Source organism: Stutzerimonas stutzeri, from assembly GCF_051028275.1.
Taxonomy (GTDB): Bacteria; Pseudomonadota; Gammaproteobacteria; order Pseudomonadales; family Pseudomonadaceae; genus Stutzerimonas; species Stutzerimonas stutzeri_AS.
In genome coordinates this window covers 747,192-862,534 of the sequence record NZ_CP069269.1, presented here as the reverse complement: position 1 = coordinate 862,534, position 115,343 = coordinate 747,192, and the positions used below count along the sequence as shown (strand labels likewise).

100 protein-coding genes, 5 tRNA genes, 1 pseudogene and 1 riboswitch (1 of these 107 only partly in view) are annotated in these 115,343 nt (G+C 60.7%); of the genes and pseudogenes, 42 read left to right on the top strand and 64 right to left on the bottom strand.

Annotated elements, in window-relative coordinates; all coding sequences use genetic code 11:
• On the top strand, positions 1–1,595 hold the 3' portion of the coding sequence (locus JQR87_RS03885) for a methyl-accepting chemotaxis protein (protein WP_407292392.1). Its footprint begins 328 nt before the window's first position; 1,595 of the gene's 1,923 nt are visible here — the last part of the coding sequence; its start codon lies beyond the left edge, outside the window; the stop codon is at positions 1,593–1,595.
• Between the two features lie 49 nt (positions 1,596–1,644).
• Here the strand turns inward: JQR87_RS03885 and bfr are convergent, their stop codons facing one another.
• A complete protein-coding gene (gene bfr / locus JQR87_RS03880) occupies positions 1,645–2,112 on the bottom strand; it encodes a bacterioferritin (protein ID WP_407292395.1) in 468 nt (155 codons plus the stop codon).
• Positions 2,113–2,336: 224 nt separating this feature from the next.
• Here bfr and JQR87_RS03875 point away from each other — a divergent pair, with 224 nt between their 5' ends.
• The 3 genes from JQR87_RS03875 to JQR87_RS03865 are packed head-to-tail and all read left to right on the top strand — an operon-like array spanning position 2,337 to position 7,988.
• Entirely contained in the window at positions 2,337–3,425 is a 1,089-nt protein-coding gene (locus JQR87_RS03875) for an efflux RND transporter periplasmic adaptor subunit (RefSeq protein WP_407292398.1), read from the top strand.
• A gap of 4 nt (positions 3,426–3,429) precedes the next feature.
• Entirely contained in the window at positions 3,430–6,483 is a 3,054-nt protein-coding gene (locus JQR87_RS03870; protein WP_407292400.1) for an efflux RND transporter permease subunit, read from the top strand.
• Positions 6,483–7,988 carry an efflux transporter outer membrane subunit gene (locus JQR87_RS03865; protein WP_407292403.1) on the top strand — a complete coding sequence of 502 codons (1,506 nt, stop codon included), beginning with the start codon at positions 6,483–6,485 and terminating at the stop codon, positions 7,986–7,988. The genes JQR87_RS03870 and JQR87_RS03865 overlap by 1 nt, the downstream gene beginning before the upstream one ends.
• Before the next feature lie 171 nt (positions 7,989–8,159).
• Here JQR87_RS03865 and JQR87_RS03860 read toward each other — a convergent pair whose 3' ends face one another.
• On the bottom strand, positions 8,160–9,050 hold the full coding sequence (locus tag JQR87_RS03860; protein ID WP_407292406.1) for a PA4780 family RIO1-like protein kinase: 891 nt from the start codon (positions 9,048–9,050) through the stop codon (positions 8,160–8,162).
• Between the two features lie 158 nt (positions 9,051–9,208).
• Here JQR87_RS03860 and ada point away from each other — a divergent pair, with 158 nt between their 5' ends.
• Genes ada through JQR87_RS03845 form a run of 3 tightly spaced genes read left to right on the top strand, consistent with a single transcriptional unit; the run spans position 9,209 to position 11,362 of the window.
• Positions 9,209–10,246, top strand: coding sequence for a bifunctional DNA-binding transcriptional regulator/O6-methylguanine-DNA methyltransferase Ada (ada, locus tag JQR87_RS03855; protein ID WP_407292409.1), 1,038 nt, complete (start codon positions 9,209–9,211; stop codon positions 10,244–10,246).
• A 52-nt stretch (positions 10,247–10,298) separates the two neighbouring features.
• A complete protein-coding gene (locus JQR87_RS03850; protein WP_407292412.1) occupies positions 10,299–10,544 on the top strand; it encodes a hypothetical protein in 246 nt (81 codons plus the stop codon).
• Between the two features lie 38 nt (positions 10,545–10,582).
• Positions 10,583–11,362 (top strand): TatD family hydrolase, encoded by a 780-nt coding sequence (locus tag JQR87_RS03845; protein ID WP_407292415.1) that lies wholly within the window; start codon positions 10,583–10,585, stop codon positions 11,360–11,362.
• Between the two features lie 114 nt (positions 11,363–11,476).
• On the opposite strand, the gene JQR87_RS03840 is transcribed toward JQR87_RS03845, so the two are convergent.
• From JQR87_RS03840 to nfi, 6 genes are all read right to left on the bottom strand, one after another.
• On the bottom strand, positions 11,477–11,845 hold the full coding sequence (locus JQR87_RS03840) for a DUF3140 domain-containing protein (RefSeq protein ID WP_407292417.1): 369 nt from the start codon (positions 11,843–11,845) through the stop codon (positions 11,477–11,479).
• Positions 11,842–12,360 (bottom strand): DUF5872 domain-containing protein, encoded by a 519-nt coding sequence (locus JQR87_RS03835; protein ID WP_407292419.1) that lies wholly within the window; start codon positions 12,358–12,360, stop codon positions 11,842–11,844. Before JQR87_RS03835 ends, JQR87_RS03840 begins: the two co-directional genes overlap by 4 nt.
• 114 nt (positions 12,361–12,474) lie before the next feature.
• The gene (locus JQR87_RS03830; protein WP_407292420.1) at positions 12,475–14,505 is read right to left on the bottom strand and encodes a methyl-accepting chemotaxis protein; all 2,031 of its coding nucleotides are present in this window, start codon (positions 14,503–14,505) and stop codon (positions 12,475–12,477) included.
• A gap of 224 nt (positions 14,506–14,729) precedes the next feature.
• On the bottom strand, positions 14,730–15,566 hold the full coding sequence (gene ampE, locus JQR87_RS03825; protein ID WP_407292423.1) for a regulatory signaling modulator protein AmpE: 837 nt from the start codon (positions 15,564–15,566) through the stop codon (positions 14,730–14,732).
• A 25-nt stretch (positions 15,567–15,591) separates the two neighbouring features.
• Positions 15,592–16,143, bottom strand: coding sequence for a 1,6-anhydro-N-acetylmuramyl-L-alanine amidase AmpD (ampD, locus tag JQR87_RS03820; RefSeq protein WP_407292426.1), 552 nt, complete (start codon positions 16,141–16,143; stop codon positions 15,592–15,594).
• Between the two features lie 72 nt (positions 16,144–16,215).
• Complete coding sequence (gene nfi, locus JQR87_RS03815; protein ID WP_407292429.1) at positions 16,216–16,941, bottom strand: deoxyribonuclease V; 726 nt, start codon at positions 16,939–16,941, stop codon at positions 16,216–16,218.
• A gap of 174 nt (positions 16,942–17,115) precedes the next feature.
• On the opposite strand from nfi, the gene JQR87_RS03810 reads away from it, so the two are divergent.
• Positions 17,116–18,108, top strand: coding sequence for a GlxA family transcriptional regulator (locus tag JQR87_RS03810; RefSeq protein ID WP_407292432.1), 993 nt, complete (start codon positions 17,116–17,118; stop codon positions 18,106–18,108).
• Between the two features lie 65 nt (positions 18,109–18,173).
• Here the strand turns inward: JQR87_RS03810 and zapE are convergent, their stop codons facing one another.
• From zapE to JQR87_RS03795, 3 genes are all read right to left on the bottom strand, one after another.
• Complete coding sequence (gene zapE, locus JQR87_RS03805; RefSeq protein WP_407297829.1) at positions 18,174–19,268, bottom strand: cell division protein ZapE; 1,095 nt, start codon at positions 19,266–19,268, stop codon at positions 18,174–18,176.
• Between the two features lie 151 nt (positions 19,269–19,419).
• Entirely contained in the window at positions 19,420–20,778 is a 1,359-nt protein-coding gene (locus JQR87_RS03800) for a tryptophan--tRNA ligase (RefSeq protein WP_407292434.1), read from the bottom strand.
• Positions 20,779–20,814: 36 nt separating this feature from the next.
• A complete protein-coding gene (locus tag JQR87_RS03795) occupies positions 20,815–21,441 on the bottom strand; it encodes an alpha/beta hydrolase (RefSeq protein ID WP_407292436.1) in 627 nt (208 codons plus the stop codon).
• Between the two features lie 250 nt (positions 21,442–21,691).
• On the opposite strand from JQR87_RS03795, the gene JQR87_RS03790 reads away from it, so the two are divergent.
• Complete coding sequence (locus JQR87_RS03790) at positions 21,692–22,123, top strand: YhcB family protein (protein WP_407292437.1); 432 nt, start codon at positions 21,692–21,694, stop codon at positions 22,121–22,123.
• Positions 22,124–22,166: 43 nt separating this feature from the next.
• Here the strand turns inward: JQR87_RS03790 and nadC are convergent, their stop codons facing one another.
• On the bottom strand, positions 22,167–23,015 hold the full coding sequence (nadC, locus tag JQR87_RS03785) for a carboxylating nicotinate-nucleotide diphosphorylase (RefSeq protein ID WP_407292440.1): 849 nt from the start codon (positions 23,013–23,015) through the stop codon (positions 22,167–22,169).
• Between the two features lie 334 nt (positions 23,016–23,349).
• Between nadC and JQR87_RS03780 the strand changes: the two genes are divergently transcribed.
• The 3 genes from JQR87_RS03780 to JQR87_RS03770 all read left to right on the top strand — a co-directional run bounded on the left by JQR87_RS03780 (position 23,350) and on the right by JQR87_RS03770 (position 27,320).
• On the top strand, positions 23,350–25,641 hold the full coding sequence (locus JQR87_RS03780) for a DUF1631 domain-containing protein (protein ID WP_407292442.1): 2,292 nt from the start codon (positions 23,350–23,352) through the stop codon (positions 25,639–25,641).
• 159 nt (positions 25,642–25,800) lie between these two features.
• Positions 25,801–25,974 (top strand): DUF3094 family protein, encoded by a 174-nt coding sequence (locus JQR87_RS03775; protein ID WP_407292444.1) that lies wholly within the window; start codon positions 25,801–25,803, stop codon positions 25,972–25,974.
• 50 nt (positions 25,975–26,024) lie between these two features.
• Positions 26,025–27,320, top strand: coding sequence for an NAD(P)/FAD-dependent oxidoreductase (locus JQR87_RS03770; protein ID WP_407292446.1), 1,296 nt, complete (start codon positions 26,025–26,027; stop codon positions 27,318–27,320).
• A 161-nt stretch (positions 27,321–27,481) separates the two neighbouring features.
• Here the strand turns inward: JQR87_RS03770 and JQR87_RS03765 are convergent.
• The 6 genes from JQR87_RS03765 to rluD form a co-directional block, all read right to left on the bottom strand.
• Positions 27,482–27,557: transfer RNA gene (locus tag JQR87_RS03765), tRNA-Lys, on the bottom strand.
• Positions 27,558–27,562: 5 nt separating this feature from the next.
• Positions 27,563–27,639: transfer RNA gene (locus JQR87_RS03760), tRNA-Pro, on the bottom strand.
• Between the two features lie 10 nt (positions 27,640–27,649).
• Positions 27,650–27,725, bottom strand: a tRNA-Asn gene (locus JQR87_RS03755).
• Positions 27,726–27,931: 206 nt separating this feature from the next.
• Complete coding sequence (clpB, locus tag JQR87_RS03750) at positions 27,932–30,496, bottom strand: ATP-dependent chaperone ClpB (RefSeq protein ID WP_407292449.1); 2,565 nt, start codon at positions 30,494–30,496, stop codon at positions 27,932–27,934.
• Positions 30,497–30,677: 181 nt separating this feature from the next.
• On the bottom strand, positions 30,678–31,412 hold the full coding sequence (gene pgeF, locus JQR87_RS03745; protein ID WP_407292452.1) for a peptidoglycan editing factor PgeF: 735 nt from the start codon (positions 31,410–31,412) through the stop codon (positions 30,678–30,680).
• Positions 31,409–32,383 (bottom strand): 23S rRNA pseudouridine(1911/1915/1917) synthase RluD, encoded by a 975-nt coding sequence (gene rluD, locus JQR87_RS03740; RefSeq protein ID WP_407292455.1) that lies wholly within the window; start codon positions 32,381–32,383, stop codon positions 31,409–31,411. Before rluD ends, pgeF begins: the two co-directional genes overlap by 4 nt.
• Positions 32,384–32,666: 283 nt before the next feature.
• On the opposite strand from rluD, the gene JQR87_RS03735 reads away from it, so the two are divergent.
• The 4 genes from JQR87_RS03735 (at position 32,667) to JQR87_RS03720 (ending at position 37,001) form a co-directional block, all read left to right on the top strand.
• The gene (locus JQR87_RS03735) at positions 32,667–33,674 is read left to right on the top strand and encodes an outer membrane protein assembly factor BamD (RefSeq protein WP_407292457.1); all 1,008 of its coding nucleotides are present in this window, start codon (positions 32,667–32,669) and stop codon (positions 33,672–33,674) included.
• 59 nt (positions 33,675–33,733) lie between these two features.
• On the top strand, positions 33,734–33,970 hold the full coding sequence (locus tag JQR87_RS03730) for a PP0621 family protein (RefSeq protein WP_407292460.1): 237 nt from the start codon (positions 33,734–33,736) through the stop codon (positions 33,968–33,970).
• Positions 33,960–35,552 carry a sensor histidine kinase gene (locus JQR87_RS03725; RefSeq protein WP_407297831.1) on the top strand — a complete coding sequence of 531 codons (1,593 nt, stop codon included), beginning with the start codon at positions 33,960–33,962 and terminating at the stop codon, positions 35,550–35,552. Before JQR87_RS03730 ends, JQR87_RS03725 begins: the two co-directional genes overlap by 11 nt.
• 108 nt (positions 35,553–35,660) lie before the next feature.
• A complete protein-coding gene (locus JQR87_RS03720) occupies positions 35,661–37,001 on the top strand; it encodes a sigma-54-dependent transcriptional regulator (protein ID WP_407292463.1) in 1,341 nt (446 codons plus the stop codon).
• 40 nt (positions 37,002–37,041) lie between these two features.
• On the opposite strand, the gene JQR87_RS03715 is transcribed toward JQR87_RS03720, so the two are convergent.
• On the bottom strand, positions 37,042–38,097 hold the full coding sequence (locus JQR87_RS03715) for a DUF2333 family protein (RefSeq protein ID WP_407292465.1): 1,056 nt from the start codon (positions 38,095–38,097) through the stop codon (positions 37,042–37,044).
• A 216-nt stretch (positions 38,098–38,313) separates the two neighbouring features.
• Between JQR87_RS03715 and JQR87_RS03710 the strand changes: the two genes are divergently transcribed.
• Together JQR87_RS03710 and JQR87_RS03705 are read left to right on the top strand one after the other, a co-directional pair.
• Complete coding sequence (locus JQR87_RS03710) at positions 38,314–39,927, top strand: diguanylate cyclase (protein ID WP_407292466.1); 1,614 nt, start codon at positions 38,314–38,316, stop codon at positions 39,925–39,927.
• 47 nt (positions 39,928–39,974) lie between these two features.
• Positions 39,975–41,939 (top strand): methyl-accepting chemotaxis protein, encoded by a 1,965-nt coding sequence (locus JQR87_RS03705; RefSeq protein WP_407292468.1) that lies wholly within the window; start codon positions 39,975–39,977, stop codon positions 41,937–41,939.
• 50 nt (positions 41,940–41,989) lie between these two features.
• On the opposite strand, the gene JQR87_RS03700 is transcribed toward JQR87_RS03705, so the two are convergent.
• The 10 genes from JQR87_RS03700 to rnr form a co-directional block, all read right to left on the bottom strand.
• A complete protein-coding gene (locus JQR87_RS03700; RefSeq protein WP_407292469.1) occupies positions 41,990–44,275 on the bottom strand; it encodes a YgiQ family radical SAM protein in 2,286 nt (761 codons plus the stop codon).
• 110 nt (positions 44,276–44,385) lie between these two features.
• Positions 44,386–45,465 carry an alanine racemase gene (gene alr / locus JQR87_RS03695; protein WP_407292471.1) on the bottom strand — a complete coding sequence of 360 codons (1,080 nt, stop codon included), beginning with the start codon at positions 45,463–45,465 and terminating at the stop codon, positions 44,386–44,388.
• 80 nt (positions 45,466–45,545) lie between these two features.
• Positions 45,546–46,940 (bottom strand): replicative DNA helicase, encoded by a 1,395-nt coding sequence (gene dnaB, locus JQR87_RS03690; RefSeq protein ID WP_407292473.1) that lies wholly within the window; start codon positions 46,938–46,940, stop codon positions 45,546–45,548.
• Between the two features lie 110 nt (positions 46,941–47,050).
• A complete protein-coding gene (rplI, locus tag JQR87_RS03685; protein ID WP_222909458.1) occupies positions 47,051–47,497 on the bottom strand; it encodes a 50S ribosomal protein L9 in 447 nt (148 codons plus the stop codon).
• A 20-nt stretch (positions 47,498–47,517) separates the two neighbouring features.
• Positions 47,518–48,411 (bottom strand): hypothetical protein, encoded by an 894-nt coding sequence (locus JQR87_RS03680; RefSeq protein WP_407292477.1) that lies wholly within the window; start codon positions 48,409–48,411, stop codon positions 47,518–47,520.
• Positions 48,412–48,445: 34 nt separating this feature from the next.
• Positions 48,446–48,676 carry a 30S ribosomal protein S18 gene (gene rpsR / locus JQR87_RS03675; protein WP_019340128.1) on the bottom strand — a complete coding sequence of 77 codons (231 nt, stop codon included), beginning with the start codon at positions 48,674–48,676 and terminating at the stop codon, positions 48,446–48,448.
• 28 nt (positions 48,677–48,704) lie between these two features.
• The gene (rpsF, locus tag JQR87_RS03670) at positions 48,705–49,127 is read right to left on the bottom strand and encodes a 30S ribosomal protein S6 (protein WP_407292479.1); all 423 of its coding nucleotides are present in this window, start codon (positions 49,125–49,127) and stop codon (positions 48,705–48,707) included.
• Positions 49,128–49,308: 181 nt separating this feature from the next.
• Positions 49,309–51,471 carry a PAS domain-containing protein gene (locus tag JQR87_RS03665; RefSeq protein WP_407292482.1) on the bottom strand — a complete coding sequence of 721 codons (2,163 nt, stop codon included), beginning with the start codon at positions 51,469–51,471 and terminating at the stop codon, positions 49,309–49,311.
• A 189-nt stretch (positions 51,472–51,660) separates the two neighbouring features.
• On the bottom strand, positions 51,661–52,416 hold the full coding sequence (gene rlmB, locus JQR87_RS03660) for a 23S rRNA (guanosine(2251)-2'-O)-methyltransferase RlmB (protein ID WP_407292485.1): 756 nt from the start codon (positions 52,414–52,416) through the stop codon (positions 51,661–51,663).
• Positions 52,413–54,938, bottom strand: coding sequence for a ribonuclease R (gene rnr / locus JQR87_RS03655; protein ID WP_407292488.1), 2,526 nt, complete (start codon positions 54,936–54,938; stop codon positions 52,413–52,415). Before rnr ends, rlmB begins: the two co-directional genes overlap by 4 nt.
• 204 nt (positions 54,939–55,142) lie before the next feature.
• Between rnr and JQR87_RS03650 the strand changes: the two genes are divergently transcribed.
• A tRNA-Leu gene (locus JQR87_RS03650) sits at positions 55,143–55,229 on the top strand.
• Between the two features lie 100 nt (positions 55,230–55,329).
• Positions 55,330–55,416, top strand: a tRNA-Leu gene (locus tag JQR87_RS03645).
• 194 nt (positions 55,417–55,610) lie between these two features.
• Here the strand turns inward: JQR87_RS03645 and JQR87_RS03640 are convergent.
• From JQR87_RS03640 to JQR87_RS03590, 11 genes are all read right to left on the bottom strand, one after another.
• Entirely contained in the window at positions 55,611–56,906 is a 1,296-nt protein-coding gene (locus JQR87_RS03640; protein ID WP_407292491.1) for an adenylosuccinate synthase, read from the bottom strand.
• 76 nt (positions 56,907–56,982) lie between these two features.
• Positions 56,983–58,170, bottom strand: a complete 1,188-nt coding sequence (locus tag JQR87_RS03635; RefSeq protein ID WP_407292493.1) for an ATP phosphoribosyltransferase regulatory subunit — start codon at positions 58,168–58,170, stop codon at positions 56,983–56,985.
• A 279-nt stretch (positions 58,171–58,449) separates the two neighbouring features.
• Entirely contained in the window at positions 58,450–59,322 is an 873-nt protein-coding gene (hflC, locus tag JQR87_RS03630) for a protease modulator HflC (RefSeq protein ID WP_407292495.1), read from the bottom strand.
• Positions 59,323–60,504, bottom strand: coding sequence for an FtsH protease activity modulator HflK (gene hflK / locus JQR87_RS03625; protein ID WP_407292497.1), 1,182 nt, complete (start codon positions 60,502–60,504; stop codon positions 59,323–59,325).
• Between the two features lie 97 nt (positions 60,505–60,601).
• Positions 60,602–61,903, bottom strand: a complete 1,302-nt coding sequence (gene hflX / locus JQR87_RS03620) for a ribosome rescue GTPase HflX (protein WP_407292499.1) — start codon at positions 61,901–61,903, stop codon at positions 60,602–60,604.
• A gap of 12 nt (positions 61,904–61,915) precedes the next feature.
• On the bottom strand, positions 61,916–62,170 hold the full coding sequence (gene hfq / locus JQR87_RS03615) for an RNA chaperone Hfq (RefSeq protein ID WP_407292501.1): 255 nt from the start codon (positions 62,168–62,170) through the stop codon (positions 61,916–61,918).
• A 90-nt stretch (positions 62,171–62,260) separates the two neighbouring features.
• Positions 62,261–63,232 carry a tRNA (adenosine(37)-N6)-dimethylallyltransferase MiaA gene (gene miaA / locus JQR87_RS03610; RefSeq protein ID WP_407292502.1) on the bottom strand — a complete coding sequence of 324 codons (972 nt, stop codon included), beginning with the start codon at positions 63,230–63,232 and terminating at the stop codon, positions 62,261–62,263.
• Positions 63,233–63,289: 57 nt separating this feature from the next.
• On the bottom strand, positions 63,290–65,167 hold the full coding sequence (gene mutL, locus JQR87_RS03605; RefSeq protein WP_407292504.1) for a DNA mismatch repair endonuclease MutL: 1,878 nt from the start codon (positions 65,165–65,167) through the stop codon (positions 63,290–63,292).
• Positions 65,164–66,585: an N-acetylmuramoyl-L-alanine amidase gene (locus JQR87_RS03600; protein WP_407297833.1), complete on the bottom strand. Its 1,422-nt coding sequence runs from the start codon at positions 66,583–66,585 to the stop codon at positions 65,164–65,166. The genes mutL and JQR87_RS03600 overlap by 4 nt, the downstream gene beginning before the upstream one ends.
• A gap of 17 nt (positions 66,586–66,602) precedes the next feature.
• Positions 66,603–67,073, bottom strand: coding sequence for a tRNA (adenosine(37)-N6)-threonylcarbamoyltransferase complex ATPase subunit type 1 TsaE (gene tsaE / locus JQR87_RS03595; protein ID WP_407292505.1), 471 nt, complete (start codon positions 67,071–67,073; stop codon positions 66,603–66,605).
• On the bottom strand, positions 67,061–68,560 hold the full coding sequence (locus tag JQR87_RS03590) for an NAD(P)H-hydrate dehydratase (protein ID WP_407292507.1): 1,500 nt from the start codon (positions 68,558–68,560) through the stop codon (positions 67,061–67,063). The genes tsaE and JQR87_RS03590 overlap by 13 nt, the downstream gene beginning before the upstream one ends.
• 196 nt (positions 68,561–68,756) lie before the next feature.
• On the opposite strand from JQR87_RS03590, the gene queG reads away from it, so the two are divergent.
• Both queG and JQR87_RS03580 read left to right on the top strand, forming a co-directional pair.
• Positions 68,757–69,830, top strand: a complete 1,074-nt coding sequence (gene queG / locus JQR87_RS03585) for a tRNA epoxyqueuosine(34) reductase QueG (RefSeq protein ID WP_407292509.1) — start codon at positions 68,757–68,759, stop codon at positions 69,828–69,830.
• Between the two features lie 180 nt (positions 69,831–70,010).
• The gene (locus JQR87_RS03580) at positions 70,011–71,159 is read left to right on the top strand and encodes an aldose epimerase family protein (protein WP_407292511.1); all 1,149 of its coding nucleotides are present in this window, start codon (positions 70,011–70,013) and stop codon (positions 71,157–71,159) included.
• A 73-nt stretch (positions 71,160–71,232) separates the two neighbouring features.
• On the opposite strand, the gene dgoD is transcribed toward JQR87_RS03580, so the two are convergent.
• The 12 genes from dgoD to mpl form a co-directional block, all read right to left on the bottom strand.
• Positions 71,233–72,381, bottom strand: coding sequence for a galactonate dehydratase (dgoD, locus tag JQR87_RS03575; protein ID WP_407292513.1), 1,149 nt, complete (start codon positions 72,379–72,381; stop codon positions 71,233–71,235).
• Positions 72,382–72,403: 22 nt separating this feature from the next.
• A complete protein-coding gene (locus tag JQR87_RS03570; RefSeq protein ID WP_407292515.1) occupies positions 72,404–73,027 on the bottom strand; it encodes a 2-dehydro-3-deoxy-6-phosphogalactonate aldolase in 624 nt (207 codons plus the stop codon).
• Positions 73,002–73,976: a 2-dehydro-3-deoxygalactonokinase gene (locus JQR87_RS03565; RefSeq protein WP_407292517.1), complete on the bottom strand. Its 975-nt coding sequence runs from the start codon at positions 73,974–73,976 to the stop codon at positions 73,002–73,004. The genes JQR87_RS03570 and JQR87_RS03565 overlap by 26 nt, the downstream gene beginning before the upstream one ends.
• Before the next feature lie 38 nt (positions 73,977–74,014).
• Positions 74,015–74,983, bottom strand: coding sequence for an L-arabinose ABC transporter permease AraH (gene araH, locus JQR87_RS03560; protein ID WP_407292520.1), 969 nt, complete (start codon positions 74,981–74,983; stop codon positions 74,015–74,017).
• A gap of 21 nt (positions 74,984–75,004) precedes the next feature.
• Complete coding sequence (gene araG / locus JQR87_RS03555; RefSeq protein WP_407292522.1) at positions 75,005–76,519, bottom strand: L-arabinose ABC transporter ATP-binding protein AraG; 1,515 nt, start codon at positions 76,517–76,519, stop codon at positions 75,005–75,007.
• Between the two features lie 84 nt (positions 76,520–76,603).
• Entirely contained in the window at positions 76,604–77,605 is a 1,002-nt protein-coding gene (locus tag JQR87_RS03550; protein ID WP_407292525.1) for a substrate-binding domain-containing protein, read from the bottom strand.
• A gap of 155 nt (positions 77,606–77,760) precedes the next feature.
• Positions 77,761–78,579, bottom strand: coding sequence for an SDR family oxidoreductase (locus JQR87_RS03545; RefSeq protein ID WP_407292528.1), 819 nt, complete (start codon positions 78,577–78,579; stop codon positions 77,761–77,763).
• Positions 78,580–78,631: 52 nt separating this feature from the next.
• Positions 78,632–79,504, bottom strand: a complete 873-nt coding sequence (locus tag JQR87_RS03540) for an SMP-30/gluconolactonase/LRE family protein (RefSeq protein WP_407292530.1) — start codon at positions 79,502–79,504, stop codon at positions 78,632–78,634.
• Between the two features lie 24 nt (positions 79,505–79,528).
• On the bottom strand, positions 79,529–80,254 hold the full coding sequence (locus tag JQR87_RS03535; RefSeq protein WP_407292532.1) for a FadR/GntR family transcriptional regulator: 726 nt from the start codon (positions 80,252–80,254) through the stop codon (positions 79,529–79,531).
• A gap of 506 nt (positions 80,255–80,760) precedes the next feature.
• A complete protein-coding gene (locus JQR87_RS03530) occupies positions 80,761–81,045 on the bottom strand; it encodes a YceK/YidQ family lipoprotein (protein WP_407297835.1) in 285 nt (94 codons plus the stop codon).
• 70 nt (positions 81,046–81,115) lie between these two features.
• The gene (ubiX, locus tag JQR87_RS03525) at positions 81,116–81,745 is read right to left on the bottom strand and encodes a flavin prenyltransferase UbiX (protein WP_407292534.1); all 630 of its coding nucleotides are present in this window, start codon (positions 81,743–81,745) and stop codon (positions 81,116–81,118) included.
• A gap of 55 nt (positions 81,746–81,800) precedes the next feature.
• Positions 81,801–83,150: a UDP-N-acetylmuramate:L-alanyl-gamma-D-glutamyl-meso-diaminopimelate ligase gene (mpl, locus tag JQR87_RS03520; protein ID WP_407292535.1), complete on the bottom strand. Its 1,350-nt coding sequence runs from the start codon at positions 83,148–83,150 to the stop codon at positions 81,801–81,803.
• Between the two features lie 215 nt (positions 83,151–83,365).
• Between mpl and exaC the strand changes: the two genes are divergently transcribed.
• The 12 genes and pseudogenes from exaC to JQR87_RS03460 all read left to right on the top strand — a co-directional run bounded on the left by exaC (position 83,366) and on the right by JQR87_RS03460 (position 97,395).
• Positions 83,366–84,886, top strand: coding sequence for an acetaldehyde dehydrogenase ExaC (exaC, locus tag JQR87_RS03515; protein ID WP_407292538.1), 1,521 nt, complete (start codon positions 83,366–83,368; stop codon positions 84,884–84,886).
• A gap of 157 nt (positions 84,887–85,043) precedes the next feature.
• A complete protein-coding gene (gene eat, locus JQR87_RS03510; protein WP_407292541.1) occupies positions 85,044–86,495 on the top strand; it encodes an ethanolamine permease in 1,452 nt (483 codons plus the stop codon).
• Between the two features lie 10 nt (positions 86,496–86,505).
• Positions 86,506–87,900, top strand: a complete 1,395-nt coding sequence (locus JQR87_RS03505; protein WP_407292543.1) for an ethanolamine ammonia-lyase subunit EutB — start codon at positions 86,506–86,508, stop codon at positions 87,898–87,900.
• A gap of 181 nt (positions 87,901–88,081) precedes the next feature.
• Positions 88,082–88,888: an ethanolamine ammonia-lyase subunit EutC gene (gene eutC, locus JQR87_RS03500; protein WP_407292546.1), complete on the top strand. Its 807-nt coding sequence runs from the start codon at positions 88,082–88,084 to the stop codon at positions 88,886–88,888.
• Positions 88,889–89,039: 151 nt separating this feature from the next.
• A complete protein-coding gene (locus tag JQR87_RS03495) occupies positions 89,040–89,852 on the top strand; it encodes a zinc-dependent peptidase (protein WP_407292549.1) in 813 nt (270 codons plus the stop codon).
• 138 nt (positions 89,853–89,990) lie between these two features.
• The gene (ppa, locus tag JQR87_RS03490; protein WP_003290517.1) at positions 89,991–90,518 is read left to right on the top strand and encodes an inorganic diphosphatase; all 528 of its coding nucleotides are present in this window, start codon (positions 89,991–89,993) and stop codon (positions 90,516–90,518) included.
• A 122-nt stretch (positions 90,519–90,640) separates the two neighbouring features.
• Positions 90,641–90,778: pseudogene (locus tag JQR87_RS03485) on the top strand (IS3 family transposase); the annotation flags it as partial.
• A gap of 300 nt (positions 90,779–91,078) precedes the next feature.
• Positions 91,079–91,987: an ABC transporter substrate-binding protein gene (locus JQR87_RS03480; RefSeq protein ID WP_407292553.1), complete on the top strand. Its 909-nt coding sequence runs from the start codon at positions 91,079–91,081 to the stop codon at positions 91,985–91,987.
• The gene (locus JQR87_RS03475) at positions 91,987–92,988 is read left to right on the top strand and encodes a FecCD family ABC transporter permease (RefSeq protein WP_407292556.1); all 1,002 of its coding nucleotides are present in this window, start codon (positions 91,987–91,989) and stop codon (positions 92,986–92,988) included. Before JQR87_RS03480 ends, JQR87_RS03475 begins: the two co-directional genes overlap by 1 nt.
• A gap of 5 nt (positions 92,989–92,993) precedes the next feature.
• Positions 92,994–94,046: a FecCD family ABC transporter permease gene (locus tag JQR87_RS03470; RefSeq protein WP_407292559.1), complete on the top strand. Its 1,053-nt coding sequence runs from the start codon at positions 92,994–92,996 to the stop codon at positions 94,044–94,046.
• Positions 94,043–94,876: an ABC transporter ATP-binding protein gene (locus JQR87_RS03465; RefSeq protein ID WP_407292562.1), complete on the top strand. Its 834-nt coding sequence runs from the start codon at positions 94,043–94,045 to the stop codon at positions 94,874–94,876. Before JQR87_RS03470 ends, JQR87_RS03465 begins: the two co-directional genes overlap by 4 nt.
• 245 nt (positions 94,877–95,121) lie before the next feature.
• The gene (locus tag JQR87_RS03460; protein WP_407292565.1) at positions 95,122–97,395 is read left to right on the top strand and encodes an MHYT domain-containing protein; all 2,274 of its coding nucleotides are present in this window, start codon (positions 95,122–95,124) and stop codon (positions 97,393–97,395) included.
• 118 nt (positions 97,396–97,513) lie between these two features.
• Here JQR87_RS03460 and JQR87_RS03455 read toward each other — a convergent pair whose 3' ends face one another.
• Positions 97,514–98,401: a manganese catalase family protein gene (locus JQR87_RS03455; RefSeq protein WP_407292568.1), complete on the bottom strand. Its 888-nt coding sequence runs from the start codon at positions 98,399–98,401 to the stop codon at positions 97,514–97,516.
• Between the two features lie 285 nt (positions 98,402–98,686).
• On the opposite strand from JQR87_RS03455, the gene JQR87_RS03450 reads away from it, so the two are divergent.
• Positions 98,687–99,214: an ATP-dependent zinc protease family protein gene (locus JQR87_RS03450; RefSeq protein ID WP_407292570.1), complete on the top strand. Its 528-nt coding sequence runs from the start codon at positions 98,687–98,689 to the stop codon at positions 99,212–99,214.
• A 180-nt stretch (positions 99,215–99,394) separates the two neighbouring features.
• Complete coding sequence (locus JQR87_RS03445; RefSeq protein WP_407292572.1) at positions 99,395–100,405, top strand: SDR family oxidoreductase; 1,011 nt, start codon at positions 99,395–99,397, stop codon at positions 100,403–100,405.
• On the opposite strand, the gene JQR87_RS03440 is transcribed toward JQR87_RS03445, so the two are convergent.
• Complete coding sequence (locus JQR87_RS03440) at positions 100,402–101,019, bottom strand: cation transporter (protein WP_407292574.1); 618 nt, start codon at positions 101,017–101,019, stop codon at positions 100,402–100,404. The genes JQR87_RS03445 and JQR87_RS03440 overlap by 4 nt on opposite strands.
• Positions 101,020–101,120: 101 nt before the next feature.
• Between JQR87_RS03440 and JQR87_RS03435 the strand changes: the two genes are divergently transcribed.
• From JQR87_RS03435 to JQR87_RS03410, 6 genes are all read left to right on the top strand, one after another.
• The gene (locus JQR87_RS03435) at positions 101,121–101,558 is read left to right on the top strand and encodes a Cd(II)/Pb(II)-responsive transcriptional regulator (protein ID WP_407292575.1); all 438 of its coding nucleotides are present in this window, start codon (positions 101,121–101,123) and stop codon (positions 101,556–101,558) included.
• Positions 101,559–101,719: 161 nt separating this feature from the next.
• Positions 101,720–102,490 (top strand): sulfite exporter TauE/SafE family protein, encoded by a 771-nt coding sequence (locus JQR87_RS03430; RefSeq protein WP_407292577.1) that lies wholly within the window; start codon positions 101,720–101,722, stop codon positions 102,488–102,490.
• Between the two features lie 97 nt (positions 102,491–102,587).
• Complete coding sequence (locus tag JQR87_RS03425; protein ID WP_407292578.1) at positions 102,588–102,830, top strand: exodeoxyribonuclease VII small subunit; 243 nt, start codon at positions 102,588–102,590, stop codon at positions 102,828–102,830.
• Positions 102,827–103,714, top strand: coding sequence for a polyprenyl synthetase family protein (locus JQR87_RS03420; protein ID WP_407292580.1), 888 nt, complete (start codon positions 102,827–102,829; stop codon positions 103,712–103,714). The genes JQR87_RS03425 and JQR87_RS03420 overlap by 4 nt, the downstream gene beginning before the upstream one ends.
• Positions 103,715–103,822: 108 nt before the next feature.
• On the top strand, positions 103,823–105,712 hold the full coding sequence (gene dxs / locus JQR87_RS03415; protein WP_407292582.1) for a 1-deoxy-D-xylulose-5-phosphate synthase: 1,890 nt from the start codon (positions 103,823–103,825) through the stop codon (positions 105,710–105,712).
• A 217-nt stretch (positions 105,713–105,929) separates the two neighbouring features.
• Positions 105,930–106,143, top strand: a riboswitch (cobalamin riboswitch).
• A gap of 94 nt (positions 106,144–106,237) precedes the next feature.
• Positions 106,238–108,130, top strand: a complete 1,893-nt coding sequence (locus tag JQR87_RS03410) for a TonB-dependent receptor domain-containing protein (RefSeq protein ID WP_407292583.1) — start codon at positions 106,238–106,240, stop codon at positions 108,128–108,130.
• On the opposite strand, the gene JQR87_RS03405 is transcribed toward JQR87_RS03410, so the two are convergent.
• From JQR87_RS03405 to JQR87_RS03360, 10 genes are all read right to left on the bottom strand, one after another.
• Entirely contained in the window at positions 108,127–108,948 is an 822-nt protein-coding gene (locus JQR87_RS03405) for a cobalamin-binding protein (RefSeq protein WP_407292585.1), read from the bottom strand. The two genes, JQR87_RS03410 and JQR87_RS03405, sit on opposite strands and share 4 nt — an antisense overlap.
• Complete coding sequence (locus JQR87_RS03400) at positions 108,948–109,367, bottom strand: hypothetical protein (RefSeq protein ID WP_407292587.1); 420 nt, start codon at positions 109,365–109,367, stop codon at positions 108,948–108,950. Before JQR87_RS03400 ends, JQR87_RS03405 begins: the two co-directional genes overlap by 1 nt.
• On the bottom strand, positions 109,364–109,981 hold the full coding sequence (ribA, locus tag JQR87_RS03395; protein WP_407292589.1) for a GTP cyclohydrolase II: 618 nt from the start codon (positions 109,979–109,981) through the stop codon (positions 109,364–109,366). Before ribA ends, JQR87_RS03400 begins: the two co-directional genes overlap by 4 nt.
• Before the next feature lie 118 nt (positions 109,982–110,099).
• Positions 110,100–110,747: a retropepsin-like aspartic protease family protein gene (locus tag JQR87_RS03390; protein ID WP_407292591.1), complete on the bottom strand. Its 648-nt coding sequence runs from the start codon at positions 110,745–110,747 to the stop codon at positions 110,100–110,102.
• A 94-nt stretch (positions 110,748–110,841) separates the two neighbouring features.
• Positions 110,842–111,342, bottom strand: coding sequence for a phosphatidylglycerophosphatase A family protein (locus JQR87_RS03385; RefSeq protein ID WP_407292592.1), 501 nt, complete (start codon positions 111,340–111,342; stop codon positions 110,842–110,844).
• A gap of 35 nt (positions 111,343–111,377) precedes the next feature.
• Complete coding sequence (gene thiL, locus JQR87_RS03380) at positions 111,378–112,340, bottom strand: thiamine-phosphate kinase (RefSeq protein WP_407297837.1); 963 nt, start codon at positions 112,338–112,340, stop codon at positions 111,378–111,380.
• Positions 112,341–112,350: 10 nt separating this feature from the next.
• On the bottom strand, positions 112,351–112,836 hold the full coding sequence (nusB, locus tag JQR87_RS03375; RefSeq protein ID WP_122163749.1) for a transcription antitermination factor NusB: 486 nt from the start codon (positions 112,834–112,836) through the stop codon (positions 112,351–112,353).
• Positions 112,833–113,309, bottom strand: coding sequence for a 6,7-dimethyl-8-ribityllumazine synthase (gene ribH / locus JQR87_RS03370; protein WP_019340068.1), 477 nt, complete (start codon positions 113,307–113,309; stop codon positions 112,833–112,835). Before ribH ends, nusB begins: the two co-directional genes overlap by 4 nt.
• A 182-nt stretch (positions 113,310–113,491) precedes the next feature.
• Positions 113,492–114,571 carry a bifunctional 3,4-dihydroxy-2-butanone-4-phosphate synthase/GTP cyclohydrolase II gene (gene ribBA, locus JQR87_RS03365; protein WP_407292595.1) on the bottom strand — a complete coding sequence of 360 codons (1,080 nt, stop codon included), beginning with the start codon at positions 114,569–114,571 and terminating at the stop codon, positions 113,492–113,494.
• Between the two features lie 12 nt (positions 114,572–114,583).
• Positions 114,584–115,246 carry a riboflavin synthase gene (locus JQR87_RS03360; protein WP_407292597.1) on the bottom strand — a complete coding sequence of 221 codons (663 nt, stop codon included), beginning with the start codon at positions 115,244–115,246 and terminating at the stop codon, positions 114,584–114,586.
• Between the last annotated feature and the right edge of the window lie 97 nt (positions 115,247–115,343).

Genomic DNA, 115,343 nt, shown 5'->3' with positions numbered 1-115,343 from the left:
ACGGCTACAACGAGCAGTACCAGCACTCACTCAACGATATGCGTCAGGCCTATGTGATCGCCAACGGATCTCAACGCTCCATCGACTCCGCAGCGGTCAAGTTGAGCGACCTGACCGGAGCCATCAATGCACGGACCCTCCAACTGCCGGAGTACGACGAAAGCCGCTTCGAGCAATATCAGGCTATCACACGCATCCGGGAAGAACTGAAGCAGGCACAGTACCTGCTGCGCATCTACCTCGCTTCTGCCAGCACTGAGAATATACAAGCCGTCTACAGCCAGCTCGACGCTGCCGTGGCTACGCTTGAGCGATACGGCAACGTGCTCAACGCCAGCAGCCGCGATGCGATAAGCCAGATTCGGACCGAACTTGGCCAATACCGCACCGCCATCGAAACGTTGGTCACCGCCACCCAGGCAATCGCCAAGGCACGACAGGAGATGACTGATCAGCAGAAGGAGATCGTGCGCATCAGCGACGCCCTGTACCAGTTCCAACTCGACCGTCTGCACATTGAGAGTGGCGAAGCACGCAACCGTCTGATCATCAGCACCGTTCTGGCATTGCTGCTCGGCATCGTCGCGGCCTGGTTGATCACGCGCCAGATCATTCTCCCGCTGCGCACCACTCTGGCTGACATCGAGCGCATCGCTTCCGGCGATCTGACCGCATCAACGGCCGTAACGCGACGCGACGAATTGGGCGCCCTGCAGAAGGGCATCCAGCAGATGGGCACCACCCTGCGTCAGCTGATCGGGGGCATTCGTGACGGCGTAAGCCAGATCAGCAGCGCCGCCGAGGAGCTTTCGGCGGTCACCATGCAGACCAGCGCCGGTGTGAACAGCCAGAAGGAAGAGACCGACCAGGTTGCTACCGCCATGAACGAGATGTCCGCGACCGTTCAGGAAGTCGCTCGCAACGCCGAGCAGGCTGCGCAAGCAGCAAACGAGGCAGACAAGGAAGCGCAAGAGGGCGACCGCGTCGTTGCCGAAGTGGTTGCTCAGATCGAGCGCATGGCTGGTGAAGTGATCCGTTCGACCGAGGCGATGACGGTCCTGCAAAACGACAGCGACAAGATCGGCAGCGTCATGAATGTGATCCGCGCTGTCGCTGAGCAGACCAATCTGCTAGCGCTCAACGCTGCCATTGAGGCCGCTCGCGCAGGCGAAGCAGGAAGAGGTTTTGCAGTGGTCGCTGACGAAGTGCGCGGGCTGGCCCAGCGCACACAAAAATCGACCGAGGAGATCGAAGGCCTGGTCACGGCCCTGCAGAACGGTACACAGCAGGTATCGGCAATCATGCAGAACAGCCGCAGCCTCACAGAAAGCAGCGTCGAGCTGACGCGCAGCGCCGGCACCTCACTGGCGCGCATCACCAGCACAGTGTCCAACATCCAGGCCATGAATCAGCAGATCGCCACTGCTGCCGAACAGCAGAGCGCGGTTGCCGAGGAAATCAGCCGGAGCGTTGTGAACGTGCGGGACGTGTCAGAGCAAACAGCCGCGGCCAGCGAAGAGACCGCTGCGTCGAGCGTGGAGCTGGCACGTCTGGGTAGCCATCTGCAGACGATGGTCAGTCGTTTCCGTATCTGACCGGAGCCGTGAACCAACGAGGCCAGGCATTGCGCCTGGCCTCTTGCTGTCAGCCTGCTTGCGTCTGCAAATAATTCTGCAAGCCGATGCGGTCGATCATGCCAAGCTGCTGCTCGAGCCAATAGGCGTGATCCTCTTCGGTGTCCATCAGCTGCAGCGCGAGGATGTCGCGCGTCTGGTAGTCGTTGTGCTGCTCGGCCAGGGTGATGCCCTTCGCCAAGGCTTCGCGAACTTTGTATTCCAGCGCCAGATCGCTGCGCAGCATTTCCGGGACGGTATGGCCGGGGTGCATCGCGTCAGGTGTCATATCCGGAGTGCCTTCGAGGAACAGGATACGCTTGAGCAGCGCATCGGCATGCTGGGTTTCCTCTTCCATCTCATGATTGATCCGCTCGTAGAGTTTGGTGAAACCCCAGTCGGCATACATCCGCGAGTGCAGGAAATACTGATCGCGCGCTGCCAGCTCCCCACGCAGCAGTTCTTTCAGATATTCGATGACCTGTGGCTGACCTTGCATTGCGACTCTCTCCTGCACTGACTTTGAACGCAGGGCAATGATACGCCCAATCGGCAACAGATAGACCGCTGCCCCTTTGCCGCAGTCAAAAACACCTGACCAACGGGTCACATCAGAATAGGCCGAACTCCCGAGCCAGAGCGGTGCTCTACTGAATCTGTCGCAGCGTTTCGCACCCACACCGCGACGCTTTGCCAGCCCTACCCTTTACGCCAGGAGTACGGATGCCGCCGCTAACACACTCACTTCAAGGCCACTCACAACACGTCTGCATGACCGCAGCGCTCTGCACGCTGCTAGCGCTGGCCGGCTGCGCCGATGATGAACAGCCAGCAGAAGTACCTGAGCGCGTGGCTTTCGTCGAGCCAATCCAGCGTATCGATCGGGGGCCGGAAACGCTGCGTTTCCCCGGCGTGGTCGAAAGCGTGACCACGACACAGCTGGCGTTTCAGGTACCTGGGCGTGTGGAGCGGATCTTTGTGGATGAAGGCGCGCATGTGGAGAAGGGTCAGCGCTTGGCCGAACTCGACGACACCGACTACCAGTTGCAGCTGCGCGAAGCCGAAGCACGGCTAAGCCAGCTGGAAGCGGATCTGGCGCGCAAGCGCGCGCTGCTGGCCGAGGGCATCCTTGCCCCCGCTGCCGTCGAGCCGCTGCAAGCCAGTGTCGTGGCAGCACGGGTTGTCCGTGACAGTGCACAGCGAAACATCAAACACAGCACGCTGGAGGCTCCATTCGACGGCGTCGTCGCGCGGCGGCTGGTCGAGCCTGACATGGTGGTCGCCACAGGTTCGCCGGTGCTCGAGCTGCAGAACAATCAGCACATCGAAGTAACGGTCGACCTGCCTGAAACGGCAGCACTGAGCATTCCTTTGAATCAAACGCTGCAAGCCGAAGGCGAGCTGGTGGTCGCCGACCTGACCCTGCCGTTGCAGTACAAGGAACACAGCACCCAACCCCGTGAAGGCTCGCGCACCTACAGTCTGACACTGCAAGGCGAACCGCCGACCGACTACAACCTGCTGCCAGGAATGGCCATGCGGGTTCGCCTTCAGCGGCCTGCAGCCCTCCAGAACGACAAGCCGCCACGTTTTCGCCTGCCGCTCAGCGCGGTGCAGACAGCGCCGAACGGCAGCCATTACCTGTGGCTGGCGGTGGACGGTCACGCCCAGCGCCACGACTTGCAGCTCGAGCGGATCGAAGATGACCATGCAGTGGTCAGCGGCGAGCTGAACAACGAGATGCTGGTGGTCGTGGCGGGTGGCAGCAAGCTTTCGGAACATCAGCCAATCAAAGCCGAACGGCGGAAATAAGCGGATGGATTTAGCCCGTTACGCCATCTGCCGGCCGGTCAATATCTGGATCTTGGTGCTGATCTGTCTGATCGGCGGCATCGTCGCGTTCTTCGAGATGGGCCGCCTGGAAGACCCTGAGTTCACCATCAAGGAAGCCATTGTCACCGTTCAATACCCTGGCGCGACCGCGCTTGAGGTTGAGCAGGAAGTGACCGAGCCTTTGGAAAGCGCTATCCAGGAGCTTTCTGAGGTCAAGGAAATCCGCTCGCGCTCGATGATCGGGCAGGCGGAGATTCGTGTCGAAATCCAAGACCGCTATTCCGGCGAGCAGCTCGACCAGATCTGGGATCAGCTGCGCAGCAAGGTCGAGGACGCGCGCCAGAAGCTACCACCGGGCCTCGACCCGCCACTGGTCAACGATGATTTCGGTGATGTGTACGGCATATTCTTCGCGCTGACCGGCGAGGGCCTGACCCTCGAAGAGCTGCATGAAGTGGCGAAGGACCTGCGCCGCGGTCTGATCACGGCTGATGGGGTCGGCCAGGTCGAGATCGCCGGCGTGCGCCCGGAACGCATCCTGGTCCAGGTCGATCAAGCACGCCTGGCCGCCTTGCGTCTGTCGCCACAGGAGCTGGTCGCCGCGTTGACCGACGCCGACGCGGCGGTTGAGGCGGGCGGCGTCCGCGCAGGCAAATTTTTTGTGCAGATTCGCCCGACAGGCGCCTTCGACTCGCTGGATGCACTGCGCGCCCTGCCGGTCGGCCAGGGCGAGCAGAGTGTGGATCTGGGTTCCATCGCCACATTAGAGCGCGACTATGCCGAGCGGCCGCGCCAGATCATTCGGCACAACGGAGCGCCTGCGCTGACGCTCGGCATCAGTGGTATATCGGGCAGCAACATCGTCGAGGTGGGCCGCAGCGTCGAGGCGAAGCTGCAATCCATGCAGCGACTGATGCCGCTCGGCGCCGAGCTGCATCCGCTGTACCAGCAGCACAGCATCGTCAACGAGTCGGTCAACAGTTTCGCGCTCAACGTTTTTCTCTCGGTGGCTATCGTCGTCGGCGTGCTGTGCTTCGCAATGGGCGTGCGCGCGGGCGTGATTATCGGCGCTGTGCTGTTCCTCACGGTGCTCGGCACGCTCCTGGTCATGTGGCTGGCCGGGATCGAACTGGAGCGCATTTCCCTTGGCGCGCTGATCATCGCCATGGGCATGCTGGTGGACAATGCGGTAGTGGTTTGCGATGGCATGCTGATCCAGAAACAGCGCGGCATGAGCATCCTCGAGGCCTCGCAGAAAACCCTGCAGCAGACGCAATGGTCATTGCTGGGCGCGACCATCATCGGCATTCTTGCATTCGCCGGTATCGGACTGTCGCAGGATACAACTGGCGAATTCCTGTTTTCGCTGTTCTTCGTCATTGCCACCTCGCTGCTGCTCAGCTGGCTGCTGGCGCTGCTGGTCGTGCCGCTCTTCGGGCATTACCTTCTTGAGCGAAAGAGCGACAAACAAGATGACGATGCTGACCCGGACGATGCGTACAGCGGCCCAATATACAACCGCTACCGCCGAATAGCCGGGGCGGTGCTAGCGCGGCCATGGCTGACACTGGGCATTCTGGTTGTGCTGACGGTTCTCAGCGTGCTGGGCTTCAGCCGCGTACCGCAGAGCTTTTTCCCACCGTCGAGCACACCGATTTTCTACGTCAACCTGTTCCTGCCGCAGGGCACGCATATACGCGAGACGAGCCGGACCGCCGAGGACGTTGAGGGTTATCTCGAACAGCTCGACGGTGTCACGGATGTATCCACCTTCGTCGGCGCAGGCGCTTCGCGCTTCATGCTGACTTACGCACCGGAGCAACCCAACCCAGCATTGATGCATTTTCTTGTACGCACCGAGAACGCAGAGGTCATTGCCGACCTGGTTCGTGAAGTGAACCAGACGCTACCTGGCCGTTATCCATCGGCTGATGTCGCCGCGGCCCAGTTCATGTTTGGCCCCAACGCCGAGGCCAAGCTCGAAGCACGGATAAGCGGCCCCGATATCGAAGAGCTGCGACGACTGTCCGCCGAAGGTCAGCGAATCCTTAACGAGCAAGGCCAGGTGTTCAACATCCGTGACGACTGGCGATCGCCCGTCCCGGTGCTGCGCCCTCGCCTGGCTCTCGACCGTCTGGCCGATGCCGGACTCACTCGCCAGCAAGTAGCGCAAGCGTTGTCGGTGGCCAGCGAAGGACAGCAGGTCAGCGTGTTTCGTGACCGGGACGAGCTGATCCCGATTCTGCTGCGCGCGACTCCCGAGGATCGCGTCGAACCGGGCGATCTGATGCAGCGATTGATCTGGAGCCCGGCGACTCGCCGCTACGTACCGCTGGCCCAGGTGGCAGACGGCATCGAGGCGACTACAGAGGAATCGATGATTCGCCGCTACGGCCGTGAACGGACAATTGCCGTGCGCGCCGAACCGCGTGACGGCGAAAACACCAACGTTGCGTTCGAACGAATCAGGCCGCTGATCGAAGGCATCGAATTACCGCCAGGCTATTCGATGGAATGGGGCGGTGACCATGAACAGTCCACCGAAGCCCAGCAGGCACTGGCCAGCACGCTGGCGTTGCCATATCTCGCGATGGTGCTGGTTACGGTGTTGCTGTTTGCCAAGGTTCGCCAGCCGCTGATGATCTGGCTGGTAGTGCCGATGGCGCTCTGCGGCGTCACCCTCGGGCTGCTCGTCACCGGCCAGCCATTCGGCTTCATGGCCCTGCTTGGCCTGCTGAGCCTGACCGGTATGTTGATCAAGAATGCCGTAGTGCTTGTGGATGAAATCGACCGACAGATTGAGGATGAAGTGCCGCGCCTGACCGCCATCATCGAAGCCTCGGCGTCGCGTTTGCGACCGGTGATGATGGCTGCCGGAACCACAGTGCTGGGCATGGTGCCGCTGTTGTTCGACCCCTTCTTCGCCAACATGGCCGTCACCATCATGGGTGGGCTGGGCTTTGCCACCCTTCTTACCCTGCTGGCCGTACCGTGCCTGTACTTGCTATTCATGCGCGTCAAACCGGAGGAAACCTGATGCCCTGCCGATTGGCTCGCACACCCCTGGCTTGGGCGTTGGCACTTGCGCTGAGCGCATGCTCCAGCGTGCAGGAAAGACCGCAGCCCGACGTACCGGATTCCTGGTTTCATGCCGTACGAGAGCAGCCTGCGGACGTCGAGGCGCTGGCCGACTGGTGGCAACAGTTCGACGACCCGACCCTCACCCAGCTGGTGCGCGAGGCGTTGCAGAACAATCGCGACATACGCCTCGCCATGCTGCGCGTCGACACCGCACGGGCGCAGTTGCGCCAGGCCCGCGCAGGGCTGTTCCCGACCTTCGATCTACCGGGCTCGGCCAGCCGCCAGTGGATCGAAAACAACAACGAGCAGAACCCCAACAGTCCCATAGGCCAATTCATCCCGGATGAAGACGTCATTACCTTCGACAATTGGGAATTGGCATTACAGGCCAGCTGGGAGCTGGACATCTTCGGCGCCACCCGGGCGCGAACTGACAGTGCGCGGCAACAGATTCGCTCGGCGCAAGCCCAAGCCATCGCCGCGCGGCTGGCGGTCGCCTCCAATACAGCTCAAGGCTACATGCAAGTTCGCGCCCTCGAGGGGCAGCGGGCATTGCTGATCGAAGGCATCGAACTGGCGGCCGATCTGGAGCGTATCGCTCGAAAGCTGTTCGAGGCCGGCGAAGTCACTCGGCTGGATGTCGAAGCCAGCGCCGCGGAGCGCGCCTCCCTGCAAGCGGATCTCGACGAACTGCAGATCAACCTGGCCGAAGCAAAGCTGGCGCTGGATACGCTGCTAGCCAAGCCGCCAGGTAGCGCGGCCCGTGAGCTCGAAGCGCCGGTCAGGGTACCGTTGGCTGACAAGCCCATCCCGCCCGGACAACCCTTGGACCTGCTGCGCCGCCGCCCGGATCTGATCGCTGAAGCCGCCCAGTTGGAGGCCGCGCAGCTGCAATCACTGGCCGCACGCCGTGACCTGTTTCCGACCCTGGCGGTACAGGCGGCTGTGGGGCGCTCGGGCCTGGCACTGGGCGATGCTTTTTCCACCGCATCCAACTTCACCCGACTCGGCGCCACCTTCGGCTTGCCGTTCCTCGACTACCGGCGTCGCGGCGCTGCGATAGACCTGGCGGACGTGCAGGGCGAAAGCGCCTACCTTGGATTCCAGCAGACACTGGCCGAGGCGCTGGAAGAGGTCGAACGATCATTGGTGCGAGTGGAGGGACAGCAGAACCGCATGGAAGCGCTCCACACGACGCTGCGGCACCGCGAATACGCCTATGAGCTGGCGCAGACGAGCTATCGACTGGGAGAGGCCAACCTCAACGAGGTGCTGGATGCCCAGCGCGGTTCGCTACAGGCAAGGCAGCAAGCGCTGCAGGGAAGAGCCGCCCTGGCGACATCGCAGGTGGCACTGTTCGTGGCGCTGGGTGGCGGTTGGGACATGAATCCGAGGACGACGGAGGAAATCGGGCCGGCGTCGAAGATGTCGAACTCGGGCAGCGTGGACTCGAAGCATTAGGCCAACCCGTACAACTTGTCCGTGCTGCAGCGCTTCGCCGGCGCCTCGGCCACCCAGACCGCGAACAAGCTCGCTGCTACGAAAAGCGGGGCGGCGTACGGCGTTTTTTGGATACCTTCATGAAAATCCGCGGCGGGGTGCTCTCGATCCCTGCCCTGCGGATCATCTCTGTCAGTTACGCATCCATGGCGGCGTCGGTGGCTCATCGCTGGGCTCATCCGTCGCGTTGCGTAACGCTTCCTTACGCGCCTGATCTGCAAGCGTTGCCTTGATTTCACGCATGACCGCATCCAGATCGGCCGCATCTTCCGGCTCGGCGAACTCACCGGTCAGCTCGGTATCGGGCGTCAACTTGCCGTCCTCGTACAGCGCCCACATCTCCTTGGCGTAGCGGGTGAATTTGAGCTCCGGCGCAAACTGCCCGAAATAGGCTGCCATGTTGCCAACGTCACGCTCGAGCATTTCAAACGCATGGTTATTACCGGCCGCGTCTACTGCCTGGGGCAGGTCAATGATGACCGGACCGTGCTCGTCGAGCAGCACGTTGAATTCGGACAGGTCGCCGTGTACCAGGCCAGCGCAGAGCATCTTCACCACTTCACCGATCATGAATGCATGAAATTCGCGGGCGTCGTCAGGGTGAAGATCGACATCGTTCAGACGCGGCGCGGCATCGCCGTCTTCGCCAGAGATCATCTCCATCAGCAGCACGCCATCGAGAAAGTCGTACGGTTTGGGCACCCGTACGCCAGCGTCCGCCAGCCTATATAAAGCGGCAACTTCAGCGTTCTGCCAGTTTTCCTCTTTTTCCTTGCGTCCGTGCTTGGAGCCCTTGGCCATGGCGCGTGCATCACGGCTGCTACGAACCTTGCGGCCTTCCTGATATTTGACGGCTTGCCGGAAGCTGCGATTGTTGGCTTCCTTGTACACCTTGGCGCAACGCAGTTCGTCACCACAGCGCACTACATAGACTGCTGCTTCCTTGCCGCTCATAAGCGGGCGCAGCACTTCGTCGATCAGCCCATCGTCGACCAACGGCTCGAGTCGTTTTGGCGTTTTCATCAGCGGCTTACAGACCCTTTTTGACTATGCTGATCTGCAGGTTACGGCAATCGCGAACCGGCTTCCATGCTCACTCGCAAGTTTGAAAGCGCACTGTGGATTGGCAATCGGACTGGGCACGACGGACAATCCAAACCATTCACCCAGGGAGCACCGCGATGCTCGATTTCGATAACTGCTGGCAAGCGCTCTGCAATCGCGATCCGCGCTTTGATGGCCGCTTCGTGTTTGCAGTGCACTCAACAGGGATCTTTTGCCGACCCAGCTGCCCGGCACGCCGCCCCAGGCGAGAGGGCGTCAGCTTCTTCAAGCACATCCATGAGGCCGAGGCCGCAGGCTTTCGTGCTTGTCGACGCTGCGCGCCACACGGCAAGAGCTTTGCCGAGCAACTCGATGAGCTGGTGATCGCGGCCTGTCGACTGATCGATGAAAGCCCCGAGCCGATGACTCTCGAGCAGCTGGCCGGGCGCATCGGCCTTTCTTCCTCGCACCTGGCGCGCGCCTTCAAGACTCGCACCGGCATGACTCCTCGCGCCTGGGCTGCAGCGCGCCGACGAGACCGACTGGAAACGCAACTCCCCAACGCCGAATCCGTCCTGGGCGCCGCCCTGGATGCAGGTTACGGCAGTACACGAGGCGCCTATGAAATCGCCGCCGCACTCAGCCCCGCCCAGCGCCGGCGAAAGGCAGCGGGTGAAGCCCTGCGTTACGCCATCAGCCCATGCCCACTCGGGTTGTTGCTCGTCGCTTCGAGCGACAAGGGCATCTGCGCCCTGCTGTTTGGCGATAATGAGCAGGCCTTGCTTGACGAGCTTCACTCGCGTTTCTCGGCGGCAGAACTGACATGTGACCAGTCAGGGCTCGGTGAGTGGCTACAGGCAATCGTGGCTCAGCTGAAGGAGCCGTGCCGGGCTGCACAGCTGCCGCTTGACTTACGCGGCACCGCATTCCAACAACAGGTATGGCAGGTGCTTCAACAGATCCCACCCGGCGAAACCCGCCGTTACGGCGAGCTGGCCATGGGTTTAGGCAGTCACGCGCGCGCCGTGGCACGCGCGTGCGCCAGCAATCCGGTTGGGCTTTTGGTGCCCTGTCATCGAGTGGTCGGGGCCAACCAGGCGCTGACCGGTTACCGCTGGGGCGTCGAGCGTAAGGCAGCCCTGCTCGCATCGGAGCGTGATGAGTCGGGAGCCTGACGAAGTTTCGGCGGTCCGATGCAGTACATGCCACCGCAAAAAGAGCCCTGCCATGACCGAACTCAAGCGCTACCGCATTCATTACCTGATCAATGGCGAGCCAGCCTCCCTGACGTTGAGCGCCTTCGAGGCGCCCGCCATGGAGCAGGCCGAACTTGAGATACTGTTGCATCACGTCAAGGAGCCCCGAGCCAGCGTCGATGCACCCTGGGAAATCCCCGAGCGCGCCAGCGAGCACAGCCGGATGGCTGAGCTGGGCGTGAGCGACATTCAGATCGAAGAAGAATCGCGCCGCTGAACCCCGCCATCACGTACTCCTGCACAACGGAGGCCGCCGTGCCCTTGATCGACACTCACACCCATCTCGACTTCGACCCCTTCGATGCCGACCGCGCTGAGGTACTGGCCCGGTGCGCCAGTGCGGGTGTCGAACGGGTCCTGGTGCTCGGTGTGCATCAGGCGAACTGGGACAGGGTTTGGCAGATGGCGTTGGACGAGCCAGCCGTGTACGCCGCGCTGGGGCTGCACCCGGTGTTTTTACAGGATCACCGACCGGAACATATCGACGCGCTGCATGACTGGTTGCAGCGGTTGCGAGACGAAGACAAGCTGTGCGCAATCGGTGAGATTGGCCTCGACTACTATATCGAGGACCCCGACAAGGATCGGCAGCAGCAGCTACTCGAAGCACAACTTGAACTTGCCAATGAATTCGAGCTGCCAGTGTTGCTGCATGTCCGCCGCGCGCACGCCCAGATGATCGCCACGCTTAAACGCCACAAGCTCAAACGAACCGGCATTGCCCACGCCTTCAGTGGCAGCTGGGAAGAAGCCCGTGAGTATATCAAGCTGGGTTTCAAACTTGGCCTGGGAGGTGCTGGAACCTGGCCCCAGGCGCATCGAATGCACCGTGTGCTGCAGCAACTACCCCTCGACAGCATCGTGCTGGAGACCGACGCGCCCGACATCACACCTCACAGCCACGCCGGCCAGCGCAACAGCCCTGAATTCCTACCGGACATTTGCCGCGAACTGGCTGAACTGCGTGGCATCAGCCCAGATGAGTTGGCGGACGCCAGTTACCGGAACAGCTGCGAGCTGTTTCAATGGAGCTGAGCCTCAACCGACCGAATGAGGCGCAGGAAGGATCGATGCCGTAACGGCCTGCCAATGATCCACACACGCCTCCATGGTCATGGCCGTGTCAGCCCTGGTTAGGCGCTATGCACCTCAACCCTCGAGCGGATCGTGCCCCCAATTCATCAGCGAATAGCGCCAGCGGCTGTCCCGAACATCGCCTTTGGGACGCTGGGCAAGATGTCGATGGACGTAGCCAATGACCTTGCGCATAGCCTGATACTCGTCTTCGCCCAGTTCGGCCTTGCGCTGCTTTTTCAGGTCAAGGATACGCTCACCCATGGCGTGCCCTACGGCCTCGCCGTCCTCGGGCGCCGTTACTTTCTCACCCTCGGACGTCATACCGACGCTACGGCTGGCATCGCTGTCCAGCCAACGACGCAACTGCGCCGGCGGCATATTGACCACGTGATGAAACTCATCATGAATCTGGCGTTTCGCGTCTTCATCAAGCGCGCTCATCGCTCGCCCTCGCGCTTGAGTGCCGCAACCAATTCATCCTTTTTCATTTTGGATCGACCGCGGATACCACGCTGGGCAGCGCGGCGCATCAGCTCTGGCTTGTTCAAGCCGCTCAGTGCTGGCTCGCGCGATCGGCTAGTCTTGCGTGCCACGTCGGCGGGCTGCTTCGAATGCTGTTGCCCACGCTGGGAATCCGCACGTTTTTTACGCGTCGAGCGGCTGTACTCCGCGTCGCTCAGCGACTCGCGGGCCTTTCGGGGAAGATAGCGTTCACCCGTTTCGCCGGACGGCTTGCCGGATTTGGTGCCCCAGTCTTCATGCGTCCATTCACGCAGGTGGTTGTCGGACGTTTTCTTACCCTCGTAGCCACCGCCGCGTTTCTTGTATTCCTGCACGGCATATTGCGCCTTGCGTGCCGACCATTGGCCGGGCTCGCCGCCCTTGTCGCCGTCGGTTACTTCCCGCTTGACCTGCTCCCACAGCTGCGGATCGGTTCTCTTCGCGGTGCTGGACATGCTGTGCTCCCGGGTTTGCCTGTTCGGCAGACCCGGGCGAGTGAGTCGCTGTTCAACGATATCGATGAACGGCAACGGAGCGCCGCCAAGTACAAGCAGACAAGTACAAGCAGATCAGACGCGAAACGCACCGATCAGTTGCTGCAGGCGGCCTACCTGCTCGGTAAGCTCGCGGCTCGCCTGCTCGGTATGCCCCGCACCTTCGGCGGTGCGCTGCCCCGCCTCGTTGATCGAGACGATGTTACGGTCGATGTCATGGGCGACGGCCGTCTGTTCTTCGGCGGCGGCGGCAATCTGCTGGTTCTGATCGACGATGACGCCCACCGCACCAAGGATGTTCGCCAACGCCTGTTGCACCCGGGCGGACTGGCTGACGGTGTCCGTTGCCAGGGAGTGGCTGGCGTGCATGGTTTTCACCGCCGCACCGACGCCGCCTTGCAATTGGTTGATCATCTGCTCGATTTCTTCAGTGGACTGCTGCGTACGCTTGGCGAGGCTCCGTACTTCGTCGGCCACTACGGCGAATCCCCGCCCCTGCTCGCCAGCACGCGCCGCCTCGATCGCGGCGTTAAGGGCCAGCAAGTTGGTCTGCTCGGCGACGCCTTTGATGACGTCGAGCACCTGGCTGATCGACTTGCTGTCACTGGCCAACTGATTGATCACCTTGACCGACTGCTCAATCTCAGCGGCCAGCCGCTCGATGCTTCCGACCTGCGCCTCGACCAGACCGCGACCGCTGACCGTCTCGTCATTGACGCTTTGTGCGCTGCCTACAGCGGCTTCAGCACTGGTGGCGACCTCCTGCGCGGTCGCGGACATCTGATTCATTGCGGTGGCGACCTGCTCGATCTGTCCGCGCTGCTCCAGAACGGTCTGATTGCTCTCACCCGAAACCACCTCGACACGCGAGGCCTGACGTTCGACCTCGCCGACGGTCTGGCCGACGCGCTCGATCAACTCTCGGATTTTCGACACGGTCTCGTTGAATACCTGCCCCAGCTCACCCAGCTCGTCGCGGCTTTGCACCTTGAATCGAGCCGTCATATCGCCTGCGGCCACTTTGTTCATGACGTCGCCGAGACTGCGCAGCGAGGCGCGGGTAGATATGTAGAACGCGCTGTAAAGATATACGACGAGGACGAACACCACTGCCAACGCAACCAACAGCAGCACCATCAGCATCTGCTTCTGCTCCAGGCGCTGTTCGAGCTGATCATCAAGAAAGCTGAGGATGGCGTCATTGAGTGCGTAGGTTTTGGCCATCTCTGCGCTGATCAGGTCGTAGAACGATTCCCAAGGCCGATCCAGCGCTTCGGCCATGATCACCTGATCCTGGAAGATATCGTTGCTGGACTGCAGAGAGTTGCGGCTGGCGGTGGCTTGGCTCTCAAGTTGTTGTAACGCCGCGGGGCTGCTGCCTAGCACGTCCTGTAGCTGCGCGCCGTACTGGGCTTGCTGCTTCTCCAGCTCAAGCAGCAGGTCGTCCAGCTTGTTGCTGGCATCGGAATTCAAATAACCCTGGCCGAAGGTATAGGAACCAATGGCCCGCCCTTCGCCGAGCGCGGCGGTGATGGAGGGCGTCACGGATGTCAGAAGCTCGGCCAGCAATCTTACGTCCCGCTGACTGTCCTGGCTCAAGCCCGATTGGCTGGCGATCAGTTTGATCATTACTTGAGCCTTGCCCAACACCGCCCGTGCCATGGCGGCCTTGGCCTGCAGAGACTGCTGCGATTGCGCTTCACGCAACGCAGCGTCGAGTTCGTTTCGGCGCGCTTCAAATTCGGCGATCTGCTCAGGGTTATCGCTGATCGGCTTCAGGTTTTGCATCCGAGCGGCGAGTTCACGCTCCGCATTGGCCAGTCGGGTTACCAGCGCTTGTACCTCGCCGGTCTGGCCAATAATGCCTTCGATCTCGATCAGGTCTTTCCAGCCTTCCATCTCTCGACGCAGCTGCAGAGCCGTACCCATCAATTCCAAACTGCGCAGCTCGGTGCGAGTGTCGACGAATTCCTCGTACGAGTTGCGCACCAGGTAGAAATTCGTCAGCAACATGGGCACGAAGAAGAGAACGCTGATCAGGCTGAATTTCATGCCGAAACTCAGGCGATTCATCAGCGCAATGGCCGGATACAACAGACTTTTCAAAAGACGTCTCCCAATTTCTTGTTGTATTGCCGTCAGCATCAAGGCTGTGGCAGGGCTCGTCAGAGGATGGCGCGAGAAAACTTATACGGGATATCGGACGTGGCTTGTGCAACTTAAGGTAGTGGCCAGATGCCATTCACACAACTGGCAGAAAGCACGCCGATTCCGGCGTATCCACCGCACTTATGCAGCGGTTTATGGCACAAGCAGAGAATGATGAGCGTTTAGAGAAAGAGGACCCAGAGCGCGATGGCTGCGTACCAGAGAATGCGAGTACGTACCAGCATGGCGGCTAGGCTGTCGAGCCGGGTGATACCCGCCTGCCCGGCATAGGACTCTCCCAGATCGGCTGCCACCGGGCCGACATCCGCCAGGAGCTGCTGGGCGGGGATACCCCAATGCAACAGGTTATCCAACATGGCGCGATTGGCCGCGACGAAGTTACCAACCAACCCAAAGCTGGCGAGCAACACCCGCACCGGCAGCCAGTCGAAAGCGTGCCTGAACTGGCCTGCCCGCTCACGTATGGCGTCAGCCTTGGCGTGTTCGATGGTCAGCGCAAGCAGCCGGTAAGCGAGCGCGGCCAAGGGGCCGAGGAGCACGTACCAGAAGATCACTGCGAAAAAGCCCTGGTGGCTGCGCCACAGGAGCTGTGCCTCCACGGCGCGTAGCAGACTCGGAGCATCCGACGCGCTGAGATTCAGATCCCGCTCGGCCACCAGCGCTGCAGCTTCTTCATCGCCACGACGCCAGGCATCGCGGAACGGCCCGAGCTCGCGTTTCCCCTGCCCTCTACCCAGACTGTAGAGCAGCACCAACAAATGCAGCGGCAGGCTAAGCCAACCATAAGCCAGCGGCTCGAGCGCCAGCAGCAACAAGCCAAGCAGCAACACAGGCAACAGAACCAGGACGAACAGGCTCAGCCAGGGCCCGTACCTTGGGTCCGAACCACCTTCCACGTGTTGGAGCAAACGCAGCCAAGGCCCGTCATCTTGCACCGCGCGTCGCCAGTCGGTGAGCTTGTCGATGAGCAGTGCCAACACCACCACGAGAAAAATCATGTTTCGATTCCTATCATTGGCCTCATCAGGCCACGATCACGGCTGCGCGCAGACGCTGCCAGTCGAATGCAGGCCCCGGGTCGGTTTTGCGGCCCGGTGCAATGTTGCTGTGTCCGCAGACCCGCTCCGGGGTGATCGCCGGATAGGCTTGTTGAAGCAACTGGCTCAGCTGGATAAGACTGTCGTATTGCGCCTCGCTGTAGACGGTGTCATCGGTGCCTTCGAGTTCGATGCCAACGGAAAAATTGTTACAGTTTTGACGACCTGCAAAGCACGACACCCCAGCGTGCCAGGCGCGGTCCAGGCATGAAACGAACTGTGTGATCGCGCCGTCTCGCTCGATGAGAAAATGGGCAGATACTTTCAGCTCGGCTATCTCTTTGAAAAAAGGATGCTCGTCGCAATCCAGGCAGTTCTGAAAAAACGCCTGGACCCTTCCTGTTCCGAACTGCCCCGGTGGCAAGCTGATATTGTGAATGACCAACAGCGAAATCTCGCCATCCGGACGCTGGTTGAAGTTGGGCGAAGGGCAATGGCGTATGCCTCGGCACCATCCGGTCGCATGATCCAGCTGCATCGCGGCGAAACCTGGTTGAATTGCGGGCCTGAAGGCTAGCGCCTGCAGCCGTGCCGCTGCAAGCGGTCGCAGTTATTGCCGATCTGGAAGAGAACGGGTGCTGGTGCGCTTTTCGTCACGCCGCGAGGCCAGACGGTCAGCTAGTCGGGTTGGCTCAGGCAGACGATAGCGGGTGACAAACCTCATCACCAATTGCGGTGCGGTTTCCAGACTGACCCGATTGCCCGGTGAAATGATCAACGGTCGCACGTTGTCTTTACTGCGCAACACAGTGCCGATGATCTTGCCGCTTTTATCAAGCAGATCCACCTGATCGCCCCGCTTGTCCCCAAGCGCATCATGCTGGCCCGTTAGAATCTTCTTCGCCACCCCAATGGTGGGCAACCCCGTGATGACGCCCAGATGCGCAGCAATGCCAAGGCCACGGGGGTGCGCGATGCCGTGCCCATCAGAGAAGATCAGGTCGGGTGCCTGGCCAAGAGATTCGAGCGCCTGCAACACGGCGGGCAACTCGCGAAACGACAGCAGGCCTGGGATATAGGGCATGGAGGTAGGAATTCGCGCTAGCGTCTGCTCAAGCGGTTCGAGCGTTTCTGCATCGAGTAGTACCACCGCGGCGCGAGTGATCCTACCTGCCTCCTCGAAGCCGACATCGACGCCGGCAATCACCCTCAACGGTCCGAAGTCATCGGTTAGCCTAACCTTGCCGGCTAGCTGTTTCTGGATTTCCCGTGCGGTGGCGGTGCTCCCGTCCCAACCGCCGAAGCTGGCCGGAACTTGTGATGTCTGAACAGTCATATTAGCCCTCTCGTCTGATCAGACGGTTGCTCACTGGGGCGGTTCCTCGCGTGCGTTCGATTGGACTAGACAGTCAACCAAAAAAATAAGACGCTCCTGCCGAAGCGCGGCGGTTATACCCTGCTTCTATAACTGCGTCATTCCAATAAAAACAATCGGAACACCTAACCAAGCATGCTCTCCGCACACCCTTTGAAACGTATCAGCATCCTGGCGACAGACGGGGTCTTCGCATCTACCTTGCTGCATGCCAAGGATTTCTTTCATATGGCCAGCTTGCGCTACGGCAAACAGCTGGGCCTGGATCTTACGCCCGCTTTCGAGACCTCGCTGGTGAGCCCAGATGGTCTTGCTGTCGACACATTCAGCGGTCCGCGTATCGATGTAGACGGTGCGCTGGATAACGCAGATGCGGTCATCCTGCCGGCGTTCTGGGGTGACTTCGATGCGATCTGCGAACGCTATCCGCAGGTGGCACCTTGGCTGAAAGAGCGGCATGCCGCTGGTAGCGCCATCTGCGGCGAAGCCAGCGGAGCGTTCTGGATGGCAGCTGCGGGCCTGCTGGATGGTCGCGAGGGCACTACGCATTGGCGCTTCGCGCAGGCGTTCACCGAGCGGTTTCCACAGGTTCTCTTCACGCAGGAGAAACACCTGACCGACAGCGACAACCTCTACTGTGCGGGCGGCACTACGTCAGCCTGCGATCTTTATATTCATCTGGTCGAACGTTTCTGCGGTTCCCATATCGCTCAGGGAATGGCACGCGACATCCTGTTCGAAGTCCGGCGCAACTACAGCCCGGGCCGAATCGGTTTCGGCGGGCAAAAGCTCCATCTGGATACTCGCGTCCTGCAAATTCAAGAGTGGCTGGAGGAGCATTTCGCTGAGAAATTCCGTTTCGAGGATGTGGCACGAGAGCACGGCATGAGCATTCGCAATTTCATGCGACGATTTCAGGCGGCGACGGGCGACAAGCCGCTGCACTATCTCCAGCGACTGCGCATCGAAACGGCGAAAACCCTGCTCTCCACTACACGCAAGAGCATCAAGACCATCAGCTACGAGGTGGGTTACGACGACGCGAGCTTCTTTGCCCGGCTATTCCGTCAGCACACCGAGTTGTCGCCAAATCAATACCGGCAGCAGTACCGGCACAAACTCGCCTGAGCCTAAACACAAACGGCAAGTCACGCCGTGGCGCAGACTTGCCGTTCGTGTCGCCTGAGAAAGGATCAGGGCTTGTGTGGGCGCGACAGGTACTCGTGCGACTGCATTTCCAGCAGGCGACTCAGTGTCCGCTGAAATTCGAACTCCAACCGGCCGCCTGCATATAGATCCTTCAACTCAACCTCGGCTGACAGGATCAGCTTGACGTTGCGGTCGTAGAACTCGTCCACCATGTTTATGAATCGGCGGGCCATGTCGTCCTTGGCCACATCCATCCGCTCGATGTTCGATACCAACACTGCGTCGAAAATCTTGCCCAGCTCGATGTAGTCGTTCTGGCTGCGGGGCCCATCGCACAGCTCACGAAACTCGAACCAGGCAACACCGCATGCGACCTTGCGGGCAACGATCGCGCGGTTTTCCACGGTCAACGCTTCGTTTTCCTGAATCTTGCATTTCTCTGGCAACAAGCTACGAAAACTCTTCTCCAGGCTTTGTTCCGCCTCGGCATCCAGCGGGAAGTGGTAGAGCTCGGCCTGCTCCAGCGCGCGCAGACGGTAGTCAATGCCGCTGTCGACGTTGACGATCTCGGTGTGCTTTTTCAGCAATTCGATTGCCGGCAGAAAGCGTGCTCGCTGCAAACCATCCTTGTAGAGGCCGTCCGGCACGATGTTCGAAGTCGCCACCAGGCTAACGCCGTTCTTGAAAAGCTCTTCGAGCAAAGTGGCAAGGATCATCGCATCGGTGATATCCGACACGAAGAATTCATCGAAGCAGATAACGCGCGATTCCTCGGCGAAGCGCTTGCCGATGATCGTCAACGGATTCTTCTCACCCTTGAGGGTGCGCATCTCTTCGTGCACACGCTTCATGAAACGGTGAAAGTGCGTGCGCGTCTTCTGCTCGAACGGCAATGAGTCGAAGAACGTGTCGACCAGATAGGTCTTGCCGCGACCAACGCCGCCCCAGAAATAGAGGCCTTTAACGGGCTCCTGATGCTTCTTGCCGAACAACTTGCCGAGCAGTCCGGACTTGTTGCGGTCATCGGCAACCAGATCGTCATATAGACGCTGCAGATGACGCACTGCAGTTTCCTGCGCAGCATCGTGGAAGAAGTCAGGACGTTTCAGGTCTGCCTGATAGCGCTCAAGAGGGGTCATGGCGGGGTCTGGGTAGTGAAACGGGGCCGACACTTTAGCCGCGCCCTCGGTGGTTGGCAATTTACGCAGATCGTTCAAGCGCTCAGCCTCGAATGAATACGGGGAACCGACTGCAACCGGCCGACCGGTTCACGGCCGGTTGCAGTCGGAGTTATACCATCAGCGTCGCCAATGCCTGACGCACGCGCAGCATGGCTGCCTCAAGCGCCTGCTCATCAGCGTGGCTCGGGCTATCGGCCAGGCACTCGCCATCCAGCCACAAGCTAAATTGATTGTCTTCATCTGCACGGAGTTCCAGAGCATCTACCCCTTGCGCAACCAGGCGCTGCGTAACGACGCCAATGGCCTTCGGATCGCTGAATCCGCGCGATAACAACAACTCCTCACCATCGGCCGCGAAAAAGCGGAAGCGGAAGCTCCCGTCGGTTTCACGAAAGCTGGCGAAGCGAGCAGTCTTGCCACTTTTTTTCTTCGCTGGCGCGGCACTCTTCACATCATTGCGGAAATTGCGCAGCCCGACTGCCTCGCGCAGTTCCCCAAGGAACGGCGTCGCCACCTTGCGCGCCTTGGCAGCACCCGCCTGGAGGATATCTTCCAGTTCGCCAGGGCGCGCCATCAGCGCGTGGTAACGCTCACGGGCCTCGCTCAGCTCGTTATCCAGCAGCTCGAACAGCCGCTGCTTGGCCTCGCCCCAGGCAAGCCCGTCCAGCAGCTCGGCACGGAACTCGGCCAGCTGCGCCGGCGTGGCGAACGCCTGGTAAAGGGTAAACAGGTGCGAGTCGTCAGGATCTTTCGGCTCGCCAGGCAGCCTGGAGTCGGTAACGATCCGCGCGATCGTGCTTTTAAGCTGCTTGGCGCTGCCGAACAGCGGGATGGTGTTGTCGTAGCTCTTGGACATCTTGCGGCCGTCGAGACCGGGCAGCGTCGCAACGCTTTCCTCGATCAGCGCCTCGGGAGCAGTAAACAGCTCTTTACCGTTGCCGAACAGATGATTGAATCGCTGGCCAATGTCGCGGGCCATCTCCACATGCTGGATCTGATCGCGGCCGACCGGCACCTTGTGTGCATTGAACATGAGGATGTCCGCCGCCATCAGTACGGGGTAGCTAAACAAGCCCATGGTGATGCCCGCATCCGGGTCTTCGCCCTTCTCCACATTTCTGTCCACTGAGGCTTTATAGGCGTGCGCCCTGTTCAGCAAACCCTTGCCCGCGACGCAGGTCAGCAGCCAGGTCAATTCGGGGATTTCGGGAATATCGGACTGGCGATAGAAGGTCACGCGCTCAGCATCCAGACCGCTCGCCAGCCAGGTGGCTGCAATCTCCAGTCGCGATTGCTGAATCCGCTGCGGGTCGTCGCACTTGATCAGCGCATGGTAGTCCGCCAGAAAATAGAAGGAGTCAGCATCGGCTTCGCGGCTGGCCACTATTGCCGGCCGGATGGCCCCAGCATAGTTGCCCAGATGGGGCGTACCCGTAGTAGTGATGCCGGTGAGGATTCGGGTTTTCATTCAGTCTTCTCGATGAGTCAGCGCGGCCTGGACGGCTCAGCCCAGCCGCGGTGCAACCAGGTCCTTGAGCTCCACCAGCTTGCCGTGGAAAAAGTGGCCGCATTCTGCCACTTTCAACAACTCGTGGGGACGCTGAAGCTCCGCTGAAAATGCATACACCGAGGCAGGGTCAATGACTTCGTCATCCTCGGGCTGGATGATCGTCAGCGCACAACGTTCGGCCAGTGGCAGGTTCGTCAGCCGGGATGCAGCCGGTGCCACCATGAACAGACGCTCCAGCGAATCGCTTCGCGCCTCAATGCGACCAGCCAGCGCAGCCGCCACGAAGCCGCCAAAGGAAAACCCCAACAGGGTCAGCGGCAGGTCCGGATATTGTGAACGCAGCCAGGTCAGGGCAGCTTCCGCGTCCTCAACCTCACCCATATGCATATCATGGCTACCGGCACTGCCACCTACGCCACGAAAGTTGAATCGCAGCGTTGCATAGCCGGCATCCCGAGCGGTGCGCTGCAAGGTCGACACCACTTTGTTCAGCATGGTCCCGCCTTTGACCGGGTTCGGATGACAGATCAGCGCCAGGCCGCGGGGCTCGTCATGATCAAAATACAGGCCTTCCAGCACACCGGCCGGACCCTCGATTGAGATGGGGTTTTCACGTTTCAATAAAGTGGCTCCGTGACCTTGAGATGAATCGACTCGTCTTGCTTAAGCCTGACTGATGACCGCTGCATCGCGTCGCGGTATACAGAGCAGGTACGAGACGTTAACGTATCGGGCCGTGGGAAAACCACCGCAGTCGTCGATGCAGATCGGTTGTCAGTCCCGCTTGGCGCGACCGACGCCCCGATCCAGCATCTGCACATGGTTATTTTCATGGCTCGAACCGCAAGCCGTTTTTACAGAGGAAGGACTCGTGGAACAGAACCTCGCGACCTGGTTGCTCCCGATCATCGGCGTCATTGCCGGCATCGTCATTGGTTATCTGATCGCGCGAAACAGCGCACCAAACAGCACTCAGCGCCAGGTGGATGAGCTGCAGGAGCGTCTGGATACCTATCAAAGTGAGGTAGTTACCCACTTCAATACGACGGCCAGCCTGTTGCGCAAGCTGACCAACAGCTATCAGGACATGCAGGACCATCTTTCCGAAGGCGCAGACAAGCTTGCGCTTGACGAACAGACCCGCCAACGTTTGCTCGCCGCGCTGCACAGTCAGGATACCCACAGCCACCGTGAACGGCTGAATTCGCCGAGCTTTACCGAGCCGCCAAAGGACTATGCGCCAAAAGGCGAGGATGTCCCCGGCACTCTGCACGAGAACTTTGGCCTCAAGAGCAAGCACTGAGACGAAACGGGTGACATTTCAACGATGTCGCCCCGCTCTGCGTCTATTGCTTCAAACGCATTGACAGGTCGATGGCTTGAAGATGCTTGGTCAAGGCGCCGATCGAAATATAGTCCACGCCAGTTTCAGCAACCGCACGTAGCGTCTGTTCATCGATACCACCTGAGGCCTCAAGCTTTGCCCGGCCCGCGGTGATTCGAACGGCGTTGCGCATGTCTTCCAGACTCAACTCATCGAGCATCACGATATCGGCACCCGCTTCCAGCGCCTGCTCCAGCTCGCCCAGGCTTTCTACTTCAACCTCAACGGGCTTACCGGGTGCAATCTGGTGCGCCGCGGTCACGGCTTCGGCGATGCCCCCACAGGCTGCGATGTGGTTTTCCTTGATCAGGAAGGCGTCATAGAGGCCGATTCGATGGTTATGACAGCCTCCACAGGTTGTCGCGTACTTCTGCGCCAAGCGCAAACCAGGGATAGTTTTACGGGTATCCAACAGCCGAACGCCGGTGCCCTCGACGAGGTCGGCGTAGTAGCGACAACGCGTGGCTACGCCAGATAAGGTCTGAAGAAAATTCAGTGCCGTGCGCTCTCCACTCAGAAGCGCGCGTGCAGGCCCTTCGAGATGAAACAGGGCCTGGTCAGCCGCGACTTGCTGCCCATCCGTCACCTGCCAGTGCACCGCCACTCGTGGATCCAGTTGCCGGAACACCGCGTCCACCCAGGCGGTACCGCTGATAGTGGCCGCCTCACGCGTGATCACTGCCGCATGGGCAAGTCGTTCTGCGGGAATCAATTGCGCAGTGATGTCACCGCTGCCAAGGTCTTCTGCCAAAGCGCGGCGAACGTTGGTCTCTATTTCGGCGGTAAGGTCCACAAGAGTGAGGTTGGTCACGACGAGCTCCCAAAAATTTGGCGAAAGTATACGGCGACCTTCGGTTTGTCGCAGCGAAAGAGCAGAGAATTCAGCTTATCCAACCGCCCGGTTAGCCCTCGCAGCTGCATAGTTTTCAACCGCTCGGAGGTTTCGGGGAGCATGTGTGAGCTGGATCATGTCCAAGACAGATCTTTGACCTGACTGCCGAACAAGATGCCTATAATCACCCCATAGTTTGACGTCATGAAAATGGCGATATGCCACTACTTTACTAGCCGTTACGTGCTATTCAGTATCGACGGCTTGGAAAGTGATGTTGAACGCTTGCAGAGCAGGCGACCGGAGAGTCTCGATGCGAACTGATGCGAAAGTGGTGCACCTGAAGGCTGCCCCTGAGCAAAAGCAGAGTTCACCGGCAGGTAGATTACCTGTCGCGCTTATCAGTGTGCGCGACAAGGCCGCCCAGCAACTGCGTCTGGCGCTGCAAACGCTTTTCGATAACGCTGACGACTCGCTGTTCGAAATAGCCGACCGGGCAACGAGCAATGCCGAGCAGAACGCCTTTTTCGAAGCCATGCGTGACCTGCGGATGAAACGCCGCAGTATCGAACGCAGCTTTCTGCAGCAAGTGTTCGAGTCTTTTTCAAAACTCAACCAGTACGAAATCGGCAAGCCGGCCCAGCAGGAAACCTCTTTTGAAAGCCTGGCTCTGGTGCAAAACGACGAATTAGAAGAATCCGTCGCGATCGACACCATGGTCGCCAAAGTCTTAAGTCGCGCCAGCCAGCCGCTCAGCCATCTCACTACTCGCATGAATGTGCTGGTGAGCAAGAAGCTCGATGACGCCAACAATCCGCTGGGCCCTCAGCAACTCTGCGCTTACTTTTTAGAGGCTTGCCGAAGCCTGGGCGTGGACATCAAGGTCAAGCTGATCATTCTCAAACTGTTCGAACGCTACGTGTTGTCAGATCTCGAACAGCTTTATGCGGAATCCAACCAGACACTGGTGGCAGCAGATATCCTGCCGGAACTGCAATCTGCCCAGCCCCGGCGCGCGCCTATCCGGCCAGGCTCCGCGGGAAGCAGCCAATCGCGACCGGGTGCTAGCGCCAGCGATACCGCTGAGTATGCAGACAGTAATGTCCAAGAGGCTTTCGGTACCTTGCAGGCGCTGCTCTCGGAGCTGCGCGGAAGCGCACTGCCAGCACGCAACCTGCCCAGCGACGCCATTCCGATCTCCAGCAATGACCTGATGCGGCTGCTTTCGCACCTTCAGACACGCGCTCCCCAACAGGCCGACGAGTTCGACCTACAGGGCCAGCTTGAGCAGCTCCTGAATCGCGTCAGCGTTAAAAGTGGCAAATCGCGTGTGGTCGGCGAAGTCGATGAAGACGTCATCAACCTGGTGTCCATGCTGTTCGAGTTCATTCTCGACGACCGCACATTGCCCGACTCACTGAAGGCGTTGATAGGACGTCTTCAGATCCCTGTGTTGAAAGTAGCGGTTCTGGACAAGACCTTCTTCAGCCGCGGCAGCCACCCCGCCCGACGCCTGCTGAACGAAATCGCATCGGCCGCGATGGGCTGGGCCGATCAGGACGAAGTCCAGCGCGACAGCTTGTATCAGAAGATCGAGCAGGTGGTCTCTCGTCTGCTGAACGACTTTGTCGATGATCCGACCATTTTCTCGGAACTGCTCGCCGATTTCCTCGCCTTCACTGGTGACGAAAAACGCCGCAGCGAACTGCTCGAGCAGAGAACTCGAGACGCCGAAGAAGGACGCGCCAAGGCCGAGATGGCTCGCCAGGAAGTCGAGCACGCGCTCAACCAGCGCCTGCTTGGCAAGACACTGCCCGAAGTAGTCGTCCGGCTGCTACAGGAAGCCTGGAGTAAGGTCCTGCTACTCACCTGCCTGAAGCACGGCACCCAATCCGAACAATGGCAAGCCGCACTTGCCACAATGGACGACCTGATCTGGAGCGTTGCCCCACACCAGGACACTGAGTCACGTGCACGGTTGCTGAAGCTTGTGCCGAGCCTGCTGAGAAATCTGCGAGAGGGGCTGGTCAGCGCAGCGTTTGACCCCTTCTCTACCAGCGACTTCTTCACTCGCCTTGAAGCGCTGCATGTCCAGACACTGCAGCAGCTAAACCAGCCTGCCAAACCTGTTGTAGCTGCTGAAGCACTTGACCGCGACGGCATCGCGACCGAACAGAAACTCGAACTGCCTCCGCGCGAAGACCAGACCAGCGAGGCTGCCGGCCAAGCAATGGTCGAGGTCAACGAGGAAATCGTCCTGCTCGCTCCAGGTGAAACGCGAGAGCCTGAGCCAGAGATTAATCTGGCCGACAATGATGAAGCGCTGACTCAGGTTGATAATCTGCGCGTCGGCAGCTGGGTCGAGTTCCAGGAAGACGAAGAACACAAGCTGCGCTGCAAACTGGCCGCAGTGATCAAGCCCACCGGCAAATACATCTTCGTCAACCGCACCGGCATGAAAGTGCTTGAGAAAACTCGGATGGGGCTCGCTATCGAATTTCGTCGGGACGCAATACGCCTGCTCAACGATGCATTGCTCTTTGACCGTGCATTGGAGTCGGTCATCGGCAATCTTCGTAGTTTGAAGAACACCAACAGCCGCTAGGGACCTGGCATGGGGAAAGGCACCAACCCCATGCAGAATTGCCCGCTAGCTGTCTCCTCCTACTGAGCACTTCAGAACTCCAGCCATCGCCTAAGTGTCGACACGCTTGGCTTTTGGCCTCGCACCGCTAGAATGCCTGCATTCCTTTTCGAGGTGTGTATGCCCAGCCGCCTTAGACCCGAAGACCAAGCACGCGTTGACCAATACCTCAGCGCGCCTCAGCACCAAGTCGAGCGCCGGCCTTTTCGGCCATGGCTGCTCCTTGTGCTGGTTCTGGCAGTAGTGCTTGGCCTGGGCCTGCTGAGCCGCCTCCTGAGTCGCCTGGTACTTTGACCGTGACCCCGGCGCCGAACCAGATTTCGTAAAGCCTATGAGTTCATTAAATGACACATCGCATCGTAATCGTTGGCGGCGGCGCTGGCGGCCTGGAGCTTGCCACCCGCCTGGGTAGAACCCTGGGCAAGCGTGGCAAGGCACGCATAACCCTGATCGACGCCAACCTGACACACATCTGGAAGCCTTTGCTTCACGAAGTTGCCGCCGGCTCACTGAATTCGTCAACCGACGAACTCAACTACGTCGCGCAGGCTAAATGGAATCACTTTGAATTTCAGATGGGCCGTATGAATGGCCTCGAACGCAAGCACAAATGTGTCCATTTGGCGGCTACGTTCGACGAACAGGGTGTAGAGCTAGTGCCGGCTCGCACGCTGAGCTACGACACACTGGTGATCGCAGTCGGTAGCACCACCAATGATTTCGGCACCAAGGGGGCCGCCGAGCACTGCATCTTCCTTGACACTCGCGACCAGGCGGAACGTTTTCATTGCCTGTTGCTGAGCCATTACATGCGAGCCCATGCCAGCGAAGGTCAGCAGGGCGCGATAAACATGGCCATTGTCGGCGCTGGCGCCACGGGTGTTGAACTTGCCGCAGAGCTTCACCACGCAGCTCGCGAACTCGCCGCCTACGGCTTGAATGGTATCAAGCCTGAAGACGTCCATATCACGCTGATAGAAGCCGGCCCCCGTGTTCTGCCTGCGCTGCCGGAGCGGATCAGCCAGCCGGTCCATCAAACGCTTAACGACCTGGGCGTTACCGTTCTTACCAACGCCGCAGTCAGCGAAGTGACGAGCGAAGGTCTGCACACCAAGGATGGCGGGTTCGTTTCAGCCACACTGAAGGTCTGGGCCGCCGGCATCCGAGCGCCGAGCTTTCTGAATGAGATCGGTGGCCTGGAAAGCAACCGGATCAACCAACTGGTGGTACTCCCCACTCTGCAAACGACTCGGGACGAGAACATTTACGCTTTTGGCGACTGCGCCGCCTGCCCGCAGCCAGATAGCGATCGCAACGTACCCCCAAGAGCACAGGCGGCGCATCAGCAGGCTTCTCTGCTCGCAAAATCAATCGCACGACGGCTCGAAGGCAAGGACCTGCCTACCTATCGCTATCGCGATTACGGCTCCCTGATATCACTGTCGAGCTTTTCTGCGGTAGGCAACCTGATGGGTAATCTCACCGGCAACGTGATGCTGGAGGGCTGGCTGGCACGAATGTTCTACATCTCGCTCTATCGGATGCACCAGATCGCGTTATACGGTGCAGCTCGTACTGCCTTGATGATGATCGGAGACAAGCTCAGCACAAGTACTGTGCCGCGCCTCAAGCTGCACTAACCAGACCGACCTGGCCAACGCTTTCAATAGTGGAAAGGCGTTGGCTGGGCCGCGCAACCGTCAAACCGCAACTGAAGCGAAATCACCAGAAATCCAAGCCAAAAAAAAACGGGAGACCCGTCCGGATCTCCCGTTTTTCTACGCCTCTTACGAGACGATTTTGGTGGGTCGTGTAGGATTCGAACCTACGACCAATTGGTTAAAAGCCAACTGCTCTACCAACTGAGCTAACGACCCAAAATTGGTCGGGGTAGGGGGATTCGAACTCCCGACATCCTGCTCCCAAAGCAGGCGCGCTACCGGACTGCGCTATACCCCGATAAGGAAATTGGCTCCGCGACCAGGACTCGAACCTGGGACCCAATGATTAACAGTCATTTGCTCTACCGACTGAGCTATCGCGGAACTTCACTTCCAGCTCTTCAAGTGGCCTGCGTTACCGCTTTGCATTCCCCCCTCAGAGGCGCGCCATTTTACGGTTATCGGCGCAGCTGTCAACAGAAAAAATACGATTTACTACAATGATTTGCACGACTCGGTGTGAACCCCCCCCGCTCCGCCTGAGATGGGGCTGCAGGCACCGCTTTGTAGAAGCGCCTGCACGCCCCATCTCAGGCGAAAACGATCTCATCACCTTGAACCGCTCCCGATACGCTCGTGCCTGGCTCAAACGCGCCGGATAATATCTTCTGTGCCAGCGGGTTTTCGATCCAGCGCTGAATGGCACGCTTCAAAGGCCGTGCGCCATAGACCGGGTCGTAGCCAACAGCGACCAGCTTGTCCATTGCCTCGTCGCTCAACTCCAGGCTCAGATCGCGCTCGGCCAGCCGCTGACGCAGGCGACTCAGCTGGATCTGAGCGATGCCGGCAATCTGTTCCCGCGCCAACGGGTCGAAAACGACCACTTCGTCTATACGGTTGATGAACTCCGGTCGGAAGTGCTGGCTCACAGCATCCATCACAGCGGCGCGCTGGGCATCGGGATCACCTACCAACTCCTGAATCTGGCTGGAGCCCAGGTTGGAAGTCATCACGATCACCGTGTTGCGGAAATCGACGGTCCGCCCATGACTGTCAGTCAGTCGCCCGTCCTCGAGCACCTGCAGCAAGATATTGAACACATCGGGGTGTGCCTTCTCGACCTCATCGAGCAAGACCACCGAATAAGGCTTGCGGCGAACGGCCTCGGTCAAATAACCGCCCTCTTCGTAGCCTACATAACCAGGCGGGGCTCCGATCAGACGCGCAACCGAATGCTTTTCCATGAACTCGGACATGTCGATGCGGATCATGGCCTCTTCGGTATCGAAGAGGAACTCTGCCAGCGCCTTGCACAGCTCGGTCTTGCCCACGCCGGTCGGGCCGAGGAACAAGAAAGAACCACTGGGGCGATTAGGGTCGGCCAATCCGGCCCGAGAGCGACGTACTGCATTGGCAACCGATACGACCGCCTCGTGCTGCCCGATCACGCGCTGGTGCAGCAGGTCTTCCATCTTCAGCAGCTTCTCGCGTTCGCCTTCGAGCATCTTGGATACGGGAATGCCGGTCCATTTCGAAACGACTTCAGCGATTTCCTCGTCGGTCACCCGGTTACGCAGCAGCTGATTCTCGGTCTTGCCGTGCTGGTCGACCATCTGCAGGCTGCGCTCCAGATCTGGAATGATGCCGTACTGCAACTCGGCCATCCGCGACAGGTCGCCCTTGCGGCGCGCAGCCTCGAGATCGGCCTTGGCCTGCTCGATCTTCTGCTGCATCTGGGCAGAGCCCTGAACTTCAGCCTTTTCGGACTTCCAGATTTCTTCGAGATCGGCATATTCGCGTTCCAGCTTGACGATCTCCTCGTCGAGCTTGGCCAGACGCTTCTTGGTTGCCTCGTCGTCCTCGTTCTTCAGTGCTTCTCGCTCGATTTTCAGCTGGATCAAGCGTCGGTCCAGGCGATCCAGTTCTTCGGGCTTGGAGTCGATTTCCATGCGAATACGACTGGCTGCCTCGTCAATCAAATCGATGGCCTTGTCCGGCAGCTGGCGGTCTGTAATGTAGCGATGCGAAAGCTTCGCCGCGGCGATGATCGCGCCGTCGGTAATGGAAACGCCGTGGTGCACTTCATAGCGCTCTTTCAGGCCACGGAGAATGGCGATCGTATCCTCCTCGCTCGGCTCATCGACCTGAACACGCTGAAAGCGGCGCTCGAGCGCGGCGTCCTTTTCGATGTACTGGCGGTACTCGTCGAGCGTGGTAGCCCCGACGCAGTGCAACTCGCCGCGCGCAAGCGCGGGCTTGAGCATGTTGCCCGCGTCCATGGCACCTTCCGCCTTGCCGGCGCCGACCATGGTGTGGAGTTCGTCGATAAACAGGATAACCCGGCCTTCCTGCTTGCTCAGCTCGTTGAGCACCGCTTTCAGTCGCTCTTCGAACTCGCCACGGAATTTCGCTCCGGCAATCAGCGAGCCCATGTCCAGCGCCAACAGCCGCTTGTCCTTGAGCCCATCCGGCACCTCGCCGTTTACGATGCGCTGCGCCAAGCCCTCAACGATCGCGGTCTTGCCCACACCTGGCTCACCGATTAGCACAGGATTGTTCTTCGTGCGCCGCTGCAGAACCTGGATGGTCCGGCGGATTTCGTCATCCCGACCGATCACCGGATCGAGCTTGCCGTCCTCTGCCCGCTTGGTCATGTCTACGGTGTATTTGTCCAATGCCTGCCGCGACTCCTCGGCATTGGGATCGTTGACCGCCTCGCCGCCTCGCAGGTTGCTGATGGCATTTTCAAGCGCCTTCTTGCTCACACCCTGATCCAGCAACAACTTACCCAGACGGGTGCTGCCCTCGAGCGCGGCAAGCAACACCAGCTCGCTGGAAATGTATTGATCACCCTTTTGCTGCGCGAGGCGGTCAGCCTGGTTGAGCAGACGCGCCAGCTCCTGCGACATATTCATGTCACCGGTCGGATTCTGCAGCTTCGGCAATTGATCGAGTTCCTTGCTTAGCGCCTGGCGCAAGCCGTTGATATCGAAACCCACCTGCATCAGCAGAGGCTTGATCGATCCACCCTGCTGGTCGAGCAGCGCCTGCATCAAATGCAGAGGCTCGATGGACGAATGATCGAAACCTACGGCGATGGATTGGGCATCGGAAAGTGCAAGCTGAAGCTTGCTGGTTAGACGATCGATACGCATGTAATCACCTTTCAAGGTTAGACAGGCCGGTGCACTGAAAAGCACCTTTGACAAAAAGCCTGCGAGATGAGCCTTAGATGAGGTTGATTGTTTGAGATTCAAGCCGAACAGGCTTGATGCAGATCATCTGGACCGCTTGTGTCACGCCAGCAAGAAAGCCCTGCCCGAAGCCAGATCGAACTCAGTCCAGCCAGATCAGGCTGGCGAAGCGCCCCGTAAGTGCGGCGCGACGATAGGAAAAGAAACGAGGATCGCTGACGGTACAGAAACCGCCTCCGAAAACAGCCGTGACGCCACAGTCAGCCAGACGGATACGGGCGAGCTGATAGATATCTGCCATGTAACGACCCGCGTTGTGACTCGGAGAAAACGCCTCTTCACTGGCCGCGTGATGACTGACGAACGCATCGCGTACTTCCCCGCCCACCTCGAACGCCGTGGGGCCTATTGCAGGCCCAAGCCAGGCGATCAGTTGCCGACCTGGGACATCCATGGCCGATATGGTCGCCTCGAGCATGCCGGCAGCGAGCCCGCGCCATCCGGCATGTGCAGCCCCGACGCGAGTACCGTGAACATCGCAGAATAAGACCGGCAGACAGTCAGCGGTCAGTACAGCGCAGGCAACGCCGGGGGTAGCGGTCCAACAGCCGTCAGCCGTTGGTCGGTGCTGCGGATTAGCTTCGACCGCGATATTGGAATGCACCTGGCCCATCCAGGCCGGCTTACAACCAAGCACCCGCCGCAAGCGTTCCCGATTGCGACTCACAGCCAGTGGATCGTCTCCTACGTGATCGCCAAGGTTGAAACTGTCATAGGGAGCCAGGCTTTCACCGCCACTTCGAGTGGTCACGCATGCCCGCACGGCTGGAGGCGCCGGCCAGTCGGGTACGATGAAATCCTCGGGCCACTGGCTCACCCTGTGAAGGCCTCACGATCCTGATGTAACAGCGTAAGCAGCCAGACGAAATCATCCGGCAGGGGCGATTCCCATTTCAACCGCTGTCCACTCATCGGATGATCCAGCTCCAGGAACCGCGCGTGTAATGCCTGACGCGGAAAATCCCGCAGCGTCTGCACCATGGTGGGGTTCGCTGCCGGCGGGATTCGGAACCGACCGCTGTACAGCGGATCGCCTACCAACGGATAACCGATATGCGTCATATGCACTCGAATCTGGTGCGTGCGCCCGGTTTCCAACTTGACCCGAACGTGGGTATGCGACCGGAAACGATCGAGTACTCGAAAATGACTGACGGCCGGTTTGCCACCCTCGACCACCGCCATGCGCTGACGCTGCTGGCCGTGACGCCCGATTGGCGCATCGACCGTGCCACCAGTGATGATCACGCCGATGACGATGGCCTCGTAGATCCGGCTGACGCTACGCGCCTGCAATTGCTCGACCAGCCGGGTCTGCGCCTGCAGTGTCTTGGCGACCACCATCAGGCCTGTGGTGTCCTTGTCGAGGCGATGCACGATACCGGCACGGGGCACGTTGATCAGCCCCGGGACATGGTGCAGCAAAGCGTTAAGCAACGTGCCATCGGCATGGCCTGCGGCCGGATGCACAACCAACCCGGACGGCTTGTTCAAAACAAGGATGTGCTCGTCTTCGAAGACGATATCCAGGGGAATGTCCTGTGCAACCCATTCGCCCTGCGCCTGTTGCTCGGCAGAAAGCTCCAGAACGGCGCCGCCATGCACCGTATCGCGCGGCCGTAAGCTGGCGCCATCGACGGTGAGCTGGCCCTCTTTGATCCATGCAGCTAGACGCGACCGGGAATGCTCCGAGAACAGCTGAGCCGCGACTTGGTCGAGACGCTGCCCGCCGAGATCGGCTGGCACCTCGGCACGAAGATGAATGGCCTGGGTGGTGATGGTGGACATAAGTAAGAGCGCTTCAAAGTTTGAGAGGCAACCGTGCAGTTCGGCCGGTTGCGACAGGCGATAAGCCGCGGCATGCGAAAGGATGGCGAACCTGGTTCGGCCACAGGCTATGCGGGCCGCCGTGGGTATGAACACAACCTCGACACCGACGCGGGTGGAGCCTTTGGTTTCGGCAACACGCTTGTGTTTAAATACCGCGTCTTTGTCCCGGCCAGCCGGGGCGCTCATCATAACAGGACGGCCCAGCGCAAGACAGCCAGCCGTCACAGGGACGCAAGCCGCCATGCAAGTGAAACACCTGCTGCTGATCGCCATATTCGCCCTTACTGCTGCGTGTTCGTCCAACGAGACCATCAGCGAAAACCTCGGCGAAGCGGAACTGTACCGGCAGGCACAGGCCGACCTGGACAACAACAGCTTCACCAGCGCTATCGATAAACTGAAAGCACTGGAATCTCGATACCCCTTTGGCCGTTTCGCTGAACAGGCGCAACTGGAGCTGATTTACGCCTATTACCGCAACGCCGAGCCTGAAGCCGCTCGATCTTCGGCCGAGCGCTTCATCCGGCTGCACCCACAGCATCCTAGTGTCGACTACGCCTACTATCTGAAGGGCCTGGCCTCCTTCGATCAGGACCGCGGTCTGCTGGCGCGCTTTCTGCCCCTGGACATGACCAAGCGTGACCCAGGCGCTGCACGCGATTCATTCAACGAGTTCGCTCAACTGACCGCTCGTTTCCCCAATAGCCGTTACGCACCAGACGCGAAGGCGCGGATGGTCTATCTGCGCAACCTGCTGGCTGCAAACGAGATTCACGTTGCTGACTATTACCTTCGCCGCCAGGCCTATGTCGCTGCCGCCAATCGTGGCCGTTACGTAGTGGAGAACTTCCAGGGCACGCCCGCCGTTGGCGATGGCCTGGCGGTCATGACTGAAGCCTACCAGCGCATGGGGCTCGATGAACTTGCCCAGACTAGTCTGGAAACGCTCAAACTGAACTACCCGCAACATCCCAGCCTGGAAGATGGCGAGTTCATCCCGCGCGAGGAAGAAGCGGATAACCGTAGCTGGCTGTCTCGCGCCACACTCGGCCTGATCGAAACGGAAAACAAAGCCCCGGATAGTTCGCAATCCAACCGGGACGTGGTGCGTCAGTACGAGAACGCAGCCCGGGATCTGCCGGAAGAGCTTCGTCCAGTACTGAGGGAAGCGGAAACCGAATCAGCCAGGGACGAGCAGCGCAACGACCGCTCATGGTGGAGCTACCTGACCTTTGGCCTGTTCGACTGAGCACCCTACCGCAGCCTGCCAGACCGGCAGGCCGCATGGCTTAGCCAGGAAGTAGAAAGATGGGTCTGTTTCGACTGTTGTTCTGGATCATTCTGATTGTTGCGGCGTTTTGGCTCTGGCGTCGCCTGACACGAAAACCTGCAGCGACCCGCAAACCTGAAGAGACCACGGTAACAACGGTCCGCTGCGCCCAGTGTGGCGTGCACCTGCCACGCGAGCTCGCACTCCCGAGCCATAATCGCTGGTATTGCAGCAAGGCACATCTGGAACAGGACAATGCGTCGGGTGGGAATTGAACGCCTAACGTTTTTCGGCTACCAGAGCCGCAGGATCCTGCGGCTTTATCACCTCTATCGTGTAGCAATCGGTTTGGTGCTGGTACTGCTTATCAGCAGCGATCTGCATAGCAACCTGATGCGCATGATCAACCCGGTAGCCTTTGAGTACGGCGCCTGGCTCTACCTCATTATCAATATCCTTGCTGCAGTATTACTGCAGAACCCCAGGCGCGAACTACCGGTTCTGACCCTTGCTTTGGTGGACGTCACCCTGCTCGCCGCGCTGTTTTATTTTGCCGGCGGGACGCCAAGCGGGATCGGCAATCTACTGATCATTGCCGTCGCCATCGCCAACATTCTGTTTCACGGACGCAGCGGATTCTTCATAGCCGCTGTCGCTTCGACCGGCCTGATCTACCTGACCTTCTACCTCAGCCTTAACGACACCGCCGCAAGCAGCCAGTACGTCCAGGCCGCTGCACTCGGCACGCTGTGCTTCGCCGCCGCTCTGCTGGTGCAGGGCCTTACGAAACGGCTCCAAGTGAGCGAAACCCTTGCCCGTCAGCGCGCCGAGGAGGTTGCCAATCTCGAGGCGCTGAACGCGCAGATCCTGCAGCGCATGCGAACTGGGATCCTCGTACTCGACCCGCACGAACGGGTACTGCTTGCCAACCAGGGCGCCCTGGAGTTGCTTGGTCAAGAATCCTTGACAGGGGAACGGCTGGCTCCGCGCTGTCCGGAAATCATCAAAGGGCTGCACCGCTGGCGAGAAAATCCAACGCTGCGGCCCAGTAATTTCAAGGCGACGCCGGACGGAGCCACCTTGCAGCCGAGCTTCGCTACGCTACAGCACGGGGTTAAACAGGACACCCTCGTCTTTCTCGAGGACATCTCGCAGATCGCACAGAAGGCTCAGCAGCTCAAGCTTGCTTCGCTAGGCCGACTGACAGCGAGTATTGCGCACGAAATTCGCAACCCGCTCGGCGCTATCAGCCATGCCGCTCAGCTGCTGCAGGAGTCGGAGGTATTGGATCCAGCGGATTTGCGCCTTACGCAAATCATTCAGGACCACTCGCGGCGCATGAACCTTGTGATCGAGAACGTGTTGCAGCTGTCGCGCCGCCGCCAGGCAGAGCCCCAGCTGCTGGACCTGAAATACTGGGTGCATCGCTTCGCAAGCGAATTCCGTCAGGCATTGCCGTCTCAGCAAACCGTACATGTGCAAACCCTAGGCAGTTCGTTGCAGACCCGGATGGACCCAAATCAGTTGATCCAGGTATTGACCAACCTCGTGCAGAACGGCCTGCGGTACAGCGGCCAGAAACACGGTCAGGCACAGGTATGGCTCAAGCTGTTCCGAGACGAAGCGAGCGACCTTCCAGTACTCGAAATACTCGACGACGGTGCAGGCGTACCGGCGGAGCAGGTACAGAATATATTCGAGCCGTTTTTCACAACCGAGAGCAAAGGCACCGGACTGGGGCTATATATCTCTCGTGAACTCTGCGAAAGCAACCAGGCCCGCCTGGATTACCGCGAACGAGACGAAGGGGGCAGCTGCTTTCGCATCGTCTTTGCGCATCCACGCAAGCTGAGCTGAGCCCGCCGAGGCGGCAACGGGTCACACATCAGCTACAGCCGCGGTACAAGCCAGGTCATGTAGCGTTAACATTATGGGCTTGCACCCTCCATGCCGAAGACCGACACCATGACTGCCCGCCAGAAAGCACTGATCATCGATGATGAACCCGATATCCGTGAGCTCCTGGAGATTACGCTTGGGCGCATGAAGCTGGACACCCGTAGCGCGCGCAATCTGAAGGAAGCCCGGGAGTGCCTGGCCCGTGAGCACTACGATCTGTGTTTGACCGACATGCGCCTTCCTGACGGCTCCGGCCTCGAACTGGTCCAGTTCATCCAGCAACAGTACCCGCAGTTGCCAGTGGCAATGATTACCGCCTATGGCAGCCTCGATACAGCCATCGGTGCGCTCAAGGCCGGCGCTTTCGACTTTCTGACCAAACCGGTGGACCTTGGGCGCCTGCGCGAACTGGTCAATACCGCACTTCGCCTGCGCAACCCGAACCCCAACGACCTGACGGTCGATAGCCGCTTACTGGGCGCCTCCCCGCCCATGAATGCGCTACGCAAACAGATCGGGAAGCTCGCTCGCAGCCAGGCACCGGTCTATATAAGCGGTGAGTCTGGCAGCGGAAAGGAACTGGTTGCGCGACTGATCCACGAACAAGGCGCGCGCCATGAACAGCCATTCGTCCCGGTCAACTGCGGCGCGATCCCCTCCGAGCTGATGGAGAGCGAGTTCTTCGGGCACAAGAAAGGCAGCTTTACCGGAGCAATGGAGGACAAGCCAGGCCTGTTCCAGGCAGCCAATGGCGGCACACTGTTTCTCGACGAGGTAGCTGACCTTCCACTGCCAATGCAGGTGAAACTGCTACGGGCGATTCAGGAGAAGGCGGTGCGTTCGGTTGGCGGCTCGAAGGAAGTCGTGGTCGATGTGCGGATTCTTTGCGCCACCCACAAAGACTTGGCCAGCGAAGTCACAGCTGGCCGCTTTCGCCAGGACCTTTATTATCGATTGAACGTAATCGAGCTGCGCGTACCGCCCTTGCGCGAACGCCGGGAAGACATTGCCCAGCTGGCAGAGGTCATGCTTCGGCGCCTCGCCCAGGAAACCGGCGACACACCGGCCCGACTGCAAGCTGACGCGCTGGCCAAACTGCAGAGCTATCGGTTTCCGGGCAACGTTCGCGAACTGGAAAACATGCTTGAGCGCGCTTATACACTCTGTGATGGCGACGAAATAAAACCCAGCGACCTCCGCCTTTCCGATGCTCCAGGCATGCCGGAGAACGGCGAAGCCAGCCTGGCCCAGATCGACAATCTTGAAGACCATCTCGAGGATGTCGAGCGCAAGTTGATCATGCAGGCGCTGGAAGAGACTCGCTGGAACCGCACCGCTGCTGCCCAACGGCTAGGGCTGTCGTTCCGCTCCATGCGGTATCGGTTGAAAAAACTTGGGCTGGATTGAGCATCCTGACCGCGACCCCGAAGGGTCGCGGAGAGGTCCATTACCCTTGCGACAGCAGATTGCGTAGATCGATAACAGCCGCGTTCGCGCGAGAAATATAGTTCGCCATCACCAGTGAATGGTTGGCCAGTACGCCGTAGCCGCTTCCATTGAGCACCATCGGGCTCCATAGCGGTTCCTGAGCAGCCTCGAGTTCGCGGATGATCTGCCTGACGCTGATCGCCGCATTCTTCTTCGCGAGCACATCGGCAAAATCCACTTCGATTGCGCGCAGTAGATGCGACAAAGCCCACGCTTGCCCGCGCGCCTCATAGAAGACGTTGTCGATCTGGAACCAGGACGTTTCGACGCGCTCCTCCTCGACCACCTGCCGCACACCTTCGCGCTCAAGCTCTGGCGCCACCTGTCCATCCAAGCGCACGCGACCAACACTCGCTGAAAGGCGCTGGGACAGTGAACCCAACCGAGTCCCGACGTCGCCCAGCCAATTGTTCAGGTTGTCCGCACGGGAGTAAAACTGAGCTTTTGCGGCCGGATCACTCAAGCGTGTCAGATAACGGTTGAGGTAGCGGATACCGTTACGGTATTCCGATTCGCTCGCCGGAAGGGCCCAACTGCGATTATCGAAATTGAACAGCGGTTCGGCTTTCGACAGGTCCGGATCCTCAGTCGACTGGGATTGCGAACGCGCAAAGTCCTTGCGAAGGGCGCGGCTGAGGTCGCGGACCTGGACGAGCACGCCATATTCCCAGCTGGGCATGTTGTCCAACCAAAGCCCGGGAGGCGCGACGTCATTGCTCAGATAGCCGCCTGGCTTGTCCAGCAACGTGCTGGCTACCTTTATTAAGGTTTCGACTGTCGTATAGCCGTTGACGATTTGCTGCTGCGATGCCTCGGCTGCTTGCCGGACATGCTGCTGTACAGGAAAACGGTCAGGTTCTGAGCTCCAGTACCACCCCACCAACAGAGCAACGAACAAGTAGAGCCCAAGCAACAGAGCGAGCCCCAGCAATAGCGGATTGCGATTCGTCCCATCCGCTCTGGCTGAATTTCCCGATGAGCCGAGGCGGCCGAAGCGATTCTTCCAATCCAACATAGGCGTCAGTCCTTCTCTTATACATCCAAAGATTTGATCGCCGGTCACGCAGAGCGTACGGCATGTGAACCACTATAACGCAGCCGGTCGAACGCAAGCCTCATAATGAGAACCAGAGCGCCTACGCGGAACCTTTGCGAAAGCCCGATAGGTGGTAGCATTGCGCCACCGCAGTGGCCTCTGGGAGCACTGCCGCAGCGGGCCAGGGAACCGGACATGTCGGACCAAGAAGAACTGAAACAGCACTTCGCACAACGGGTCATCCACCAGGCTCGGGAGGTGCTCGAGGTCTGGCAGCAACTCCAACGCAGCGAGTGGAACGAAGCTTGCCGGTCTGCGCTGGCTGATGCCAATCATCGTCTACGAAAATTCGCCGAGCGTTTTGACCAGCTCGAACATCGAGCGCTCGCGCTCGGCATCGAAGATTGCCTGGGCGATATCAGTGACAACCGCGGGCGATTGTCGAGCGACACCATCGCGACCCTCAGCCAGCTCATCTACCGGCTTGCCCGTACCGGCCTGCGGCACGGCGATCCCAGAGGGCAGTCCGCCTACGTCCCTCCTTTGAGCAAGCCCGTCTACATTGCGTTGGTAGACCATGAACGAGCCCAGCATGTGGTTCGCCAGCTCGAATTCTTCAGCATGAATGCACAGGCCTTTGCCAGTGATAGCGAGTTTCGGGCGGCAATGCATGAACGGCATCCGGCTGCGATCGTCATGGATGTCGATTTCAACGGACCTGGGGAGGGGTTGCTTCTCGCCGAACGTATTCAGCAAGGACTGGAAGAAAAGTTGCCGCTGATCTTTTTCAGTCATCAGGAAACTGACACGCCGATGCGACTGGCGGCCGTACGCGCCGGAGGGCTGGATTTCTTCACAGGCACTATCGACGCGTCGTGCCTTTTGGAAAAGATCGAAATTTTCACCCGCACCGCCCACTCTGAACCCTTTCGCGTCCTCATTATCGACGACTCGCGAGCTCAGGCGACGCACACCGAAAGGGTATTGAACAACGCGGGCATCATTACCCAGACGCTCAACGAACCGATCCAGGCGATCACTTATCTGGCAGAGTTCCAGCCGGACCTGATCATCCTCGATATGTATATGCCCGAGTGTATGGGCACCGAACTGGCCAAGGTGATTCGCCAGCACGAGCGTTATGTCAGCGTGCCCATCATCTATCTATCGGCCGAAGACGACCTGGACAAGCAACTCGACGCCATGAACGAAGGTGGCGATGATTTCCTGACCAAGCCGATCAAACCGAGTCACCTGATCGCAACTGTACGCACCCGCGCCGAGCGAGCCCGCAGCCTGAAAGCCCGGATCGTAAGAGACAGCCTGACCGGCCTGTACAACCACACCCATAGTCTGCAATTGCTCGAGGACGCCAGCTCACGTGCTCGTCGTGACGGACAACCGCTGTGCTTCGCCATGATCGATATCGACCATTTCAAAAAGGTCAACGACACCTATGGTCACCCGATGGGCGATCGGGTGATCAAGAGCCTCGCTCTGTTTCTCAAGCAACGCTTGCGCAAGACCGACCATATCGGCCGCTACGGTGGGGAGGAATTTGCGGTAGTCATGCCCGACACCACTGTGCAAAACGCTGCGAAGGTTCTGAACGATATCCGCGAGCGCTTTGCTGAAATTCGCTATCCGGCACAGCCAGTCGACCTGACCTGTACCTTCAGTTGCGGGATCGCCGAGCTAACGCCCAACGCAGACACCAAACTGCTGACTCAGCAGGCGGACGAGGCGTTATATATTGCCAAACACGCTGGTCGGAATCGCGTGAAAACGTTACGGCCGTCACAGGACTGACATCAAACCGCCATATCTTTTAGCCTCCAGAACCCCCGGAGGCGAGGATGCGCCTGAAGTCCATTACCACGCTGAACACCGTACTGCTCGTCGGCATCTGCTTCGCTCTGGGCGCAACGCTCTGGTGGTCCGAGCGGGCATTGCAGCGTCCATACCAGCTGATGGGACAGTACCTGAGCCTTTCCCAGCGCTTCCAGCAGCATGTCGCCAGCGATATTCAGGCCTACCTGAGCGGTGGCGACACCGTGCGCCACAAGGCTGCCCTGACTGAACTCGAGGGGCTTGCAGCAGACGTGAGCGCCCTGCCCGGCCCGTTTGGCAACCGTCTGCAGCCGAGCCTGGAGCAACTTCACCAATTCGTCGAGACTGAGTTGCTCGCTGCAGGCAAGCTGGCTGGCGACCCGCAGGGCCTGCTATTGCAGGCTGAACGCGAAATAGCAGGGTCGCTGGAGCAACTGCATCGCTATGCAGACCAAGGTCAGCGCGAAGCGGCAGCCCAATACCAGCGGCCCCTGTTCGAAGCGAGCCGGCAGCTACTTCGCCTTAGCCACGCAAGGGCCAAGCTCACCGCGAGCGGCGAGGGCGAGCTGGCGACCGAGGTGGAGCAAGCGCTGCAAGCGATAGCAAAGGAGGCCAAAAAGCTCGACGCGCTGCCTCTCCTCGGCGTTGCGAGTGAGCAAAAATCCGGTGCGAGCACTTTCGCGGCGTTATTGGATCTCGACGAGCAAGCCCCAGCGCAGCCTGCAGAAGATCAAGGCATTGCCCTCAAGCGCGACCTGTCCAGCCTCCTTACGCGTTATCCGGGGGAGCTGCAGCGCACACAAGGGCTGATCGAGCAACGCTTGGCACTCAAAGACAGTACCGAGCAGAAAGTAGCCACCCTACAAACGGCACTCGACGACCTTGAGCCGGAGATTCGCGCGGAACATGGCCGTATTCAGTTCGAGGTCCGGGTGATCCAGGGCTCCATCATCGGATTGATTCTGTTGGTCGCACTCGCGATTGATCGACTCCAGCGCCAGCTCACGCGCTCGCTGGGGCAGTTGGCCCCGGCGCTTTCAGCCTGGGCGGGCGGCGATTTTGAAAAGCCCGTCGATCTCCGCTCCCGGACGCCGGAACTGAGTGAAATCGGCGCATCGCTCAATCAGCTACGCAGCTACCTGCTCACACTTGTCGGCACGCTGCGCCAGCATGCGCAGGAGGTGACTGGAAACAGCCAGAGCCTAGCGGACTTGAGCAATGACCTGCACCGAGGCGCCAGCCGTCAAAGCAACGACACAGCTCAGATTCGGGACGCCCTCGGGGAACTGGAAGCCACCATCCAAAACGTCGCCACCAGTGCAGACCAGACGGCGGAGGCCGGGCGTGCTGCGGGGCAAGCGGTCACTCAGGGACAGGAGGTCATCGGTAGAAGCCTGACCGGCCTGCATGGCTTGGTTAGCGAAGTGCAGAGCAACGCCTTGGCAGTTGAACGCCTGGCTGACGAAACCGCGACCATCGGTAAGGTGCTGACCGTCATCCGCTCGATCGCAGAACAGACCAACCTGCTGGCGCTGAATGCCGCGATCGAGGCCGCAAGGGCTGGCGCGCAAGGTCGTGGGTTTGCCGTCGTCGCTGATGAGGTACGTACCCTGGCGCAACGCACCAGTGGCGCAACCGAAGAGATTCAATCACTGATCGGCAGCTTGCAGACGGCGGCACATCAATCGGTGCAAGCCATGCGCGTTCAGGTCGTTCACGCCGAAGAGACAGCTCAACTGGCCGAGACGGCAGATTCCGCGCTAAACCAGATCGTGGCGACCATCGGTTCCATCGAGCAAATGGCTGCACAAATTGCACAGGCCACCGCCCAGCAAAGCGAAGCCGTCAGCGAAATCCGGGGTCACAGCGAACGCATCCATCAGCTCGGCGATAGCAACTTGAATCACATCAGCCGCGGACGCAAACAGAGCGAACAGATGTTGCACCTGGCCAGCGAGCTGAACCAGGCGACTTTGGCGTTCAAAGGCTGACCGTAGCCCTACAACAAAGCTGGCGCCTCAGGGCAGGCGCCAGTTAGCAGTCAGCGAGGGACCGCAGGACGCTGGGAAGGCTTACGTCCCTTACCAGCAGGCTTGCCTCCACCGGTCGCAGCCTTACGCCGCGCTTCAGCTGCCGCCTTGGCTTCCTCACGCTTGTCCCATGCATTGCCATCGTGGCTACGCGGCGGTAATCCATTGTGCTGGGTCAGAATCGTGCCTCCCTTGCCAGCCTTCTTGCTGCCCGCCGGGGTCGAGTTCTTGCGACGGGCGCTTTGATAGCCCTCTGTCGCCGGTTGGTGCGCCGGGATCAGCTGATTTTTCCCATTGCCTATCAGGTCGGCGCGACCCATGCGCTGCAAGGCTTCTCGAAGCATCGGCCAGCCCTTGGGGTCGTGATATCGCAGAAAGGCCTTATGTAGGCGACGCTGTTCCTCGCTCTTGACGATGGGTACACCTTCGCTTTTGTAGGTGACCTTGCGCAGCGGGTTCTTGCCGCTGTGGTACATCGCCGTGGCGCTCGCCATAGGGGACGGATAGAACGCCTGGACCTGATCGGCACGGAAACCATTGGCTTTCAGCCACAGCGCGAGGTTCATCATGTCCTCGTCGGTGGTGCCTGGGTGCGCGGCAATAAAATAGGGGATCAGGTACTGCTCCTTGCCCGCCTCCTTTGAATACTTGTCGAACATCCGCTTGAACTTGTCGTAGCTGCCAATCCCCGGCTTCATCATCTTGTCCAGCGGGCCACGCTCGGTATGCTCTGGCGCGATTTTCAGATAGCCGCCAACGTGATGGGTCACCAATTCCTTCACATACTCGGGCGACTCGACAGCCAGGTCGTAACGCAGCCCGGATGCGATCAGGATTTTCTTCACCCCAGGCAAGGCACGTGCTTTGCGGTAGAGCTCGATCAGCGAACTGTGGTCGGTGTTGAGGTTTTCGCAGATCCCTGGGTAAACGCACGACGGCTTGCGGCAATGCATTTCGATTTCGGGGCTTTTGCAGGCGATGCGATACATGTTGGCAGTCGGCCCACCAAGGTCCGACACCACGCCGGTGAAGCCCGGCAGCTTTTTCATCTCTTCGATCTCGTTCAGGATCGATTCGTGCGAGCGGTTCTGAATGATCCGGCCTTCGTGCTCGGTGATGGAGCAGAAGGTACAGCCACCGAAGCACCCGCGCATGATGTTTACCGAGAAGCGAATCATGTCGTAGGCGGGAATCTTCTCGCCTCCATAGGATGGATGCGGCACGCGTGCGTACGGCGAGGCGAACACGTAGTCCATCTCTTCAGTAGTCAACGGGATCGGCGGCGGGTTCAGCCAGATATCATGGTCGCCGTGACGCTGCACCAACGCGCGCGCGTTCCCTGGATTGGTTTCCAGGTGCAGCACGCGATTGGCATGAGCATACAGCGCCGGATCGTTACGAACCTTCTCGAACGAGGGCAGACGGATCACGGTCCGGTCTCGCTCGATTTTCGGGCTGGGAAGAAGCTGGACGACTTTGGCCTCGTTCGGATCTTCAACCGGCCCTTTTTCCTGCTCGATCGCGCAGGCCTGCAGATCCTGCGTGTTCACATAGGGGTTGATGATCTTGTCGACCTTGCCCGGACGGTCGATACGGGTTGAATCGAGCTCAAACCAGCCCTCCGGCGCGTCACGGCGAATAAAAGCAGTGCCGCGCACATCGGTAATTTGGTCAACTGCCTCGCCGCGTGCCAGACGCTGCGCCACCTCGACGATAGCTCGCTCAGCATTGCCATAAAGCAGAATGTCAGCTGTGGCGTCCATCAGAATCGAGCGACGCACCTTGTCCTGCCAGTAGTCATAGTGAGCGATGCGGCGCAACGATGCCTCGATGCCGCCGAGCACAACCGGGGTGTCCGTATACGCTTCCTTGCAGCGCTGGCTGTAAACCAGGCTCGCTCGATCAGGGCGCTTTCCGGCCTGTCCGCCTGGGGTGTAGGCATCGTCCGAACGAATCTTGCGGTCAGCCGTGTAGCGATTGATCATGGAATCCATGTTGCCCGCAGCGATGCCAAAGAACAGATTGGGCTGGCCAAGCTTCACGAAGTCGTCTTTGCTCTGCCAGTTTGGCTGGCTGATGATGCCGACGCGGAATCCCTGAGCTTCGAGCAAGCGCCCGATGATTGCCATGCCGAATGACGGGTGATCGACATAGGCGTCCCCCGTCACGATGATGACATCGCACGAATCCCAGCCGAGCTGATCCATCTCCTCCCTGCTCATCGGCAGGAACGGCGCAGGACCGAAACATTCGGCCCAGTACTTGGGATAGTCGAACAGAGGCTTGGCTGCGTGCATGGCTAGAAACCGGGGCAACGAAAACGGGCGCGGAATATAGCACAAAAAATGATCAGGAAGGCCGACCACGTTGGTCGGCTTTTACGACCCTTACACAAGCTGAACGGCGTTCAACCGTTGATATAACGCCGAGGTACCCGCTGCGTAACCTTGGTCAACAGCTCATAGCCGATGGTGCCGCAGGCCTTCGCCAGGTCATCGATTGGAATCTCGTTGCCCCACAATTCCACCGCATCGCCGAGGCTCGCTCCCGACAGATTGGTGATGTCGACCGTGAGCATGTCCATCGAGACCCGGCCAGCCAGAGGGGCTCGCTGTCCGCGAATCGCGACGCAGCTTCCGGGCGGCGCCGAACGCGGATACCCGTCGGCATAACCACAGCTGACCGTGGCGATACGCGAAGGCCGCTCGGCAACCCAACTCGCGCCATAACCCACAGTGTCACCTGCCGGAACCTCGCGAATCGCAATAATCGAAGCGGTCAGCGCCATGACGGGTTTGAGGCCCAGCGTTGCAGCGCTCAGCTCGGCGAAAGGCGAGGCACCATAGAGCATGATCCCGGGACGCAGCCAATCCATGTGCGCGGCAGGCATGGTCAATACAGCGGCGGAATTGGCGAATGAGCGTTTATCGAATTCAAGATCGAGCAAACCGGTGAACTGCTCGAGCTGTGCCTCGTTTAGCGAATGACCCCGCTCGTCGGCACAGGCGAAATGGCTCATCAGATTTAGCTCAGCAACCTGCTTCGCGCCCTGCAGACGAGCATAGGCACCGCGCAACGCATCGGGGCTGAAGCCTAAGCGGTGCATACCAGAGTCAAGCTTTAGCCACAGATTCAGAGGCCTCTCGATTGTTGCAGCCAGCAGCGCGTCCAGCTGAGCTTCGCCTTGAACTGCTACGTCTAACCCAAGCGCGGCCGCTACGACATATTCGCTCGGCTCGAAACAGCCCTCGAGCAGCAGCAGCCTCGTGTTCGCGTCGACGGACCGGACCTGCTCCGCCTCTTCCAGCGACGCCACGGCGAAGCCGTCAGCCAACCCTTGAAGACACTCAACTGCCATGGCCGCACCGTGCCCATACGCATTGGCTTTGACAACCGCAAAGGCTTTGCGCCCCGGAGCACATTGCTTGGCCAGCTGATAATTGTGACGAAGCGCAGCAAGATCGACCGTAGCAACCAGGGGGCGCATGGAAAACCCTTCATTACAGGAGTGATCCGCTATTGTCCGGCGCTTTCGTTCAGGCCTGCAAGCGGCTGGGCTGCGACGGGTTACTCGTCATCAAACTGGTAACTGCCAGGCGCCAGGTTTTCGAAGCGCGAGTATTTGCCCAGGAACGCCAGTCGAGTAGTTCCGATCGGACCATTACGCTGCTTGCCGATGATAATTTCGGCCACGCCCTTGTATTCGGTTTCGGGGTGATACACCTCGTCCCGGTAGACAAACATAATGATGTCGGCGTCCTGCTCAATGGCCCCGGACTCACGAAGGTCCGAGTTGACTGGCCGCTTGTTGGGGCGCTGCTCCAGGGAGCGGTTGAGCTGCGACAGTGCGATCACCGGGCAGTTGAATTCCTTGGCCAGACCTTTCAGCGAGCGGGAAATCTCGGAGATTTCGTTCGTCCGGTTATCACCACTGGAACCAGGAATCTGCATCAGCTGCAGGTAGTCGACCATGATCATGCCGATCTCGCCATGCTCTCGCGCCAGACGTCGTGTGCGCGCGCGCATCTCCGATGGCGAGATACCTGCTGTATCGTCGATGAAAAGCTTTCGGTCGTTGAGCAGATTTACGGCCGAAGTCAGTCGCGGCCAGTCGTCGTCACTGAGCTTACCCGTCCGCACCTTGGTCTGGTCGATGCGCCCCAATGAGGCGAGCATACGAATGACGATGGAGTCGGCAGGCATCTCGAGCGAGAACACCAGGATCGCCTTGTCGGAACGCAGCACGGCGTTCTCCACTAGGTTCATCGCGAAAGTTGTCTTACCCATCGATGGACGGCCGGCCACGATGATCAGGTCGGCTGCCTGCAAGCCGCTGGTGGCCTCGTCCAGATCGGTAAAGCCAGTCGAAAGACCGGTAATCGCCTCACCAGCGTTGAACAGCGAGTCGATTCGGTCGATCGCCTTGACCAGGATGTCATTGATGCCGACCGGCCCGCCTGTCTTGGGCCGTGCCTCGGCGATCTGGAAGATCAACCGCTCGGCTTCGTCAAGGATTTCTTCGCCTGTGCGGCCCTGCGGCGCGTAGGCACTGTCAGCAATCTCGTTACTGATACCGATCAGCTGGCGCAACGTGGCCCGCTCACGAATGATCTGAGCGTAGGCCTTGATGTTCGCAACCGAGGGGGTGTTCTTGGCAAGCTCGCCCAGATAAGCCAGCCCGCCGACCTGCGGCAGATGACCTTCTTTGTCCAGCTGTTCGGATAGCGTCACCACATCGAATGGCGAGTTACGCTCGGCGAGGGTAAAGATTGCGCGGAAGATGAGTCGGTGATCGTGGCGATAGAAGTCCCCATCCGATACCTGATCCAGTACGCGCTCCCACGCATTGTTGTCCAGCATCAAGCCGCCCAGCACGGCCTGTTCGGCCTCGATGGAATGTGGCGGCACCTTGAGCGCTGCGGTTTCCAGGTCGTACTGCTGGGGCACACTGATGTCGTTCATGGCTCTCGGAATTCTTTGGCATTCAGAAAAACAAAGGGCACGCTCCACTCGCGTGGAAACGTGCCCGATGGTAACCGTCAGGCACCAGAGGTGCCAGACGATAGCCGGTATCAGCCAGCGATCACGATCAGCTTAACGGTCGCTTCAACGTCGGTGTGCAGGTGCACGGCAACGTCGTATTCACCAACCTGACGGATGGTGCCGTTCGGCAGACGGATTTCGCTCTTCGCTACTTCAACGCCAGAGGCAGTCAGAGCGTCAGCGATGTCGTGAGTACCGATGGAACCGAACAGCTTGCCCTCATCCCCTGCGGTAGCAGTGATGGTGACTTCCAGTTCAGCCAGCTGAGCAGCGCGAGTTTCGGCAGAAGCCTTACGCTCGGCAGCAGCTTTTTCAAGATCAGCGCGGCGAGCTTCGAACTCAGCAATGTTGGCCGGAGTCGCTGCAGTAGCTTTGCGCTGCGGCAGCAGGTAGTTGCGGCCGTAACCAGACTTGACGTTTACCTTGTCGCCCAGGTTGCCCAGGTTAGCGACTTTTTCTAGCAGGATGACTTCCATTTGAGTCTTACCTCTTTAACTTAACCTTCACCGTTCGCAGGTCCCGCATCGTCATCACGAGATGCCCGACCGCGAAAATCAAACAAGCTGTCGACAATGGCCACAACGGCCAGTAACGGATAAATCAATTGCATGAACAGCACCAGCGTGACGTAGAGCCCCACCAGCCAAAACCGTGACATCCGGTTCTTTGCGACCAGCCCGTGCACCAGTGCAATACCCGCAAACACCAGCGGAACACTGCACAATGGGGCCAGCATAGCCACCTGCACCCCGAGACTAGGTCCCACCAGCATGCCCAGCAGCAACACCATCGCAGGCAACAGCGAAAAGCGCAGCGACCGGAACTCGAGACCAAAGCCGCCAGGGTTGTACAGCAATGCCTGCCAGTACCGCCCGAGCATCAGACTGAGCACCGTAGTGATCTGCAGTAGCCCTGCCAACAAACCGGTCAACACCGGTGCCAGCAACGCTCCCAACCGTGTTTGCTCCTCAACCGAAAGCTGCTGATAAGCGTCCGACAGCATGTCGGGTAGCACTTTCTGCAATTCGGTAGCGAGAGCCGCGATTGGCTCGCCAAAAACCACTCCTAGCGCCCACGCATACAACACGCCGAGCCCTACGCTGCACAACATCACACGAGGCCAGCCGCCCTGATTGCGCAACAACAGCGCTAACCCGAACGACCCCAGCAACACCAGTAGCGTCCGCGGGTCTCCGAAGTACCACCAGACCAGGGCGGGCAACAGAGCCCACACCAAAACGCCCAGCGCGTCATTCAACCCGCGACGTAGCAACACCAGGCTTCCGGCCGCAGCAGACAGCCAAAACAACATAGGCAGCGCTGCAGAGCCAGCCACTACAACAATCGCCTGCATACGGCCGCGCATGATGAACTCAGCCAAGGCGCGCATGCGATTTATCCTTTACGTCTGTCTAACAGTTCGATTAACGGCCGTGGCTGTCGGTGTAGGGCAGCAGGGCCAGGAAACGGGCGCGCTTGATAGCGGTAGCCAGCTGGCGCTGATAGCGTGCTTTGGTTCCGGTGATACGGCTAGGAACGATCTTGCCGGTTTCGGAAATATAGGCTTTCAGCGTGTTGAGATCCTTGTAGTCGATCTCTTTCACGTTTTCTGCAGTGAAACGGCAGAACTTACGACGACGGAAAAAACGTGCCATGAAATAGGCTCCTCAATAGATCCGTGGATTACTCGTCAGCGTTGTGGTCGCGGCTGTCGCTGTCACTGTCGTTGTCATTGACAGAGTCAGATTCAGGGCGATCACGACGCTCACGGCGCTCGCTACGGTTTTCCTCAGCCTTCAGCATCTCGGACTGTTCAGTCACGGCTTCGTCGCGACGGATGACCAGGTTACGGATGACGGCGTCGTTGTAGCGGAAGTTGTCTTCCAGCTCTGCCAGTGCCTTGCCGCTGCACTCAACGTTCAGCATCACATAATGAGCCTTGTGAACGTTGTTGATGGCATAAGCCAACTGACGGCGACCCCAGTCTTCCAGACGATGAATCTTGCCACCGTCTTCTTCGATCAGCTTGGTATAACGCTCCACCATGCCGCCAACCTGCTCGCTCTGGTCGGGGTGGACCAGAAAGATGATTTCGTAATGACGCATTGTTGCTCCTTACGGGTTGCAGCCTGCCGCACAACGCGGATCAGGCAAGGAGTGAATCAGTTATGTTGACTTGCCAGCCAGAGAGGCGCGCAAACACCTGCCATCCGGGCAAGGGGCGCAATTCTAGAGAAGCCGGGACATCCACGCAAGGCGGTTTGGTGAATATTTAACCAGCTAGCGACTAACCTCGCCCTGCGATCGTCCGCTCGGCCTGAATGCTGTCGAGCAACGATCTCACTTGGTGGATATCGTAGGGTTTGAGCATCGTGCGCAGGTCGTCGAGCCCTACATCGCGCGCATCAACCGCATAGCCCGAGGCGATCACTACACTCAAGTGCGCATCACGCGCCCGGGCCTGCCGCACCAGGTCGATCCCACTCATGCCAGCGAGACCCACGTCGGTCAGCAATACATCAAAGTGGCGTGTCGAAAGCTGCTCGAGCGCCGACTCGGCCGATTCACACAGGCTCACCTCGTGGCCAAGTTCCTCCATCACTTCGCCAGTAAGCATTCGCAGCGTCGGGTCGTCCTCGACGAACAGGATTTTCAGCCCTGACGGCACCGCTACGCCCGTTTGTTCGTCCGAAAGCGAGCCCGGATGCTGTGCAGGCAGCGAGCCGGCACGAGCACCCTCTTCCCCCAGCGCAACACGGCTCGGCAAATAGACTCGCACCGATGTGCCCTCGCCTTCGCTGCTTTCCAGCACCACAAATCCACCGCTCTGCTTGACGAAGCCGTAAACCATACTCAAACCGAGGCCGGACGCGTTCGTGTCCTTGCGCGTGGTAAAGAACGGTTCGAACGCGCGCTCGAGCGTCTCCGGGCGCATCCCCTCCCCTTCATCGATAACGGAGAGTTCGACGTACGGGCCAACCTCGGCTCCAGGCCGCCCGGCTAGCTGCGCTTCATTGAGCGTTTGGTTACGCAAGCGCAGGGAAAGAGAACCGCCATTTACCATGGCATCACGCGCGTTCACGGCCAGGTTGAGGATGGCTGCCTGCAGGTTGCCCACATCGGCGAATACAGGCCAAAGGTTTGGTTCGACGTCAACCTCAACCTGCACTGCGCGCCCCAGGGCTCCATTGAGCAACTCACTCATCTGCCCGAGCAGGTCGCCGATATCGACTGACTGGGGCTGCAAGGGCTGGCGACTGGCGAAAGCCAACAGTTGCGACGCCAGACGAGCACCCTTTTCTACCCCTCCGACTGCGGACTCGAGCCGCCTCTGGGCCGTCTCATCCGCACTGAGATTACGACGCAACAGCTGCAGATTGCCGCCGATGATCTGCAACATGTTGTTGAAGTCATGCGCAATGCCACCGGTGAGCTTGCCGACGGCTTCGAGTTTTTGCGCCTGCATCAAAGCCGCCTGGGCGACGCGGCGCTCGGACTCACTGTCGAGCAGTTCGCGGGTACGCTCGCGAACAAGCTCCTCCAGTCGCTCCCGGTGCTCGCGTAACTCCTGCTGACTGCAATGCTGCTCGGTGACATCGCTACCGAGCACGAAGATCCCGGAGGCTCGTCCGTCTCGCTCGATGATCGGTTGAAAGACGAAGTCGACGTAGACCTCTTCTGGCTCGGCGTTCGGTCGGCGCTGCAACAACGCCCGCATGTCTCTGCCGATGTATGGCTCACCAGTGCGGTATACCTGATCGAGCAGGGCAATGAAGGCCTGCCCTTCCAACTCAGGCAGTCCCTCACGCACCGATTTTCCTATCAGGTTCCGGTGCCCGGTGAGCTGCTGGTAGGCTTCATTGACGAGTTCAAAAATGTGCTCTTCGCCTCGGAGAAAGCAGACAAAACCAGGCGCCTGCGCGAACAGCTGGCGCAGCTGATTGCCTTCGTCCTGGATAGATCGCGCACGTGAAATGATCGAGGCTTCGACTTGCTGCGTGGGCTGGCCAGACGATTCGGCCGAACGTACGGAGTCCTTGAGCGATTGCAGCTCAGAGATATCAACCGTGTGTTGGAGGATCGCACAGACCTCACCATGCTCGTCGAGCAATGGCGTGTGGGTTGCGCTCCAGTACCGATCCTCGTAAGCGGCGCCACCGCCGGAATTGATCTCGATCGAATAGCGAATCACCGGCAAGGTGTCTACGGTCTTGTTGCGCAGGACTCTACCAAACGATTCAAGCAGTTCTTCGACGTGAGTCGACTCCGGATATTGGGGGTCGGCCGCGAATGCTTCCTGAATACGGCGGCCGGCAATCTCCTCGAGACTGCGCGCAGTGAGTTTCAGGTAGGCTGCATTCGCATCCAGGATTACCAGATTGCTGTCGAGCAGCAGATAGGCATTTGGCGAAACCCTGAACAGAGCCTCGAAAGACGGGCGTTGCGACATACCACCTCCATGATGCGAGCCTGGCGCTGGCCGCGATCAAACGCCGGCGCCGGGCTAAACCCGACGCTAAACCAAGCAGAGAACGTGACGGCTCGAGCGTCAGATTCAGAACGGACAATTGACCGCGACGAGGACGATCCGTTTCCACCCCCGATCCAAGCCTTGAGCGTGAAACGCAGCGAATGATGACTAGCGGGCAGAACTGGCCGAACGGCGCTGACGACGCGCCTCGAACAAGCAAACCCCTGTGGCCACCGAGACGTTGAGGCTGCTTACGCTGCCCCCCATGGGTAAACGCACCAGAAAATCGCAGTGCTCACGCGTCAGGCGCCGCATACCCTTGCCCTCGGCACCCATCACCATGACGATCGGCCCACTGAGGTCCTGGTCGTAGATTTCCTGTTCGGCCTCGCCGGCCGTACCGACGATCCACAGGCCCCGTTGCTGCAGTTTCTCCAGGGTTCGCGCAAGGTTGGTAACAGCCACGAGCGGAATGACTTCGGCGGCGCCGCAAGCAACTTTTCGTACCGTAGCGTTCAGTGTCGCCGACTTGTCCTTGGGAATGATCACAGCCAAAGCGCCGGCCGCATCCGCGGTACGCAGACAGGCTCCGAGATTGTGGGGGTCTGTGACGCCATCGAGCACGAGCAACAACGGGGCCTCTTCGGTGCGATCGAGCAATTCCTCGAGCATCGCATCGCCCCACACCTGGCTCGGACTCACATCAGCGATCACCCCCTGATGCACACCCTCAACCCATGCATCCATCTCGCGGCGCTCGCACTGGCCGACGCGCACCTTCGAATCGAGCGCCAACTGCAAAAGCGTCTGCACGCGCGGGTCATCACGGCCCTCGGCCAACCAGATCTGCTTGACCCGTTTCGGGTGGTGGCGAAGCAGTGCTTCGACGGCATGCAGACCGTATACCTTCTCAAGATCACTCATGACTTGGCCTTGCGCTTACGCGGCGAGCCCTCGGGCTTAGCCGTGTCCTTGCCGGCGGCTTTCGGTTTGGAGCCGCTGCGCTTGGGCTTACTCTTGGAGGGCTTGCCTGTTTTGGCGTCGTTGAGCATCGCTTTCTTGATTTCGCGACTCTTGCGGACATCGTCGCTGACCGGCTCTTTTCCGCTTGAAGGTGACCCGGCCTTCTTGTTCCTGCCGTCTTTTCGGCCACCCCGACTTTCGGAGCTATTGCGCTCGCCGATACCCGTCTTGCTGCCGCCACCAATCAACTCGAAGTCGATTTTGCGCTCATCGAGATCGACTCGCATGACGCGCACCTGGACGCTATCCCCGAGACGGAAACTTCGGCCGCTGCGCTCGCCTGAGAGCCGATGATGAAGTGGATCGAAGTGGTAGTAATCGCCCGGCATCGCCGTCACGTGCACCAAGCCTTCGACGTAGATATCGGTCAACTCGACGAACAGACCGAAGCCCGTGACTGCCGTAATGACCCCAGGGAAGTTTTCCCCGACTCGATCCTTCATGAATTCGCATTTCAGCCAGTTCACTACGTCACGAGTCGCTTCGTCAGCCCGTCGCTCTGTCATCGAGCACTGTTCGCCCAACTGCTCCAGTGCGGCCTCGTCGTACGGATAGATCCGCGGCTTGGGCATGCTGGTCGCGCCCGCACGCCGTACGTGGGACGTGTCGCGTTTGGAGCGGATCACGCTGCGAATCGCCCGATGAATTAGCAGGTCCGGATAACGGCGAATCGGCGAGGTGAAGTGAGCGTATGCCTCGTAATTCAAGCCGAAATGGCCATTGTTATCGGGGCTGTAGACTGCCTGGCTGAGCGAGCGCAGCATCACCGTCTGGATCACGTGGAAGTCCGGGCGCCCCTGAATGTGCTCCAGTAGTGCCTGGTAATCCTTCGGTGTCGGCCCCTCTTTGCCCTTGTGCAAGGTCAGGCCTAACTCCCCAAGAAACGCCCGGAGTTTCTCCTGGCGCTCCAACGGCGGACCGTCGTGTACACGGTACAGGCCAGGGATATCATGATCCTGAAGGAAACGTGCCGTGGCTACGTTTGCGCAGAGCATGCACTCTTCGATCAGCTTATGCGCATCGTTACGCTCGGTCGGCTTGATTTCCGAGATCTTGCGACCGGCACCGAAGACGATACGGGTTTCCTGAGTCTCGAAATCGATTGCGCCGCGAGTATGCCGCGCCTTGAGCAATATCTTGTAGAGCGCATACAGCTGCTTGAGATGAGGCAGTACGTCACCGTACTCCCCGATCAGACGCTTGCCTTCAGCCGAAGAGGAATGCTCTAGCATGCTGCTTACCTTGTTATAGGTCAGCCGTGCATGGGAATGAATGACCGCTTCGTAGAACTGATAATCCGTCATCTTCCCGGATTTGCTCAGGGTTATTTCGCAAACCATCGCCAGCCGGTCGACATGCGGATTCAGCGAGCAGAGACCGTTAGACAGCTCCTCGGGAAGCATCGGCACGACTCGCTCGGGGAAGTAGACCGACGTGCCCCGCAGCTCGGCTTCTTGATCGAGAGCCGAACCGACCTTTACGTAATGCGAGACATCGGCAATCGCAACGTACAGACGATATCCACCGGAAAACAACTTCCAGCCGCTCAGCTTTTCGCAATAGACCGCATCGTCGAAATCACGCGCATCTTCGCCATCGATGGTGACGAACGGCAGGTGGCGCAGGTCGACACGCTTCTGCTTGTCCTTCTCTTCTACCTCCGGCTTGAGCTTCGCAGCCTCACGCGTCACGGCATCCGGCCAGACATAGGGGATATCGAAGCTACGCAAAGCGACGTCGATTTCCATGCCCGGCGCCATATAGTTGCCGATCACTTCGACCACATCGCCCTGAGGCTGAAAACGCTGAGTTGGCCAGTGCGTGATCTTAATCTCGACGAACTGACCCGGCTTGGCATCCATGGAGCGACCAGGCGTAACCAGGACCTCCTGCTGGATCTTGGGGTTATCGGCCATTACGAAACCGATATCGCTTTCTTCCTGATAGCGACCGACAATGGTTTCATGGGCGCGACTGATCACCTCGACGATAGCGCCCTCACGGCGACCACGGCGGTCAAGCCCGGCGACCCGCGCCAGGCAACGGTCGCCGTCGAACACCAGCCGCATCTGTGCCGGACTGAGAAACAGGTCGTCGCTACCATCATCGGGGACCAGAAAGCCGAAGCCATCGCGATGTCCGCTGACGCGTCCGCATATCAGGTCAAGCTTGTCTACCGGGGCATAGGTGCCACGCCGGGTATAGATAAGCTGACCGTCTCGCTCCATCGCACGCAACCGGCGGCGTAGAGCTTCTATATCTTCTTCGGAGGATAATCCGAACTCTTCCACCAGCTGTTCACGCGCCGCTGGCGAGCCGCGCTCGCTCAGGTGCTGGAGGATCAGTTCGCGACTAGGGATAGGGTTTTCGTACTTTTCCGCTTCACGTGCGGCCTCGGGGTCGAGGGATTGCCAATCGGCCATTAAGAGATGTCACCTTTCATTCATGTATAGAGGCAGAACGCCCTGTATCTATTGAAGCGCGAAACGCCTTCTGACGGCAGCTTTCGAGCAAATTATTTTTCCTGGGCGGGGCTTTACAAGGAATAACCCCGCCCGTATAGTTCGCGCCCACAATGTCTGGTAGACGTTGTAACACGGAAACGACGAAGTATCATCGTTTGCAGTGCCCAGGTGGCGGAATTGGTAGACGCACTAGGTTCAGGTCCTAGCGGTGGCAACACCGTGGAAGTTCGAGTCTTCTCCTGGGCACCATTTATCCGATGAAACCGCTGTGATAGCGATTTTCATAGACACGAGGTTAGTCGGCCTCGACCAGCAATCGACAAAAGTCGATGAGTAATCATCGCGACGTGCCCAGGTGGCGGAATTGGTAGACGCACTAGGTTCAGGTCCTAGCGATGGCAACATCGTGGAAGTTCGAGTCTTCTCCTGGGCACCATTCTTCAGAAAAAACCGAGCTATAGCTCGGTTTTTTCGTTTTACAGCCACAAACCTTAAACGCTGTTCAAACCGAACACGCCGTCAGTTCATGTAGCGGTTCAAATCGCTTAACGGCACGACACATACGAAGCCCTTTCGTTTCTGTAAAAAAAAAGACCGCTCAGGGCGGTCTTTTTTTGTTTTCTCACCGAATCAGGCGTAGGGATGACGCAGCACGATGGTTTCGTTGCGATCCGGCCCGGTGGAGATAATGTCCACAGGCGCTTCGACAAGCTCTTCGATTCGCTTGATATAGGCGCGAGCATTCTGAGGCAGCGCTTCGAGCGACTTGACCCCAACGGTTGACTCACTCCAACCAGGCAGCTCTTCATAAACCGGCTGCAATCCCTGGTAGCTGTCCGCGTCAGTTGGCGCATCCACAAGAACGTCTCCGTTACGATCCTTGTAGGCCACGCAGATGCGGATCGTTTCCAGCCCATCAAGCACATCCAGCTTGGTCAGGCAGAGACCCGAGACGCTATTGATCTCGATGGCGCGACGAAGGATGACCGCATCGAACCAACCGCAGCGACGAGCGCGACCGGTAGTCGAACCGAACTCATGCCCACGCTCCGCCAGTCGAGCACCAACCTCATCAAACAACTCGGTGGGAAACGGACCCGAACCGACGCGAGTGGTGTAGGCCTTGGTAATGCCCAGGATGTAATCCAGATAGAGCGGGCCGAAGCCGGAACCTGTCGCAGTACCGCCTGCCGTGGTGCTGGAGCTGGTGACATACGGATAGGTGCCATGGTCGATGTCGAGAAGCGAACCCTGCGCGCCTTCAAACATGATCCGAGCGCCCTGCTTACGCAGCTCATGTAGACGAGCCGAAACATCGGTCATCATCGGCTTTAGAATTTCTGCATAGCCCAGCGCTTCGTCCAGCGTCTTCTGGAAGTCGACTGGCTCGACTTTGTAGAAATTCTGCAGGATGAAGTTGTGGTATTCGAGCAACTCTCGCAGCTTGACCGTGAATCGCTCCGGATTGAACAAGTCGCCAATGCGCAAACCGCGACGAGCAACCTTGTCCTCATAGGCTGGGCCGATCCCACGGCCGGTCGTACCGATCTTGCCTTCCGATCGGGACGCCTCACGGGCCTGATCCAGCGCTACATGGTACGGGAGAATCAACGTGCAGGCGGGGCTGATGCGCAACCGCTCGCGAACCGGCACACCCTTCTCTTCGAGCTTTGTGATTTCACGCATCAAGGCGTCAGGCGCAACGACCACACCGTTACCGATCAGGCACTGCACGTTTTCGCGCAGGATGCCGGACGGAATAAGATGCAATACAGTCTTCTCGCCATCAATGACCAGGGTATGACCCGCGTTATGGCCGCCCTGGAAACGAACCACGGCCGCCGCCTGGTCGGTCAGCAGATCGACGATCTTGCCCTTGCCCTCATCACCCCATTGGGTGCCCAGGACTACGACATTCTTACCCATAAACCTTGTCCTCTTGGCGAAGCATACCGGTCACGACCGGCGAAATAATCTGGAAAACCTGCCCGGCACAGCTGCTCTAGCAGCCTAGCGACGTCACAACCCAGGAACCTTGTTGAAATAGCAATTGCCGGTCGCAGCCAACGGTAGCCGCAGCATCGATTTGCTGCCCAGCCAGAGCCTGCACGACCCGCTCACCCTGCTCACGCAGCTGGCGGATCGCCTGCCACAGCGCCGAATCGGTACTGTATGGCGCCCAAATACCCGCTAATGGCGCTACCAGCTCGGCATTGCCCAAACTGACCAGAGTCTTCAGGTCTGTCGAAAATCCGGTCGCCGGCCGCGCGCGGCCGAAATCCGCGCCGATATCGTCATAGCGGCCACCTTGAGCGATCGACTGTCCGACGCCCGGAACGAATACCGCAAACACGACGCCGGTGTGGTAGTGATAACCACGCAATTCACCCAAGTCGAAATACAGCGGCAGCTCTGGATACCGCATCGCTAGCTGGTCTGCGATCTGAGTCAAGCCCTCGAGTGATTCGAGAACAGGAGCCGGGGCCCCCGCAAGCAACTTCCGCGCTGCATCGAGTGTTTCCCGCCCACCGCAGAGTCGCGCCAGCGCCCGCAACATGCCTGCCAGCGACGGTTCGATATCAGCCGTCAACGCGGTGATCTCATCCATCGCCTTGCGCTGCAGCGCATCGAAAAGATGCTGTTCCGCTTCGCCTGAAAGCCCGGCTGCACGAGCCAGTCCTCGGTAGATACCTACGTGCCCAAGATCCATATGCAAATCAGGCACATCGGCCAGCAGCAGGGTTTCCAGCATCAAGCTGATCACTTCCAGATCGCTGGAGGTACTGCTATCACCGTAAAGTTCGGCTCCCAGCTGTATCGGGCTTCTTGAGGTGGCGAGTGCCTGAGGCTTGGCATGCAGCACGCTGCCGGCGTAGCACAGGCGGCTCGGCCCTTCGCGGCGCAGGGTATGGGCATCCACGCGAGCAACCTGCGGGGTAATGTCCGCACGCAGACCCATCTGCCTGCCGGACAACGGATCAATCACCTTGAAAGTCTTGAGATCGAGATCCTGCCCAGCGCCAGTGAGCAGCGACTCAAGAAACTCAACGTGAGGTGTAATGACCAACTCGTAGCCCCAGCACTGAAACAGATCCAGCACCCGACGTCTTGTGGTTTCGATACGCGCCGCCTCAGAGGGCAGCACCTCTTCGATGCCATCTGGCAGGAGCCAGCGGTCTACCGTTGCCATTTCGCCAATCACCTCTCGATACGGCAAATCAATTCAAGCAGACGAACAACGAGACTGCAGCCAAAGCCAGCCAACGGTCGCGTGCGATTTTGTTCGAACCATGGCGCCAGCGCCACGCCCCAATAGGGGATTGCATGGCTAGCCATGCCTGGACCTGTCTGCTCCCGCGGGGGTTCAGACGCAAAAAAGCCGGGTTTTGCCCGGCTGATGGATCATAGCAATCTTTTGCGAAGGGGTCACCCGGAGGACCGAATCGTCCAACCGGGCGGCCCCGTCGGGTTAGCGCGTGCTACCAGACTGCAGATAGCGGAAGAAGTCGCTATTGGGGTCGAGTACGAGCACGTCGTCCTTGTTGGCAAAGCTGTCGCGATAAGCCTGCAGGCTACGGTGGAAAGAGTAGAACTCCGGATCCTTACCGTAAGCAGCTGCATAGATTGCAGCAGCCCGCGCATCACCGTCACCCCGCAGCTCTTCAGCTTCCCGGAAGGCCTCAGCAAGCAATACCCGGCGCTGGCGATCGGCGTCGGCGCGAATGCCTTCAGCCAGTTCCTTGCCTTTCGCCCGATGTTCCCGAGCCTCACGCTCGCGCTCGGAACTCATACGCTCGAACACGCTGCGGTTAACTTCGCGTGGCAGGTCGATTCCTTTCACCCGAACGTCGACCACTTCGATGCCAAGCTCCTGTTGAGCGGCGCGATTGAGGCTGTTTGTTACCAACCCCATCAACTCGTCGCGCTGACCGGAGACGGACTCGTGCAGCGTTCGCTTACCAAACTGATCTCGCAGCGCCGCCTCAAGTCGGCGCGCCAGTCGCTCGTCGGCGATCTGCTTCATACCCGATGTCGCGGTATAGAAGCGTTCGGCGTCATCAACCCGCCATTTCGCGTACGAGTCGACCATCAGCGCCTTCTTCTCCAACGTCAGGAATCGCGACGTTGTAGTGTCAAGCGTCATGAGGCGCGCATCGAATTTCCGCACGCTGTTCACGTAGGGAATCTTGACGTGAATGCCCGGCTTCACGTCAGGCTCGACGATCCGACCAAAGCGAAGCAGCACAGCGCGCTCGGTTTGCGAAACGATGTAAAAACTGTTCCATGCGACGATCGCCAGCACGACGACTACGATCAGCGCGGTCAGGGATTTGTTGCTCATTTAACGGGCCTCCCTTGTACGCACTTCGCGAGGATCCAGTTCCGGTGGCAGACGCGTCGATTGAGTCGAGGCGCCGGATGCGGACACAGCGGACGACCGTTCCGAGGTATCGGTCCGGCTATTGATCATCTTGTCCAGCGGGAGGTAGAGCAGGTTGTTCTGCCCACTGTCTCCAGTGACAAGCACCTTGCTGGTATTGCTCATCACTTCCTGCATGGTCTCCAGATACAGACGCTCACGCGTAACGTCAGGCGCCTTGCGGTACTCGGCCACCAACTTGGAGAAGCGGTCCGCTTCACCCTGTGCACGAGAGATAACCGCGTCGCGATAACCGCTAGCTTCCTCCAGCATCCGCTGAGCCTGACCGCGAGCCTCGGGAATCACACCATTGGCATAGGACTCTGCCTGGTTCTTCTCCCGCTGCTCATCTTCTCGCGCCCGGATCACATCATCGAAGGCTTCCTGCACTTCACGAGGAGCCGCCGCGCTTTGCAGGTTCACCTGGGTCACGACAATACCGGTGCCGTAGTTATCGAGGAAACGCTGGAGGCGCTCCTTGACCTCAGCCGCCATTGCCTCACGCCCTTCGGTCAGGACCTGATCCATCGCAGTCGAACCCACCACATGACGAACAGCACTGTCAGTCGCGTGCTGCAAAGACGCTTCCGGATCCTCGACATTGAGGACGAACGCCTTCAAGTCGCTGATCTTGTATTGCACGGTCAGAGGCACTTCGATGATGTTCTCGTCCTCGGTAAGCATCTGCCCCTGCTTGCTGTAGGAACGCTCACGAGTCACGTTTGCCTGAAACTTCCGGTCGAACGGCGGGAAGTAGATATTCAGACCTGGGCCGACGGTGTCGTGGTATTCGCCGAAGCGCAACACCACCGCCTGCTCTTGCTCATCCACGATGTAGATGGCATTGAACAGCCAGACAGCGAGCAAAACCACCAGACCAATCCAGACCAGCGCGAACCCGCCACGGCGACCGCCGCCTCCGCTAGACGTTCCGCCACTACGCTTCTTGCCACCAAACATGCCGTTCAGGCTGTCTTGCAGCTTTCGGAAAGCCTCATCCAGGTCGGGCGGACCTTTCTGATCGCCACCGCCGCGACGACCACCGCCACCGCTACCCCAGGGATCCTGGTTATTCGAGTTGCCACCCGGCTCATTCCAAGCCATAGCGCTCTCCATTCAAATAAAGCTAAAGACGCGCCAACGGCGCGCCCACCAATGCTACCGAAAGCCCGGTTCGAACGGCTTAAAAGCCCCCCGAGCTTTATTGCAAAGTGTGTTGTTCAAAAAACGTTTCGGCTTCGAGCCCCGCTCGACTGATAAGACGATGCAGCTCGACACGTTGCAAACGCACGTCAAGCAAACTGACGCCTTCTTCGTCATGAGTCTCAGACTGCACGGCACCCAGATCAAACAACTGGGCTCGCATCCGCCCCAGCTGCTGAGGTAACCGAAGCGTTCCCACGAACAGATCGTTACCCAGCAGTTCGGCAATGGCCTGCTTCAGCAAATCCAGCCCCAGCCCTTGCTGCGCCGATACCCAGACCCGCTGCGGCACTCCATCCGCGTTGCGCTGGATCTGCGGCTCGATCTCATCGAGCAGATCCACCTTGTTATAGACCTCCAGAATCGGCAGCTCATGTGCGCCGATCTCGGTCAGCACCGCCAGCACCTGTTCGATCTGCTGGTCGCGCTCAGGCTCATGCGCATCGATGACATGCAGCAGCAGATCAGCGTTACTCGACTCCTCGAGCGTCGCGCGGAAGGATTCAACAAGCTTATGCGGCAAGTGGCGTATGAAACCCACCGTATCGGCGATCACTATCGGTCCGAGGTCGTCCAGATCCAGACGACGTAACGTCGGATCCAACGTCGCGAAAAGCTGATTAGCGGCGTAAACCTCGGACTCGGTCATGGCATTGAACAGGGTGGACTTGCCCGCGTTGGTGTAGCCCACCAGCGATACCAGCGGAATATCGGCGCGCTGGCGACCACGGCGTGCTTGCTCACGCTGGCTGCGAACCTTTTCCAGCCGCTGCTTGATCTGGCGGATACGCACCCGCAGCAAGCGTCTATCGGTCTCCAGCTGCGTCTCGCCAGGGCCGCGCAGACCAATACCGCCTTTCTGCCGCTCAAGGTGAGTCCAGCCACGCACCAGCCGCGTGCTCATGTGATCCAGCTGGGCCAGTTCTACCTGCAACTTCCCTTCGTGCGTACGCGCACGCTGGGCAAAGATATCAAGGATCAAGCCCGTCCGGTCGAGCACGCGACATTCAAGCGCACGCTCGAGGTTTCGCTCCTGACTAGGCGTGAGAGTGTGATTGAAGATGACCAACTCGACCTCGTCGTCTCTAACGAGGTCATGAAGCTCTTCGACCTTGCCGCTGCCGATCAGAAACTTGGCGGAAGGCTGGTGCCTGGCAACATTGACGAAGCCAACAATTTCGGCGCCGGCTGACTTCGCCAGCTCCCGAAATTCTTGAGGGTCTTCACGCGCCGCTGGATCCTGGGCATCCAGATGAACCAGGATTGCCCGCTCACCACCCCCGGGACGTTCGAAGAACAATGAAGGCTCCCTTTATTCGTTACCCGACTCGGACTGCTCGGCATCGCCAGTAGCTGGCAGGCGCACCGGACGACCGGGAACGACCGTTGAAATGGCGTGTTTGTAGACCATTTGGCTGACGGTGTTCTTGAGGAGAATGACGAATTGGTCGAACGATTCGATCTGGCCCTGCAGCTTGATGCCGTTGACCAGGTAGATGGAAACCGGAACGCGCTCCTTACGCAAAGTGTTCAGGTAAGGGTCTTGTAGCGAATGCCCTTTTGACATGTGCCGCACTCCTTAGAGGATCTTTTCGTTTAGTTTTTAGAATCAAACACAGCCGACCCAAATCTGAGGATAGCCGGTCGAATCGTAGTGTCAGCTCAATATGGTGAGCGACTCCAAGTATTTCAATGCTCGCGGCAGATTGTCGCAGGCTGAACTTTCCAGCCAGTGAACCCCCTCCCAACCCCTCAACCAAGTCAATTGGCGCTTGGCCAGCTGGCGGGTAGCGACCACCCCACGCTCGACCATTTCCTGCGCAGAATAATCGCCATCCAGGTGACACCAGACCTGACGATACCCAACCGCACGCATGGACGGCAGTTCGGCATGAAGATCGGGGCGCCTGCGAAGTGTTTCGACCTCTTCGACGAAGCCCTGTTCAACCATCTGAACGAACCGCTGCTCGATGCGCTGGTGCAAGACCTGCCGTTGAGCGGGCGCAATGGACAGCTGCGCGACAGTATAAGGCAAGACGCCGCCCTCTGGCGTGCCGCCTCCGGCTTTTTGCGCGCTTTGGCGAGCACGGTGTTCAGTCATGCTGATACCACTGACCTGAAACACCTCCAAAGCCCTGACGAGACGTTGAGGATCATTTGGATGGATCCGAGCGGCCGACTGCGGATCGACCTCAGCGAGCTGGCGGTGCAGCGCAGCGAGCCCCTCCGTTCTGGCTTGCGCTTCGAGGGCAGCACGCACATCAGGGTCGGCGGCCGGCATATCCGCAAGTCCGTCGATCAATGCTTTGAAATAGAGCATCGTGCCGCCGACGAGAAGCGGAATGCGGCCCGCCGCCGTACTCTTGGCCATTTCTGCAAGTGCGTCTTCGACAAACTCAGCAGCCGAGTAGCTTTGCGCAGGGTCTCGAATGTCGATCAGCCTGTGTGGATAAGCCTCCAGCAGCTCAGCTGAAGGTTTGGCGGTGCCGATATCCATACCCCGATAGACCAGGGCCGAGTCGACACTGATCAGATCGCACGGCAGGACCTGGGCGAGCTCGACGGCCAGATCAGTTTTGCCGGCGGCAGTCGGACCCATGAGAAAAATGGCGGGAGGTAATCGGGACATCGGGCGCTCATGAAAGGGATAGCGGGCTGCGGATAGCTTTGAGACAGCAAGCGGGGGTTATCGCCCCCGAAGGAATAGCTTATCCAGGTCGCTCATTCCCATCTGCGTCCAGGTCGGCCGGCCATGATTGCATTGGCCGCTGCGCTCGGTCTGTTCCATGTCACGCAGCAGGCCATTCATCTCCGGCACGGTGAGGCGCCGGTTTGCCCGCACCGCACCGTGACAGGCCATGGTACCGAGCAGCTCGTTGAGATGTGACTGAATGCGGTCACTGGTGCCATATTCGAGCAGATCGGCTAGCACGTCCTGCACGAGCCGGGTTGCCTCGGCCTGCTTGAGCAGCGAAGGAATCTGCCGAATCGCCAAGCTCTCCGGACCGAGTCGCTGCAGCTCGAAACCAAGCATCTGAAACCACTGCCCATGCTCCTCAGCGCAGTCAGCTTCGCGTTGGCTAACGGCGATCGACTCGGGAACCAGCAGCGGCTGGCCGCGCAGCCCCTCGTTCGCCATCGCCGTTTTAAGCCGCTCATACATGATCCGCTCATGAGCGGCATGCATATCCACCAGCACAAGCCCCTGAGCGTTTTCCGCGAGGATGTAGACACCCTTGAGCTGAGCCAGCGCATAGCCAAGCGGTGGAACGTCATCCTGGCTTTCCGGCAATGCCGCAGACGTAGGCTCAGCAAGCGGTGAAAAGAATTCCCGATAGGCGCCCTGCGCTTCGGCAACGTTGCCGACTGGTGATGCCCGAGGCGCCTGATAACCCGCTCCCGAACCGCGCCAGGCTGGCTGCATCGGCGGTGGTTGCTCCAGCACGCTGGCGGCGAGGCTCATTTCGTTCTGACCGGCAAACTCTCCGGCGTCCCGACCCGTGATCTGGATAACGGGGGCCACACTTGCTGGCGAGGCCAGCTGATCCTCCGGACGTACATCGCCGAGCGCGCGATGCAAGGTGCCGTACAGGAAATCGTGCACCATGCGGTTGTCGCGAAAACGCACCTCGTGCTTGGTTGGATGAACATTGACGTCCACCACCGCGGGGTCGACGTCCAGGAACAGCACGAACGTTGGGTGCCGACCATTGAACAGCACGTCACGGTAGGCCTGCCGCACCGCATGAGCGACCAATTTGTCGCGAACCATGCGCCCGTTTACATAGAAATATTGAAGATCCGCCTGGCTACGGGAAAACGTTGGGAGGCCGACCCAGCCCCAAAGGTGCAAACCGTTGCGTTCGATCTCGACCGGCAGCGCTTGCTCTAGAAATGCGGAGCCACAGACCGAGGCGACACGGCGTCCTCGCGATGCCGGGTCGTTGGCCGGATGCAGCGCCAGGACCACCTTGCCGTTGTGCCGGAGGTGAAAAGCCACATCGAAACGCGCGAGTGCCAGCCGCTTGATCACTTCCTGCAGGTGATCGAACTCGGTCTTCTCCGTACGCAGGAATTTGCGCCGTGCAGGCGTATTAAAGAACAGGTCGCGAACCTCTACCGACGTGCCGACCGGATGCGCTGCGGGCTGAACCCGAGCCTCCATGTCGCGCCCCTCGGTCTCCACTTGCCAGGCCTCCGCCGCATCAGCGGTACGAGACGTAAGCGTGAGCCTGGAAACGGAACTGATGGACGCCAGCGCCTCGCCGCGAAAGCCAAGGCTCATCACGCGCTCAAGGTCTTCCAGATCGCGGATCTTGCTGGTGGCATGCCTGGCCAGCGCCAATGGCAAGTCATCTGCAGGGATACCACAGCCGTCATCGCGCACCCGCAGTAATTTGATGCCGCCCTGCTCGACATCCACTTCGATACGAGTTGCCCCTGAATCGAGGCTGTTCTCCAGCAGTTCCTTGATCACCGAGGCGGGTCTTTCAACTACCTCACCGGCAGCAATCTGGTTCGCCAGCCGCGGGCTGAGCAGCTGAATGCGCGCCGCCTCGGTCATGGCTGCGAGGCCAGCGTGGTGGCCGGTATATGCAGCGTCTGGCCGACCTTGATCACATCGCCTTTCAAGCTATTGGCTTTGCGCAACGCAGGCAGACTGATCTGATAACGCTCGGCAAGCAGCGCCAGACTTTCGCCGGACCGCACAACGTGTTCGCGCGCCGTGCTGGCAATCTTGCCGGAGTCTCGCAACCACGCAATGTAGGTGCCTGGCGGTGGGTTTTCCTGGAAAAACTGCCGCACGCCTTTGTGGATAGAGCTTGCCAGCGACTTCTGATGGCCAGCAGTCTGCAACTTGCGCGCCTCGGACGGGTTGGAGATAAAACCGGTCTCTACCAGGATCGAGGGAATATCAGGAGACTTCAGCACCATGAACCCAGCCTGCTCCACGCGCTGTTTGTGCAATGGCGTGATGCGGCCCATGTTGCTCAACACTTTCTGCCCCACGTTGAGACTGGACGAAAGGGACGCCGTCATCGACAGGTCAAGTAGCACGCCAGCGAGCATCTGGTCCTTGTCCCCAAGACTGACGTTGCCGGCGCCACCGATCAGATCCGATCGGTTTTCACTGTCAGCCAGCCATCGTGCGGTTTCTGATGTGGCCCCCCGATCGGACAACGCGAACACAGAAGCACCGTAGGCTGCCGAGCGTGGCGCCGCGTCGGCGTGGATGGACACGAACAGGTCCGCGCCTTTCTGGCGGGCAATTTCGGTGCGCTTACGCAGAGGGATAAAGTAGTCGCCCGTCCGTACCAACTCAGCGCGAAAGCCTTTATCTGCGTTGATCTGACGTTGCAGTTCCTTGGCGATTTGCAAGACCACGGTCTTCTCGTAGATCTTGCCGGGACCGATCGCCCCCGGGTCCTCGCCGCCATGTCCTGCGTCGATCGCGACGACGATATCGCGCTTGCTGCTGGGCAGCGGAGGCAGTTTTATAGCCGGCAAGGTCGGCGAAACGGGCGTGGCCGGCGTGCTCGGCGTGGCAGTCGCTGGAACATCAGAGGTGGAGGCGGCTGCTGCATCGGCGGCACTGTCATACAGATCGACCACTAACCGATGGCCGTATTGCTGGTTGGGCGTAAGCGTGAAGCTTTTTGGCGACACTTCGGCGTTCAGGTCAATCACCACACGCAGGGTGTCGGCGTCATATTTCGCCGCTCGCAACCCGGAAATCGGAGTGTTCTTTAGCAGGAGTTGATCGAATGGCTTTGACAAGTTGGCGCCATCGACATCGATAACGATTCGATCAGGGGCCGTAAGGGTGAATACCTTGTGCTGAACCGGCCCGGACAGGTCGAAAACCAGGCGCGTATTGTCGGGCGCTCGCCACAGACGCACGCTCTGGACGTCAGACGCTGCAAGGACCTGCATGGCCGCGAGCATCAATGCCAAACCACTTACCAGCGCGCGCATGCGCATACCCAACCCCATGATGTTCATTGATTGCCGACGGTCAGGATGGAACACCAGCCTTCACCGCGCACGCCATGTGGCGTCAGGCGCAGCATACGACCGGCCCCGTGCGGGGTAATGGTAATGTCCAGGTCTGCCTTTGGCAAAATACCGGCGCCACGTTCCGGCCACTCTATCAGGCACAACGCGTCCCCTGTGAAATAGTCGCGGATGCCCAGAAATTCCAGCTCCTCGGGATCGACCAGCCGGTACAGATCAAAATGAAAGACCCGCGCCACAGGGGTTTCATAGGGTTCGACCAGCGTGAACGTCGGGCTCTTGACCTTGCCCTCATGCCCCAAGCCCCGAATCAGTCCGCGTGACAGCGTGGTTTTGCCGGCGCCGAGATCGCCATGCAAATAAATCACACCCCGACCACCGGTCGCATGGGCGATGCGTGCACCAAGCGAAAGCATAGCCTCTTCGTCCGCCGCAACAAGCGTCACTTCAAGCATGGCGAATGCTCCTCAAGCAATTGGCGAACCACTGGAATCATATCAGCGGCTGCGAGTCCCCTGCCCTGCAACCCAAGCTGCTCACCAGCAGCGGCATGCAGCCAGACCGAAAGACAGGCAGCTTCGAAGGGTTCCAGTCCCTGCGCCAACAGCGCCCCGGCGATCCCGGCCAGCACGTCGCCAAGACCTGCACTGGCCATTGCCGGATGACCGCGATCACACAGCGCCAATCGACCGTCACGGTCTGCGACCAGCGTGCCAGCGCCCTTGAGCAGCACGGTACAATCGAAACGGGCGGCCAGCGTGCGTGCCGCCGCTGGACGATCAGCCTGTACTTCAGCCACCGAGATGTCCAGCAGCCGCGCTGCCTCACCGGGGTGTGGCGTCAGTAGGCAATTGTCAGGCAACTCGACCGCGCCTGTTGCCAGCAGATTCAGCGCATCAGCATCCCATACCTGTGGGACATGACACTGCGGGGCCAAGGACAGCAGACTGCGCCCCCACGGCTGCTGTCCGAGGCCCGGCCCGATCACCAGAACATCGGCACGCGCGGTCAGTGCCGTCAGGGCATAGGTGGACTCGACACCGCTGCACATGATCTCGGGACGCCGAATCAGCGAAGCGGTAACGTGCTCGGGCCGCGTCGCCAGGGTCACCATGCCCGCCCCGCAGCGCAGCGCCGCTTCGGCCGTCAGCAAGGCAGCGCCGCCGGTACCAAGATCGCCACCAATGACCAGCACCTGACCAAAGCTGCCTTTATGAGCTGTCGGGGATCGCGGTGCGAGTTTCGGCAGGTTCGTGTTGACCAAACGCATCGCAGCATACGCGCCCTGCTCGATCTTCTGTCCATCGGCTTGCAGGTCGTCGAACACCAGCGCCCCGATCCGGTCCGGCCCTTCTCCGGTGAACAGCCCTACCTTGAGCCCGATGAATGTCACAGTGAGCTCGGCGCGCACAGCTTCACCCAGCAGGCTTCCAGTGTCGGCACACAGCCCCGACGGCAAATCGACTGCGAGGATCGGCCGCGTGCTGTCGTTCATGCTGCGAATGGCACTGGCGTAGGGCTCTCGAACCTCGCCGGAGATTCCGGTGCCGAGCAGCGCGTCGACCAGCACACCGCGAAGCTCGGCGTCAAACGACCAGGGCATGACCCGGACGCCGGCTGCCTGTGCTTCGCTGTATGCGCTGGCCGCATCGCCCTGCAATCGATGAGGGCCGCCCACCGCAAAGACCTGAACCTGACGACCGGCACGCTGCGCCAGCGCTGCGATCAGGTATCCATCCCCTGCGTTATTGCCGTGCCCCGCCAGCACGGTGATCTCCTCGACATCCGGCCACCGACGTCGCAGGGCACGCCAGGCAGCATGAGCGGCACGATGCATCAGCTCGAAACCGGACGTTCCGGCTGCGATCAGCCGAGCGTCGAGTTCACGCACCTGAGCGGCATTGTAGAGACGGCTGGGAAGTGTATCGGTGGTCTGAGACATGAATCACCCGCGCGAATATCTGGCAGAATTATACGCATGCGCCAGCTCGGCCGCCCCTGGCGCGGCGGCGGTGCATTGATAGAAAAGATTGCCGCCGCCGCAAGCCACGCGGCGAATACACTGGGTGCCGGTTCGCGAGACCGAAACAGCCAGCCCGCCCACCACACCGCCTCCGCAACGCCGACAACTCCACGCCATGTCCAGCACCACCCTCGACACCGCTGCGCTTGCCGACTCCATCAAGGAGTGGGGCCGCGAGCTCGGGTTTCAGCAAGTCGGCATTACCGGTGTCGATCTGGGCGAGCACGAGGCGCACCTTGAGCGCTGGCTGGCCGCGGGCTACCACGGCGAGATGGACTATATGGCTGCCCACGGCAGCAAACGTTCCCACCCGGAGCAGCTCGTTCCGGGAACGCTGCGAGTGGTGTCGCTGCGCATGGATTACCTGCCGGGCGACACGCGCATGGCTGAACAACTGGCGCAGCCGGAAAAGGCCTACGTGTCCCGCTACGCGCTGGGCCGCGACTACCACAAACTGATCCGCAAACGCCTGCAACAACTGGCCGATCGTATCCAGCAGGTCATCGGCCCTTTCGGGTTCCGCGCGTTCGTCGACAGCGCACCGGTGCTGGAAAAAGCCGTGGCGCAGCAGGCCGGCCTCGGCTGGATCGGCAAGAACACGCTGGTGCTCAATCGCAAGGCTGGCAGCTGGTTCTTTCTTGGCGAACTCTTCGTTGACATCGCCCTGCCGGTCGACGAGCCAACCGCACGTGACCACTGCGGCAGCTGTCACGCCTGCCTGGACATCTGCCCGACCGAGGCCTTCGTCGGCGAACGGGTGCTGGATGCGCGGCGCTGCATTTCCTATCTCACCATTGAGCTGAAGGGGCCAATCCCCGTCGAGCTTCGCTCGAAGATCGGAAACCGCGTATTCGGCTGCGATGACTGCCAGATCGTCTGTCCCTGGAACCGCTTCGCCAAGCCGACCGGGCAGAGCGATTTTCAACCGCGCCACAGCCTGGACAACGCCGAGCTGGCCACGCTGTTTCGCTGGACCGAAGACGAGTTTCTCAGCCGTACCGAAGGCTCGCCGCTGCGGCGGACCGGTTATCAGAACTGGTTGCGCAACCTGGCCGTCGGCTTGGGCAATGCACCTTCGAGCATTCCTGTACTCGAAGCACTTCAGGCACGCCGCGACGACCCGTCGGAACTGGTGCGCGAACATGTGCTCTGGGCGCTGGCACAACATGATGCACGCCGTAACGTCTGAGCTAGCACGCAGCCAGCCCCCGCTAGTCATATCGGTTTGCGTATGGCACTCACCTTATTTGGTATTGGGATGGAATGGCTCGGCTGTCTAGGCTTTCAGCCAGCGCAGCGTCGCCAAGCCCTCCTTCAGCCCTGGCGAGGTGCGTTCACGCAAAAAACAACAACAATGTCAGGTGAAGCCATGCAACCCAGATTGCTACTTAACGGAATTGCTCTCGCGCTTATGATCAGCACATTCGGCACTCAGGCCTCGGGCCTGTCCAACCAACAGGGCAGCTTTGGCAAGATGCCGGACGGCACGCCCATCGAGAAGTACACCCTGAAAAACAGCCAGGGAGTCGAAGCCGTCGTGATCACGTACGGCGGCGTGCTGCAATCGCTACTGGTGCCGGACAAAGACGGCAAGCTCAAGGACATCGTACTTGGCTTCGATGATGTCGATGGCTACATCAAGAACGGCAACGTCTATTTCGGCGCCACTATCGGGCGCTTTGGCAACCGCATTGACGATGGCCGGTTCGAACTCGATGGCACCACCTATCAGATTCCGCAGAACGATGGCAGCAACGCCTTGCACGGCGGGCCGCAGGGCTTCGACAAACGGGTCTGGGAAGCAAAGCCCGCCAATGAGGACGGCTGGGTCGGCGTCGAACTGAGCTACGTGTCGCCCGACGGCGAAATGGGTTTTCCCGGCACCCTGACTACGCACGTGACCTACAGCCTCAACGAAGAAAATGAGCTGCGCATCAAGTACCGCGCCACCACCGACAAACCCACGGTGCTGAACCTGACCAACCACAGCTACTTCAACCTCGCCGGCGCTGGCGAGCCGAGCGTGCTTGATCAGGTTGCCACGCTGTACGCCTCGCATTACACGCCTGTAACCGAGAAACTGATACCCACCGGTGAGCTGGCCGAGGTCAAGGGCACGCCGATGGATTTTCTACAGCCAACCCGTTTCGGCGCGCACATCAAGGATGATCACGAGCAGCTGAAATTCGCCGAACCCCAGGCCGGCGGCTTCGATTTCAACTGGGTACTGGACACCAATGGTGACCTCAGCAAGCTGGCGGCTGAGGTACGCGATCCCGAGTCCGGAAGGCGGCTGCTGATGTACACCACAGAGCCCGGCGTTCAGCTCTACACTGGCAACTTCCTCGACGGCAGCATCAACGGTAAAGACGGTGAGGCGTACCCGCACTGGAGCGCTTTCACGCTCGAAACGCAACACTACCCGGACTCGCCCAACCAGCCGAACTTCCCAAGTACCCGCCTCGACCCGGGTGAAACCTACACCCAGACCACTATCTACAAATTTCCCAAGCCCTGATGCAGAAAGGCCCCGCATGGGGCCTTTCTTTTATTTTCGGTCAGGGTGCATTCAACTCACCGCCGACTATCGGTCACCACTCCGCCACACTGCCGTCGGCGTGGCGCCAGATCGGGTTGCGCCAGCGGTGACCGATGCGAGCCTGCTCCATAACGTAGTCCTCGTTGATCTCGATCCCCAACCCCGGCCCGTTCGGGATCGCGACGAACCCATCCTGATATTCGAACACCTCTCGGTTGCTGATGTAGTCGAGCAGGTCATTGCCCTGGTTGTAATGGATGCCCAGGCTCTGCTCCTGAATGAACGCGTTGTAACAGACACCGTCCAGCTGCAGGCACGACGCCAGCGCGATCGGCCCGAGCGGGCAATGCAACGCCAGCGCGACGTCGTAGGCCTCAGCCATACTGGCGATCTTGCGCGTCTCGGTGATTCCGCCAGCGTGTGAGGTGTCGGGCTGGATGATGTCGACGTAGCCTTCGGCAAGGATGCGCTTGAAGTCCCAGCGCGAATACAACCGCTCACCCAGCGCGATGGGCGCGCAGGAGAGCGGCGCCAGCTCCTTGAGTGCCTCATGGTTTTCACTGAGCACCGGTTCTTCAATGAACATCGGCCGATAAGGCTCCAGTTCCTTGATCAGGATCTTCGCCATGGGCTTGTGCACGCGGCCGTGGAAATCCACGCCGATGCCGATGTCGCCACCCACCGCATCGCGCACGGCGGCCATGTTTGCCAGCACCGCATCGACCTTGGCGTGGCTGTCGACGAACTGCAGCTCCTCACTCGCATTCATCTTCACTGCGCTGAAGCCCCGCTCTACCGCATCGCGGGCAGCGTTGGCAGTATCCGCAGGGCGATCACCGCCAATCCAGGAGTACACACGGATGCGCTCGCGCACCCGGCCGCCGAGTAAGTCGCTGACGGACACGCCTAGTGCCTTGCCCTTGATGTCCCACAGCGCTTGATCGATGCCAGCGATGGCGCTCATGTGAATCGGCCCGCCGCGGTAGAAGCCGCCGCGGTACATCAGGGTCCAGAGGTCTTCGACGTTGCGCGGGTCACGCCCAACGAGGTAATCGGCCAGCTCTTCCACCGCCGCGGCAACGCTATGCGCACGGCCTTCGACGACAGGCTCGCCCCAGCCGGTGATGCCGTCATCCGTTTCGATTTTGAGGAACAGCCAGCGGGGCGGCACGACCAGCGTGGTAAGACGGGTAATTTTCATCTACATGATCTCGCATCGATGATCAGGCAATCGCCGGATGGCGGGCCTGAATGAAGGCTTGCGCCCGTCGGCCCACCTCGTCGGCGAGCATTCCCGGCGAATAGAGCGCCGAGCCGAGGCCGAAACCAACCGCCCCGGCCTGCAGATACGCCGCCATGTTGTCCGGTGTGATACCCCCCACCGGCAGCAATGCCGTGCCGGCCGGCAACACCGCCAACCAGGCTTTCATGGCACTGATACCGACCTGCTCAGCGGGAAACAACTTGAGCGCGTCGGCGCCCGCAGCCAGCGCAGCGAAGGCTTCGCTCGGCGTGGCAACACCCGGTGTGAGGTAGAGACCCGCATCCTTCGCGGTGTGCAGCACCTGAACATCGCAGTGCGGCATGACGATCAGCTGTCCTCCGGCCTCCTTGATATCGCGCACCTGCTGCACTGAAAGCACAGTGCCTGCGCCGACCAGACAATCCCCCGGCAATGTTCGGCGCAGGATTTCAATACTGCGCAACGGCTGTGGTGAATTGAGGGGGACTTCGATGATCCGTATACCGGCGCCATAGAGGACCCTGCCGATCGACTCGGCTTCCTCCGGGCGCAGGCCTCTGAGGATCGCGATAAGTCCATTAATGGCAAGCGTGCTGTCGAACATCTGCCGCTCCTGAAGTTTCGGTAGAGACCAGGCCGGCGCCTGCGGCAATTTTCCAGAGCCCGGCAGCCGTGGCCTCTGGCGCGTACCGCAGCGACTCGAAGCCGCAATATTCGAGCGCCCATAGGTAACGGGCGCACAGCGCCGAATTGCCGATAAGGACGATGGGCTGCGATGGCAGCACCTGCAGCGTCGACGTCATCGCGGCCAGCTCGTGACCGATCAACAGACCCGACAGGTAATCACCCTGAGCTGCGCCGCTGAGTTCGCCGGTCAGCACCAGCGTGCGGCTGCTGAAGATGGTCGATAGCGGACCGGCCTGCCCCTCGCTCGACCTCGCCACGCGAAGGCCTCGCTCGAAGGCCGCGGCAATGAAGGTGTCGCGAGTCACCGCTGTGCGGCCGAGGATCGTGTGGCCGAGCAGCGCCTGATAGACCTCGCCTGTCATGAATGTCTGGAAACGGCTGATCTGCTCTCCCTCCACAGTGACCCATTTGCTGTGGCTGCCCGGCAGGCCGATCAGCAGAGGCGATGAGTGATCGGCATCGTCGTCCAGGAGACCGAACACCTGGGTTTCCTCGCCACGCATCACGTTGGGTAAGGCGCCGCTCTGGATTACGCCGGGCACCAGCCATAGCGGCATGCCCTGCGGGCGTTCTACGGGCACCAGCCTGAGACCACCGGCCGCAAGCGGCGCCTCGACATAGCCGGCCTCTCGCCAGCCTTGGGCGCTGCCAACCATTCCGCAGGCGATGATGGGGGCCTCGGGTGCCGCCCTCTGCCAGTCGCCACAGGTCTGCTCCAGTGAGCGCTCGAAGCCGGCCTCGCTGCCGTCGAGCTGCATGACACCTAGGGGCAGGCTGCGCACGTCCAGCGTTTCGCCGGCCGCACCGAGCCGATAAGCGCGCAGTGAACTGGTGCCCCAGTCCAGCGCGATCAGGTGTGTGTTCACGAAAATTCTCCAGCGCACCGCATGCGGTGCGATCGGGATCAGCGCTGCTTGAGCCGATCAATAATCACTGCTAGCAACAAGATCGTGCCGCGGATGACGTACTGGTAGAAGGTGTCGATATTCTTCAGATTCATCGCGTTTTCGATGATGGCGAGAATAAGCACTCCCGCGATTACATGGCGAATCATGCCGATGCCGCCACTGAGCGAGACGCCTCCCAGCACACAGGCGGAAATCACCGTCAGCTCGAAGCCCTGGCCGATCATCGGTTGCCCCGACGTCATCCGCGACGCCAGGATCACCCCGGCCAGCGCACCGATCAGGCCATGCACGGCGAAGATGATGATCTTGGTGCGATCAACGTTGACCCCCGCCAGCAGCGCCGCTTCCTGATTGCCGCCGATGGCCATGGTGTTGCGGCCGTAGGTGGTGTAGTTGAGCAGCCAGCCGAAGAAGGCGAAGCAGACGATGGTGATCAGGATTGGCACCGGCACGCCGAACAGGCTGCCATTACCGAACAGAAAGAAATCCTCCTGCATCACACCCACGGCTTTGCCGTTGGAGAAGATATAGGCCAGCCCGCGCACGATCTGCATGGTCGCCAGCGTGGCGATCAACGCGTTGATACGCAGCTTGGCGATCACGATGCCGTTGATCAGCCCGACCACCAGCCCCATCGCCAGCGCCGCCGAGACGCCGAGGAACACGCTCTCGGTATCGCGCATCACCACCGCTGCCACAACACCAGCGCAAGCAATCACCGAGCCGACCGACAGGTCGAAGTGCCCCGATGCCAGGCAGAACAGCATCGTGCAGGCGGCAATGCCCACCGTTGAGATCGCCAGACCGAGGCCGCGCATGTTCAAGGGCGAGAGGAAGTTATCGATGAAGATTGCCGACAACGCGAAGATGCCGACCGCCGCCAGCACCATGACCCAGTCGTCGAGGAAGCGGCGCATGTTGAGACCCTGCCGCGGCGCAGCCAGAGCGTTTTGTTGAGCAGACATAGAGCACCTCATCATTGTTGTTCAGCCGCGCGAGCGCGGGAGTGCCAGTTGAAGCAGGCGGGACTCTTCGGCCTGGTCGCGAGCGACTTCGCCAGTGATCGCACCCTCGCTCATTACCAGGATGCGATCGGAGATACCGATGACTTCCATCAGGTCGCTGGAGACGACGATCACTGCGATACCGCTCGCCGCGAGATCATGGATGATCTGGTAGATCTCGGCCTTGGCACCGATGTCGATGCCGCGGGTGGGCTCGTCGAGCAGCAGCACTTTCATTGGCATGGAAAGCCAGCGCCCCAGGATCACCTTCTGCTGATTACCGCCGGAGAGGAAAACGATCTGCTGATCGGGCGATGGCGTCTTGATGTTCAGCGCACGGATTTGCCGGTCGGCGTTCTCGCGCTCCCAGCGGCCCTGTACCAAACAGCCCAGGCGAGCATTGTGACCGCGCGCGCCGATATTGATGTTTTCCGCCACGCTGCCCAGCGGCACAATGCCTTCTTTCTTGCGGTCTTCCGGGCAGAGCAGGATCCCCGCTGAAATGGCGTCGCGTGCGGATTTGAGCTTCAGCGGCTGGCCGTCGAGCTGTACCGTACCGGCCTGGTGCGGAGCCAGCCCGGCCAGCAAACGCAGCAGCTCGGTACGCCCTGCGCCGACCAAACCAAAGAAACCGAGCACTTCGCCACGGCTGACCGAGAAACTCACCGGTTCCTGTAGGCCGTGCCCGAGCAGACCCTCGACCCGCAGCGCCTCGCCCTGCTGCTCGCGCGGACGGTAGTTGTAGATGTCCTGGATATCGCGCCCGACCATGCAGGTCACCAGCTCGTCATGGGTCAGCGTTGTCATATCGTCAAATGTGCAGACGAAACGGCCGTCCTTGAACACCGTGACCGCGTCGCAGATACGGAAGATCTCTTCCATCCGGTGCGAGACGTAAAGCACCACTCGCCCCTCGTCCCGCAACCGGCCGATGATCGTCATCAGCCGCTCGATTTCCCGCGCCGACAGGCTGCTGGTGGGTTCGTCAAAGGCGATCACATGGGCATTGCGCGACATCGCTTTGGCAATCTCCACCAGTTGCCGCTGCCCCAGCGACAGGCTGCCCAGGCGGGCAGCAGGGTCGATCTCATCCGCAAGCCCTTTGAGCAGTTCACGCGCCTGGCGCAGCATCGCCCCGCGATTGACCAGCCCGAAGCGCGACGGCATGTGCCCGAGCATCAGGTTTTCGGCCACGCTCATCTCCGGCACCAGATGCAGCTCCTGATGAATCACCGCAACGCCGCTGGCAATGCTCTCGCCAGCTGAGCGGAATGCCAGGCTGCGCGTACCGATCTGCAGATCACCACTGCTTGGCTGGTAAGCGCCGCCGAGAATCTTCAGCAGCGTGGATTTGCCAGCGCCGTTCTCGCCCATCAGCGCGTGCACGGTGCCGGGCCGCGCCTCGAAGCTGATTTCCGATAGCGCGCGCACGCCTGGGAAATTCTTGCCGATGCCATTGAAACGCAGGCTGTCGCCCGCCTTGACTTGTTGAAACATGGAGCGTCTCCACCCCCGCCCGTTCGACCGGGCGAGTTCGATGCTGAAATCGGCCTGTGGCCAGGCCTCCCGAGATGAGCCGGCTTATTTCCAGAGGCCGATCTTTTCCAGCTCTTCCTGAAAGTTCTCACGAGTAATCAGGGTGACTTCGTCCATCGCCGTGTACTTCGGCGGTTCCTTACCAGTGGTGACCCACTCGTACATCATCCGCGCGGTTTCGTAGCCCTCGATGTGGGGACTCGGCAGCATCGAGCCGTAGAAGCCGCTGTTCTCTTTTTTCAGCTCGCCGATGGCGTCAGTGCCATTGATGCCGATACCGATCACGTTCTCGGCGCTGAAACCAGCGCTTTCGGTGGCGCGTACGCCGCCCAGCACGGTGTTGTCGTTCATGCCGCCGATGATCAGGTGCTTCGCCCCGCGCGGCAGCTTCACCAGCGCCGAGGTCGTGGCGTTCATGCTGCCTGGCACGTCAAGGGTTTTCTGTGGAGTGAAGAGGATGTGATCCTCGGGGAAGCCGGCTTTCTTCAGCGCATCCACCGAACCGTCAGTGCGCTTCTTGCCGGTGTCGAGTTCGTTGTAGGTATTGATGACTGCGTAGGTATCTTTCCAGTCCCAGCCACGCTTCTTGGCTTCTTCAGCCATGGCCGCGCCCTGTTTCTGGCCCACTTCAAAGGCAGCCATGCCAAGGTATGGCACGTCTTCCATGGGCTGCCCCTTGGCATCTACGAATCGATCGTCCACGGCCATGACCTTGAGATCGTTGAACTTGGACTTGGCAACGATGGCCGGGCCTAGCGCTACGTCAGGCGGGCAGATAACAAAGCCCTTGGCGCCGTTTGCAGCGAGGCTGTCGATGGCGGAGAGAGTCTTTTCGCCATCCGGAACGGCGATCTTGAGCAGGGTGAACCCGTGTTCTTTCGCAGCCTTCTCGGCAAAGGCCCATTCAGTCTGGAACCAAGGTTCCTCGGGCTGTTTCACCAGAAAACCGATCTTGACCTCTTCTTCGGCCAGGGTCGCACCAGCGAAACTCATCGCGCCAACAAGCGCGGCACAGCAAAGCGAACGGATCCCGAAAGACCGGAACATAGCTACCTCCATTGTTCTTATTGAATAGCTTTTTTGTTGAATAGCTTTTGTTGACTCGTCAGGGTCCATCACCCTGATCCGTCACCACCGAATGCTTTGCTGGCGGCTTACTGCAGGGCCGCGCGCAGCCCTCTTGAATCGAAACCTCGTTGTTCTCAATCGTGGTAGAGCACAGAACGCCCGCCATCGATGGTGATGCAGGCAGCGTTGATGAACGGCGCCTCGTCGGTGGCAAGGAACAGCGCGGTCATTGCCACCTCGATCGGCTGGCCGATGCGCCTCGGCGGGTGCATGTCGAAGGCGCGCTGACGCTCGGCGTGCGGGTCGGCGAAATCGTTCCAGTAATCGACGTTGAGCTGCGTCTCGATGTAGCCCGGCGCAATGGCATTTACGCGAATGCCTTTGGGCGCATATTCGATACCCAGCGCGCGGGTCAGCCCGAGCAGGCCGTGCTTGGCGACCGGGTAGGGGAAGCAGCCGGGAATGATGTTGGTCGAGTGCACCGAGGCGATGTTGATGATGTTGCCGACGCCGCGCTGGACCATGTGCGGCAGGGCCGCCTTGCAACCGAACCAGACGCCGTCCAGATCAATCGAGAAGCAACGCCGCCAGTCTTCTTCGGTCATTTCCAGCGGATCGCGGAACACGTTGACGCCTGCACAGTTGACCAGCACATCGACTTGGCCGTAGAGCTCGATCGCCAGCCCGACCAGCGCTTCTAGCTCGGCGGGTTTTGTGACATCGGTTTGAAGGGCATGCACCTCACCGCCCCGCTCTCGCCAGCCGGCGGCAACCCGCTCGGCCTTCTCGCCCTGGATGTCACCGATCACGACCTTGGCCTGCTGCGCCTGAAAGCAGGCCACAATGGCCTCGCCGATGCCCTGGGCACCGCCGGTGACTACCACGACCTTGCCTTTCAGGCGCTCGCCGCGTTGGGGTTCGGGTGTTGGTGGCAATGAAAGCGGTGAGGCCATGTGAACAACTCCTAAGCAGTCAAGGGGCCGCAGCGCGGCCGGATAAAACAGGTCAGCCGCCGAAGCGTGTACAGGGCAGCCCGACGATGCCGACGTCGGCCTTCAGCACAGCGCCGTCCAAATCATTTGCCGCCTCACCTGGCCTTGCAGAGGTCACGTACAAATGGGTCAGATCGGGCCCGCCGAACACGCAGCTGGTGGGATGACTGACAGGCAACTCGACAACGCGATCCAGGCAGCCGTCCGGAGCGAAGCGCAGCAAGCAATGTCCGCCCCAGCGCGCATTCCAGACGTAGCCTTCGGCGTCCATGGCCGATCCATCGGGCACGCCACGCGGATGCGGGCCGACCCAGGTAGTCCGATCGATCAGACGCCCGTCATCTGCGATGCAATGGAGATGCAGCGATTCATCCAGCGTGTCGCCACAGATGACGCGATCACCCGCCTCGTTCCACAACAACGTATTGACGATGCCCTGATCGCTGAGCAGCTGTGTGACCGAGCCATCCGGGTCCACCCGGAACAGCCCACCGGAGCGCCGTGCAATCGGAATATCGCCGCCGTCGTCGGCAATGTTGTTTTGCATGGTGCCGAGCCAGAGCCGCCCCTGCGCATCGCAGCGCGCTTCGTTGGCACGGTTGCCGGGCGTGGCGTCAGCGATACAGAACCGTGTGAGTTCGGCCTCGGTAGCGTTTGAATCGAGGCGATACACGCCACTGGCAAGTGTCACCAGCGCATCGCCGCTCGCGCAGGGAATGAAGGCCGATACCGGCTCAGCCAGGGGCCATTGCTGATAGCCGTCCGGGCTCAATCGGCACGCCAACCGGCCGACGATGTCCGCCCAGTAGAGCGTCTGATCTGAAGCATCCCAGAACGGACCCTCAGCCAGCGTGTAGCGTTGTTGCGAGATGGGCAGCCATTGCATGGTCGCACTCCGCTTTCATTATTCTTATGGTGCAGTCTGCTCGCCGCGTGAAACGACCAGCTCCGGGTAGTGGCGTGAAATGGTGAGGGCGGCGCGCTCGATTAGCGTCATGCACGCCCAGACCCCGCGCGCGCCGTCGCGGTTGGCGATGGCGTCGGCAATTTCCTTGTGCAACGGAAGGGTTAGCCCGAGCTCGTCAGGGACCGTCGAGGACACCTCGAAGGACACCGCCAACAATGCGCCCAGCGCCGGCACCATGCGTTCAATGAACTGGTTGTGGCTGGCCGCAAGCACCGCCTCGTGGAAGAGTTTGTCGGCACGGTTGTAGTCATCCTTGTCGCCCAGGGATGCGGCAAGCACCTGGTAGGCAGCCTGGATCTCCGCGATCTGCTTGGGCGTGGCGCGCTCGCATGCCCAGCGCACGGCGGTCGGCTCTATGGTTCGCCGCAGGTCGATCAAGTCCATCACGAAGCTTTCCGGCAGGCCGTTCTCGGCCAGCCAGCCTACGACCTGCACATCGAACAGGTTCCAGGAACGCACCGGGGTCACTCGCGTACCCACCTTCGGGCCGACGTCGAGCATGCCCTTGGCCACCAGCGTCTTGATCGCCTCACGGATCACAGTGCGGCTCACGCCCAGCTCTTCGCAAAGGCCGGCCTCGACCTTAAGCGCCTCGCCCGGCTGCACCTTGCCTGATGCGATCCAGGAGCCGAGCCATTCCACCGTTGCGCTGTGATAGTTGTTCGACATGCGAGCCTCGGTACGGCTGCCTTTGGATCTATTGAACCCTATCATCATATGATTGACTGTCAAACGTGGCGGTCGCCTTTGATCGCTAATTAGCCCGAACGGTTGAGCAAACGCCCCGGGGACGTTTGAATTCGGGTTAGCCAGCGGCCCCGCAAAAGGCGCTGCTGCGTTGAAACGACGAGAGATACAGGGCTTTTTCAGGCACCAGCGGCCGTCGCGCGCCACCCAAGCGAAAGCAGGCTCGGCGAGGCACAAATCATATGAATGGTGTGTCGCGCTCGCGTCACTGCTCCACTGGCGGCTCGCGATCAGGCCAGGCCTCATCGTCTTACCCTCGCTGTTCTTGTTCTTCGTGGTGGCCAAGTTGGCCCCTGTATGTCACAACTCTAAGAACCGCCAAGCCGGCTGCCTAATGACAGCCACTGATCTGGCGATAACCGTTTCTTATCGGTTTAGAAGCGAACAGCGAATGTCAGGGCTGACCAGCGCTTGTGCAGGCCGAAGCGCTAGAGGCCGCCCTGCACGTTGAGCCCCAGCCCAAGCATCGCGGCGAGCGAAAGCGGCAGAAGGAGTGTGTCGAGCAACAGGCTGGCCGGCAGGTCGACTGCCGCATGCCTGGGCGCCTCGGCACCGAAACGGTCCAGCGGACAGCAGCCACCGTTGAGGCTGTACCAGTCCAGGCGAGTTCCGGAATAGACAATTGGCGCGCCGGGCTTGCCGGCGTCGAGCGTGCGTACCGTGGCGCATCCAGAGAGCAGCAGGACCGTCAGCAGCGTCGAGCCGAATCGCATGGATGGTGGCTTCATAAACGCCTCACTCCTGCAATCATTCTTACCGAGGCGTGCCTGTCTCGCTGCGGGATCAATCGTCCGTGACGATATGGTGCTCGCCCCAGCGTGGCAGCATGTCCTGCGGGATATTCAGCAGATTCAAAATCCGCGCCACAACGAAATCGACCAGATCATCGATGGTCTGCGGCTGATGATAGAAGCCTGGCGACGCCGGCAATATCGTCGCACCGAGGTTGGACAGCTTGAGCATGTTTTCGAGATGAATGCTGGAATACGGGGCTTCCCTCGGCACCAGGATCAACTGGCGGCGCTCCTTCAGGGCCACATCTGCCGCGCGTTCGATGAGGTTGTTGCATGCCCCGGTGGCAATCGCTGACAGGGTGCCGGTCGAGCACGGCACCACCACCATCGCAGTCGGCGCACCTGAACCGGACGCCGGCGGGGCCATCCAGTCTTCCTTGGCGAACACGCGAATCTGCCCTGACGCGGCACCCGTGTATTCGGACAGAAATGCCTGCATGGCCTGCGGTTTGGCCGGCAGCGCCACGTCGGTCTCGGTCGCCATCACCAGTTGCGCCGCTTTAGAGATCAGGAAGTGCACCTCGCGGTCTTCCTGAATCAGGCAATCGAGCAGGCGCAGGCCATATTGCGCGCCTGATGCGCCGGTCATGGCGAGGGTGATGCGTTCCGGTCCAGTCATTTACCCGCTCCCTTGTTGTCTTGTTTTTTTTGGTGGACTGAAGGTCGCATGCGCCTTACGCCAACGCCTCGGCCAATTTCTTGTGCAACCCACCGAACCCACCATTGCTCATCACCACAACCTGCGTACCCGGCGTGGCATCGGCTTTGACCTTGGTGATGATTGCGTCAAGTGAGTCGCATACGGTGGTCTCGACCGGCGAGCCGGCGACCGTAGCGGCCAGGCCCCAGCCGAGATTCGGCGGCGCGTACCAGATAGCCTGATCGGCCAACGCGACCGATTCGGCCAAGCCTTCACGGTGAGCGCCGAGCTTCATCGAGTTGGAACGCGGTTCAACCACCGCGATGATTGGCGTATCGCCGACACGCTTGCGCAGCCCATCAAGCGTGGTGGCGATGGCGGTCGGGTGATGGGCGAAGTCATCGTAGATGGTCACGCCGTTGACTTCGGCGACCTTCTCCATGCGCCGCTTGACGCTGCGAAACTCGCTCAGCGCCTCGGCGCCCTGCTTCGGCAACACGCCGACGTGCCGCGCTGCGGCCAGGGTCGCCAGCGCATTGTTCACGTTGTGCTGGCCGGTCAGCTCCCAATCGACCACGCCCTGTACGGCGCCGTCGAAGATTACTTCGAAGCGCGAGCCGTCAGCGCTGAGCAGGTTGGCCTGCCATTGCCCGCCTTCGCCCGTAGTCTGCACCGGCGTCCAGCAGCCCATGCCGACCACGCGCTTGAGCGCTTCCTCGGACTGCGGATGGATGACCAGTCCTTCGCTCGGAACGGTGCGCACCAGATGGTGGAATTGCCTTTCTATCGCAGCGAGGTCCGGGAAGATGTCAGCGTGATCGAATTCCAGATTGTTCAGAATCGCGGTGCGGGGGCGGTAGTGAACGAACTTGCTGCGCTTGTCGAAGAAGGCGCTATCGTACTCGTCCGCCTCGACCACGAAGAACGGCGTACCGCCCAGCCGGGCGGAGATACCGAAGTTCTGCGGCACGCCGCCGATGAGAAAGCCGGGGCTCATGCCGGCATGCTCCAGCACCCAGGCCAACATACTGCTGGTGGTGGTCTTGCCATGAGTGCCGGCGGCAGCCAGTACCCAGCGCCCCTGCAATACATGGTCAGCCAGCCACTGCGGGCCGGAGACATAGGGCAAGCCCTTGTTCAGCACGTATTCGACCGCTGGGTTTCCACGCGTCATCGCGTTTCCCACCACGACGAGATCAGGCGCAGGCTCCAGATGGGCCGGCTCGTACCCCTGCATCAACTCGATGCCCTGAGCCTCCAGCTGGGTGCTCATGGGCGGATAGACGTTGGCATCTGAGCCGGTGACGCGGTGGCCCAGTTCCTTGGCCAGCACCGCGAGCGAACCCATGAAGGTGCCGCAAATGCCGAGAATATGGATATGCATGAATGACCTCTGAAAAACGCCGCGCCGGGCAAAACGGATCAGGCGGCACAGCTGCGCCTGTCAGCGCCGAAAACTGCGGCGCAGATTAGCACAGCACCCGTGCTACCAATGACCGACCAGCGGTACACCGCACGTCGCCTCGTCTGCCGACGAACGGAGCCTGTTCTACGCTGTGAGACAGCAGTCCCACACTATTACAAGACCGGAGACTCACCATGCGTTACGCCCATCCCGGCAGCGAAGGCGCTGTCGTTTCCTTCAAGTCCCGTTACGGCAACTTCATCAACGGCGAGTTCGTCGAGCCGGTCAACGGTCAGTACTTCACCAACCTGTCCCCGGTGAACGGCCAACCCATCGCAGAGTTTCCGCGCTCCGACGCCGCGGACATCGAGAAGGCGCTGGACGCCGCTCACGCCGCGGCCGATGCCTGGGGCAAAACCAGCGTCCAGGCGCGCTCGCTGATCTTGCTCAAGATCGCCGACCGCATCGAGCAGAACCTGGAAATGCTCGCCATCACCGAAACCTGGGACAACGGCAAGGCGGTGCGCGAAACCCTGAACGCCGACATCCCGCTCGCTGCCGATCATTTCCGCTATTTCGCCGGCTGCATACGTGCGCAGGAAGGCACCGCAGCCGAGATCGACGAGCACACGGCGGCCTATCACTTCCACGAGCCGCTGGGCGTCGTCGGGCAGATCATCCCCTGGAACTTCCCCATTCTCATGGCAGCCTGGAAGCTCGCCCCGGCGCTGGCAGCCGGAAACTGCGTGGTCCTGAAGCCCGCCGAGCAAACGCCGCTGGGCATCGCCGTGCTGATGGAAGTCATCGGTGACCTGCTGCCGCCTGGTGTGCTCAACGTAGTGCAGGGCTACGGGCGCGAAGCCGGCGAAGCCTTGGCCAGCAGCAAGCGCATCGCAAAAATCGCCTTCACCGGCTCCACCCCGGTGGGCTCGCACATCATGAAACGCGCGGCTGAGAGCATCATCCCGAGCACCGTAGAGCTGGGCGGCAAGAGCCCGAACATCTACTTCGAAGACATCATGCAGGCCGAGCCGACCTTCATCGAAAAAGCCGCCGAGGGCCTGGTGCTGGGCTTCTTCAACCAGGGCGAGGTCTGCACCTGCCCGTCACGCGCCCTGGTGCAGGAGTCGATCTACGGGCCGTTCATGGAAGCGGTGATGAAGAAGGTCTCGCAGATCAAGCGTGGCGACCCACTGGACACCGACACCATGGTGGGCGCACAGGCCAGCCAACAGCAATTCGACAAGATCATGTCCTATCTGGACATTGCCAAGCAGGAAGGCGCTGAGGTGCTCACTGGCGGTGCCGCCGAGAAGCTCGAAGGCTCGCTCGCGACTGGTTATTACATCCAGCCGACCCTGCTCAAGGGCACCAACCAGATGCGCGTGTTTCAGGAGGAAATCTTCGGCCCGGTCATCGGGGTTACCACCTTCAAGGACGAAGCCGAAGCGCTGGCCATCGCCAACGATACCGAGTACGGCCTGGGTGCAGGTGTCTGGACCCGCGACATCAACCGCGCGTATCGCATGGGCCGGGCGATCAAGGCCGGTCGCGTCTGGACCAACTGCTATCACCTCTATCCAGCGCATGCGGCGTTCGGCGGTTACAAGAAGTCCGGCGTCGGACGCGAAACCCACAAGATGATCCTCGACAGCTACCAGCAGACCAAGAACCTGCTGATCAGTTACGACATCAACCCCCTGGGCTTCTTCTAGCCCTCTAAGAGTGCCCGCCCGTGCCGCAAGGCGTCGGGCTGGTGCACCCGTGGCTGCCCTTTGACTCCGGAGGCCCCAAACATCCTAGAAAACAGCAAAGGCACAGCGCTTGCTTTAACGACTCTGCCGTACCCGAACCCATCAAAGGATGATTCCCATGGCTCTCGAACACAGCAGTGCGACACCCCCAACACACGCCATCGATTTCGAAGCAGTTGGCAGTGCCTATTTCAAGGAACGCGAACTCAAGAAAGGCGCCGCCGGTTGGGTGCTGCTGGTGGGCCTTGGCGTGGCCTATGTCATCTCGGGGGACTACGCCGGCTGGAACTTCGGCCTGGCCCAGGGTGGTTGGGGCGGGCTGTTCATCGCCACGCTGCTGATGGCGACCATGTACCTGTGCATGTGTTTTTCGCTGGCCGAACTCTCTTCGATGATTCCCACCGCCGGCGGCGGTTATGGCTTTGCCCGAAGCGCGTTCGGCCCGCTGGGAGGCTTTCTCACCGGTACGGCGATCCTGATTGAATACGCCATCGCGCCGGCGGCAATCGCCGTGTTCATCGGTGCCTATTGCGAGTCGCTGTTCGGCATCGGCGGTTGGGCGATCTACCTGGCGTTCTATGTCATCTTTATCGGCATCCATATCTTCGGCGTCGGCGAGGCGCTGAAGCTGATGTTCATCATCACCGCGATCGCCGCGCTGGCCCTTGCAGTGTTCATCGTCGCAATGGTGCCGCACTTCTCGGTCGACAAGTTGCTGGACATTGCGCCAACCACGGCCGCCGGCGCCAGCAGCTTCCTACCCTATGGCTACGTTGGCATCTGGGCGGCGATTCCCTACGCGATCTGGTTCTTCCTTGCCGTCGAAGGCGTGCCGCTGGCAGCCGAGGAAACCAAGAACCCACAGCGCGACATGCCACGCGGGCTGATCGGCGCCATGCTGATCCTGGTTGCCTTTGCCGGACTGATCCTGCTAGTGGGCCCTGGTGGAGCGGGTTCGAGCACCTTGGTGGCATCCGGCAACCCACTGGTTGAAGCGCTGACCACCGCCTACGGTTCGTCGACCTGGATGAGCGGCTTCGTCAATCTGGTCGGCCTGGCTGGCCTGATTGCCAGCTTCTTCTCGATCATCTACGCCTACTCGCGACAGATCTTCGCGCTGTCGCGTGCCGGCTACTTGCCACGCAAACTGTCGTTGACCAACAAGAACAAGGCACCGGTCATGGCGTTGATCATCCCAGGGGTGATCGGCTTCCTGCTCTCACTCACCGGCCAGGGCGACCTGCTGATTCTCGTCGCAGTGTTCGGCGCGACCATCTCCTACGTCTTGATGATGGCCTCGCACATCGTTCTGCGGATGCGTCGGCCGGATCTGCATCGCCCCTACAAGACCCCTGGCGGCGTACTGACCTCTGGCGTCGCGCTGGTACTGGCCTGCCTTGCGGTGGTCGCGGGATTCCTCGTCGACCCCCGCGTCGTGATCGCTGCGGCGGTGATCTATGGAATCTTCATCGCCTATTTCGCCCTCTACAGTCGGCACCACCTGGTGGCCGGCACGCCGGAAGAAGAGTTTGCGGCGATCGAGAAGGCTGAAGCCGCGTTACACAAATAAGGGGGGTGTTATGGCGGGCTACACGCACAGCGTAGGCGGCACGAACTGGCGCTTCGACAGCCTGCGAGAGGTCATGGCCAAGGCCAGCCCGACGCGCTCCGGCGACGTTCTCGCCGAAATCGCGGCGGGCAGCGATGCCGAGCGCGTCGCCGCGCAGATGTGCTTGGCCCACACTCCGCTCAAGCGTTTTCTGGACGAAGCGCTGATCCCGTACGAGACCGACGAGGTCACCCGCCTGATCATCGACAGCCACGACACTGAAGCCTTCGCTCCGGTCAGTCACCTGACCGTGGGCGACTTTCGCAACTGGCTGCTGGGCCATGACGCTGACGAGACAAAACTGGCAGCCCTTGCGTCGGGGCTAACGCCGGAGATGGTCGCAGCGGTGTCGAAGATCATGCGCATACAGGACTTGATTCTGGTAGCACAGAAGGTCCGCGTGGTGACCCGCTTTCGCAACACCATCGGCCTGCGGGGACGCATGTCCACACGCCTGCAGCCCAACCACCCCACCGACGACGGCGCGGGCATCGCAGCCAGCATTGTCGACGGTCTGCTCTACGGCAACGGCGATGCGGTCATCGGCATCAACCCCGCCACCGACAGCACCAGTGGCATCTGCGAGCTGCTGAAGATGCTCGACGCGGTCATCAGCCGCTACGAGATCCCCACCCAGGGCTGCATCCTCACCCACGTCACTACATCGATCGAGGCGATCAACCGTGGCGCGCCGCTGGATCTGGTATTCCAGTCCATCGCTGGCACCGAAGCGGCGAACACCAGTTTCGGAATCAACCTGGCGGTGCTGCAAGAAGGTTACGAGGCCGGCCTGTCGCAGAAGCGCGGCACGGTCGGCGACAACCTGATGTACTTCGAAACTGGCCAGGGCAGCGCTTTGTCGGCCAATGCTCATCATGGCGTCGACCAGCAAACCTGTGAGGCGCGCGCCTATGCCGTGGCCCGCAAATTCAAACCGCTACTGGTGAATACCGTGGTCGGCTTTATAGGCCCGGAGTATCTCTACAACGGCAAGCAAATCATCCGTGCAGGCCTGGAAGATCACTTCTGCGGCAAGCTGCTTGGCGTGCCCATGGGTTGCGACATCTGCTACACCAACCACGCCGAAGCCGATCAGGACGACATGGACATGCTGCTGACCCTGCTGGGCACGGCCGGCATCAACTTCATCATGGGCATTCCAGGCTCGGATGACGTGATGCTGAACTACCAGACCACCTCCTTCCACGATGCGCTTTACCTGCGTCAAAGCATGGGCCTGCGCCCCGCGCCGGAATTCGAGCAATGGCTTGCCAAGATGGAAATCCTGCGGCAGGACGGCGGGCGACTGCAGATGGGTGAGCAACTTCCGCCCGCCTTTCGCCGGTCGCTGGAGCGAATGGCATGACGCCTTTGGGCCGGAACCGCCTGACGAAGACTGGTCCAGCGTGCACGTCTCGGATCGCCAGCAAAGATTGGGCGCCCCCTCGCACCTACAGGTGCTGTACGGCCTGTGTCTCGTAGGGGCCAGCTTGCTGGCGATCAAATAGCTGTGAGGGCGAACTTGCCCGCCTACCTCGGAGGCTCCCATGTCCGACAAGCCCACCACTGTCACCAACCCTTGGAATCACCTGCGCCAGCTCACCCCCGCGCGCATCGCCCTGGGCCGTGCCGGCGCCAGCCTGCCCACCGAGGCCCAGCTGGACTTTCAGTTTGCCCATGCCCAGGCCCGCGACGCGGTGCACCTCGCGCTCGATGCGCATGACCTGGCTTTGCAACTGGAGCAGCGTGGTTATCGCTGCCTGCAGCTGCACAGCGCCGCGCCGGATCGCGACACTTATCTGCAACGCCCCGACCTGGGCCGTAGGTTGAATGAAGAATCGGCCCAACGGCTGAATGACCACACGCAGCAACACGAAGCGGGTTACGACCTGTCTATCGTGATCGCCGATGGCCTGTCGGCGCTTGCCGTGCAGCGCCACGCCCTGCCCCTGCTGCAGCGGATCGACGATCAGATGCATCAGGACGGTTGGACCCTCGGCCCGATCTGCCTCGTGCAACAGGGCCGTGTCGCAGTGGGCGACGAGGTCGGGCAGCGGCTCAAGGCGAGGATGGTCGTCATGCTGCTCGGCGAACGTCCAGGCCTCAGCTCCCCGGACAGCCTTGGCCTCTACTTCACCTACGCCCCCAAGGTCGGACGTACCGATGCCGACCGCAACTGCATTTCCAACATCCGCCTTGAAGGCCTCAGCTACAACCTCGCCGCCCATCGCCTGCTCCACCTGATGCGCGAGGCGTGCCGGCGGGAACGCTCAGGCGTGACGCTGAAAGACGAAGCGGAGATGCTCAGCCTTGATGACGGCTCGCCCAAAGTCGGTAATTTCCTGCTGGGCTGAGCTTCGGCCGGCTCTGCCTGGGATAATGCGCAGCCACGGCCAACTCGCCGCGCCTGCAACGAGACCCGGCCCACAGCGTCCGTGCACCGTCCGGCTTGCCGGTGATCGAACGGGCGCTTAAGGTTGTCGCCCCCAGGCTGGAAGCACCTTCATGTGGTCATTTCGCGACTGGCGCCGCAAGCGCATCCTCGCGCGCCTCGCCATCGAACCGACCCTCTGGCAGCACGTACTGGCGAGCCTGCCGATTCTCGATGGGCTGAGCGACGAGGAAACCGAACGCCTGCGTGAACGTAGCCTCCTGTTCCTGCACGCCAAGCGCCTGACAGCCCTGCCCGGCGTCGAGTTGGACCTGGCCGACCGCCTCCGCCTGGCCGCCCAAACTCAGCTGCCGCTGCTGCACCTGCAGGATCTCGACTGGTACCAGGGCTTCCATGAAATCGTGATCTACCCGGACGACTTTTACAGCCCGCAGAAGCACCGTGATGCCACGGGTGTCGAGCATGAGTGGGACGCCGAGCACAGCGGCGAGGCCTGGCTGCAGGGTCCGGTGATCATGGCCCTGCCCGGCGTTCGGGAAAGCGGCGGCTGGGAAGGCTACAACCTGGTCATCCATGAGCTCGCGCACAAGCTCGACATGCTCAACGGCGATGCCAACGGTCTACCACCGCTGCATCGCGAGATGCGCATCGAGCAATGGGCAAGCACCATGCAGCGCGCTTACGACGGGCTGAATGCCGTGCTCGACGCCGACCCGGATGCGCACACCGTGATCGACCCCTACGCTGCCGAAAACCCGGCCGAATTCTTCGCCGTGACCAGCGAATATTTCTTCAGCGCACCCGATGTCCTGAGCAGCGAACTTCCGGATGTCTACGATCAGCTCAAGCGCTTCTATCGACAGGACCCGGCAGCACGACTCAAACACCTGCGGGAGACCCACCCGGCCTACGCGGAACCTCACTGACTTCGAACCGTCGAATGCGCTCGCCACCCTGCCAGCGGCGACCCGCCGCGAGCGACATGGCAAAACGCCCGACAGTGCGCCTATAATCGCGCCCACTTTTAGCCCCAGGCCGCGTTGGCCGACCACGGAGCAATATTCATGAGCTACAGCAAAGTCCCGGCCGGCAAAGACCTGCCAAACGACATCTACGTCGCCATTGAAATTCCGGCCAACCACGCGCCGATCAAGTACGAGATCGATCACGACACCGATTGCCTGTTCGTCGATCGCTTCATGGCGACCCCGATGTTCTATCCGGCCAACTACGGTTTCATCCCGCACACGCTGGCCGATGACGGCGACCCGCTCGACGTGTTGGTCGTGACGCCCTACCCGGTCGCTCCCGGCTCGGTCATTCGCTGCCGCCCGGTGGGCGTGCTGAACATGACCGACGAAGCCGGTGGCGACGCCAAGCTGATCGCCGTCCCGCACGACAAGCTGACCCAGCTGTACAAGGACGTGAAGGAATACACCGACCTGCCGCCGCTGCTGATCGAGCAGATCAAGCATTTCTTCGAGAACTACAAGGATCTCGAGAAGGGCAAGTGGGTCAAGGTTGAAGGCTGGGAAGGCGCCGACGCCGCCCGCGCCGCCATCATCAAAGCTGCCGAGGCTTATCAGAAGTAAGCCGAGGCACTGAAGAAAAGCCGGCCACAAGCCGGCTTTTTTATTGTTGATTTCCGTCCTGAATCAGCCTTGCATCTTCGGCTGTCTAACAGCAGGACGATCTGCTGTCTTCTTCATCGGGTGCTCAAGAACGTAATGACATCCAGGCTCGCTCGACGGTTCTGGTGTGGTTCCGCAAGCATGGCCGACAGGGCTGGAGCGAGGGCGCAAGCGCACGATCAGCCTGGACCAGGCAAACGAGCGAACCACTCAGCTCGCCGCCTTGCGGCTTTGTGTCGCAGCTATCCGCCCGCTCATGGGCGAGCCGCTACCCATCAGGAGGCGGCTGTGAATACCGTCAGCCCTGCATCCCCGCCATGCCGCGCTCCCGAACCTGTTCGGGACAAACACACCTTGCCTGCCGAGCCTCGGCGGAGACCGAGGGTTGCAAACATGCGGCCACGAATGTAAACAACGCGTAAACGAGAGTGATTGTTATTAGATGAGCGGGTAAGGTCTCGCATCGCCAAGGCCCCTGTAGATGACAGGAGTCCGTTCACGCCCATCAGGAGCCCTATCGAATGCATTGGAAACCTCTTCGCTCGTTGACCGGCATGGTCGTCATCGCGCTGCTGTCCTGCGTCCAGGCGCAGGCGGCCGAACGTACGCTGGATACCGCCTTCGGGCCAGTCAAACTCGAAGGTTCGGCGAAACGCGTGGTGGCGCTGGGTGAAAACGCACTGGACGCGGCGCTGTCGCTCGGCATCCAGCCGGTCGGCACGCTAGCCAGCCGGGGCGGCACCGATGTGCCCGATTATCTCAAAGAGAAGGCAGGCAAGGTCACCCTGGTCGGCACCGTGCGCGAACCCAATCTTGAGGCAGTCCTGGCCCAGCAACCCGACCTGATTCTCGCGTCTCCTGAGCTGCCGAAGGCTCAATATGACCGGCTCAGCCTGATCGCCCCAACCGTCGTGCCCAAGGGCAGCTCCTTCCGCGATTGGCGCGAGGTCTTTGAGGTTTACGCCGAGGCGCTCGGCAAGCCCGACGAGGGCAAGCGCCGCATCGAGGAGATCGACGCTCGCCTCAACTCCATGCGGGATCGCCTGACCGGCCATCCGCAGGTCAGCGTGGTGCGTTGGAACCCGCAGGGGCCGTTCATCATGTCCAGCCAGTTGTTCGTCGGGCAGCTGCTCGACTCGCTTGGTTTCAAGCCGAACGAGCTGGCCACGCAAACCCAGAAACCCCACACCGACATCCTTAGCCTGGAAAACCTGAGCAAGGCAGACGCCGACTGGATCTTCCTCGCCACCCTCAACGCTGACGGCCACAAGGCGCTCGAGGAAGCCCGCCGGCAGCCAGCCTTCACGCGTCTGGATGCGGTGAAGAACGACCACGTAGTAACCGTCGATGGGCAGGTCTGGAGTAGCAGCTCCGGTTATCTGGCGGCGCAACGTGTGCTGGATGACGTGGAGAAGGCTCTGCTCGACTGATGCCTGCGTCCCGGCTTTCCCTGGCGTCCGCGCTGACGATCGCGGGGGCGTGCCTCCTGCTGCTGTGTTTGGCAAGCCTGATGTTCGGCGCAGGCGATGTTGGCGTATCACGCAGCCTGCTTGCGCTTCTCGGTGCGGCGGACGAACAGGCGCGTTTCGTCGTTCACGACTTGCGCTGGCCGCGTACCGAGCTTGGCCTGCTAGTGGGTGTTGCACTCGGTGCGGCCGGTCTGCTGTTGCAGTCGGTCACGCGTAATCCACTGGCCGAGCCCGGATTGATGGGTGTCAGTGCCGGCGCGTCCTTCGCGGTGGTGCTGGCCATTGCGCTGGGTGCCAGCGCCGCGTCACTCAATCTGCTGGTGGCGGTTGGTGGAGCGCTGGGCGGCTGCCTCCTGGTGCTGTTGGTCACCCAGATGCGCGGCGTGGGTAATGACCCGGTTAGGCTGGTGCTGGCAGGTGCGGCGTTCTCCGGCCTGCTCACGGCGTTGAGCAGCATGCTGCTTCTGCAGGACCAGCGCACCGCTGACGAGATGCGCTTCTGGGTGGTCGGGGCACTGGCAGGCCGCCCGCTCGATACGCTCGTCTGGAGCTTGCCGGGCCTGCTGGCCGGTCTGCTGCTGGCGCTGCCCCTGATTCCCGCACTGGCGGCGCTGTCGCTGGGCGAACGGGTCGCCAGCGGGCTGGGCCACCATCCGCACATCACGCGACTGGTGACGCTGCTGGCCGTGGCGCTGCTGGTCGGCACCGCAACCGCCGCTGCAGGCCCGATCAGTTTCGTCGGTTTGGTGGTGCCCTACATCGCTCGCCGGCTTGTCGGCACCGACATTCGCCGCACCTTCGGCCTCTCGCTCCTACTCGGCCCTTGCATCGTGCTGTTCGCCGACATCCTCTCGCGCCTGGCGGTACGCCCCTATGAACTGCCGGTCGGGGTGATCACCGCCCTGGTTGGCGCGCCAATCCTCATTGCCGTGGTACGCAGCCACCGGTTGCCGACGTTGTGAATGCCATGACCCAAGCTTCTCTCGCCCCGCACGGCTACTGGCTGTGGCGTATCGGCGCGCTGTCGGTGCTGTTGCACCGGCGCAGCCTGCTGGTTGGCGTCGCGCTGTGCCTGGCGTTGCTATTCGCAGTCATTTGGCTGCTGGCGGTAGGCACTCCGGGGTTGAGCCAATGGCAGGCGCTGCGCGCCGCTTTCGGTGATGGCGAGCCGATGCACCTGCTGTTGGTTCGTGAGCTGCGAATGCCCCGAATCATGGCTGGCTTGTTGAGCGGCGCAGCCCTGGGTGCGGCGGGCTGTCTGCTGCAGACGCTGGCCCGCAACCGCCTGGCCACGCCTGGCGTGATCGGGATCGACAACGGCGCCACCGCCTTCGCCGTCGCCTCCATCGTGGCGATCCCGACCAGCATCGCGCCTTCGCTATTGGCATTGTCCGGCGCGACCACCGCGGCAGTGCTCACCTTTGCCCTGGCCGCAGGTGCCGGCGCGCGGGGCTACCGCTTCATCGTCGTCGGTATCGCGATCGGGGTCATCTTCGGTGCGTTAACCAACCTGATGCTGGCACGTACCAACATCGATGCCGCCAACGCTGCCTACCCCTGGACGGTGGGAAGCCTGAACGCACGCCCGGCCCAGTCGGTGATGCTGCTGGGCATCGGCCTGGCACTCGGCCTGCCACTGGCCAAGATGCTGGTCCGACCGCTCGCCCTGATGCGCTTCTCCGACAACGTCGCCATCGGCCTGGGCACGCGTCTCGGGCTGATGCGTGTGCTCACCCTGTTGCTGACCGTCTGGCTGACCGCCCTGGCGGTCGCGGTCGTCGGCCCGGTCGGGCTGATTGCGCTGGTCGCACCGGAGATGGCCCGTTTCCTCTGCCGTCAGCACGGCGTACCGGTGCTCAACTCGGCATTGAGCGGTGCGCTGCTGATGATCATCGCTGACTGGGTGGGCCGCATCCTGCTAGCGCCAGTCGAAATACCGGTCGGCATCATCATGGCGATTGTCGGCGGGCCTTACCTGATCTGGATTCTGTTACGCCAACCCTCCCGGACCCTAGCATGAGCACACTTCCCGAAATCCTCGTCGAACGCCATTCGGCCGACGTCCGCCTCGAAGCGCGCCAGCTGTGCATGGGCTATGGCGAGTCCAGGGTGATCGACGAGCTGAACCTCGAGCTCCCCCGCGGCAAGGTGACCGCCATCGTCGGCCCCAATGGCTGCGGCAAGTCGACACTGCTGGCCGGTCTGTCGCGCCTGCACAAGCCCAGCGCTGGAGCGGTGTTGCTCGACGGCAAGGTCATCAGCCAGCTGCCGACCCGCGCTGTCGCGCAGAAGCTTGCCCTGCTGCCACAGGAGGCCAGCGCGCCGGACGGTCTGACCGTCGCCGAACTGATCCGCTTCGGCCGACAACCGCACCAGCGGTTGCTGCAGCAATGGAGCGAACACGACCAGGCCGTCGTCGATGCCGCCCTGCAGGCCGCCGACCTTGTCGATCTGGCCGACCGGCCGCTGCAATCAATGTCGGGCGGCCAGCGTCAGCGGGCCTGGATCGCCATGGCGATCGCCCAGGACACGCCCCTTCTGCTGCTGGACGAACCCACCTCGGCGCTTGACCTGGGCCACCAGATCGAGGTCTTCGAGCTGATCCGCCAGCTCGCCGCCGCCGGCAAGACCATCGTCATGGTCGTGCATGACCTCAGCAGTGCCTGCCGCTACGCCGATCATCTGGTCGCCATGCACCGTGGTCGCATCGTCGTCGAAGGCGCGCCCGGCCAGGTGGTCACGCCTGAACTGGTCCAGACACTCTACGGCATCCATTGCACCCTGATGCGCGACCCGCTGCACGGCACCCCGATCATCGCCGCCATCAGCCGCGCGGGCGCCAACGCCTGACACCGTTCACTTGTCGCGCCCTCCCGGCGTGATTGCTCTTGGCCCGTCTATGACGGGCCTTTTTTATGCCTGCGCACCGAAGCCCAACGCCAAGGCCGTCGATGTAGACATTCGGCCGCGCGGCCAGTGAATATTACGTCTGTCACAAAGTCCAAGCGCCGCCCGCGGGATGGGGAACCTGGCGCCCTCTGCGGACTCGTCTAAGTAATAGCGCGACAGCCTCGAAAGCCAGTACGGAGCTGATGATGCCTGTGACCTACAACATCGCCTTGGTAAGCCTGTCCATCCTGATCGCCATCGCCAGCTCCTTCACGGCGCTCGACCTGGCCAGCCGCGCGCGCGCCTCGACCGGCTGGCTTCACAATGGCTGGCTGTGCTCGGCGGCCGTCTCGATGGGCGGCGGTATCTGGTCAATGCACTTCGTCGGGATGCTGGCCTTTGGCATGCCCGGGATGGAGATCAGATACGACCTATCCTTAACGCTCTGGTCACTGGTGTTGCCCATCGTCGTTACCGCCATCAGCTTCTTCGCGGTGAGCAGACGCGGGCTGAGCCGCCTGACCCTCGGCATTGGCGGCCTGTTCATGGGCCTGGGCATCGGCTCGATGCACTACATGGGCATGGCCGCGATGACAATGCATGCGGAGCTGTCCTACGACACATTCTGGGTAGCCGTTTCTTTTGTGATCGCCATCGGCGCGGCGACGGTCGCGCTCTGGTTGTCCGCCCGCGGCCGGCGACTGATGCTGCAGGCGGTAGCGGCTGTGGCGATGGGGTTCGCCGTGGCGGGAATGCACTACTCGGCCATGGCGGGCGCACGCTTTACACCTCTGGACGATGCCATGCCGGCGCCATCGGGCAGCGGCCTGGATCTATTGACGCTGGCGCTGTCGGTCGCAGGTTCGACCTTCATTGTGCTCTTCTTCGGGCTGGCCGCCTCCATGCACGACCGACGCATGGCGGCCCTCAGCGAGCGTGAGGCCGGTGCCCTGCGCCAGAGCGAGGAGCGCTTCCGAGAGCTGTACAGCAAGACGCCGCTGCCGCTGCACTCGCTGGACGAACAAGGCCGGCTGGAGTCAGTCAGCGATGCCTGGCTCGTACTGCTTGGCTATCGCCGCGAAGACGTAATCGGCCGACCGCTGATCAACTTCATGACCGAGCGCTCGGCGCGCCAGATGCTGGATCAGGACTGGCCTGTGCTGCTCGGTACTGGCGAATGCCTCAACGCCGAGTACCGCTTGGTCGCCCGAGGCGGCGTGTTCATCGACGTGCTCGCCTCCACTCGCCTCGAACAGACCATGCAAGGCGCGCTGATCATTGGCGGTCTGGTGAACATCACCGAGCGGCGCCACGCCGAGGCGGCGCTTCGTCAGGCCCAGAAGCTCGAGGCGATCGGCAAGCTCACCGGGGGCATCGCGCATGATTTCAACAACCTGCTCGCCGTGATTGGCGGCAATCTCGAGCTGCTGCGCAAGCGCTTGCCGAGCGACACCGCGCCACGTGCCGGCAGCCTGATCGAAAACGCCCTGCTCGCCACGCAGCGCGGCGCTAGTCTGGTGCAACGCATGCTGGCCTTTGCGCGCAAGCAGGAGCTCAACCCCAGCTCTGTCGAGTTGCCGGACCTGGTGCTGAACATGCGCGAACTGCTGCAGCGCTCAGTCGGCTCCAATATCAGTATCGACACGCGCTTCCCTTTGAGCCTGCCGCCTGCCTACATCGACGCGAACCAGCTGGAGATGGTGCTGATCAACCTGGTGGTCAACGCCCGGGACGCCATGCCGGAAGGCGGCACCATTTGCATCGAAGGGCAGCTACGAAGATCGGACGTGGCGGAGCAGCGCGCACAGGAATTCGTTGCGCTTATCGTGCATGACAACGGTATCGGTATGAACTCGGAGGTCCTGGCCCGTGCGACCGAACCCTTCTTTACTACCAAGGGGCCCGGCAAAGGCACAGGCCTCGGCCTTTCAATGGCCCACGGGCTGGCCGAACAATCGGGCGGTCGCATGGAGATCAAGAGCACCGTTGGCCAGGGCACGACCATCGAGCTCTGGCTGCCTCTTGGTGTGTCTGCCCGCCCGGTAGCGCCTGCCCCGGTCGAAGCACCCGAGCCGGTAAACCCGTCCCCTGCCGGCTTGACCATTCTTGCAGTAGACGACGACCCGCTCGTGTTGGCCAACACCACCGCGTTGCTTGAAGACCTGGGCCACCGTGTGAGCGCCGTGGACAGTGGCGAGGCAGCGCTGGGCGCGCTTCGGCAAAATCCGGTTTTCGACATTCTGATCACCGACCAGATGATGCCGGGGATGACGGGAACGCAGCTCGCGGCCATCGTCAAAGCCGAACATCCCAGTGTGCCGATTCTGTTGGTGAGCGGTTATGCGGAGCTTTCAGAGGAAGGTCGCCGGCTGCATACCCTGGCCAAACCGTTCACGCAGCAGTCGCTCAGTATCGCGATTGGCGAAGCATGTGGGCGGCCCAACTCGAATGTCGTGGTGCCGCTGCTCAATCGTCGATAACTACTGTGCGGTTGATCGTCACGTAAAAACCCGGCTCGGGAGCCGGGTTTTCCAATTACAGCTAACGCCGAACGAACTGCCGGTGCCTTTCAAATCGCACCGGCAGCGCCGCTAGCGATCAGCCTTTGCCTTTGCGAATCGCTTCCCCCGAGCCGAGATCGGCACCCGTCATGGGATCGATGGAGACGTCGGACTGAGTCCGCACAGCCATTTGCTGCACAACATTCAGCTTGTCTTTGCTCAGCTCGACGGAAGGCTTCCCATCGCCGCCGTCCACGGCTGGCTCCGGGTTCTCGACGAATTCCCACTCTGGCCCCTGGTTCCACGGCCCGCGCAGATCCCCTTCGCCCTGCGAGAGGTTGTAGTAGACGTTGGCAAATTTCGGATCGCCCGGCAGTTTGCCCTGAGGAAAGTTGGGTTGCATGGTGTGCAGCGCTTTCTCGAAGGATTTCTGGTGCGCAATTTCACGAGTCATGAGAAATTTCAGCGCATCCTTGATGCCTGGATCATCGGTCACGTTGATCAGCCGCTCGTAAACGATTTTGGCGCGAGCCTCGGCGGCGATGTTTGAGCGCATATCTGCGGTGGGCTCACCAATGGAGTCGACATAAGCCGCCGTCCAGGGAACACCGGCAGAGTTGATCAGGGCCGGACCGCCGCCATAAAGCAGCGAGGTCGTGTGTGAATCATTGCCGCCGCCGGTCAAAGACCGGTACAGATCAGCCTCCTTCTCGACACCCTCTGCCAGCTCACCTTTGGCGCCCTTGTTGAGCATGCCGATGATGGAGCCAATGATCTCCAGGTGGCTCAGCTCTTCGGTGGCGATATCCATCAACATGTCTTTACGGCCTGGATCATCCTCCGATAGCCCTTGGACAAAGTAACGCATCGCAGCGGCCAGCTCGCCTTGCGGTCCACCGAACTGCTCGAGCATCAGGTTAGCCAGTCCAGGATTCGGAGCGGCGACGCGCACGGTGTATTGAAGTCGTTTGTTATGGACGAACATGATTCACCTCTCAGGTTGGGATTTCCTTTGTGAACTGCCTCCTTAAATGGTCGGAACGGCCGCTGCGGACTGCGGTAATCGCAAGCAACCCTACTGATGGAGTGCGAAAGTCCGCAGGCGTCCGATTGCGTTTTTCAATCGGGGTCATGTACGTTGCCAATCGACCATCGTCTCGGGATTGCTTCCCTTACCTGGCGCGTCTCGCTTGCAATGTAGAAAAACCTGAACGGATTCAGGCAGGGCGACTCTATCGAAACCACAGCGTTCGCTGATTCGAGGTGAGAGATGCGCCATTCCCTACGCCCTGCTCGTAACCGCTTCGTCCCCATGGCCCTAACGGCTTTACTGCTATCGCTTGCCAGCACGACGGCGCACGCCGACTTGCCGCGGGTGCTCGGCTGGGTCGAGGAAGGGTTGATCCTGCCGGAAAAGGTTGCCGTCAAGTTCAAGCTCGACACCGGTGCACTGACATCCTCGATGCATGCTGAAAACATCGACCGCTTCGAGAGGGACGGTGAAGAGTGGGTACGGTTCACGGTCGAACTCGAGGATATCGATACGGAAAAAGAGGTCCGGACTCGCCTGGAGCGCAAGATGGTTCGTGACATCAAAGTACGGGGCGCTGGCGGTGCCGAAGAGCGGCCCGTGGTGCTGATGAAGGTCTGCCTGGGTAATCAGACCTACGAAGAGCAGTTCTCGCTGAACGACCGGGACAAAATGAACTATCCCGTGTTGATCGGCCGTCGCACGCTAGAAAAAGTCGGCCTGGTGGACTCGTCCAAGACGTTCACGGTCGAACCGAGCTGTTCGTAACGCAAAATTTCGCGAGCAGGCGACGCGCCTCCTTCCAGCTCATCGCCCGAGTGCAACTCGCCCATCCCGCTCCGGTCAACTGAGCAGCCCCGCCCCGAGGCGTGGCGCTGCCGATAGGCATGCCATCCACACTTGCGCATGCTGGCCATCGACGTCCACCGGAATTCAGGAGCCATTGCCATGACCAACCGCGACCAGACTGCCGTTATCTGTGGCGGAACCGCCGGCGTGGGCCGTGCCACCGCCCATGCCATGGCCAAGGCGGGCTTCAGGGTCGCCGTGATTGCGCGTGGGGAGAAAGGGTTGTCCGATACTCGCCAGGCCCTGGAAGCCTACGGAACAGAGGTTCTGGCGATTTCTGCCGACGTGGCTGATGCTGAAGCGATCGACCTCGCCGCCGAACGGATCGAATCGGAGTTGGGGCCGATCGACGTCTGGGTCAATGCCGCAATGGCTACGGTTTTCGGTCCGGCCGAGTCGATCACGGCGGCGGAATACAAGCGAGTCACTGAGGTCACCTATCTGGGCTTCGTCCATGGCACGCTGGCCGCACTGCGCCACATGCAGCCTCGCAATCGCGGGACTATTGTGCAGGTGGGCTCGGCCCTGTCTTACCGGGCCATCCCGCTGCAGTCGGCCTATTGCGCGGCGAAATTCGCCATCCGCGGCTTCACCGACTCGCTGCGCTGCGAGCTGATCCACGCCAACAGTGGGGTTCGCCTGACGATGGTGCAGCTGCCGGCGCACAACACGCCGCAATTCGACTGGTCGCGCAACAAGATGAACCAACGCCCGCAGCCAGTACCGCCGATTCATACGCCTGAAGTTGCAGCACGCGCCATCCTCCGTGCCGCTAACGAAGCACCGCGTGAGCTGTGGCTGGGACGGGCATCCTTCCAGGCAATCATCGGCAATATGTTCATGCCGGGCCTGCTTGATCGAATGATGGCCAAGCAGGCGTGGAGCGGCCAGTTGACGGACGAGCCAGCAGACACGCAGCGGCCGGACAACCTCTTCGAACCGGTCGAAGGCCTGCATCGTATCGATGGCCGCTTCGATGACCGGGTCAAGGACCATGCCCTTGGGCTGAGCAGCGAGGCAGTCGGCAAGCTCGCAGTCGCCGGGCTTGCCGCCGCCACTGTGGGGGCTGTGGCGTTGGCCGCGTCCATCGCCTCGGGTTTCCAGCGCTAATGTGCCGGTTGCAGCTCTTGTCGCGCCTGCTGAACAACCGAAAACCCAGCCGATAGCGCCAGCCCGGCCATTACCAGCGCCACGATGAGGTCGGGCCAGCCTGACCCCGTACCGAACACGCCGGCCGCAGCAATCATCACGGCGATGTTGCCGATCGCATCGTTGCGGCTGCACAGCCAGACCGAACGCATATTGGAATCACCCTCTCGGAACGCGTAGAGCATCAGCGCGACAATGACGTTGGCGACCAACGCCAGCGTGCCGACAATGCCCATGGTCAGCGGTTCGGGCACTACATCTGCATAGACTGCCCAACCGGCGCGACCCAGTACGAAGACGCCGAAAGCCAGCATCGACAGGCCTTTGACCAGAGCGGCGCGTGACCGCCATACCAGCCCCATGGACAGGACCACAAGGGTGATCCCATAGTTGGCGGCGTCTCCTGCGAAGTCGATGGCATCCGCCAGAAGGGAGACGGAGCCGGAGCGTAAACCGCTGATGATCTCGACGACGAACATGGCCAGGTTGATCGCCAACGCCACCCACAGGGCCTTACGGAAGCCCGGACTGACCGGTGGAGCGGAGCAACCGGAGTCACAGCATCTCGACGACATCTGAATGCCTCCTGAACTATAGTCGGTGCCATTGCACACCCTGGAGCTGCTCCAGGGTCAAGCCCGTTCTAATGAGCCGGGTACACGACCAGGAGACGATGATGCGCATAGGTGAGTTGAGCGCCGCAGCCGACGTGGACGTCGAGACCATCCGCTATTACGAGAAAGTCGGTTTGATGCCTGCGCCCGAGCGCGGCGCCAACGGCTATCGGTCCTACTCTTCAAAACAACTGGCGCACCTGGTGTTCATTCGTCACTGCCGCGCATTGGACATCGGGCTGGCTGACATACGCCGGCTGCTGGAGTTTTCCAATCAACCTGACGCCAGCTGCGGCGATATCAACCTGTTGATCGACGAGCAACTCAAGCGCGTCCGCACCCGGCTGGAAAGCCTCCACGCGCTGGAAACCCAGTTGCAGGCACTGCGCAGCTGCTGCACCGGCAATCGCCCCATCCAGGGTTGCGGCATACTCAACGAGCTGACCAGCACGCGAGCGCCGTCGAGTGCCGATAACGCTCCGTCCTCGCTTCAGCCTTGATGTTCCAGCATGGCGTTCAAGCGAACGGGGCGTCAGATAGCCATGGCTTGCTGGTCAATAAGCGGCTGGACCGACGCAAGCCAACGACAATTCGCAATAGCATCCTTGGCGCTGCCGGACGGTGGCGATAATCTGCGTCTCTTTTCCCACGAGCCTCTTCGATGCCTCTGTTCGACATCTTTCTGCTGATCGCCGCCGGATTTGCCGCCGGCGGCATGAATGCTTTGGCTGGTGGCGGCACGTTCTTTTCCTTTCCCGCGCTGCTCGCGACCGGCCTGCCGCCGGTGACCGCCAACGCGACCAATGCCGTAGCGCTCTGGCCCGCCAGCCTGGCAGCTGCGTGGGCCGCACGCTCGACCTTGCGCCCGCTGGATCGATACCTGATCCCATTGCTGCTGGCCGGGCTCGTAGGCGGGCTACTGGGTGGCCTTCTGCTGCTCGCCAGCGGCGACGATGTCTTTAGCTTGCTGATTCCCTGGTTGCTGCTGCTGGCCACTGCGCTGTTTGCCGCAAGCCCCTGGCTGAGTCGCTGGCTCGCAGCACGACGCGTGGACGACACGGCCATACCGCCCCACGCCCCGGCATCCCTGGCAGCGCATACCCTGGTTTCAATCTACGGGGGCTACTTTGGCGCCGGAATGGGCATTCTCCAGCTCGCCGCGTTTTCCATTGAAGGGCATCAGCTGGTCCGCGCCAACGCCCTGAAAAACCTGATTTCCGCCGTGATCTACAGTGTGGCCACGGCGACCTTCGTTATCGCGGGCCGGGTGAGCGGCTACGAGCTGGCCATCCTGCTGATCGGCACCACACTTGGCGGCTACGCAGGCGGCGCGTTGAGCAAGAAACTGCCCGCGAGCTGGCTGCGCCTGTTCGTCATTCTGGTGGGCAGCGCCATGACGATTTATTACTTCCAAGCCATGTATCGGTCGTGACCGAAAGGCATCTAGCCCGCTCGGCTTATGGCTTCTGCAGCACAGCTCTGCTAGTGTCGCGACCGTTTCACAGCAGCCAAAGAGAACAGGTTCCGCCATGGCCCGCAAGAAAGTCGCCCTCGATTTCGAACAATCCCTCGCCGAGCTGCAACAACTGGTCGAGCGTCTGGAAAGCGGCGAGCTGTCGCTGGAGGACTCGCTGACCTGCTTCGAACAGGGCATTGGCCTTACCCGTGATTGCCAGGCAGCGCTGAGCCAGGCAGAGCAAAAGGTGCAGATCCTGCTCGAGCGCGACGGCAAACTGCAGGAAGCCCCGTTCGAGGCGGACCCTGAAGCATGATCGGTGCCTACCAGAAACGCTGTCAGCAACGTGTCGACAGCTGCCTCGACACCCTCTTCGCCCCGCCCCTCCCCGAACTCGAACGCCTGTACCAGGCCATGCGCTACAGCGTGATGAACGGTGGCAAGCGCGTTAGACCCCTGCTGGTCTACGCCGCGTGCGAGGCGCTTGAGGGTGACCTTGTCCTGGCGGATGGTGCCGCCTGCGCTGTCGAACTGATTCATGCCTATTCGCTGGTGCATGACGATCTGCCGGCGATGGACGATGACGATCTGCGTCGCGGACAGCCCACGACGCACAAGGCTTTCGACGAAGCCTGCGCCATTCTGGCCGGCGATGGGCTGCAAAGTCTGGCTTTCGAGGCCCTGGCGCTCGACGCTCATAACCCCGGCGACCCAGCAGTGCGCCTGGACATGGTCGCCAGCCTCGCTCACGCTGCCGGCCCGGCAGGCATGGTTGGCGGACAGGCCATCGATCTGGGATCGGTCGGCCTCAAACTTGACCGCGCCGCGTTGGAGTCGATGCACCGGCACAAGACCGGCGCGCTCATCGAGGTCAGCGTCCGCCTCGGCGCGCTGGCGAGCGGTCGCGCGAATGCGCAGAACCTCGACGCGCTGAAGCAATACGCTCAAGCCGTGGGGCTGGCGTTCCAAGTGCAGGACGACATCCTGGATGTGGAAAGCGACACCGCAACCCTGGGCAAGCACCAGGGCGCGGATATTGCGAGGGACAAGCCCACCTACCCGGCACTGCTGGGTATGGACCAGGCCAAGGCTTACGCACTGGAGCTTCGTGACATCGCGCTTGGCGCCATTGCACCGCTTGGCCCACGCGCCGAACCACTGCGCCAGTTGGCTTCTTTCATCGTCGAACGTCGCAGCTGATGTCACTACCGGAACGGCTTGGCAGCGACCGTTGATGCCCGAGCCGTTCTTATCGTAGTAACCATCGGGTAAACTGCGGTTCTTTTTTCAGCCAAAACGATGCGCCCGATGCCCAAGACGTTTCATGAGATTCCTCGGGTCCGCCCTGCGACGCCCGTCCTAGATCGCGCGGCCACTCCCGAGCAACTACGCCGGCTGGGCGAAGCGGAACTCGAAGAACTCGCCAACGAGCTGCGTCAGGACCTCCTTTATAGCGTCGGACGGACCGGCGGGCACTTCGGTGCAGGCCTCGGCGTGATCGAGCTGACGATCGCGCTGCACTACGTCTATGACACGCCGAAAGATCGACTGGTCTGGGATGTAGGTCATCAGGCCTATCCACACAAGATCCTTACCGGGCGCCGGGAACGCATGGGAAGCCTGCGCCAGAAGGACGGCCTCGCTGCCTTCCCGCGACGCAGCGAAAGCGAGTACGACACCTTTGGCGTCGGCCATTCCAGCACTTCGATCAGCGCCGCCCTGGGCATGGCCATCGCTGCGCGCATGCAGGGCACGAAGCGCAAGTCGATTGCGGTGATTGGCGATGGCGCGCTCACGGCTGGCATGGCGTTCGAAGCACTGAACCACGCGCCGGAAGTGGGCGCCGACATGCTGGTTGTGCTGAACGACAACGACATGTCGATTTCGCGAAACGTTGGCGGGCTGTCCAACTACCTGGCCAAGATTCTCTCCAGTCGCACCTATTCGAGCATGCGCGAAGGCAGCAAGAAGGTGCTCTCGCGCCTGCCTGGTGCCTGGGAAATCGCCCGCCGCACCGAGGAGTATGCCAAGGGTATGCTCGTTCCCGGCACCCTGTTCGAAGAGCTCGGCTGGAACTACATTGGCCCCATTGATGGCCACGATCTGCCGACTTTGATTGGTACGCTGCGCAACATGCGTGACCTCAGCGGCCCGCAGTTCCTGCATGTAGTGACGAAAAAGGGCAAGGGCTTCGCCCCTGCAGAGGTCGATCCGATCACTTGGCACGCGATCAGCAAGCTCGAACCCCTTGGCGAACCGGTCAAACCGAAGACGCCCAGCGGCCCCAAGTATTCCAACGTGTTTGGCCAATGGCTCTGCGACATGGCCGCGGCGGACCCGCGCCTGCTGGGCATTACACCGGCCATGAAGGAAGGCTCGGATCTGGTCGACTTCAGCGAGCGCTACCCTGACCGCTATTTCGACGTCGCGATTGCCGAGCAGCATGCGGTCACCCTCGCCGCCGGCATGGCGTGCGAAGGCGCCAAGCCGGTGGTGGCGATCTACTCGACCTTCCTCCAGCGTGCCTATGACCAGCTTATTCACGACGTCGCGGTGCAGAACCTCGACGTGCTCTTCGCCATCGACCGGGCCGGTCTCGTTGGTGAAGACGGCCCGACCCACGCGGGCAGTTTCGACCTGACCTATCTTCGCTGCATTCCCGGCATGCTGGTGATGACCCCCAGCGACGAAAACGAGATGCGCCGGATGCTCACCACCGGTTACCACTTCGACGGTCCCGCCGCCGTGCGTTATCCGCGCGGCACCGGCCCGAATGCAACGCTCGAGCCGGGCCTCGAACCGCTGGAAATCGGCAAGGCTGTGGTGCGTCGAGAGGGCAAGCGAATCGCCCTGCTGGTGTTTGGCGTGCAATTGCCGGAAGCCATGCAAGTTGCCGAAACCCTCGACGCGACCGTCGTCGACATGCGCTTCGTCAAGCCCTTGGATGAAGCCCTGGTTCGTCAGATGGCCGACAGCCACGAGCTGTTGGTGACCATTGAGGAGAACAGCATCATGGGCGGCGCTGGCAGCGCAGTCGGCGAGTATCTCGCTGCACAAGGCCTGAGCACACCCATCCTTCATCTGGGCCTGCCCGACTACTATGTCGAACATGCCAAGCCCAGCGAAATGCTCGCCGAGTGCGGCCTCGACGCTGCAGGAATCGAGGCCTCGATTCGTGCACGCCTGAACCTCCTGTAAACATCGTCAAGCCATCCGCGGCTCCGGATGGCTGTGAACAAGTTCCTCGCTACGGTGGAATAATCCACATCAACCCCTGCACACCTGTCGCTTCGTCGGATCAACCGCCGGTGCGAGATGCTTCAGCCCAGCTACCCGACGCTGATCGTCAACGTACCGCTGTGAGGCGCTTCATCCTGTCGCTTGTCTTTCCCTCGACCAGCCCTTAAGGTTCGCGCGATTTTCTTATCCGCCCAGGTGTGCACGACTGCGTCGTCTGCATTAAACGGGAAGCCGGTGCGCTCCAAGAGCAATGCCGGCGCTGCCCCCGCAACGGTAATCGACCGTGATCCCAGGATCACCGCCCGCTCAACCGCCACTGTGCAAGGCACGGGAAGGCGAGCGCCGTGCGCGTCGAAAGCCCGGAGACCGGCCTGACGGATTCGACTGGTGTTGCGGAGGGCAGCACCGTCAAGCGCGGCTGCCTGTCATTCGCACTTGTTCCTGCCCTCCTCAAAAGCGTTGCACTTTTGAGGATCGATCCTGATGAAACTGTCCCGTCTTACTTTGGCCATGGCGCTGCTGCATAGCGTTTCCGTGCACGCCCAGACACCTGATTACGATGATGCGCTGCAGCTCAGCGATACCATCGTGTCTGCCAACCGCGTGCCTCAGCTACGAGCCCAGGCTGCAGCCGCCACCACGGTTTTCACTCGTGCCGACATCGACCGCTTGCAGGTACGTACCGTCGCCGAGTTGCTCGAACGTGTACCGGGCGTAAGCGTCGTGCGTACCGGCGGGCCCGGCAGCCTGACCAGCATATTTGTACGTGGCACCACCAGCGGCCAAACGCTTGTGCTGGTTGATGGCCAGCGCATCGCCGCGGCTTCCAGTGGTACCAGCAGCATCGAGTTCATCGATCCGGACCATATCGAACGGGTAGAGGTTGTGAAAGGGGCGCGTTCGGCACTGTACGGATCCGATGCAATCGGTGGCGTGGTGCAGATCTTCACACGGCGAGGTAACGAGACTGGTCTCAACCCGCGTCTGCGCCTCGGCGTCGGCAGCCATTCGACCTTCGAGCGCAGCCTGGCATTGTCCGGTGGGGATGACCAGACCCGCGTGAGCCTCGCCGCGTCGCTGGACGAAACGTCCGGCATCGACGCGACTCGCCACGGCGACAGCCTCAATCGTGACGACGATGCCTTCCGCAATCGCGCGCTGAGCTTCAACCTGTTGCACAGCTTCAACGAGCACCTGGACGCTGGCTTCAGCGCACTGGATCAGCGTGGCCAGATCGAGTACGACGATGTATTCGGCCCGTCCCAGCCGACCACCGATTTCCAGCTCAGCACGACCTCAGGTTTCGTCAGCTGGCAGATCAACGAACAGTGGGCGAGCCGTTTCGAACTCGGCCACAGTGAAGACAAGCGTGACACGGGTAATGATCTGGCTGATGCCGGTCCGGAGATGTTCTATAGCTTCAACACTTACCGCGACTCGGCGAGCTGGATCAACGCGCTCTCTCTCACACCCGAGCATGAGGTCACGCTAGGCGCCGACTGGTACGAGGACCGACTGCACAGCACTACGGATTTCGTCGAAGAAGCCCGTTGGAATCATGCCGGTTTCATCCAGCATCGCTATAACGGCAGCCTGTTCTCCACCGAACTGGGCATGCGGCACGACAAGAACCAGCAATACGGGAGCCAAACGAGCTGGAATGGCGCATTGACCATTCCTCTGGATACACGCAATGACCTGATCTTGTCTTACAGCGAAGGCTTCCGCGCACCTACATTTAACGATCTTTACTACCCGGACGAGTGTTTCTTTGGCGTCTGCTATTCAAGCGCGAACCCGAACCTTTCTCCCGAACGTTCACGCAGTTACGAAGCTCAATGGCGTAGCCGCTACAGCGACAGCGGCTCGCTGGAATTGTCGGTTTATCGTATCGATATAGAGGATGCGATCGTTTCGGACATTAGCACCGGATGGCAGCCTTATAACGTACAAACGGCCCGCATCAACGGCCTTGAGGCTGCCTTGAGCGAACAAATGTTCGGCTGGCAAGCTCAACTTGCGGTCGGATTGATTGACCCGCGCGACCGAGACAGCGGCCACACCCTGCCACGACGCGCGAAACGCACCCTTAGTCTGGATCTGGATCGCGAGTTCGGCGACTTTTCGGTTGGCGCCAACTGGCGTGCTGTCAGCGGTCGCTACGATGATGCAAGCAACACGATCGAGCTCAGCGGCTATGGCTTGCTAGGTTTGCGGGGCGGCTGGAAGGTCAGCAGAGAGATCAGCGTAGAAGCCAAGCTGAACAACCTGTTGAACAAGGATTATGCCGAAGCGACATATAGCTCAGGCCGATACGAATACGCGACGGAAGGACGGACAGCGTTAGTTGCAATAACCTGGACCCCAACCCTTTAAGGCAGGCCCGGCGCGGCCTGGTCCCCCGCCTGGTTCATCACCTCGCAGAGCTTCCGGATCGCGCCAAGCATCTGGAAGCTCGGCCGCTCCAGCCCCTTGTCCGGGACTTCCCATAGCCGCCCCTTGCGCACCGCTTCCAATTGGGGCCAGGCGTTCCACTTGGCAAGCTGCGCGCCGCTACCTGCCAGGATCACCTCTGGGTTGCGGGACAGTACCGACTCAACGCTCACTTGCGGCGCGGGCAGTTGAAGGTCCGCAAAGATGTTACGGCCACCGCACACCTCGATGGCTTCGCCGATGATTTGAGGCCCGCCTAGGGTGTAAAGCGGGCGATCCCATATCTGGTAGAACACATCCAGCGGTGGCTGCCGACGATAGCGACTGCGCAGCTGTTCCAGGCCCTGTTTGAACTGGCGCTGAAGTTCAAGGCCCCGTTCATCCCGCCCAATGCGTTGACCGATGAGCTTGAATTGCTCGGCCAGTTGCTCCAGCGTGGCAGGCTGAACGACCAGCACCGGAATACTGAACTGGGCCAACTGGTCACGCTGGGCACGGGTGATGCTGTCGGGCCAGAGCAGCACCAGCGTCGGCTGCACCTGAAGAAGCTTTTCCATTTCCAGTTGACCGATACGGCCAACCGAAGGCACCCCTTCCAGCGCCGCCGGACGATCGCCGCCATCAAGAACGCCGACCAGCAGATCATCAGCTTTGAGCTCCAGCATGATTTCACTGAGCGAGGGCGCCAGGCTGACCACGCGTTCCGCAGCCGCCACCCACGGTGACACCAGCAGCGCGAGGCACAGCAGGAGGCTACGCATCACTGCAACTGGCGCGGAACGCGATAAAGAACAAGCAGTGTCAGGCTTCCGCACACAAGCAGCAGCTGCGCCACCGGCTCGAGCCCGATCGGTGCGCCAATCGCCGCCACCCAGGCAGGCAGCCCGGCAATACGCAAGGCACGCAGGCGAACATCGCGCAACGTGGCCCATGCCGAGGGCTCCGCATCGCTGCCGAATGAATGTTCGGTTTTGATCAGCGCATGTTTGTAGGCTGTAAAGCGCGGCAAGCTGAGAAATAGCAGACCCAGGCCGGCAAAGAACAGAGGGAACGCGATGAGCGCTTCGTGGCTACCGGTCAGCTGTGGAAGCTGGTTGGTTGCAAGTACCGGCACGGCTATCAGCAACAATTGAAACCAACCATCACGTGACAGCCGGCGTCGAGCAGCTGCGCGGTTCACGACTGCTCGGCTTCGCCCTGATGGATCTCGCCAAGCAGGTGGCCAAGCTTGCCAGCCTTGGTGGCAAGGTATTTCTCGTTGTGGGGGTTATGACCGATTTCCAGTGGCATGCGCTGGGCAACGCGTATACCGAACCCTTGCAGCGCCTTGACCTTGCGCGGGTTGTTGGTCATCAGCTTGATTTCGGCGATGCCCAGGTGCTCGAGCATGGGCAGGCAGATCGCGTAATCTCGCATGTCCGGGGCGAAGCCTAGGCGCTCATTGGCTTCGACGGTATCGGCACCGGCATCCTGCAGCTCGTAGGCGCGAATCTTGTTCAGCAGGCCAATGCCGCGACCTTCCTGACGTAGGTAAAGCAATGCCCCGCGCCCCTCGTCCGCGATCGCGCGCAGGGCAGCCTCGAGCTGAAAGCCACAGTCGCAGCGAAGGCTGAACAACGCATCCCCCGTCAGGCATTCGGAATGCAGTCGGCCGAGCACGGGCTTGCCGTCGGCGACATCGCCCAGGGTCAGTACGACATGTTCCTTGCCAGTGTCCTGATCGAGAAAACCATGCATGGTGAACACACCGAACGGCGTCGGCAGTTTGGAAGCGGCGACGAACACGACTGGCACCGGAAGACTCCCGAAGGCGGAAAAGCGGATATTGTAACATCAGTGCCGCAGCAACCTGTATCGGAACATCGACCCGTCAAGGGAGCGACACTGCCTGACTGCCTGACGAAACGTCAGTCTAGATCTTGGACTCCAGCTTCAGAACCCCCTGCTCCTCGCGCCAGCTGACCCGACCGAGAAAGCTCATGCCAAGCAGGGCGTCGCTAGGCGAGCCGCCTTCCACTACTACGGCTTCGACGCCAAGCACGTCGATCGCACCAACCTTCACGCTATTGAGGTTTACCTGCCAGGCCTTGGCCGTACCGCTTGCCGTGCTTACGACGATTGGCCGGCCATCGACCCGATAATCGATACCCAGACGCTTCGCCTGATTCTCGTTGATTGCCACCGAGGTGGCGCCGGTGTCGACAAGAAACTGCACGGGCTGCCCGTTGATCGAGCCTGCCACCCAATAATGTCCGCCCTGCCCCTGAGCGATGCTTAACTGACGACGCTCCGGCTCGGCAAACCCGGAACTCAGCTCACGGGTAAGCGAATAGCTACGCTCGACCCCATCCACCCGGAGCACGGCACCTTTCGAGTCAACACTGATTACCTCGACGCCGCCCGGCCCCGTTTGACCGACCCTGACCAGCTTGCGCTGACCATCGACGTTCAACACGGCAGCGCCAGGAAACAGACCAACCACCTGTACCAGTGGAGCGGCGGTAGCGGCGAGCGTTAAGAGGGATGTGAGGGAGGCAAACAGCAAGGCAACGGGTCGCATGATTAGCGGCTCCTTGAATCAGGGCATATGGCATTGTTTCACGTGCTCTTCAGACATTGCAGCGATCCGACGCACAGCCCGAGCTGCCGAAGGATCAGCCCAGCAACCGCACCGCTATATGCATGATGCCGCAAGCGGCGAACCCGGCCAGGATGTCATCCAGCATGATGCCCAGCCCGCCGTGAACCTGACGATCAACCCAACTGATCGGCCAGGGCTTGAGGATGTCGAGCAGGCGGAAAACGACAAATCCGAGCAGCAACCAATACCAACCGGGGGGCACGAGCCAGAAGGTGATCCAGATACCAGCGAACTCATCCCATACGATGCCTTCGTGGTCGTGCACGCCCAAATCCTGTGCGACCTTGCCACACAGCCAGATGCCGAACAGCATGCTCGCAAGGATCAGCGCACCGTAGCCCCAGTTCGGCAGTATCTGCCACAGCGGCACGAACGCCAGCGCTACCAGCGATCCCCAGGTACCTGGTGCTTTGGGCAGGGTGCCGGAGCCAAAACCAAAAGCCAGGTTATGCCAGGGGTTGCTCCAGACCGAGTGTGGGATCGGCTCGACGGTAGGCTGCAGGGAATCAGTCAAACGGTTGTCCTCATTTCTAGCCGAGCGCCACCGGCTCAGTTTGCGAAGTGGTTGTAGCCGCACTGGCCGAGACTGACGGAATTTCCATCAGCATCGACCAGCCGGACGCCCTCACCCTCGGCGACATGCCCGATCACATGGATGGGCCATCCTTCGGTCTGCATGCCGCGTAGCGCATCGGCCGGTAAGGTGAACGCCAGGATATAGTCATCACCGCCCGCCAAGCCGCAATGCAGGGCATGCTCAGTCCCGGCGAAGCGCAACAGCGAATCCGATAGCGGCACCCTGCTTCGCTCGATCACCAGCGAAACAGATGACGCCGTGGCGATATGTGAGCAATCGGCCAGCAGGCCATCAGAGATGTCCAGCGCCGCGGTTGCCTTGCCGCGCAATGCCTGACCGAGCGAGAGCTGAGGTTGTGGCGACCAGTAGCGCCGCAGCAGCGCTGCCGCCTCGACAGCGTTCGCCTCCCGCTCGCCAAGGACGATCGGCAAAGCTCCCGCCGCATCTCCAAGCGCACCACCCACACAGAGCAGATCACCAGGCTGCGCGCCGCTTCTCAGCAACGCCTGGCCTAGAGGCACGCGCCCGAACACCGTCAGCGTCATGCTCAGCGGGCCACGTGTGGTGTCGCCGCCGATCAGGCGCATGTCGCATTTGGCGGCCATGCTGTCGAGCCCACGGGCGAACTCGGCCAGCCAGTCGGAATCGGCAGAAGGAATCGTCAGCGCCAGGGTGAAGCCAATAGGCGTCGCGCCCATTCCAGCCAGGTCGCTGGTCGAGACGGCCAACGCGCGCTGACCAAGCAGATAGGGATCGCACGGGTCGGGGAAATGCACGCCAGCGACGAGCGTGTCTGTGGAAACCGCCAACTGCTCACCGGCTGCGACGCTGAGCAACGCGCAGTCATCGCCTATGCCCAGCGCGACATCGCCGCCAACCCTGGCACAAGCAGCGGCGGCGAAGTAGTGGCGGATCAGCTCGAACTCACCCATCAGAGGCGTTGGCTCAGCGCTTGTGGGCGCCGACCTCGGCACTGCGCAGACTGGGCGCCAGCTTGTCCAGCACGCCATTGACGAACTTGTGCCCGTCAGTGGCGCCGAACACCTTGGCCAGCTCGATACCCTCATTGATCACCACCCGGTATGGCACATCGATGCGATGCATCAGCTCGTAGGTGGACAAGCGCAGGACAGCCAGCTCGACCGGGTCGAGCTCTTCGAGCGGACGATCGAGATGAGGCACGATGGCGCCATCGACCTCGGTCTTCGCGCGCGCAACGCCCGTCAACAGTTCATGAAAGTAGTTGCCGTCGACACCCGAGAAATCGTTGTCGACGCGAAACTGCGCCTCGATTTCGTTGAGGCTCTGGCCGGCCATGTGCCACTGATACAGCGCCTGCATCGCCAGGCTGCGCGCGACACGTCGTGTCGCGATCTTGCCCTTGGCCTTTGGCTGCGGAGCGTCCTGGCTGTCGTCGTGATTAAGGCTCACTTGGCCTCCAGCTGCGCCAGCAGGCTCACCATTTCAAGCGCGGACAGTGCAGCTTCGGCGCCCTTGTTGCCGGCTTTGGTGCCTGAGCGTTCGATGGCTTGTTCGATGGAATCGACAGTCAACACGCCAAACGCGACCGGCACGCCGAACTCCATGGAGACCTGCGAGAGGCCCTTGGTGCATTCACCAGCGACGTACTCAAAATGCGGTGTGCCGCCACGAATGACTGCGCCGAGCGCGATGATCGCGTCGTACTCGCCCTGCTGGGCAACCTTCTGCGCGACCAGCGGAATTTCGAAGGCGCCCGGGGCGCGGATGATGGTGATGGCGTCTTCGGCGATGCCGTGGCGCACCAGCGCATCGACGGCGCCGCTTACCAGGCTCTCGACAACGAAGCTGTTGAAGCGGCCAACGACCAGGGCGAACTTGCCCTGCGGGGCGATGAAGGTACCTTCGATGGTCTTCAGTGTCATGGAAACGAATCTCATATAGCGTTAAAGAGCTTGTGGGCAAAGGCAGCCCGGCGGATCAGCGCGTAGCGAGCGCAGGACAGACAAGGCAAAAACAGGTGAGGCGGCGGAGTTTATTGATTGTAAATGAGCAAGCCTCGCCTGTTTTAAACGCAGTATGTCCAAGCGCAGTAGCGCGGCAGCCCTTACTCAGCGGGCAGGTATTCTACAACTTCCAGGTCGAAGCCGGATATCGCGTTGAACTTCATGGGCGAACTCATCAGGCGCATCTTGCGTACCCCGAGGTCGCGAAGGATCTGCGAACCAGCCCCCACCGTGCTGTAGGTCGCCGGGCTCGGCGACTGTTGACGATTGAGTTGCGCCAGCAGCTGCGGTCCGGTCAGGGGGTTACCCAGCAGCAGGACAACGCCACTACCCGCCTTGGCCACCTCACTCATTGCAGCCCGCAGGCTCCAGCGACCCGGCACGGTTACCATCAGCAGATCACGTAGCGGTTCCATGTTGTGCACACGAACCAGGGTAGGCTCTTCCGGCGAAATCTCCCCGCGGGTCAACGCCATGTGCACGGTGTCTTCCACGCCGTCGCGGTAGGTGACCAGCTTGAACTGGCCCAGCTCGGTTTCCAGCGGCTGCTCGGATACACGCTCGACCGTGCGCTCGTGGATCATCCGGTAGTGAATCAGATCGGCAATGGTGCCTATCTTCAATCCGTGCTGTTCGGCGAACAGCTCAAGTTCCGGGCGGCGCGCCATGGTGCCGTCGTCATTCATGATTTCGCAGATCACCCCAGATGGCTCGAAACCGGCCATGCGAGCCAGGTCGCAGGCCGCTTCGGTGTGCCCGGCTCGCGCCAGGACGCCGCCAGGTTGCGCCATCAACGGAAAGATATGACCGGGGCTGACGATGTCTTCGGCTACGGCGTTCTTCGCCACGGCAGCCTGCACGGTGCGTGCGCGGTCGGCCGCGGAGATGCCGGTGGTCACGCCGACCGCAGCCTCGATTGAAACGGTGAACTTGGTGCCGAAACCGGAACCGTTACGCGGCGCCATCAGCGGCAGTTGCAGGGTCTCGCAGCGTTCGCGGGTCATCGGCATGCAGATCAGGCCACGTGCGAAACGGGCCATGAAGTTGATGTGTTCAGCCGTGACGCATTCCGAGGCGACGATGATGTCACCCTCGTTCTCGCGGTCTTCGTCATCCATGAGGATGACCATCTTGCCGGCGCGGATGTCTTCGATCAGTTCTTCAGCGGTATTCAGAGCCATGGTGGCCAATCCTTACTTATTCAGATAGCCGTGTTCGGCCAGGAAGCTTTCGGTCAGGCCCGAGGTGTTGGGCTCGGCGGCCTTGTCGCCCATCAGCAGGCGCTCGAGATAGCGTGCTAACAGATCCACTTCCAGATTCACCTTCCGCCCAGCTCGGTAGTCGACCATGATGGTTTCAGCCAGGGTGTGCGGAACGATGGTGAGCTCGAATTCCGCACCATTGACCGTATTGACCGTCAGGCTGGTGCCATCCACCGTGATCGAGCCTTTCAGCGCGATGTATTTGGCCAGTTCACGCGGTGCGCGGATGCGGAACTGAACGGCGCGGGCATTTTCCTCTCGCGAGATCACTTCGCCCACGCCATCAACGTGACCGCTGACCAGATGCCCGCCAAGACGGCTGCTGGGTGTCAGGGCTTTCTCAAGGTTGACTCGGCTGCCGGCCTTGAGATCGACGAAGGCCGTGCGAGCCAGCGTCTCGCGGCTGACGTCAGCCCAGAAACCATTGCCCGGCAATTCGACGGCGGTCAGGCAGACGCCATTGACCGCAATGCTATCGCCGAGCTTGACGTCGCCCAGGTCCAGCTTGCCGGTTTCGACCAGCACACGCACGTCACCGCCTTTCGGCGTCATTGCGCGGATGGTGCCGATGGATTCGATTATTCCTGTGAACATGCGGCCTCCCGTGGAAGGCTGTTGAAACGATGCATATGACGAACTCCTGTTTTGGAAAAAACAGGGCGTTGCAGATCGATAGGGAGTAGACGCGCGC

Excerpts from the sequence above, each read along its gene's own strand:
- hflC (WP_407292495.1), bottom strand. The coding sequence starts at position 59,322 with ATGAGCAACAAATCCCTGACCGCGCTGATCGTAGTCGTCGTGCTGGCG.
- JQR87_RS03535 (WP_407292532.1), bottom strand. The coding sequence starts at position 80,254 with ATGTCGAACAACTATCACAGCGCAACGGTGGAATGGCTCGGCTCCTGG.
- JQR87_RS03580 (WP_407292511.1), top strand. The coding sequence starts at position 70,011 with ATGCAACCCAGATTGCTACTTAACGGAATTGCTCTCGCGCTTATGATC.
- zapE (WP_407297829.1), bottom strand. The coding sequence starts at position 19,268 with ATGACCCCTCTTGAGCGCTATCAGGCAGACCTGAAACGTCCTGACTTC.
- ribH (WP_019340068.1), bottom strand. The coding sequence starts at position 113,309 with ATGACACTGAAGACCATCGAAGGTACCTTCATCGCCCCGCAGGGCAAG.
- ribBA (WP_407292595.1), bottom strand. The coding sequence starts at position 114,571 with ATGGCTCTGAATACCGCTGAAGAACTGATCGAAGACATCCGCGCCGGC.
- JQR87_RS03495 (WP_407292549.1), top strand. The coding sequence starts at position 89,040 with ATGTGGTCATTTCGCGACTGGCGCCGCAAGCGCATCCTCGCGCGCCTC.
- JQR87_RS03425 (WP_407292578.1), top strand. The coding sequence starts at position 102,588 with ATGGCCCGCAAGAAAGTCGCCCTCGATTTCGAACAATCCCTCGCCGAG.
- JQR87_RS03640 (WP_407292491.1), bottom strand. The coding sequence starts at position 56,906 with ATGGGTAAGAATGTCGTAGTCCTGGGCACCCAATGGGGTGATGAGGGC.
- nfi (WP_407292429.1), bottom strand. The coding sequence starts at position 16,941 with ATGACTGTTCAGACATCACAAGTTCCGGCCAGCTTCGGCGGTTGGGAC.
- JQR87_RS03770 (WP_407292446.1), top strand. The coding sequence starts at position 26,025 with ATGACACATCGCATCGTAATCGTTGGCGGCGGCGCTGGCGGCCTGGAG.
- ppa (WP_003290517.1), top strand. The coding sequence starts at position 89,991 with ATGAGCTACAGCAAAGTCCCGGCCGGCAAAGACCTGCCAAACGACATC.
- JQR87_RS03700 (WP_407292469.1), bottom strand. The coding sequence starts at position 44,275 with ATGCACGCAGCCAAGCCTCTGTTCGACTATCCCAAGTACTGGGCCGAA.
- JQR87_RS03865 (WP_407292403.1), top strand. The coding sequence starts at position 6,483 with ATGCCCTGCCGATTGGCTCGCACACCCCTGGCTTGGGCGTTGGCACTT.
- eat (WP_407292541.1), top strand. The coding sequence starts at position 85,044 with ATGGCTCTCGAACACAGCAGTGCGACACCCCCAACACACGCCATCGAT.
- clpB (WP_407292449.1), bottom strand. The coding sequence starts at position 30,496 with ATGCGTATCGATCGTCTAACCAGCAAGCTTCAGCTTGCACTTTCCGAT.
- alr (WP_407292471.1), bottom strand. The coding sequence starts at position 45,465 with ATGCGCCCCCTGGTTGCTACGGTCGATCTTGCTGCGCTTCGTCACAAT.
- JQR87_RS03635 (WP_407292493.1), bottom strand. The coding sequence starts at position 58,170 with ATGGCAACGGTAGACCGCTGGCTCCTGCCAGATGGCATCGAAGAGGTG.
- JQR87_RS03530 (WP_407297835.1), bottom strand. The coding sequence starts at position 81,045 with ATGCGATTCGGCTCGACGCTGCTGACGGTCCTGCTGCTCTCTGGATGC.
- JQR87_RS03435 (WP_407292575.1), top strand. The coding sequence starts at position 101,121 with ATGCGCATAGGTGAGTTGAGCGCCGCAGCCGACGTGGACGTCGAGACC.
- JQR87_RS03850 (WP_407292412.1), top strand. The coding sequence starts at position 10,299 with ATGACCGAACTCAAGCGCTACCGCATTCATTACCTGATCAATGGCGAG.
- ampE (WP_407292423.1), bottom strand. The coding sequence starts at position 15,566 with ATGATTTTTCTCGTGGTGGTGTTGGCACTGCTCATCGACAAGCTCACC.
- JQR87_RS03405 (WP_407292585.1), bottom strand. The coding sequence starts at position 108,948 with ATGCGTAGCCTCCTGCTGTGCCTCGCGCTGCTGGTGTCACCGTGGGTG.
- JQR87_RS03835 (WP_407292419.1), bottom strand. The coding sequence starts at position 12,360 with ATGTCCAGCACCGCGAAGAGAACCGATCCGCAGCTGTGGGAGCAGGTC.
- rpsR (WP_019340128.1), bottom strand. The coding sequence starts at position 48,676 with ATGGCACGTTTTTTCCGTCGTCGTAAGTTCTGCCGTTTCACTGCAGAA.
- hfq (WP_407292501.1), bottom strand. The coding sequence starts at position 62,170 with ATGTCAAAAGGGCATTCGCTACAAGACCCTTACCTGAACACTTTGCGT.
- JQR87_RS03545 (WP_407292528.1), bottom strand. The coding sequence starts at position 78,579 with ATGGCCTCACCGCTTTCATTGCCACCAACACCCGAACCCCAACGCGGC.
- JQR87_RS03710 (WP_407292466.1), top strand. The coding sequence starts at position 38,314 with ATGTCGGACCAAGAAGAACTGAAACAGCACTTCGCACAACGGGTCATC.
- JQR87_RS03800 (WP_407292434.1), bottom strand. The coding sequence starts at position 20,778 with ATGAAAACCCGAATCCTCACCGGCATCACTACTACGGGTACGCCCCAT.
- JQR87_RS03840 (WP_407292417.1), bottom strand. The coding sequence starts at position 11,845 with ATGAGCGCGCTTGATGAAGACGCGAAACGCCAGATTCATGATGAGTTT.
- JQR87_RS03665 (WP_407292482.1), bottom strand. The coding sequence starts at position 51,471 with ATGTCGCAACGCCCGTCTTTCGAGGCTCTGTTCAGGGTTTCGCCAAAT.
- dxs (WP_407292582.1), top strand. The coding sequence starts at position 103,823 with ATGCCCAAGACGTTTCATGAGATTCCTCGGGTCCGCCCTGCGACGCCC.
- JQR87_RS03470 (WP_407292559.1), top strand. The coding sequence starts at position 92,994 with ATGACCCAAGCTTCTCTCGCCCCGCACGGCTACTGGCTGTGGCGTATC.
- rlmB (WP_407292485.1), bottom strand. The coding sequence starts at position 52,416 with ATGAGTGATCTTGAGAAGGTATACGGTCTGCATGCCGTCGAAGCACTG.
- eutC (WP_407292546.1), top strand. The coding sequence starts at position 88,082 with ATGTCCGACAAGCCCACCACTGTCACCAACCCTTGGAATCACCTGCGC.
- dgoD (WP_407292513.1), bottom strand. The coding sequence starts at position 72,381 with ATGAAAATTACCCGTCTTACCACGCTGGTCGTGCCGCCCCGCTGGCTG.
- JQR87_RS03680 (WP_407292477.1), bottom strand. The coding sequence starts at position 48,411 with ATGCGCGCCTTGGCTGAGTTCATCATGCGCGGCCGTATGCAGGCGATT.
- JQR87_RS03715 (WP_407292465.1), bottom strand. The coding sequence starts at position 38,097 with ATGTTGGATTGGAAGAATCGCTTCGGCCGCCTCGGCTCATCGGGAAAT.
- dnaB (WP_407292473.1), bottom strand. The coding sequence starts at position 46,940 with ATGAACGACATCAGTGTGCCCCAGCAGTACGACCTGGAAACCGCAGCG.
- tsaE (WP_407292505.1), bottom strand. The coding sequence starts at position 67,073 with ATGCTTGAAGTGACGCTTGTTGCGGCGGACGAAGAGGCTATGCTTTCG.
- JQR87_RS03455 (WP_407292568.1), bottom strand. The coding sequence starts at position 98,401 with ATGTTCGTCCATAACAAACGACTTCAATACACCGTGCGCGTCGCCGCT.
- JQR87_RS03775 (WP_407292444.1), top strand. The coding sequence starts at position 25,801 with ATGCCCAGCCGCCTTAGACCCGAAGACCAAGCACGCGTTGACCAATAC.
- JQR87_RS03550 (WP_407292525.1), bottom strand. The coding sequence starts at position 77,605 with ATGTTCCGGTCTTTCGGGATCCGTTCGCTTTGCTGTGCCGCGCTTGTT.
- JQR87_RS03450 (WP_407292570.1), top strand. The coding sequence starts at position 98,687 with ATGCGCCATTCCCTACGCCCTGCTCGTAACCGCTTCGTCCCCATGGCC.
- exaC (WP_407292538.1), top strand. The coding sequence starts at position 83,366 with ATGCGTTACGCCCATCCCGGCAGCGAAGGCGCTGTCGTTTCCTTCAAG.
- rluD (WP_407292455.1), bottom strand. The coding sequence starts at position 32,383 with ATGTCCACCATCACCACCCAGGCCATTCATCTTCGTGCCGAGGTGCCA.
- mpl (WP_407292535.1), bottom strand. The coding sequence starts at position 83,150 with ATGCATATCCATATTCTCGGCATTTGCGGCACCTTCATGGGTTCGCTC.
- JQR87_RS03780 (WP_407292442.1), top strand. The coding sequence starts at position 23,350 with ATGCGAACTGATGCGAAAGTGGTGCACCTGAAGGCTGCCCCTGAGCAA.
- mutL (WP_407292504.1), bottom strand. The coding sequence starts at position 65,167 with ATGACCGAGGCGGCGCGCATTCAGCTGCTCAGCCCGCGGCTGGCGAAC.
- ampD (WP_407292426.1), bottom strand. The coding sequence starts at position 16,143 with ATGCAGCTGGATCATGCGACCGGATGGTGCCGAGGCATACGCCATTGC.
- JQR87_RS03360 (WP_407292597.1), bottom strand. The coding sequence starts at position 115,246 with ATGTTCACAGGAATAATCGAATCCATCGGCACCATCCGCGCAATGACG.
- JQR87_RS03465 (WP_407292562.1), top strand. The coding sequence starts at position 94,043 with ATGAGCACACTTCCCGAAATCCTCGTCGAACGCCATTCGGCCGACGTC.
- JQR87_RS03390 (WP_407292591.1), bottom strand. The coding sequence starts at position 110,747 with ATGCGACCCGTTGCCTTGCTGTTTGCCTCCCTCACATCCCTCTTAACG.
- JQR87_RS03410 (WP_407292583.1), top strand. The coding sequence starts at position 106,238 with ATGAAACTGTCCCGTCTTACTTTGGCCATGGCGCTGCTGCATAGCGTT.
- JQR87_RS03570 (WP_407292515.1), bottom strand. The coding sequence starts at position 73,027 with ATGTTCGACAGCACGCTTGCCATTAATGGACTTATCGCGATCCTCAGA.
- JQR87_RS03420 (WP_407292580.1), top strand. The coding sequence starts at position 102,827 with ATGATCGGTGCCTACCAGAAACGCTGTCAGCAACGTGTCGACAGCTGC.
- JQR87_RS03810 (WP_407292432.1), top strand. The coding sequence starts at position 17,116 with ATGCTCTCCGCACACCCTTTGAAACGTATCAGCATCCTGGCGACAGAC.
- JQR87_RS03870 (WP_407292400.1), top strand. The coding sequence starts at position 3,430 with ATGGATTTAGCCCGTTACGCCATCTGCCGGCCGGTCAATATCTGGATC.
- araH (WP_407292520.1), bottom strand. The coding sequence starts at position 74,983 with ATGTCTGCTCAACAAAACGCTCTGGCTGCGCCGCGGCAGGGTCTCAAC.
- JQR87_RS03600 (WP_407297833.1), bottom strand. The coding sequence starts at position 66,585 with ATGCGCATGCGCGCGCTGGTAAGTGGTTTGGCATTGATGCTCGCGGCC.
- JQR87_RS03430 (WP_407292577.1), top strand. The coding sequence starts at position 101,720 with ATGCCTCTGTTCGACATCTTTCTGCTGATCGCCGCCGGATTTGCCGCC.
- JQR87_RS03735 (WP_407292457.1), top strand. The coding sequence starts at position 32,667 with ATGCAAGTGAAACACCTGCTGCTGATCGCCATATTCGCCCTTACTGCT.
- JQR87_RS03730 (WP_407292460.1), top strand. The coding sequence starts at position 33,734 with ATGGGTCTGTTTCGACTGTTGTTCTGGATCATTCTGATTGTTGCGGCG.
- ubiX (WP_407292534.1), bottom strand. The coding sequence starts at position 81,745 with ATGACTGGACCGGAACGCATCACCCTCGCCATGACCGGCGCATCAGGC.
- JQR87_RS03540 (WP_407292530.1), bottom strand. The coding sequence starts at position 79,504 with ATGCAATGGCTGCCCATCTCGCAACAACGCTACACGCTGGCTGAGGGT.
- rplI (WP_222909458.1), bottom strand. The coding sequence starts at position 47,497 with ATGGAAGTCATCCTGCTAGAAAAAGTCGCTAACCTGGGCAACCTGGGC.
- rpsF (WP_407292479.1), bottom strand. The coding sequence starts at position 49,127 with ATGCGTCATTACGAAATCATCTTTCTGGTCCACCCCGACCAGAGCGAG.
- JQR87_RS03705 (WP_407292468.1), top strand. The coding sequence starts at position 39,975 with ATGCGCCTGAAGTCCATTACCACGCTGAACACCGTACTGCTCGTCGGC.
- JQR87_RS03460 (WP_407292565.1), top strand. The coding sequence starts at position 95,122 with ATGCCTGTGACCTACAACATCGCCTTGGTAAGCCTGTCCATCCTGATC.
- queG (WP_407292509.1), top strand. The coding sequence starts at position 68,757 with ATGTCCAGCACCACCCTCGACACCGCTGCGCTTGCCGACTCCATCAAG.
- JQR87_RS03875 (WP_407292398.1), top strand. The coding sequence starts at position 2,337 with ATGCCGCCGCTAACACACTCACTTCAAGGCCACTCACAACACGTCTGC.
- hflK (WP_407292497.1), bottom strand. The coding sequence starts at position 60,504 with ATGGCTTGGAATGAGCCGGGTGGCAACTCGAATAACCAGGATCCCTGG.
- JQR87_RS03720 (WP_407292463.1), top strand. The coding sequence starts at position 35,661 with ATGACTGCCCGCCAGAAAGCACTGATCATCGATGATGAACCCGATATC.
- JQR87_RS03475 (WP_407292556.1), top strand. The coding sequence starts at position 91,987 with ATGCCTGCGTCCCGGCTTTCCCTGGCGTCCGCGCTGACGATCGCGGGG.
- JQR87_RS03445 (WP_407292572.1), top strand. The coding sequence starts at position 99,395 with ATGACCAACCGCGACCAGACTGCCGTTATCTGTGGCGGAACCGCCGGC.
- JQR87_RS03860 (WP_407292406.1), bottom strand. The coding sequence starts at position 9,050 with ATGAAAACGCCAAAACGACTCGAGCCGTTGGTCGACGATGGGCTGATC.
- ada (WP_407292409.1), top strand. The coding sequence starts at position 9,209 with ATGCTCGATTTCGATAACTGCTGGCAAGCGCTCTGCAATCGCGATCCG.
- JQR87_RS03440 (WP_407292574.1), bottom strand. The coding sequence starts at position 101,019 with ATGTCGTCGAGATGCTGTGACTCCGGTTGCTCCGCTCCACCGGTCAGT.
- JQR87_RS03505 (WP_407292543.1), top strand. The coding sequence starts at position 86,506 with ATGGCGGGCTACACGCACAGCGTAGGCGGCACGAACTGGCGCTTCGAC.
- araG (WP_407292522.1), bottom strand. The coding sequence starts at position 76,519 with ATGTTTCAACAAGTCAAGGCGGGCGACAGCCTGCGTTTCAATGGCATC.
- miaA (WP_407292502.1), bottom strand. The coding sequence starts at position 63,232 with ATGTCCCGATTACCTCCCGCCATTTTTCTCATGGGTCCGACTGCCGCC.
- JQR87_RS03480 (WP_407292553.1), top strand. The coding sequence starts at position 91,079 with ATGCATTGGAAACCTCTTCGCTCGTTGACCGGCATGGTCGTCATCGCG.
- rnr (WP_407292488.1), bottom strand. The coding sequence starts at position 54,938 with ATGGCCGATTGGCAATCCCTCGACCCCGAGGCCGCACGTGAAGCGGAA.
- JQR87_RS03590 (WP_407292507.1), bottom strand. The coding sequence starts at position 68,560 with ATGTCTCAGACCACCGATACACTTCCCAGCCGTCTCTACAATGCCGCT.
- bfr (WP_407292395.1), bottom strand. The coding sequence starts at position 2,112 with ATGCAAGGTCAGCCACAGGTCATCGAATATCTGAAAGAACTGCTGCGT.